This is a genomic window from Teichococcus aerophilus, from assembly GCF_014490485.1.
GTDB lineage: Bacteria > Pseudomonadota > Alphaproteobacteria > Acetobacterales > Acetobacteraceae > Pseudoroseomonas > Pseudoroseomonas aerophila.
The window spans coordinates 56,326-143,770 of the sequence record NZ_JACTVA010000008.1 but is presented as its reverse complement, the minus strand read 5'-3'; the positions used below and the strand labels follow the sequence as shown (position 1 = coordinate 143,770).

At 69.3% G+C, this 87,445-nt stretch carries 82 protein-coding genes (1 of these 82 cut by a window edge); 42 read left to right on the top strand and 40 right to left on the bottom strand.

The window, feature by feature from the left end; translation table 11 throughout:
* Positions 1-270: 270 nt before the first annotated feature.
* The 5 genes from IBL26_RS07170 to IBL26_RS07150 all read left to right on the top strand — a co-directional run bounded on the left by IBL26_RS07170 (position 271) and on the right by IBL26_RS07150 (position 4,991).
* A complete protein-coding gene (locus IBL26_RS07170) occupies positions 271-1,065 on the top strand; it encodes an ABC transporter ATP-binding protein (RefSeq protein ID WP_456316402.1) in 795 nt (264 codons plus the stop codon).
* Positions 1,058-1,762: an ABC transporter ATP-binding protein gene (locus tag IBL26_RS07165; RefSeq protein ID WP_187783783.1), complete on the top strand. Its 705-nt coding sequence runs from the start codon at positions 1,058-1,060 to the stop codon at positions 1,760-1,762. Before IBL26_RS07170 ends, IBL26_RS07165 begins: the two co-directional genes overlap by 8 nt.
* Positions 1,763-1,792: 30 nt before the next feature.
* The gene (locus tag IBL26_RS07160; RefSeq protein WP_187783782.1) at positions 1,793-3,031 is read left to right on the top strand and encodes an ABC transporter substrate-binding protein; all 1,239 of its coding nucleotides are present in this window, start codon (positions 1,793-1,795) and stop codon (positions 3,029-3,031) included.
* A 69-nt stretch (positions 3,032-3,100) separates the two neighbouring features.
* Complete coding sequence (locus tag IBL26_RS07155; protein WP_187783781.1) at positions 3,101-3,988, top strand: branched-chain amino acid ABC transporter permease; 888 nt, start codon at positions 3,101-3,103, stop codon at positions 3,986-3,988.
* A 4-nt stretch (positions 3,989-3,992) separates the two neighbouring features.
* Positions 3,993-4,991 (top strand): branched-chain amino acid ABC transporter permease, encoded by a 999-nt coding sequence (locus tag IBL26_RS07150; protein ID WP_187783780.1) that lies wholly within the window; start codon positions 3,993-3,995, stop codon positions 4,989-4,991.
* 21 nt (positions 4,992-5,012) lie between these two features.
* On the opposite strand, the gene IBL26_RS07145 is transcribed toward IBL26_RS07150, so the two are convergent.
* Positions 5,013-5,591, bottom strand: a complete 579-nt coding sequence (locus tag IBL26_RS07145; RefSeq protein ID WP_187783779.1) for a YqhA family protein — start codon at positions 5,589-5,591, stop codon at positions 5,013-5,015.
* Between the two features lie 139 nt (positions 5,592-5,730).
* Between IBL26_RS07145 and IBL26_RS07140 the strand changes: the two genes are divergently transcribed.
* The 3 genes from IBL26_RS07140 to IBL26_RS07130 all read left to right on the top strand — a co-directional run bounded on the left by IBL26_RS07140 (position 5,731) and on the right by IBL26_RS07130 (position 8,620).
* Positions 5,731-6,084 (top strand): RidA family protein, encoded by a 354-nt coding sequence (locus IBL26_RS07140; RefSeq protein WP_187783778.1) that lies wholly within the window; start codon positions 5,731-5,733, stop codon positions 6,082-6,084.
* A 368-nt stretch (positions 6,085-6,452) separates the two neighbouring features.
* Positions 6,453-7,430 (top strand): NAD-dependent epimerase/dehydratase family protein, encoded by a 978-nt coding sequence (locus tag IBL26_RS07135; RefSeq protein WP_367615389.1) that lies wholly within the window; start codon positions 6,453-6,455, stop codon positions 7,428-7,430.
* 32 nt (positions 7,431-7,462) lie between these two features.
* A complete protein-coding gene (locus IBL26_RS07130; protein WP_241749103.1) occupies positions 7,463-8,620 on the top strand; it encodes a DegT/DnrJ/EryC1/StrS family aminotransferase in 1,158 nt (385 codons plus the stop codon).
* A 250-nt stretch (positions 8,621-8,870) separates the two neighbouring features.
* Here IBL26_RS07130 and IBL26_RS07125 read toward each other — a convergent pair whose 3' ends face one another.
* Together IBL26_RS07125 and IBL26_RS07120 are read right to left on the bottom strand one after the other, a co-directional pair.
* The gene (locus IBL26_RS07125) at positions 8,871-9,827 is read right to left on the bottom strand and encodes an alpha/beta fold hydrolase (protein WP_187783776.1); all 957 of its coding nucleotides are present in this window, start codon (positions 9,825-9,827) and stop codon (positions 8,871-8,873) included.
* Between the two features lie 247 nt (positions 9,828-10,074).
* Positions 10,075-10,638 (bottom strand): nucleotidyltransferase family protein, encoded by a 564-nt coding sequence (locus tag IBL26_RS07120; RefSeq protein WP_187783775.1) that lies wholly within the window; start codon positions 10,636-10,638, stop codon positions 10,075-10,077.
* A gap of 171 nt (positions 10,639-10,809) precedes the next feature.
* On the opposite strand from IBL26_RS07120, the gene IBL26_RS07115 reads away from it, so the two are divergent.
* A complete protein-coding gene (locus IBL26_RS07115; RefSeq protein WP_187783774.1) occupies positions 10,810-12,453 on the top strand; it encodes an NAD(P)/FAD-dependent oxidoreductase in 1,644 nt (547 codons plus the stop codon).
* 170 nt (positions 12,454-12,623) lie between these two features.
* Positions 12,624-14,225 carry a hypothetical protein gene (locus IBL26_RS07110; RefSeq protein ID WP_367615388.1) on the top strand — a complete coding sequence of 534 codons (1,602 nt, stop codon included), beginning with the start codon at positions 12,624-12,626 and terminating at the stop codon, positions 14,223-14,225.
* A gap of 264 nt (positions 14,226-14,489) precedes the next feature.
* Here IBL26_RS07110 and IBL26_RS07105 read toward each other — a convergent pair whose 3' ends face one another.
* On the bottom strand, positions 14,490-15,662 hold the full coding sequence (locus IBL26_RS07105) for a M20 family metallopeptidase (RefSeq protein WP_187783773.1): 1,173 nt from the start codon (positions 15,660-15,662) through the stop codon (positions 14,490-14,492).
* Positions 15,663-15,841: 179 nt separating this feature from the next.
* Between IBL26_RS07105 and IBL26_RS07100 the strand changes: the two genes are divergently transcribed.
* Entirely contained in the window at positions 15,842-18,427 is a 2,586-nt protein-coding gene (locus IBL26_RS07100) for a CHASE3 domain-containing protein (protein WP_206684165.1), read from the top strand.
* A gap of 214 nt (positions 18,428-18,641) precedes the next feature.
* Positions 18,642-19,217 (top strand): tetratricopeptide repeat protein, encoded by a 576-nt coding sequence (locus IBL26_RS07095; RefSeq protein WP_187783772.1) that lies wholly within the window; start codon positions 18,642-18,644, stop codon positions 19,215-19,217.
* A 306-nt stretch (positions 19,218-19,523) separates the two neighbouring features.
* Here IBL26_RS07095 and IBL26_RS07090 read toward each other — a convergent pair whose 3' ends face one another.
* From IBL26_RS07090 to IBL26_RS07080, 3 genes are all read right to left on the bottom strand, one after another.
* A complete protein-coding gene (locus IBL26_RS07090) occupies positions 19,524-20,153 on the bottom strand; it encodes a flavin reductase family protein (protein ID WP_187783771.1) in 630 nt (209 codons plus the stop codon).
* Positions 20,154-20,225: 72 nt separating this feature from the next.
* A complete protein-coding gene (gene pyk / locus IBL26_RS07085) occupies positions 20,226-21,659 on the bottom strand; it encodes a pyruvate kinase (RefSeq protein WP_187783770.1) in 1,434 nt (477 codons plus the stop codon).
* A 206-nt stretch (positions 21,660-21,865) separates the two neighbouring features.
* Entirely contained in the window at positions 21,866-23,152 is a 1,287-nt protein-coding gene (locus tag IBL26_RS07080) for a glycerate kinase type-2 family protein (RefSeq protein WP_187783769.1), read from the bottom strand.
* Positions 23,153-23,298: 146 nt separating this feature from the next.
* On the opposite strand from IBL26_RS07080, the gene IBL26_RS07075 reads away from it, so the two are divergent.
* The gene (locus IBL26_RS07075) at positions 23,299-23,511 is read left to right on the top strand and encodes a con-10 family general stress protein (RefSeq protein WP_187783768.1); all 213 of its coding nucleotides are present in this window, start codon (positions 23,299-23,301) and stop codon (positions 23,509-23,511) included.
* Positions 23,512-23,637: 126 nt separating this feature from the next.
* On the opposite strand, the gene IBL26_RS07070 is transcribed toward IBL26_RS07075, so the two are convergent.
* The gene (locus IBL26_RS07070) at positions 23,638-24,534 is read right to left on the bottom strand and encodes a branched-chain amino acid aminotransferase (RefSeq protein ID WP_187783767.1); all 897 of its coding nucleotides are present in this window, start codon (positions 24,532-24,534) and stop codon (positions 23,638-23,640) included.
* A 114-nt stretch (positions 24,535-24,648) separates the two neighbouring features.
* On the opposite strand from IBL26_RS07070, the gene IBL26_RS07065 reads away from it, so the two are divergent.
* From IBL26_RS07065 to IBL26_RS07055, 3 genes are read left to right on the top strand one after another with little or no spacing between them, the layout of a single operon-like run.
* Positions 24,649-25,200 carry a MarR family winged helix-turn-helix transcriptional regulator gene (locus IBL26_RS07065; protein ID WP_187783766.1) on the top strand — a complete coding sequence of 184 codons (552 nt, stop codon included), beginning with the start codon at positions 24,649-24,651 and terminating at the stop codon, positions 25,198-25,200.
* Complete coding sequence (locus IBL26_RS07060; protein ID WP_187783765.1) at positions 25,200-25,907, top strand: response regulator; 708 nt, start codon at positions 25,200-25,202, stop codon at positions 25,905-25,907. The genes IBL26_RS07065 and IBL26_RS07060 overlap by 1 nt, the downstream gene beginning before the upstream one ends.
* Positions 25,908-25,915: 8 nt before the next feature.
* Positions 25,916-27,265, top strand: coding sequence for a sensor histidine kinase (locus IBL26_RS07055; RefSeq protein WP_187783764.1), 1,350 nt, complete (start codon positions 25,916-25,918; stop codon positions 27,263-27,265).
* A gap of 42 nt (positions 27,266-27,307) precedes the next feature.
* Here the strand turns inward: IBL26_RS07055 and IBL26_RS07050 are convergent, their stop codons facing one another.
* The 4 genes from IBL26_RS07050 to IBL26_RS07035 all read right to left on the bottom strand — a co-directional run bounded on the left by IBL26_RS07050 (position 27,308) and on the right by IBL26_RS07035 (position 29,959).
* Positions 27,308-27,718: a phasin family protein gene (locus tag IBL26_RS07050; RefSeq protein ID WP_187783763.1), complete on the bottom strand. Its 411-nt coding sequence runs from the start codon at positions 27,716-27,718 to the stop codon at positions 27,308-27,310.
* Between the two features lie 259 nt (positions 27,719-27,977).
* Positions 27,978-28,583 (bottom strand): TetR family transcriptional regulator, encoded by a 606-nt coding sequence (locus IBL26_RS07045; protein WP_187783762.1) that lies wholly within the window; start codon positions 28,581-28,583, stop codon positions 27,978-27,980.
* A 60-nt stretch (positions 28,584-28,643) separates the two neighbouring features.
* The gene (gene proC / locus IBL26_RS07040; protein WP_187783761.1) at positions 28,644-29,459 is read right to left on the bottom strand and encodes a pyrroline-5-carboxylate reductase; all 816 of its coding nucleotides are present in this window, start codon (positions 29,457-29,459) and stop codon (positions 28,644-28,646) included.
* Positions 29,456-29,959: a type III secretion system chaperone family protein gene (locus IBL26_RS07035; RefSeq protein WP_187783760.1), complete on the bottom strand. Its 504-nt coding sequence runs from the start codon at positions 29,957-29,959 to the stop codon at positions 29,456-29,458. Before IBL26_RS07035 ends, proC begins: the two co-directional genes overlap by 4 nt.
* A 209-nt stretch (positions 29,960-30,168) precedes the next feature.
* Between IBL26_RS07035 and IBL26_RS07030 the strand changes: the two genes are divergently transcribed.
* The 7 genes from IBL26_RS07030 (at position 30,169) to IBL26_RS07000 (ending at position 37,062) form a co-directional block, all read left to right on the top strand.
* On the top strand, positions 30,169-31,080 hold the full coding sequence (locus tag IBL26_RS07030) for a DMT family transporter (protein ID WP_187783759.1): 912 nt from the start codon (positions 30,169-30,171) through the stop codon (positions 31,078-31,080).
* Positions 31,081-31,115: 35 nt separating this feature from the next.
* Positions 31,116-31,535, top strand: a complete 420-nt coding sequence (locus tag IBL26_RS07025; protein WP_187783758.1) for a DUF805 domain-containing protein — start codon at positions 31,116-31,118, stop codon at positions 31,533-31,535.
* The gene (locus IBL26_RS07020; RefSeq protein ID WP_187783757.1) at positions 31,532-32,989 is read left to right on the top strand and encodes a nitrilase-related carbon-nitrogen hydrolase; all 1,458 of its coding nucleotides are present in this window, start codon (positions 31,532-31,534) and stop codon (positions 32,987-32,989) included. The genes IBL26_RS07025 and IBL26_RS07020 overlap by 4 nt, the downstream gene beginning before the upstream one ends.
* Positions 32,986-33,375: a hypothetical protein gene (locus tag IBL26_RS07015; RefSeq protein ID WP_187783756.1), complete on the top strand. Its 390-nt coding sequence runs from the start codon at positions 32,986-32,988 to the stop codon at positions 33,373-33,375. The genes IBL26_RS07020 and IBL26_RS07015 overlap by 4 nt, the downstream gene beginning before the upstream one ends.
* The gene (gltX, locus tag IBL26_RS07010; protein ID WP_187783755.1) at positions 33,372-34,703 is read left to right on the top strand and encodes a glutamate--tRNA ligase; all 1,332 of its coding nucleotides are present in this window, start codon (positions 33,372-33,374) and stop codon (positions 34,701-34,703) included. The genes IBL26_RS07015 and gltX overlap by 4 nt, the downstream gene beginning before the upstream one ends.
* Positions 34,704-34,967: 264 nt before the next feature.
* Entirely contained in the window at positions 34,968-35,936 is a 969-nt protein-coding gene (locus IBL26_RS07005; RefSeq protein ID WP_187783754.1) for a magnesium and cobalt transport protein CorA, read from the top strand.
* A 178-nt stretch (positions 35,937-36,114) separates the two neighbouring features.
* Positions 36,115-37,062 (top strand): cation diffusion facilitator family transporter, encoded by a 948-nt coding sequence (locus tag IBL26_RS07000; protein WP_187783753.1) that lies wholly within the window; start codon positions 36,115-36,117, stop codon positions 37,060-37,062.
* Positions 37,063-37,230: 168 nt separating this feature from the next.
* On the opposite strand, the gene IBL26_RS06995 is transcribed toward IBL26_RS07000, so the two are convergent.
* The 12 genes from IBL26_RS06995 to IBL26_RS06940 form a co-directional block, all read right to left on the bottom strand.
* Complete coding sequence (locus IBL26_RS06995; RefSeq protein WP_187783752.1) at positions 37,231-38,577, bottom strand: hypothetical protein; 1,347 nt, start codon at positions 38,575-38,577, stop codon at positions 37,231-37,233.
* Complete coding sequence (locus IBL26_RS06990) at positions 38,568-39,014, bottom strand: molybdenum cofactor biosynthesis protein MoaE (protein ID WP_187783751.1); 447 nt, start codon at positions 39,012-39,014, stop codon at positions 38,568-38,570. Before IBL26_RS06990 ends, IBL26_RS06995 begins: the two co-directional genes overlap by 10 nt.
* Before the next feature lie 5 nt (positions 39,015-39,019).
* Positions 39,020-39,271, bottom strand: a complete 252-nt coding sequence (gene moaD / locus IBL26_RS06985; protein WP_187783750.1) for a molybdopterin converting factor subunit 1 — start codon at positions 39,269-39,271, stop codon at positions 39,020-39,022.
* A 4-nt stretch (positions 39,272-39,275) separates the two neighbouring features.
* Entirely contained in the window at positions 39,276-39,824 is a 549-nt protein-coding gene (locus IBL26_RS06980; protein WP_187783749.1) for a hypothetical protein, read from the bottom strand.
* Positions 39,825-39,988: 164 nt separating this feature from the next.
* Positions 39,989-40,600 carry a CDP-diacylglycerol--glycerol-3-phosphate 3-phosphatidyltransferase gene (pgsA, locus tag IBL26_RS06975; protein WP_187783748.1) on the bottom strand — a complete coding sequence of 204 codons (612 nt, stop codon included), beginning with the start codon at positions 40,598-40,600 and terminating at the stop codon, positions 39,989-39,991.
* A 24-nt stretch (positions 40,601-40,624) separates the two neighbouring features.
* Entirely contained in the window at positions 40,625-42,745 is a 2,121-nt protein-coding gene (uvrC, locus tag IBL26_RS06970; RefSeq protein ID WP_187783747.1) for an excinuclease ABC subunit UvrC, read from the bottom strand.
* A gap of 920 nt (positions 42,746-43,665) precedes the next feature.
* The gene (locus IBL26_RS06965) at positions 43,666-44,067 is read right to left on the bottom strand and encodes a dihydroneopterin aldolase (protein WP_187783746.1); all 402 of its coding nucleotides are present in this window, start codon (positions 44,065-44,067) and stop codon (positions 43,666-43,668) included.
* Positions 44,064-44,837 (bottom strand): SDR family oxidoreductase, encoded by a 774-nt coding sequence (locus IBL26_RS06960; protein WP_187783791.1) that lies wholly within the window; start codon positions 44,835-44,837, stop codon positions 44,064-44,066. The genes IBL26_RS06965 and IBL26_RS06960 overlap by 4 nt, the downstream gene beginning before the upstream one ends.
* A gap of 88 nt (positions 44,838-44,925) precedes the next feature.
* Positions 44,926-45,717: an ABC transporter ATP-binding protein gene (locus IBL26_RS06955; protein WP_187783745.1), complete on the bottom strand. Its 792-nt coding sequence runs from the start codon at positions 45,715-45,717 to the stop codon at positions 44,926-44,928.
* Positions 45,717-46,490 carry an ABC transporter permease gene (locus IBL26_RS06950; protein WP_187783744.1) on the bottom strand — a complete coding sequence of 258 codons (774 nt, stop codon included), beginning with the start codon at positions 46,488-46,490 and terminating at the stop codon, positions 45,717-45,719. The genes IBL26_RS06955 and IBL26_RS06950 overlap by 1 nt, the downstream gene beginning before the upstream one ends.
* 10 nt (positions 46,491-46,500) lie before the next feature.
* The gene (locus IBL26_RS06945) at positions 46,501-47,466 is read right to left on the bottom strand and encodes an ABC transporter substrate-binding protein (protein WP_187783743.1); all 966 of its coding nucleotides are present in this window, start codon (positions 47,464-47,466) and stop codon (positions 46,501-46,503) included.
* Between the two features lie 181 nt (positions 47,467-47,647).
* Positions 47,648-48,121, bottom strand: coding sequence for a DMT family transporter (locus IBL26_RS06940; protein WP_187783742.1), 474 nt, complete (start codon positions 48,119-48,121; stop codon positions 47,648-47,650).
* A gap of 83 nt (positions 48,122-48,204) precedes the next feature.
* Here IBL26_RS06940 and IBL26_RS06935 point away from each other — a divergent pair, with 83 nt between their 5' ends.
* Positions 48,205-49,110 (top strand): LysR family transcriptional regulator, encoded by a 906-nt coding sequence (locus IBL26_RS06935; RefSeq protein WP_206684164.1) that lies wholly within the window; start codon positions 48,205-48,207, stop codon positions 49,108-49,110.
* Between the two features lie 48 nt (positions 49,111-49,158).
* On the opposite strand, the gene IBL26_RS06930 is transcribed toward IBL26_RS06935, so the two are convergent.
* Positions 49,159-49,848, bottom strand: coding sequence for an ABC transporter permease (locus IBL26_RS06930; protein ID WP_187783741.1), 690 nt, complete (start codon positions 49,846-49,848; stop codon positions 49,159-49,161).
* Positions 49,849-50,003: 155 nt separating this feature from the next.
* Between IBL26_RS06930 and IBL26_RS06925 the strand changes: the two genes are divergently transcribed.
* Positions 50,004-50,549, top strand: coding sequence for a DUF4347 domain-containing protein (locus IBL26_RS06925; protein WP_187783740.1), 546 nt, complete (start codon positions 50,004-50,006; stop codon positions 50,547-50,549).
* A 6-nt stretch (positions 50,550-50,555) separates the two neighbouring features.
* Here the strand turns inward: IBL26_RS06925 and map are convergent, their stop codons facing one another.
* Entirely contained in the window at positions 50,556-51,362 is an 807-nt protein-coding gene (gene map, locus IBL26_RS06920) for a type I methionyl aminopeptidase (RefSeq protein ID WP_187783739.1), read from the bottom strand.
* A 30-nt stretch (positions 51,363-51,392) separates the two neighbouring features.
* Entirely contained in the window at positions 51,393-52,004 is a 612-nt protein-coding gene (locus tag IBL26_RS06915) for a TetR/AcrR family transcriptional regulator (RefSeq protein WP_187783738.1), read from the bottom strand.
* A gap of 221 nt (positions 52,005-52,225) precedes the next feature.
* Between IBL26_RS06915 and IBL26_RS06910 the strand changes: the two genes are divergently transcribed.
* Entirely contained in the window at positions 52,226-53,146 is a 921-nt protein-coding gene (locus IBL26_RS06910; RefSeq protein ID WP_187783737.1) for a hypothetical protein, read from the top strand.
* Positions 53,147-53,174: 28 nt separating this feature from the next.
* On the opposite strand, the gene IBL26_RS06905 is transcribed toward IBL26_RS06910, so the two are convergent.
* Positions 53,175-53,573 (bottom strand): RidA family protein, encoded by a 399-nt coding sequence (locus IBL26_RS06905; protein ID WP_187783736.1) that lies wholly within the window; start codon positions 53,571-53,573, stop codon positions 53,175-53,177.
* A gap of 178 nt (positions 53,574-53,751) precedes the next feature.
* Between IBL26_RS06905 and IBL26_RS06900 the strand changes: the two genes are divergently transcribed.
* Positions 53,752-54,348 carry a TetR/AcrR family transcriptional regulator gene (locus tag IBL26_RS06900; RefSeq protein WP_187783735.1) on the top strand — a complete coding sequence of 199 codons (597 nt, stop codon included), beginning with the start codon at positions 53,752-53,754 and terminating at the stop codon, positions 54,346-54,348.
* Positions 54,349-54,497: 149 nt separating this feature from the next.
* On the opposite strand, the gene IBL26_RS06895 is transcribed toward IBL26_RS06900, so the two are convergent.
* Positions 54,498-55,169: a TetR/AcrR family transcriptional regulator gene (locus IBL26_RS06895; RefSeq protein WP_187783734.1), complete on the bottom strand. Its 672-nt coding sequence runs from the start codon at positions 55,167-55,169 to the stop codon at positions 54,498-54,500.
* 259 nt (positions 55,170-55,428) lie between these two features.
* Between IBL26_RS06895 and IBL26_RS06890 the strand changes: the two genes are divergently transcribed.
* From IBL26_RS06890 to IBL26_RS06870, 5 genes are all read left to right on the top strand, one after another.
* Positions 55,429-56,211, top strand: coding sequence for a cyclase family protein (locus IBL26_RS06890; RefSeq protein WP_241749100.1), 783 nt, complete (start codon positions 55,429-55,431; stop codon positions 56,209-56,211).
* 192 nt (positions 56,212-56,403) lie between these two features.
* On the top strand, positions 56,404-57,354 hold the full coding sequence (locus tag IBL26_RS06885; protein WP_187783733.1) for a Bug family tripartite tricarboxylate transporter substrate binding protein: 951 nt from the start codon (positions 56,404-56,406) through the stop codon (positions 57,352-57,354).
* Between the two features lie 171 nt (positions 57,355-57,525).
* Positions 57,526-58,545, top strand: a complete 1,020-nt coding sequence (locus IBL26_RS06880; RefSeq protein ID WP_187783732.1) for an SMP-30/gluconolactonase/LRE family protein — start codon at positions 57,526-57,528, stop codon at positions 58,543-58,545.
* A 249-nt stretch (positions 58,546-58,794) separates the two neighbouring features.
* Positions 58,795-60,039, top strand: a complete 1,245-nt coding sequence (locus IBL26_RS06875) for an MFS transporter (protein ID WP_187783731.1) — start codon at positions 58,795-58,797, stop codon at positions 60,037-60,039.
* A 320-nt stretch (positions 60,040-60,359) separates the two neighbouring features.
* Positions 60,360-62,759, top strand: coding sequence for a glycoside hydrolase family 65 protein (locus IBL26_RS06870; RefSeq protein ID WP_187783730.1), 2,400 nt, complete (start codon positions 60,360-60,362; stop codon positions 62,757-62,759).
* A gap of 105 nt (positions 62,760-62,864) precedes the next feature.
* On the opposite strand, the gene parE is transcribed toward IBL26_RS06870, so the two are convergent.
* The 5 genes from parE to otsA all read right to left on the bottom strand — a co-directional run bounded on the left by parE (position 62,865) and on the right by otsA (position 69,403).
* Entirely contained in the window at positions 62,865-64,838 is a 1,974-nt protein-coding gene (gene parE / locus IBL26_RS06865) for a DNA topoisomerase IV subunit B (protein WP_187783729.1), read from the bottom strand.
* Between the two features lie 87 nt (positions 64,839-64,925).
* Positions 64,926-65,432 (bottom strand): DNA starvation/stationary phase protection protein Dps, encoded by a 507-nt coding sequence (gene dps, locus IBL26_RS06860; RefSeq protein WP_277817296.1) that lies wholly within the window; start codon positions 65,430-65,432, stop codon positions 64,926-64,928.
* 176 nt (positions 65,433-65,608) lie between these two features.
* Positions 65,609-67,207 carry an MFS transporter gene (locus tag IBL26_RS06855; RefSeq protein WP_187783727.1) on the bottom strand — a complete coding sequence of 533 codons (1,599 nt, stop codon included), beginning with the start codon at positions 67,205-67,207 and terminating at the stop codon, positions 65,609-65,611.
* A gap of 139 nt (positions 67,208-67,346) precedes the next feature.
* Positions 67,347-67,916 carry a nucleoside 2-deoxyribosyltransferase gene (locus IBL26_RS06850; RefSeq protein ID WP_187783726.1) on the bottom strand — a complete coding sequence of 190 codons (570 nt, stop codon included), beginning with the start codon at positions 67,914-67,916 and terminating at the stop codon, positions 67,347-67,349.
* 77 nt (positions 67,917-67,993) lie between these two features.
* Positions 67,994-69,403 (bottom strand): alpha,alpha-trehalose-phosphate synthase (UDP-forming), encoded by a 1,410-nt coding sequence (gene otsA / locus IBL26_RS06845; RefSeq protein ID WP_187783725.1) that lies wholly within the window; start codon positions 69,401-69,403, stop codon positions 67,994-67,996.
* Positions 69,404-69,667: 264 nt separating this feature from the next.
* Here otsA and IBL26_RS06840 point away from each other — a divergent pair, with 264 nt between their 5' ends.
* Positions 69,668-70,738: a glycosyltransferase family 4 protein gene (locus IBL26_RS06840; protein WP_187783724.1), complete on the top strand. Its 1,071-nt coding sequence runs from the start codon at positions 69,668-69,670 to the stop codon at positions 70,736-70,738.
* Between the two features lie 75 nt (positions 70,739-70,813).
* Here IBL26_RS06840 and IBL26_RS06835 read toward each other — a convergent pair whose 3' ends face one another.
* Positions 70,814-71,455, bottom strand: coding sequence for a flavin reductase family protein (locus IBL26_RS06835; RefSeq protein WP_187783723.1), 642 nt, complete (start codon positions 71,453-71,455; stop codon positions 70,814-70,816).
* A 119-nt stretch (positions 71,456-71,574) separates the two neighbouring features.
* Entirely contained in the window at positions 71,575-72,852 is a 1,278-nt protein-coding gene (locus tag IBL26_RS06830; protein WP_187783722.1) for an MFS transporter, read from the bottom strand.
* On the opposite strand from IBL26_RS06830, the gene IBL26_RS06825 reads away from it, so the two are divergent.
* Entirely contained in the window at positions 72,853-73,518 is a 666-nt protein-coding gene (locus IBL26_RS06825; RefSeq protein WP_367615387.1) for a TetR/AcrR family transcriptional regulator, read from the top strand.
* A gap of 18 nt (positions 73,519-73,536) precedes the next feature.
* Here IBL26_RS06825 and IBL26_RS06820 read toward each other — a convergent pair whose 3' ends face one another.
* Positions 73,537-74,412: a LysR family transcriptional regulator gene (locus IBL26_RS06820; protein WP_187783721.1), complete on the bottom strand. Its 876-nt coding sequence runs from the start codon at positions 74,410-74,412 to the stop codon at positions 73,537-73,539.
* 124 nt (positions 74,413-74,536) lie between these two features.
* On the opposite strand from IBL26_RS06820, the gene IBL26_RS06815 reads away from it, so the two are divergent.
* Positions 74,537-75,766, top strand: a complete 1,230-nt coding sequence (locus tag IBL26_RS06815) for an MFS transporter (RefSeq protein WP_187783720.1) — start codon at positions 74,537-74,539, stop codon at positions 75,764-75,766.
* Positions 75,767-75,914: 148 nt separating this feature from the next.
* Here the strand turns inward: IBL26_RS06815 and IBL26_RS06810 are convergent, their stop codons facing one another.
* Positions 75,915-77,255 (bottom strand): MFS transporter, encoded by a 1,341-nt coding sequence (locus tag IBL26_RS06810; protein ID WP_187783719.1) that lies wholly within the window; start codon positions 77,253-77,255, stop codon positions 75,915-75,917.
* A gap of 275 nt (positions 77,256-77,530) precedes the next feature.
* Positions 77,531-78,502: a 2-hydroxyacid dehydrogenase gene (locus tag IBL26_RS06805; protein ID WP_187783718.1), complete on the bottom strand. Its 972-nt coding sequence runs from the start codon at positions 78,500-78,502 to the stop codon at positions 77,531-77,533.
* Positions 78,503-78,651: 149 nt separating this feature from the next.
* Here IBL26_RS06805 and IBL26_RS06800 point away from each other — a divergent pair, with 149 nt between their 5' ends.
* From IBL26_RS06800 to IBL26_RS06785, 4 genes are read left to right on the top strand one after another with little or no spacing between them, the layout of a single operon-like run.
* A complete protein-coding gene (locus tag IBL26_RS06800; RefSeq protein ID WP_187783717.1) occupies positions 78,652-79,440 on the top strand; it encodes an SDR family oxidoreductase in 789 nt (262 codons plus the stop codon).
* Positions 79,433-80,710 (top strand): hydantoinase/carbamoylase family amidase, encoded by a 1,278-nt coding sequence (locus IBL26_RS06795; RefSeq protein ID WP_367615386.1) that lies wholly within the window; start codon positions 79,433-79,435, stop codon positions 80,708-80,710. Before IBL26_RS06800 ends, IBL26_RS06795 begins: the two co-directional genes overlap by 8 nt.
* On the top strand, positions 80,707-81,207 hold the full coding sequence (locus IBL26_RS06790) for a YaiI/YqxD family protein (RefSeq protein ID WP_187783715.1): 501 nt from the start codon (positions 80,707-80,709) through the stop codon (positions 81,205-81,207). The genes IBL26_RS06795 and IBL26_RS06790 overlap by 4 nt, the downstream gene beginning before the upstream one ends.
* Entirely contained in the window at positions 81,201-82,145 is a 945-nt protein-coding gene (locus IBL26_RS06785; protein WP_187783714.1) for an aspartyl protease family protein, read from the top strand. The genes IBL26_RS06790 and IBL26_RS06785 overlap by 7 nt, the downstream gene beginning before the upstream one ends.
* A gap of 52 nt (positions 82,146-82,197) precedes the next feature.
* Here the strand turns inward: IBL26_RS06785 and IBL26_RS06780 are convergent, their stop codons facing one another.
* On the bottom strand, positions 82,198-84,570 hold the full coding sequence (locus IBL26_RS06780; protein WP_187783713.1) for a penicillin acylase family protein: 2,373 nt from the start codon (positions 84,568-84,570) through the stop codon (positions 82,198-82,200).
* Between the two features lie 140 nt (positions 84,571-84,710).
* Here IBL26_RS06780 and IBL26_RS06775 point away from each other — a divergent pair, with 140 nt between their 5' ends.
* The 3 genes from IBL26_RS06775 to IBL26_RS06765 form a co-directional block, all read left to right on the top strand.
* Complete coding sequence (locus IBL26_RS06775; RefSeq protein WP_187783712.1) at positions 84,711-86,162, top strand: N-acyl-D-amino-acid deacylase family protein; 1,452 nt, start codon at positions 84,711-84,713, stop codon at positions 86,160-86,162.
* 52 nt (positions 86,163-86,214) lie between these two features.
* Positions 86,215-86,814 carry a LysE family translocator gene (locus tag IBL26_RS06770; protein ID WP_241749098.1) on the top strand — a complete coding sequence of 200 codons (600 nt, stop codon included), beginning with the start codon at positions 86,215-86,217 and terminating at the stop codon, positions 86,812-86,814.
* A gap of 63 nt (positions 86,815-86,877) precedes the next feature.
* On the top strand, positions 86,878-87,445 hold the 5' portion of the coding sequence (locus tag IBL26_RS06765) for a hypothetical protein (RefSeq protein ID WP_187783711.1). Its footprint extends 206 nt past the window's final position; only the first 568 of its 774 coding nucleotides appear in the window; the start codon lies at positions 86,878-86,880; its stop codon lies off the right edge, out of view.

Sequence of the window (87,445 nt, the reverse complement as noted above, 5' to 3'; positions counted from 1 at the left end):
CGGAACTGCTGCGCCGCGCCGCCGCCAAGGGCCTGCGCCGGCCCACTCCCGAAGCCCTCAACTTCGCCATCTGAGGCTTATCCCGGACAGTGCGGCGGTGCCCTGATCCCGAGGAAATCCGCCACTTAGCGCCCCGCCGGCCCAGCCCGGCGGGCCAGCGTCCCGTGTAACGCAAAGCACCCTTGCTTCAGCTGCATCGCCCCGTCATGCTGCACGGCAACGGACCCCCGAGAGGGTCCCGACGGGACGTTCAAGCGAGCGGAGTAACGGGTGCCGGATACCATCCTGGACTCTGGGGCCATTCTGGAAACAGCGGGCCTCACTAAGGAGTTTTTGGGATTCGTCGCCGTTGGCGACGTCTCGCTGAAAGTGCGCCGTGGCAGCATCCATGGGCTGATCGGCCCGAATGGCGCCGGCAAGACCACCTGCTTCAATCTGTTGACCAAGTTCCTGCAGCCGTCCCGCGGTACCATCCATTTCGACGGGCGGGACATCACCCGCCTGAAGCCGGCGGAAGTGGCGCGGCTCGGCCTGGTGCGTAGCTTCCAGATCTCCGCCGTGTTCCCGCATCTCAGCGTGCTGGAGAATGTGCGCGTCGCCCTTCAGCGCCAGCGCGGCGGCAGCTTCGATTTCTGGCGCAGCGACAGCGTGTTGCGCCGCTACGACGACCGCGCCATGGAATTGCTGGAGGATGTGGGGCTGATCGGCTTCACCCACCGCCCGGCGGGGGAATTGCCGTATGGCCGCAAGCGCGCGCTGGAAATCGCCACCACCCTGGCGCTGGACCCGGTGATGATGCTGCTGGACGAGCCCACCGCCGGCATGACGGCCGAGGATGTGGACCGCGTCGTCAGCCTGATCCGCCGCGTCGCCGCCGGCCGCACCGTGCTGATGGTCGAGCATAACCTGAAGGTGGTGGAAGGCCTGTGCGACACCATCACCGTACTGACGCGCGGCCGCGTGCTGGCGGAAGGCGACTACGCCACCGTCTCCCGCAATCCGGAGGTGGTGGCGGCCTATCTGGGTACCGATCCCTCCATCGCCGGGGGCACCCACCATGGCTGATTCACTGCTGAAGACCGCCAACCTGCAGGCCTGGTACGGCGAGAGCCACGCCCTGCACGGCATCGATATCGAGGTACGGGAAGGGGAGGTCGTCACCCTGCTCGGCCGCAACGGCGCCGGCAAGACCAGCACGCTGCGCGCCATCATGGGGCTGATCGGCCGCCGCACCGGTAGCGTGCGCTTCGAAGGCAAGGAGCTGATCAACGCGCGCAGCGACATCATCGCCCGCGCCGGCATCGCCCTGTGCCCGGAGGAGCGCGGCATCTTCGCCAGCCTGGACGTGACGGAGAACCTGATGCTGCCGCCCGTGGTGCGCCCAGGCGGCATGAGCATTGCCGAGATCCACACGCTGTTCCCGAACCTGAAGGAACGCGCGCGCAGCCCCGGCACCAAGCTCTCGGGCGGGGAACAGCAGATGCTGGCCATCGCCCGCATCCTGCGCACCGGCGCCCGCCTGCTGATGCTGGACGAGCCGACCGAGGGCCTCGCCCCCGTCATCGTCCAGCAGATCGGCCACACCATCCGCGAGATCAAGCAGCGCGGCTTCACCGTGCTGCTGGTCGAACAGAACTTCCGCTTCGCCCAGACCGTGGCGGACCGCCACTACGTTATCGACCACGGACAGGTGGTGGACCACCTGGACAATGCGGAGATGGCGAACTCGGCGGAGCGGTTGCACCAGTATCTCGGCGTCTGACCCCTGCGCCGACACGGGAGAGAGAACAACATGTCCCAGGATCGCCGTACCTTATTGAAGACCGCCGCCGTCGCATCCGCGGTGCCGGTGGTCGGCCTGCCCGCCCGGGCACGGGCGCAGTCCACCACGTTGAAGATTGGCGTGCTAAACGACCAGTCCGGCGTGTACCGGGAGATTTCCGGCCCCACCTCCACCGCCTGCGTACGGCAGGCGATCGTCGATTCCGGCATCGCCGCCAAGGGCGTGAATGTCGAGGTGGTGCAGGCCGACCATCAGAACAAGCCGGATGTCGGCGCCACCATCGCCCGCCAGTGGATCGACCGCGATGGCGTGGACGTTATCGTGGATGTGCCGAACTCCGCCGTCGCGCTGGCCGTCAACGGCATCGTGCGCGAGAAGAACAAGGCCTACTTCAACTCCACCGGCGGCACGACGGAGCTGACCGGCGGCCAGTGCAGCCCCAACACAATCCACTGGACCTACGACACCTACATGCTCGCCAAATCCACCGGCGGTGCCATGGTGAAGACGGGCGGGGACAGCTGGTTCTTCATCACCGCCGACTACGCCTTCGGCCATGATCTGGAGCGGAACACCACCAAGTTCGTCCAGGAAGCCGGCGGCAAGGTGCTGGGCAGCGTCAAGCACCCGCTGCAATCCACCGACTTCTCCTCCTACCTGCTGCAGGCGCAGCAGAGCCGGGCGAAGGTCATCGGCCTGGCCAATGCGGGCACGGACACCATCAACAGCGTTAAGCAGGCCGCCGAGTTCGGCGTCACCCGCCGCGGCACCAAGATCGCCGTGCTGCTGATGTTCATCAACGACGTGCACAGCCTTGGCCTGAACGCGGCCCAGGGCCTGGTCTGCACCGAGAGCTTCTACTGGGACCTGAACGACCGCACCCGCGCCTTCACCAAGCGCGTGCTGCCGTCGCTGGGCGGTAACTATCCGGCCATGTCCCATGCCGGCTGCTACGCCTCCGTCCTGCACTACCTGAAGGCGGTGGCCGACATGGGGGCGGCGGCCGCCAAGGCCAGCGGCGCCGATGCCGTGGCCCGCATGAAGGCGATGCCGACCGACGACGACTGCTTCGGCCAGGGCAGCATCCGCGCCGATGGCCGCAAGCTGCACCCGGCCTTCCTGTTCGAGGTGAAGACCCCCGCCGAGTCCAAGGGCCCGTGGGACTACTACAAACTGCTGCAGACCACCTCGGCCGAGGATGCGTGGCGTCCGTTGTCCGAAGGTGGCTGCTCGTTGATCCGCACCTGACCAGCCGGGCGGGGCCCTGTGCCCCGCCCGCCTGACCTGACCACACCCCCTGGACGGAACCGGAAGCCGGTGATCGAAGACATCCTCTTCCAGTTGGAGCTCGGCCTGCCGCAGGTGGTGCTGGGGCTGGTGAACGGCGCGTTCTACGCGCTGCTCTCGCTCGGCCTTGCCGTCATTTTCGGCATGCTGAACGTCATCAACTTCGCCCATGGCGCACAGTTCATGATGGGCGCCTTCGTCGCCTGGATGCTGCTGGCCTGGGGCGGCATCGGCTACTGGTGGGCGCTGGTGCTCTCGCCGCTGATTGTCGGCGCCTTCGGCATCGTCATCGAGAAGCTGCTGATCAGCCGGCTCTACAAGCTGGACCACCTGTACGGCCTGCTGCTGACCTTCGGCCTCGCGCTGATCATCGAAGGGGTGTTCCGCAACCAGTTCGGCTCCTCCGGCCTGCCATACTCGCCGCCGGAAAGCCTGGGCGGCCCGCCGGTCGATCTCGGCTTCATGTTCCTGCCGAAATACCGGCTGTGGGTGGTGGTGGCCTCGCTGGTCGTCAGCCTCGCCACCTGGCTGGTGATCGAGAAGACGCGCCTCGGCGCCTACCTCCGCGCGGCGACCGAGAATGCGGCGCTGGTGCAGGCCTTCGGCGTCAACGTGCCGCGCATGGTCACGCTCACCTACGCCGCAGGCGTGGCGCTGGCCGCCTTCGCCGGCGTGCTGGCAGCGCCGATCTATTCGGTGAACCCGCAGATGGGCTCCAGCCTCATCATCACCGTCTTCGCCGTGGTGGTCATCGGCGGCATGGGCTCCATCCTTGGCTCCGTGCTCACCGGCTTCGGCCTCGGCCTCGTCGAGGGCCTGGCGAAGGTGTTCTACCCGGAGGCCTCCTCCACCGTCATCTTCGTCATCATGGCGATCGTCCTGCTGGCGCGCCCCGCCGGCCTGTTCGGGAGGGCCTGAGCCCATGGCCGCCGACAGCATCACCGCCACCCCGGAAACTTCCCGCGTGCGCGGCCTGCCGGGCCTGCAGGCGCTGGGCTTCAACCGGGCGCAGAGCATCGCCTTCCTGCTGCTGCTGGCCTTCCTGGCGATCGGGCCGTTCTTCCTTTACCCGGTCTTCCTGATGAAGCTGCTGTGCTTCGCCCTGTTCGCCTGCGCCTTCAACCTGCTCATCGGCTATGTCGGCCTGCTGTCCTTCGGCCATGCCATGTTCTTTGGCATGGGCGGCTACCTCGCCGCGCATTCGGCCAAGGTGTGGGGCTTCACGCCGGAGCTTGCCATCCTCACCGGCGGTGCCATGGGCGCGCTGCTGGGCGTCATCTCGGGCTGGCTGGCCATCCGGCGGCAGGGCATCTACTTCGCCATGATCACCCTGGCGCTGGCGCAGATGGTCTACTTCCTCTGCCTGCAGATGCGCTTCACGGGCGGGGAGGACGGCATCCAAGGCGTGCCGCGCGGCCGCCTGTTCGGGGTGTTCGACCTGTCCGCCGACCTCTCCATGTACTGGCTGGTGGCGGCGGTGTTCCTCATCGGCTTCCTGCTGATCAACCGCGTCATCCACTCGCCCTTCGGTCAGGTGCTGACGGCGATCCGCGAGAACGAGCCGCGCGCCATCTCGCTCGGCTACCGGGCGGATGACTACAAGATGCTGGCCTTCGTGCTCTCCGCCACGCTGGCCGGCGTGGCGGGCGGCACCAAGGCGCTGGTCTTCGGCATCGCCACGCTGACGGACGTGTACTGGGCGATGTCCGGCGAAGTGGTGCTGATGACGCTGCTGGGCGGCCTTGGCACCGTGTTCGGCCCGGCGGTGGGCGCCGCCGTCATCGTCACCATGCAGAACTACCTGGCGGAATTCGGCGCCTGGGTCACCGTCATCCAGGGCGGCATCTTCGTCATCTGCGTCGTCGCCTTCCGCGCCGGCATCGTGGGCGAGATCGCCCGCTGGCTGCGCGTGCGCCTGTAACGGCGGGGGGCGGCGGGGGGATCACTCCTTCTCCTGCCGCTCCTCCTTCCGGTCCAGGTTGTGGATCTCTTTCGCTTCCCGCTGCTTGGCCTGGATGGCGCTGGTCTCCCCCGTCCGGTGGGTCAGCCGCTCCAGCAGGCCGAGGCACAGCACGCCGACCAGGAAGGTCGCGTGGATGACCAGCGCCCACATCGTCTCCTCCGCATCGTAGCTGCCCGGGCGCAGGAAGATCTGCAGCAAGTGGATGGAGGAGATGGCGACGATGCTGGTGGCCAGCTTCAGCTTCAGGTCCCCAGTATCCAGCCCACCCACCCAGTGCATCCGCTCCTGCGCCGCATCCTCCTTCAGGCGTGAGACGAGGCTGTCGTAGGAGGAGATGGCGACCATCGCGACCATCGAGGCCACCAGAGCCGAATCGGCCAGGTAGAGCAGGGTCAGCAGGTCCTCGTTCTCCGACAGGACGAACAGGCGGGACGCGAAGTCCCACAGTTTGGTGACGAAGCGGAGGGCATAGAGCACCAGCCCCGCCATCAGGCCCAGGAAAAACACGGCTAGCACGTAGCGCCCGGCCAGCATCGTCTTGTCGATCAGTCGCAACATAGGGGTTCTCGATGAAAAGGGGCGGCGGGCGGGTGAAGCGCCACGGCGCGATCCTGCAGCTAATGCGCGGCCTTTGCACCCGTTGCCTTGGCGTCGCGCCCGGCCGAAAAAGGCCTCCTTGAAAAGGGAGACCGCGAGCATGACCATCCAGCGCCTGGCCGAGGAGCAGCGCCTGTCCGGCGCCACCGTGGCGAATGGCTTCATCTTCCTGGCCGGCCAGATCGCCGACGATTCCAGCCTGGATGCCGAAGGTCAGACCGCCGACATCCTCGCGCAGATCGACGCCCTGCTGGCCGAGGCCGGCACCGACAAGCGGGCGCTGCTGCAGGTGCAGATCACCCTGGCTGACATCACCGACGCGCCCGCCATGAACCGCGCCTGGGACCGCTGGCTGGACCCCTCCGCCAAGCCGGCGCGCATGACCAGCGAGGGCCGGCTGGTCGACCCGAAGCTGAAGGTGGAGATGATCGGCATCGCCCTGGCGCCGCGCTAGAGCGTGGTTTGAGGTGGAATCACCGAAGGCCTGAGGCACGCGATGAGGCATGGACGGGGAGCGTGGTGCGGCAACGAACGTGAACGCGCCATGCTCTGAGCCCCGGGGCGCGTAAAAAAAGCTAATCGACTGGGTTATCAGGCGGAAAAGCGCCTCGCGGCCCCTTCACCCGGGGGGCCGCGCGGGGCATTCTGCGCCGCCCGCGCGGTATGCCCGCGGCCCCCGCCCGCGCCTCCTGCCCGCCGTGGAACCGCCCCGGTTCCGCCGCAGTCATGGGGCACATCTTGCCGACTGGCTGCCGAGAGACCTGCCCATATGCGTATCCTCGCCATCCGAGGCACTACCGGCTTCCTGATCGGAAGCGTGGCGTGAAGCCGGGGTTCTGGCGGGGCAAGCATGTCCTCGTCACCGGTGGCGCCGGCTTCCTCGGTAGCGGGCTGTGCCACGCGCTAGGCGCTCTGGGCGCCCAGGTCACGGCGCTGGACGCGATGCTGGATGGCACCGGCGCGCATCCGGCCAATCTGGAAGGCAGCGGCGCCACCCTGCTGCGGGCCGACCTGCGCGATTCCGATCTGGCGTCCGCCGTCACCGGCCTGGACGCGGTGTTCAACCTGGCGGCGCAGACCAGCCACGCCGGCAGCATGGCGGACCCCTTCACCGACCTCGCCATCAATGCCGAGGCACAGCTGCGGCTGATCGCCGCCCTGCGGCAGGGCTCGCCCGCCGCCACGGTGGTGCATGCCTCCACCCGGCAGTTCTACGGCACGCCACGCTACCTGCCGGTGGACGAGGCACACCCGCTGGCCCCGCCCGATGCCAACGGCATCTCCAAGCTGGCCGGCGAGCAATACTGGCTGCTGGAGCACAAGGTGCATGGCCGCCCGGTTGTCTCTCTGCGCCTGACCAATTGCTACGGGCCGCGCCTGCGGGTGCGGGATGCGCGGCAGACTTTCCTGGGCATCTGGTTCCGCCGCCTGCTGGAAGGCCAGCCCTTCGAGGTATGGGGCGGCGAGCAGCTGCGCGATCTGGCGTATCTGGATGACGTCGTGGCTGCCTTCCTGCTGGCGGCGGAGACGCCCGCCTGCGCCGGCCGCGCCTTCAACCTGGGCGGCTCCGCCCCGGTGTCGCTGCTGCAACTGGCCGAGGCCGCCGTCGCCGCCAATGGCGCCGGCCGCTTCGTCATCAAGGAATTCCCTGCCGAGCGCGCGGCGATCGACATCGGCAGCTACCATGCCGATGACAGCGCCTTCCGTGCCGCGACCGGCTGGGCACCGGAAACGACGCTGGACCAGGGGCTGCGCCGCAGCCTGGACTGGTTCCGGCCGCGGCTTTCCGCCTATGTGTGATCTGGCTGCGTACCCCTGAGGAGAAGGGCAAGATGGACCTGCCCGACATTGTTTCGCCCCCCCGTCCCGCGATGATCCCGCTGGCCGACCCGGGTGCCGCCTATCGTGCGCAGCGTGACCTGCTGGATGATGCCATGGGCCGTGCCCTGGATTCCGGCTGGTACATCCTGGGTGGCGAGGGTGCGGCCTTCGAACAGGAATTCGCCGCCTGGCTGGGCCTGCCGCGTGCCATCGGCTGCGCCAACGGGACAGACGCGCTGATGCTAATCCTGCGCGGCATGGGCATCGGGCCGGGCATGGCGGTCGCCACCGTCTCCCACACCGCGGTCGCCACCGTCGCCGCCATCGAGATGGTGGGCGCGACGCCACTGCTGCTGGATATCGACCCCGACACCTACACCATGGACCCGGACGAGCTGATCGCCGTGCTGGAGGACCCGCCGCCGGGCCTGCCGCCGATCCGCGCCGTCATCGCCGTGCATCTCTACGGCCAGGCCTGCGATCTGGAGCCGATGCTGGCGGCCTGCGAGACCGCCGGCATCCCGCTGATCGAGGATTGCGCCCAGTGCCATGGCGCCACCCTCGGCGGCTACAAGCTGGGCACGCTGGGCCATGCGGCGGCGTTCAGCCTGTACCCCACCAAGAATCTTGGCGCGCTGGGCGATGCCGGTATCCTGGCGACGCGGGACGAGGCGCTGGCGGACCGCATTGCCGCCATCCGCCAATATGGCTGGAAGTCCCGCTACATTTCCGACCTCGTCGGCGTCAACAGCCGGCTGGACGAATTGCAGGCCGCCGTGCTGCGCGTGCGCCTGCCGCTGCTGGCCGGCGGCAATGCCCGCCGCAACGAAGTGGCCGATGCCTATGACGCGGCGCTGGCCGATACCACCCTCTCGCCACCGACGCGGCGGCAGGACGCCACCCACGTCTTCCACCAATACGTCATCCGTAGCCCGGACCGGGACGCGCTGATGGCCAGGTTGAAGGAGCACGGGGTGGGCACCGGCATCCACTACCCGGTACCGGTGCACCTGCAGCCCGCCTATCTCGACCGTGTCGCCCTCGGCCCCGCCGGCTGCGCGGAGACCGAGGCTGCGGCACGGGAGATCCTCAGCCTGCCGGTCTATCCCGAGCTGACGGATGAGCAGGTGGCCCGGGTCTGCCAGGCCCTGCGAGAGGTCGCTGGCTGAAGGCCAGTTTGACGCGGCCATTGGCCATCTAGACCCGCCGGAAGCGGTGGCTGCGCACCAGGATCAAAGCCTGGGGCGCGGCCATCGCCCTGACGGAGGCGTCTTCCGGCAGGCCGGTTGAGCGAGCTCCCGCAGATCAATTGTGGAGGCGGTTTGGCCCGATGACCTCGCAGCCGTCCAACGTTCCCGCCGGGCCGGCACAAGGCGTACCAACCGCCCGCTCAGTGGCCAGAATGCCCAAGCGGCTCCCTCAGCGATGCCGGCCCAGGAACTCCAGCACCGTCCGATTGAAAATCTGCGGCTGTTCCCAGTAAGCGGAATGGCCGGCCTCCGGCACGATCACCATCTCGCTGCCCGGCACCGCGGCGGCGAACATGCGCACCACCGACGGTGGCGCCCAGAGATCGGCATCGCCGCCGATCAGCAGCGCCGGGACCTTCATCTGCCGCAGCCCGGCCCAGGTGATCTCGTTCTCATAGCCCAGCGGCACCCGCCGGCCGGGGGCGCGGGAGCCGTGTTCCAGCGCCACCCACTGTGCCACGCCGGCCGGGTTGGCGGCGCGGTAGGACGGCCCGACTTCGCGGAATTCGGACGGCATCTCCGCGAAGCCCTTCGGCCGCAGCCCATTGCTCATCGTCAGGTAGTCGGCATCGCGGATACCCATATGGGTGCAGGCGAACACCGCGCTGTGCAGCCGCCCCGGATGCGACAAGGCGAAATCCACCGCCACGATCGCCCCCGCCGCCGAGCCGACCGCGTGGAAGCGCTCCACGCCCAGGTGGTCCGCCAGCTTCAGCAGATCTCCGGCCCCGGTGCCATCCTCCGCACTGGTGGAGGGCGAACCCAGATGGCTGCGGCGGGAATAGCCGATGACCCGGTACCCCGCCTCGGCGAAGACCGGCTGCTGGTAGCCCCAGGTGGCGTGGCTGCCGGTGGAAGGGTGCAACAGGATAATGGTCGGTGCCTGTGCATTCCCCGCCGGGGCTCCGGTGTCCCAATAGGCCAGTGCCGCGTCGCCCAGTTGCGCCACCCCGGCCGTGGCAGGGCGCTGCTCCGGCAACGGCCGCAGCATCGCCTCGGTCAGGTCCCGCTGCGTTGCTCCAGGCGCGGCCAAGCCCTGCGCCCCGGCACGCCCCGCCGCCAGCAGGCCCAGCCCCAGCATGGTGCTGCCGATGACGCCCCGGCGGCTCTGTCGAATGTCTCTCATCTGTTGTCTTCTCCCCTTGGCCGGTCCTGGATGCCGGCCTTCAAAGAGGCAATAGACTATGAAATTAGCTTTTTGAGAACGCTCTTTCCCAAGGACTGAACCGTCAGTCGCCGGAGGACCTCGGTGCACCCTGTATCGAGAACCAGACAAACCTCCCAAGACCACACCGCTAAAAACTCGAAGAAAAAAGAAGCGGATCGGGCAATTCCTTCCCCGGCCTTGCCCCGCCCTCAGCCCCGCGCAAACTTCAGACCGGTTCGATCGACAACCACGGCCAGCGCGCCTTGTAGCTCTCCGCCTTCGCCAGGAACTGGCGTGGCTGCGGGTGGCGTGGGTTCAGGCGGAGCCGGCCGGCCTGCAGGTCCGGCAGGCTGTCCGGGGCGTACAGGGTGCCGGTCCCGGCCTCGATGCCGACGCAGGTGCAGGCGATCAGATAGCGGTCGATGCCATCGCGTGAGGAGGCGAGGCGCGGGTAGTCCTCGCCGAAATGCGCCTTGTACCAAAGATGCACCCGCGCCTGGTTGCGCACCTCCACCGTGACGCCGAGGTCCGCGAACAGGGAATCCGCCCGGCGGATGACGCGGTCCTCCGCATCCCAGGACAGGTCGGAATCATCGAAATAGAAAACGTCGTAGTCCTTCACGCCCCAGCCCGGTGGCTGGCCGGCCGCCGCGTTCCACACGGCCTGGAACAGGCATCCGGCCACGAGATGTGCCTGGGGCGCGCCCAGCGACGGCAGGCGGGCGAGGATGGCGGCATTGACCGGGTTGGCCAGGGCCAGCGCCAGGAAATCCTTGTCGGTGAAGGGCATCGGCGGTGCGTCTGTCCTGGTTGTCGCCGGGATATCAGGCCGTGCCCCGGGGCGGCAATGCGGTGCGCACGATGTTGATATGAAGCCTCGGGCCATGAAGCGCGCGCGCGGCTATGGTAGGATGGCGTCCTCCCCTGGCGGATCGACCCCGCCCACCCGGAAGACCATGCCATGCTGCGCCTGACCGAAGTGAAGCTGCCCCTCGACCATACGCCGGAGGCCCTGCGCGCCGCCGTGCTCGCCCGGCTGGGCCTGCCGGGGGAGGAGTTGCTGGACATCCATGTGTTCCGCCGCGGCTACGATGCCCGCAAGCGCAATGCCATCCAGCTGATCTACACGCTGGACGTGACGTTGCGGGACGAGGCCGCCACGCTGCGCCGCTTCCCGCAGGACCAGCACGTCAACCGCACGCCGGACATGGCCTACCGCTTCGTCGCCCGCGCGCCGGAAGGGTTCGCCAACCGCCCCGTGGTCATCGGCGTCGGGCCGTGCGGGCTGATGGCGGCGCTGGTGCTGGCCCAGATGGGCCTACGCCCGATCATCCTGGAACGCGGCAAGGCGGTGCGGGAACGCACCAAGGACACCTGGGGCCTGTGGCGCCGGAGCGAGTTGAACCCGGAATCCAACGTGCAGTTCGGGGAAGGGGGCGCCGGCACCTTCTCGGACGGCAAGCTCTACAGCCAGATCAAGGACCCGCAGCACCACAGCCGCAAGCTGCTGGAGGAGTTCGTGAAGGCCGGCGCGCCGGAGGAGATCCTCTATCTCTCCAAGCCGCATATCGGCACCTTCCGCCTGGTGACGATGGTGGAGAGCATGCGCCGTACCATCGAGGAGCTGGGCGGCGAGTACCGCTTCAACACCAAGGTGGTGGACCTGGACATCCAGGCCACCGCCGATGGCGGCCGCCAGATCCGCGGCGTGATGCTGGAGGATGGCGGCTACCTCGCCGCCGACCACGTCGTCCTGGCCGTCGGCCACAGCGCGCGGGATACCTTCGCGATGCTGCTGGAGCGGGGCGTGTTCATGGAGGCTAAGCCCTTTTCCGTCGGCTTCCGCATCGAGCACCCGCAGGGGATGATCGACCGCTGCCGCTTCGGTGAGGCCGCCGGCAACCCGTTGCTGGGCGCCGCCGACTACAAGCTGGCGCATCACTGCAAGGGCAAGGGGCTGGAAGGCCGCACCGTCTACAGCTTCTGCATGTGCCCGGGCGGCACCGTGGTGGCCGCCACCAGCGAGCCCGGCCGCGTCGTCACCAACGGCATGAGCCAGTATTCGCGTGCCGAGCGCAACGCCAACGCCGCCATCGTGGTCAGTGTCACGCCGGCCGACTATCCCGACGGCGTGCTGGCCGGCCTCGGCTTCCAGCGGGAGCTGGAGGAGCGGGCATACCAGGCCGGCGGCGGCGCCTATTTCGCCCCGGCACAGACGGTGGGGGATTTCCTGGCCAACCGCCCCTCCACCACGCTGGGGGAGGTGGTGCCGTCCTACAAGCCGGGCGTCACCCCCACCGACCTGGCACCGACCTTGCCGGACTACGCCATCGCCGCGATCCGCGAGGCGCTGCCGGCGTTCGAGCGGCAGGTGCGCGGCTACGCCCGGCCGGACGCGGTGATGACTGGGGTGGAAACCCGTACCTCCTCCCCCCTGCGAATCCGCCGCGGAGAGAGTGGCCACAGCGTCAACACCCGCGGGCTGTTCCCGGCGGGGGAAGGCGCTGGCTATGCCGGCGGCATCCTCTCGGCCGGCGTGGACGGGATCAAGACGGCGGAGGCGGTAGCGCTAAGCCTGCTGGGAGACATCGCCCAGGCGGCTTGAGCGTGGCCGCGTGGCCACACGGTTTACATCAAGCGCAAACGTGACGTTGAGGCGTCGCGCCCTCTCGCATTTTCCACGAAGTCGTCGCAATCTAAACAAATTGTGAGGGCACTGTTCCTTACGGTGTCGTGATGCGGCCACTGGTGGCCACGCGGAGGGGATCGAGCGGCGTGAGCCACAGTTTTCCAGGTCTTCCGGACGGTCTCGCACCGCGCCAGACCAGCCTGCGTGCCAGCACGCGGACCACACTCATCTGCGGCGGCGTGGTCCTGGCCGCGCTGGCGGTGGTGTTGTTCACCCTGCTGCGCGCGCCCATGAAGGATGATGTCGCCTGGTTGCTCTGGGTGGCCAGGCAGTGGCTGAAGGGCCAGCGCCTCTATATCGACGTGGTGGAGGTCAACCCGCCGCTGATCGTCTGGATCAGCGCCATTCCGGTGCTGATCGGCGATGCCATCGGCGTCTCGGCCAAGACGGTGGCGGTGTATCTGTTCGCCGCCTCGGCGCTGTGGTCCTCCTGGCTTTCAGCCAGGCTGCTGCAGGGCGTGGCGCCGGCGTTCCAGCGCGTGCCTGTCACCTTCGCCGTCATCGCCTGCGTGGTGCTGCTGATGCCGGGCGTCGAGTTCGGCCAGCGTGAACACCTGATGATCATGGCGGTGCTGCCGCATCTCTGCGTGCTGATCCGGGCGCTGGAGGGGCATTCCAACAGCTTCGGCATGGTGGCCGGCAGCAGCATCGCCGCCGGCCTCGGCGTGTCGTTGAAGCCACGCTACTTGCTCTGCCTCGCGACGGTGGAACTGGTGGGCTGGCTGCAGCGCGGCTTCAAGCTGCGGCTCTCGCCTTTCATCGCCTTCGGCGTGGCGGGGCTCTACGTCCTGGCCATCCTGGCCTTCTTCCCCAGCTTCATCGACCGCGCGGTACCGCTGGCCGTCACTTTGTATGGCGGCACCGATACCAGCCTGCCGGAACTGGTGCTGGAATCCTGGCGGCTGCTGGCGGGCGTGGGTGTCGCTGCCCTGCTGATCCTGGCGCTGCCCAAGGACTCGCCGGGCCGCACCGTCATGGCGGTGCTCAGTGGCTTCGCCATTGCCGCCACGCTGGCGATGTTCCTGGACGGCAAGAACTGGTTCTACCATCGCATCCCCGCCACCATCGCCGTGGTGCTGGCTTTGCTCTACTGGTGCGCCGAGGCCGCGATGACCCGCCGCAAGGCCGGCACCCGGCCGGATCTGCGCTACGTCGCGCTGATGGTGCTGGCCCTGGTGCCGCTGGCCATGCAGGCCGACAAGCTGGGCGAGCGGCTGCATGAGCGCCTGGCCCTGGCGGTGGAGCCGGATAATTCGACCGAGGTGAAGCTGGAGCGGCTGATTCGCCGCGAACGCGTCCGCACCTATGTCGCCTTCTCTGAGTGGATCGGCCTTGGCTTCCCGGTGGTGGACGATACCGGCGTCACCTGGGCCAGCCGCTTCGATTCGATGTGGGCCCTGCGCGGCGAGCTGTGGCGCGCCCGCATGGACGGCAAGCCGCCGGCGGAGTGGCCGATGCGCCTGTGGGTGGCGCAGGACTTCATCCGCGGCTGCCCTGACCTGGTGGTGGTGGACCGCCGCCGTGGCACCGAGGACATCAATTACCCCAGCGTACTGGCCCAGGCCGATGCCGAGTTCGCCGAGGTCTGGGCCCGCTACCGGCAGATCGCGTTGCTGGACGGATTGCAGGTGTTCAAGCGGGATGGCGAAGGCTGCGCGACTGCGCCGCCGGTCGAGAACAACGAGTGATCATGGGGCGGCATCGCCCAGTCCGATCTTCAAGCTGCGTGAGGGGCGGGGCTTCCTGGAGGAGGCTTCGCCTCTTCCCGTTTCATGGCAGCTCGCTTCGGCCTGACGGCAATCGTTGGCGCGGGCTTCAGGCCCTTCGCTCTCGGTCCGGCTGAACCTTCCCGCCACCATCCCGAGGAATCGCGGTGCAGCGGTCGTATCGGTTTTCGGGGGAGGCCGAGGGGGCAGCGCCCCCTCGTTCCCAACGCCGAAGCCGCAGGGGGTTCAGATCCCCGCCGCATCCAGGCGCAGGATGGCCCGTGCCACCGCCTGGGCCCGGGGGACGAAGCTGTCCACCTCCATGTATTCTTCCGGGCTATGCGCCTTGCCGCCCACCGGCCCGACGGCGCAGAGCGTCGGCGCGCCCATCAGCGCCGTGAAGCCGCTATCGGCACAGCCGCCGGTGAATTCGCCCGCCGTCTCGAACTCCGCCACGTCCTTGTAGAGGGCGAAGACGGCATCGGTGCCGGGGTTCTTCTTCAGCGGCACGAACTCGCCACGGATGGTCAGGCTGGCGCTGGTGCCGGGCACGAAGCTCTTCTCGGCAATGGCGTGGATGGCACCCATCAACTCATCCCGGTCCACCGGGTCCACGTAGCGCAGGTCGATCTGCGCCTGGGCCCAGGGGGCGACGGTGTTGACGCTCTGCCCGCCGCTGACCAGCCCGACATTGACCGTGATGCCGCGCTTCAGGTCGGTCAGCGCATGCAGGGCCTGCACCTTGCGCGCCAGTTCCTCGATCGCGCTGATGCCGGCCTCGAAATTGCCGCCGGAATGCGCCGCCTTCCCGGTGATGTCGATCACCGAGAACACGCCGCCCTTGCGCCCGGTGACGACGGCACCCGTCGGCCGCCCCGGCTCGCTGTTAAAGACGACGCGGGCGGCGCGGGCCTCGGCCTCGATCACCGGCCGGCCCTCGGGGGAGCCGATTTCCTCGTCGCCGGTGAACAGGCCGACCACCGGGCCGGGCGCGCCGCCGAATTTCTGGATGGCGGCCAGGACGAACATGTTCATCACTAGCCCGGCCTTCATGTCGCACACGCCGGGGCCGTAGGCGCGGCCGTCCTCGATCTTGAAAGGCCGCCGCTCCGGCTCGCCCTTGGGGAAGACGGTGTCGCGGTGCCCCATCAGCACGATATTGCGCCGTTCATTGCCACCGCTGGCGCTGCCGCCGGCATCGACCACGGCGCGCAGGCAGTCGCCGTGCTTCTGCTGCGGCAGCGTCTCCACCGTCACGCCATGCTGGGCCAGGAAGGCGCCGACCTGGGCGCCGACCGCGTCCACGCCCGCCTTGTCGTAGCTGCCGCCATCGGTGTTCACCATGGCCTCCAGCTCCGCCAGCATGGCGTCCCGCTGGCTGCCGAGCCATGCGACGATCTGGTCTTCCGGGTTGCTCATGCTGCGTCTCCTGCTTCGTATGCCAGGCAAGGTGGCGAAATCCGCCCCGGCTGGAAAGACCCCGGGCGAACAGGCGGCAGAACGGAAGCCAAGCGGAAAGACCGGGTGGGGCGATGGACGCCGCGAAAGCCCCGCCCTATCGTGCGCCCTGTTTTTCCGGGACATGGAAAGGGACCAGGATGCGGCTGCGTCGCCGCCTGCCGGTGTTGATGGCTGCCCTGCTGGTACTGATGCTCTCGATGGGCGCGTTGCTGGCGTCGTATCTCTCCAGCCAGATGCGAGAGAATCGGGCGATGGTGTCGCAGGGCCTCCGCGTCGGGCAACTTGCCCGCGCGGTGCTGTCCGACGTCCAGGATGCCGAGACCGGGCAGCGCGGCTACCTGATCACGGGCCGCGACGTCTACCTGGCGCCCTATACCGCCGCCGTCCTGTCCCTGCCGGGCAACATGGCCCGCCTGCGCTCCCTGGCGCAGACCGAGCCCAGCCTCGGCTCCCGCCTCGCGCTGCTGGAGACGATGGTCGGCAGCAAGATGGCGGAGATGGCGCGCACTATCGCCGCCGCCCGCGCGGAAGGCCTGGATGCCGCCCGCACCGCCGTTCAATCCGACCTCGGCCGCGCCACCATGGATGCCATCCGCCGCGCGGTGAGCGAGGTGCTGGCGGAGCAGGACAGCCGCGTATCCCAACGGGTGGCCGAGGCCGAGGCCACCGAGAAATTCGTGTTCGTCGCCGCCATCATCGGCACCGCACTGGCCGTGATGGTGCTGCTGGGCGGTGGCCTGCTGCTGTTCCAGCGCAACCGGCAGCTGCGGTTGGCGGAAGCCGGGCTGGCGCAGCAGACCCGCCTGTTGCAGGCGACGCTGGACAACGTGCAGGACGGTATCGGCGCCTTCGATGCCGCTGGCCAGCTGGTCGCTTTCAACAGCCGCTTCTTCACCCTGCTGGGCCTGCCATTGGAACTGGCCCGCGCCGGCACGCCGCTGGCCGAGTTGGAGAAGGCCGAGCGAGACCACCCCCGCTCCGTCCTGTCCGGCGACCATCGGGGTGAGAGCGGGCCGGTGCAGCTGTCGCTGGATGGCCGGGACCTGGAAGTGTTCCGCAATGCCATGCCGAAGGGCGGCTTCGTCATCACCTGCCTGGACGTGACCCGGCGGGCGCAGGCCGAGGCGACGGTGCGGCAGGCGCAGAAGATGGAGGCCGTCGGCCACCTGACCGGTGGCATGGCGCACGACTTCAACAACCTGTTGCAGGTCATCACCGGCAACCTGGAGCTGCTGGCCCGCGCCGCACCGCTGCAGGGCCGTGCCGCGGTGCATCTGGCCAGCGCCCTGGGCGGTGCCGAGCGTGGCGCCCGGCTGACGGCGCAGCTACTGGCCTTCGCCCGGCGGCAGCCGCTCGACCCGCGCGTGATCAATCTGGGCCGCCAGGTACGGGACATGACCGACCTGCTGCGCCGGACCCTGGGTGAGCAGATCGAGGTCGAGGCCTCCGTCGCCGGCGGCCTGTGGAACACCCTGGCCGACCCTGGCCAGGTGGAGAACGCGCTGCTGAACCTGGCCATTAATGGCCGCGATGCCATGCCGGATGGCGGCAAGCTGACCATCGAGCTGGCCAACGCCTTCCTGGACGACAGCTACGCCGATTCCCACCTGGAAGTGGCGCCCGGCCAGTACGTGATGCTGGCGGTCAGCGACACCGGCAGCGGCATGTCCCCCGAGGTGGCGGCGCGGGTGTTCGAGCCATTCTACACCACCAAGGCGGAGGGCGAGGGCACCGGCCTCGGCCTCTCCCAGGTCTATGGCTTCGTCAAGCAGTCCGGCGGCCACATCAAGCTGTACTCGGAGCTGGGGCAGGGCACGACGGTCAAGCTGTACCTGCCCCGTTCCCGCCGCCCGGCCGACGTGGCCGAGGCACCGCTGGCTGGCCCCGTCGAAGGCGGCACCGAGACCATCCTGGTGGTGGAGGACGACGTGGCGGTGCGGGAGGCGGTGGTCGAGATCCTCTCCGACCTCGGCTACAGCGTGCTGAAGGCCGGCGATGCGGAGGCGGCGCTCTCCGTCCTTTCCAGCGGCGCCCGGGTGGATCTGCTGTTCACCGACGTGGTGATGCCCGGCCCGGTGAAGACGAGGGACCTTGCCCGGCGGGCGCAGGCGCTGCTGCCCAGCCTGAAGGTGCTCTACACCTCCGGCTACACCGCCAACGCCATCATCCATGACGGCCGGCTGGATGCGGATGTGCTGCTGCTCAGCAAGCCCTACCGGCGCGAGGAACTGGCCCGCCGTGTCCGCCGCGTGCTTGGCTCGCCGGCGGATATGCCTTCCATGCCGCCCGGCCTCTCCGCCCTGGCGCCGGTGCCCGCCGCCGCCCGCCTGCCGGCCGCCCATGGCTGGCCGACCGGCAGCCTGGTGCTGGTGGTCGAGGACGACATGATGATCCGCATGAGCCTGGAGCAGATGCTCGAGGAACTGCGCTTCAAGGCCGAAGGGGTGGAAACGGCCGAGCAGGCGCTGGCGCGGCTGGCCCAGGGCATCGTGCCCTCGATCCTGATCACCGACATCACCCTGCCAGGCATGAGCGGCCTGGCGCTGGGGGTGGAGGTGCGGCACCGCCTGCCGTCCCTGCCACTGATGATTTCCACCGGCTATGCCGCCGCGGGCGTGACCTTGCCGGCGGAACTGCAAGGGCGCGTCGGCTTCCTCAGCAAGCCGTTCAGCATGGCGCAGCTGGAGGCCGCCCTGGCCGAACTGCGGCAGGACATCGTCTGAGAGCTGCCTGCGAGCCCTGGTGCACCGCCTGCGAATGCTTGTTCCGCGCCGAATCGGTCGGTGGCGTGGCCCTGTGTCCCGGCACTGGGCTGGCATCAGCGTCGCAGTGGTAGGAGCGGTGGCAGCCTCATCTCCAGCGGCTGCGATGTCCGGGAAGGGCCCAAGCGGCAAATTCCGCTTGCTTCCGCTGGGTGCGGCGCCACACCCTTGGGCCATGCGCGCCGGAATCCTGCTCCTTGCCGCCCTGGCCTGCACGCCACCCGTGTTGGCGTCCGCCCAGGGCAACCCGCCCGCCAATGCCGCGACGCGGCGGGCGGAGCTGGACCGCCTGCTGGACTCCCTGGCCAAGGCCCCTGACCCAACGGCCGCGCAGGCGCTGGAAGGCCGCATCCGCGCACTCTGGATGCAGGCGGCCTCGCCCGCCGTGGTGCTGCTGATGCAACGCGGCAGCCGCAATCTGGAAGCCGATGCCGATGCCGACGCGGTCGAGGATTTCGACGCCGCGCTGGTGCTGCAGCCCGACTTCACCGATGCCTGGCTTCTGCGTGCCGCCGCCCTCTCCGCCACCGGCGACAACGCCGCCGCCGTCCGGGACGTCCGCCAGGCACTGGTGCTGGAGCCGAGGCGGTTCGATGCGTTGGACCTGCTTTCCCGCATCCAGGAACAGAGCGGCGACCTGCCGGGCGCCCTGCGCAGCCTGCAGGCCGCGCTGGCGATCCACCCGAAAATGGTCGGCGCGGAAAGCCGCATCCGCCTGTTGCGCCAGAAGGTCGAGGGACAGGCGACCTGAAAGGGCGCCTTTGGGGTTGAAGGCCAGGAAAAGGCCGGGGCAGGAATTCCCCGGACCCCTTCTTTGCATTTTTCGAGTTTGCTGGTGTGGCCGCTAAGAGGTTGCCCCCGAGATGGAGCGCGGCCGGGGTGCGGTCCTGGACCCTCGTCGGCTGACGGTTCAGCCGGCGCAGCCAACATTTAGAACCATCACAGGCGCATGCTCCCAGCCCCGAAGCGCCACACCAGACTCGCAGAAATAAAGGAGGAGCCTGGAGAATTCCTTCCCCGGCCTTCCCTTACCAACCCCCGATAAGCCCCGTAGCGTTCAGCGCGGGCGGATCAGGTCGAACCGGTTGTCCGGGTCGATCGCCGCGTAGGCGGAAGGTCCGCCGCCGCGTAGGACGACGCCGGAGTTGAAGGTGTCGTAGATGCCGTCCTTCAGCAGGCTACGGTTGATATGCACCGCGACCACTTCGCCGATGACCAGCCAGCCCTGGGCGGGGCGGCCGTCATGGCCCTTCAGGTCGACGATATGCGTCACCTTGCACTCGAAGCTGGCCGGGCTTTCCGCCACGCGCGGCGCCTGGATGAGGCGGGAGGGGGCCTTGGTCAGCCCCGCCAGCTCGAACTCATCGGTGCCGTAGGGGACGGGCGCGCAGGTGGCGTTCATGGCCTCGGAGAGGCCACGCGTCACCAGGCTCCAGCCGAACTCGCCGGTTTCCCGCGCGTTGCGCAGGCTGTCCTTCTGCATTCCGGTGGTCGAGAAGCCGACGATGGGCGGCGTGTAGCAGAAGGCGTTGAAGAAGCTGTAGGGCGCCAGGTTGACCGAGCCATCGGCACCGCGCGTGGAGATCCAGCCGATCGGCCGTGGGCCGACGATGGCGTTGAACGGGTCGTGCGGCAGCCCGTGGCCCTTGGTGGGTTCGTAGAAATGCGTATCGCCCTGGTCCGTCATGCCGCCCTGTATCTCTGGTCTCGCGGTTGGAAAAACCGGGGCGCGGGCGGCCGACGCCCGCGCCCCGGCAGGTTACTTCACCGTCGCCACGCGTAGCGCGTTGGTCGTGCCCGGCGTGCCGAATGGCACGCCGGCGGTGACGACGATCTCGTCCCCACTCTCCGCGAAGCCTTCGGAGGCCGCGGCGCGCACCGCCTTGTTGACCATGTCGGTCATGCTGTTCGGCTCCTGCGACAGCAGCGGGTGCACCCCCCACACCACGGCCATGCGGCGCGCGGTGGATTCGCTGGCCGTCAGGCCCAGGATGGGGCTGGACGGCCGTTCCCGCGCCACGCGCAGAGTGGTGGAGCCGGTGGAGCTGAAGGTGGCGATGGTCTTGGCGTCGATCGTCTCCGCCACCTGGCGCGCGGCGGTGGAGATGGCGCCGGCGGAGGTCTTCTGCGGCTCCGGCCGCGCCGCATTGGTCAGCTGGCGCCAGCCCGAATCCTGCTCCACGCGGGAGAGGATGCGGTCCATCATGTTCACCGCCTCGAACGGGAACTGGCCGGCGGCGCTCTCGGCGGAGAGCATCACCGCGTCGGCGCCGTCGAACACCGCCGTCGCTACGTCCGACGCCTCGGCCCGGGTGGGGGAGGGCGAGGAGATCATGCTTTCCAGCATCTGGGTCGCGACGACCACCGGCTTGCCCAGCTCCCGCGCCATGCGGACGATGCGCTTCTGGATCAGCGGCACTTCCTCGGGCGGCATTTCCACGCCGAGGTCGCCACGCGCCACCATCACGGCATCGGTCAGCGCCATGATGCCTTCCAGGTTCTCGACCGCCTGCGGCTTCTCCAGCTTCACCATCACCCAGGCACGGCCATCGGCGATGGCCTGGGTCTCGGCCACGTCTTCCGGCCGCTGGACGAAGGAGAGGCCGATATACTCGATGCCCAGCGGCAACACGAAGTCGAGGTCCGCGCGGTCCTTCACGGTCAGGGCCGGGATATTCAGCGGCACGTCCGGCACGTTGACGCCCTTGCGGTCGGACAGCGCGCCGCCCACCAGGATCTCGGTCTCCAGGTGGTCGTCCCGCTTGTGCACCACGCGCAGGCGCAGCTTGCCGTCATCTAGCAGCAGGGTGGTGCCGATGCGCGCGGCCTCGATGATCTCGGGGTGCGGCAACTGCACGCGGCGCACGTCACCGGGCGTGGCGCTCATGTCCAGGCGGAAGGACTGGCCGGTCTGCAACTGCACCCGCCCGGCCTGGAAGCGGCCCACGCGCAGCTTGGGGCCCTGCACGTCGGCCAGGATGCCGATGGGGCGGCCCACCTTCTTCTCCAGCGCGCGGATGATGCCGATGCGCTGCGCGTGGTCCTCGTGGCTGCCATGGCTGAAGTTCAGCCGGAACACGTCGGCGCCCGTGCGGTACAGGCGCTCGATCACCTCCGGCGTGGAGCTGGCCGGACCCAGGGTGGCGACGATCTTCGTGCGGCGGCGACGGCGGAGGGGGATGCGCGGCGGCAAGTCATTATCCTTTTCGGCGGCCCCGGCGGTTTTTGCCGGGTTGAGGCGCGATCGTCGAAGGTTGTTTCAACCGGGGACGTGGCTTACGCGGTCAAAGTCAGGTCTGGAGCCTGTCAGGTTCGCAGAGGCTCACCCGCCAGACTCCCGCTTCTTGTTCTTGCGAGCATCTCCACTGGGCAGGCGATTCCGCCTGACTTGGATATACCCTAGGCAATCAGCACCAGACGCAGGTCGTTGACGTTCGTCAGCGTCGGCCCTGTGACGATGGTGTCGCCTAAGCTAGCGAACAACCCGTAACTGTCGTGTGAAGACAAGCTCAGCCGAGGGTCTAGACCCGCCGCACGGGCCCGCGCCAGGGTGTCCGGCGTGACAATGGCGCCAGCATTGTCCTCCGATCCATCGATGCCATCGGTATCACCCATCAGCGCCCAGACGCCCGGCGCGCCGGCGGCAGCCACGGCGAAGCCCAGCAGGCACTCGGAATTGCGCCCGCCGCGCCCGCCCTTGGGGGTGCCGGGGCGGATCGTCACCGTGGTCTCGCCGCCCGAGAGCAACAAGCAGGGCGCCGGCAGCGGGTGACCATGGCTGCGCACGCTGCGGGCGATGCCGGCCAGCACGGTGCCGAGCACGGCGGCCTCGCCTTCCAGCGCGTCGCCCAGCAGCAGGGCTGGCAGGCCCATGGCCTTCGCCTCGGCCGCCACAGCCTCCAGCGCCATCTGCGGCGTGGCGATCATGCGGAATTCGGCCCGGGCCAAACGCGGGTCGCCCGGCTTGGGGGTCTCCTCCACCGCGTCCGCCAGATGCGCGGCGACGGCCGCCGGGACCTCGGCTTCGTAGCGCGCCAGGATGGCCTGGGCTTCTGCGAAGGTGGTGGGGTCCGGCACGGTGGGGCCGGAAGCGATGACGCTGGGCTCGTCCCCCGGCACGTCGGAGATAGCGAGCGTCACCACCCGCGCGGGGTGCGCCGCCGCTGCCAGCCGGCCGCCCTTGATGGCGGAGAGGTGGCGGCGGACGCAGTTCATTTCCTGGATGGTGGCGCCGCTGGCCAGCAGGGCGCGGTTGACCGCCTGCTTGTCCGTCAGGGTCAGCCCGCCATCCGGCAGCGCCAGCAGGGCGGAGCCGCCGCCGGAGATCAGCGCCAGCACCAGGTCATCCGCCGTCAGCCCCTGCATCAGGGCCAGGATGCGCCGCGCCGCCGCCTCGCCAGCCGCGTCCGGCACGGGGTGCGAAGCCTCGACCGTCTCGATGCGCCGGGTCGGCACCGCATGGCCGTAGCGGGTGACGACGAGGCCGGAGAGATCCGCATCCGGCCAGGCCTCCTCCACCGCCGCCGCCATCACCGAGGCCGACTTGCCGGCGCCGATGACGATGACGCGCCCCTTCGGCCGTTCCGGCAGGTGCGCCGCCAGGATGGCGCGGGGGTCCGCTGCGCGGATGGCGATGTCGAACAGCCGCCGCAGGGTCGCTCGCGCGGTCGTGTCATCCCAGGTCATGCCAGCCGTTTCTCCTGCTTTGGCGCCGGTTCGCCGCCATTGTGGCCTGTGGGGCGGGATGGGGGAAGGTGGGCTGCCGGAACCTGGGTCAGTGCCGGAGGTTCACCCTGGAACGTGCCTGAAGCAACAACAGGAGGAACAGAGAGATGACCCAGAACAAGCAGCAGGGCAGCGGCAAGCAGGGCTTCGCGCAGGACCGCGAGCTGGCGTCCGAAGCGGGCAAGAAAGGCGGCCAGCATAGCCATGGCGGCCAGGGTGGCGCCCAGCACAGCCAGGATTCCGGCAAGGGCAACCCGGGCAACTTCGCGCAGGACCGCCAGAAGGCGTCCGAGGCCGGGAAGAAGGGCGGCCAGCGCTAGCCATCTGGCCTAACCCGCCGCGCTCCGCGTGGTGGGCGCGTGACTGATGAAAAGGGACCCTCCTCAGGGTCCCTTTTTGCGTCTCGGCCCCGGCGGCCAGCGTGATGCAGCCGTCGTGGGTTGGCCTCAGGCGATCCGGCTGACTTCCTCGGGCGTCTTGCGCACCAGGGCTTCGTAGTCGTCCAGCAGGGTCTGGGTGATGTGGCCGGGCGTGTAGGTCTGCGCGCCGATGCAGCGGACCGGTGTCACTTCGGCGGCGGTGCCGGCCAGGAACACTTCGGTCGCGTCCTTCAGCTCCTCCAGCCGGATGGTCCGCTCCACCACTTTCATCTGGCGGTTGATGGCCAGCTTCATCACCGTGCGGCGGGTGATACCATCCAGGAAGCAGGTGGGGGTCGGCGTATGCACTTCGCCATCGAAGACGAAGAAAGCGTTGGCCCCGGTGGCCTCGGCCACGTCGCCCTTGTAATCCAGCATCAGCGCGTCGTCGTAGCCCTCGGCCTCCGCCGCGTGCTTGGACAGGGTGCCGATCATGTACAGGCCGGAGGCCTTGCTGGCCGTCGGCGCGGTATCCGGCGCCGGCCGCCGCCATTGCGCCATGCCCAGCCGCACGCCCTTCATGCGGTTGTTGCCGAACAGATTGGGCCAGGCCCAGGCGGCGATGGCCAGATGGATCTTCGTCTGCTGGGCGGAGACCGCCAGCATCTCCGTCCCCCGCCAGGCGATGGGGCGCAGATAGGCGTCGGTCAGGTTGTTGCGGGCCAGCACATCGATGCATGCGGCATCGATCTCTTCCGCGGTCCATGGGATGTTGAAGCCCAGGATCTGGCCGGAGGCGATCAGGCGGCCGGTATGCTCATGCAGCTTGAAGATGTTTCCGCCATAGGCCCGTTCGCCCTCGAACACTCCGCTGCCATAATGCAGCCCATGGGTCAGGACATGAAGCTTCGCGTCGCGCCACGGAACCATCTCACCATCGAGCCAGATCCAGCCGTCGCGGTCGTCGAAAGGAACCAGGGCCATGTGCGTTATCCTTCGGGGCTTTCTTGCGCAACATAATTGCGTTTAGAAGCCAGACCGTAAAATTTATCGTTTAATGTGTCAACAAGACTGACCCAAAAACCGAGCATGCCATCCATGTCCGATACGCCTGACAGCAAGCCCATGGGGGCCGGCCGCCAACTCCTCTTCCTGAGGGAGGAGGAATTGCGGCTGGCCCAGGACCTGCTCTTCTTCGGCTATCGGGACTTCACGGCCGGCCCCGATGCCCTGCTCGCCGAGATCAACATGGGCCGCGCGCATCACCGCGTGCTGCATTTCGTCGGCCGCCGCCCCGGCATCACGGTGGGGGAGCTGCTGTCCATCCTCGGCATCACCAAGCAGTCCCTCGGCCGCGTGCTGACGCCGTTGATCGAGGATGGCTACGTGGTGCAGGCGCATGGCCGCAACGACCGTCGCCAGCGGCTGCTCTCCCTGACGCCCAAGGGCCAGGAGCTGGAGCGGAAATTGTTCGAGCGGCAGCGCGAATGGGTAATGCGGGCCTACCGCGAGGCCGGGCCGGTGGCGGTGGAGGGCTTCCGCCGCGTCATGCGCGGACTGATGGGGGCCGAGGCCCGTGCGCAACTGGACCGTGCCGAACCGGCCCAGGGCACCGGCCTGCCGATCGGCCCTTCGAGGAGTGTCGCCTGATGGAAACCGCGATGCCGCCGGCCCACCTGCTGGTGGTGGATGACGATGCCCGGCTGCGCAACCTGCTGCAGCGCTTCCTCTCCGAGCAGGGCTTCCGCGTCAGCGCTGCGGCGGATGCGACGGCGGCGCGGCAGGCCCTGGCCAGCATGTCCTTCGACCTGCTGGTGCTGGACGTGATGATGCCGGGCGAATCGGGCCTGGACCTGACCGAGAGCCTGCGGCGCGACGGCCATGAGGTGCCGATCCTGATGCTGACCGCCGCCGGCGCCCCAGATGACCGTATCGCGGGGTTCGAGCGCGGTGCCGACGACTACCTGGCCAAGCCTTTCGACCCGCGTGAGCTGGCGCTGCGCATCCGCACCATCCTCAAGCGCGCCGCGCCGGCCGCACCCTCCGGCCTGCCGATGGCGCCAGTGCAGCTCGGCCCCCATTGGTTCGACCCGGAACGGGGCGAGCTGCGCGGCCAGGACGGCACCCAGCGCCTGACCGGGGGGGAGGCCGCGCTGCTCTCCGCCCTGGCCCGCCGCGCCGGGGACGTGCTGACGCGGGAAGAGATCGCCGCCGCCCTTGGCACGCCGGAGGCGGGGGAGCGCGCGATCGACGTGCAGGTCACGCGCCTGCGCCGCAAGATCGAGCCCGACCCGCGCGAGCCGCGCTTCCTGCAGACCATCCGCCACCGCGGCTACGTGCTGCGGCCCGGCGCCTGAGCCGGCCGATGAAGCGCATCGCCCGCCTGATCCGTGGCCTGCTGCCGCGCGGGCTGCTTGGCCGCACCCTGCTGATCATCCTGCTGCCGCTGCTGATTCTGCAGGGCGTCGCCTTGCAGCTGTTCTATGGCGGGCATCTGGACGTCATCTCCCGCCGGCTGGCGGGCGGCGTCGCCGGCGATGTCGGCATGGTCACCGAACTGATGATGCGCTTCCCCAGTGAGGAGGACCGTGGCTGGATCTTCCACGAGGCCGCCTGGCGCTTCGACCTCTCCCTGGCGTTCGAGCGTGGGGCCACCATGTCCGCCGGCGGCTTCCGCCAGGGCTGGCTGCCCATCCTGCCGCTGGAGGGTGACCTGGTGCAGGCTCTGGGCGAGCGCATGCGACTACCCTTCGACACCGACTGGCAGACCGATCCGCGCAGCGTCATCATCCGCGTGCAGTTGCCGGATGGCGTGCTGCATGTGGAGGCGCCCCGGAAGCGGCTGTTCTTCGGCACGCTGTACCTGTTCGTTATCTGGATGGTCGGCACCTCGCTGCTGCTGTTCCTGGTGGCGGCGCTGTTCATGAAGAACCAGGTGCGCTCCATCCGCCGTCTGGCCAGCGCGGCGGAGGCCTTCGGCATCGGCCGGCAGCACGGCGCCATCAAGCCGGAAGGCGCGGCCGAGGTGCGGCAGGCAGCGGCGGCCTTCAACCAGATGCAGGGCCGCATCCGCCGCTTCATCAACCAGCGGACGGAGATGCTGGCCGGCATCAGCCACGACCTGCGGACGCCGCTGACGCGCCTGCGCCTGGGCATCGCCATGCTGCCGGCGGGGACGGAGGACGACGCCTCTGCCATGATCGAGGACGTGGCCGAGATGGAGCGGCTGATCGCCACCTATCTGGCTTTCGCGCGCGGGGAGGGTACCGAGCAGTCCCAGCCCGCCGACCTGGCCGACCTGGTGCGGGACCTCGCCGCCCGCGCACCGAAGGACGGCGCGACGCTGGAGGTGGAGGCACCGGATTCCCTGGTGCTGCCGCTGCGGGTGGATGCGCTGCGGCGCTGCCTGGGCAACCTGCTGGACAATGCCCGCCGCCACGCTGCCCGTATCGTCGTGGCGCTGGAGGAAGTGCCACGGGCGGACGGTGCCCGCGCCGGCACGCAATGGGTGCAGATCACCGTCGACGACGATGGCCCGGGCATTCCGGAGGATGTACGGGAGGATGCCTTCAAGCCCTTCGCCAGCTTCTCGGATGGCGGAACGGGGCTGGGGCTGGCCATCGCGCGGGATATCGCGCGCGCGCATGGCGGGGATATCACCCTGGCGAGCAGCCCGTTGGGCGGGTTGCGCGCCCGGGTCCGGCTACCGGCCTGAGCAGGCGGCCAGCCCGCGCGTGGGCTGGCCTGCCGGGCGGCGCTACGCCTTGGGCGGGGTGCTGGCCTTGGCCATCAGCGTCTTCACCTCGTCCATCGCTTCGGCAAAGCGGCGGTTGAGCAGGGAGACAGCCTCCCCGTTCGATTTCTGGATGAGGTCCGAGATCTCCTGCATGTTCGCCACGGCGCGGCCATAGGTGGCCTTCACCAGCTCTGCCTGGCTGGTCGCCTTATCCTGCGGCGAGCCGGTGGTGGAGGAGGCGGCGCGCACCGCTTCCGTCAGCTCGGCCATTGATTGCTGCAGGATTTCCATGTGCCGCTTGGCCACCGCCTGCGCGCCTTCCAGCGCCACGCGGTTGGCGGCGGAGAGCGCTTCGAAATTCCGGCGCTGTGCAGCGGCGAGGCTCTCCACGTCCGGCATGGCCGGCAGGCGGAAGTCGGAGAGGAGGCGCATGATGTCGTTCCCCGGCGAGCGGCCGCCCGAGCCTGAGCCGCCCGCGCCTGGACTGGATGTATCGGACAACGGCGTTTCCCTTATCTGGCTTATCAGGCCAGCCTAGACCTCTTCGCCGGGGGAGCGGAAGACATTCTCATGATGCGGCGCCTGGAGCGTGCTCTGGTCCCGCAGCTTCGCCGCGCACCCTCCATGCTTTTGTTTCATCGCAGGATTCACGTCTCCCGGCGATTCCACCCCAGGCCACCACGCCCTGGCCTCACGGCGTGGCGGGAGCGGTGTCCTCGTCCGTCGTCAGGCGCAGGGTGCGGCCCACCTGTTCCGCCCGGTCCAGCGCCTTGTCCAGCCCGGCCATGGTCTGGCCGAGATCGGCGCCCTCGTCCTGCTCCCACGCCCGCAGCGTGGCGATCCAGACGGCGCAGAGCCCCTTCACCCGCAGCGCGCCGGTGATGCCGCTGGTGTCGATCCGCGCCGCCTCCAGCATCCAGGACATCGAGGCCGCCATTTGCGGCGCCAGCATCAGCGCCAGCAGCGGGTCGGTCCGCATCTCCTTGCCCATGCGGATCAGCCCGTCCCGGTGCGGCTGCAGCACGTCGATGCGCTGCATCAGCACATCGAACAACCGATCCCGCGCCGTGCCGGTGCTGGTGGCCGGGGTGCCGCTCAGTACGGCCTGGTCGACGGAGCGGGCGAACAGGCAGGGCAGGGCGCCCTTGTGCGGCACCTTCTCCCGCAGCTCGGCCAGGCTCATGCCGGCTTCGGCCGCCACGGCGTTCAGGGTCAGGCGGTGCCAGCCCTGCTCGGCCACCAGCTTCCAGAAGGCGTCGAACAGGGCGGTATCGGGGGAGGTCGTGCTGTCGCTCATGCAGCGCAGTTTGGTGCTTCCGGGCGGTTTGACCAGAGGCAACCGCGCCGGAAGCGCCGATCAGCCCGCCAATTCGCGCGACCGTGCGGTCGCGGCCGCGATGGCTTCTTCCATCAGCTTCGGCCAGGCATCGGGGGCCATCAGCACGTTGAGGGCGCGCTCGGTGGTGCCCTTGGGGCTTGTGACGTTGATGCGGAGCTGGGCGGCATCCAGCTCGCTGGCCGCCAGCAGGGCGCCGGAGCCGGCGACGGTGCGCCGCGCCATCCGCCGCGCCAGGTCCTTCGGCAGGCCCTGGCTGATCGCCGCCTGTTCCAGCACCTCGGCCAGCAGGAAGACATAGGCGGGGCCGCCGCCGGAGACGGCGGTGACCGGGTCGATCAACCCTTCATCCTCCACCCAGGCGACCTCGCCCACGGCGGAGAGCAGCGCATCGGCCAGGGCCTTCTGCACGGTAGTGACGCCTTCACCGGCGAAGCAGCAGGTAAAGCCCTGGCGGACGGCGGCGGGGGTATTGGGCATGGCCCGCACCACCCGCGCATCCCCACCCAACATCCCGGTCATGCCGGCGACGGTCTTGCCCGCCATGACGGAGATGAACAGCGCGCCGGCCTGCGCGAAGCGCGCGCAGCCGGGCAGGGCGGCTTCGGCCTGTTGCGGCTTGGTGGCCAGGATGATGGCGGCGGGGCTGAACCCCGCCGGCACCTTCTCCACGCTATCAACGGTGGTGACGCGGCCGGCGAAGGCGGCGGTGGCCCCCGCATAGGGCTCCACCACCACCACCTGCTCCACGCCCTGTTCCAGCCAGCCTTCCAGCATGGCGCCGCCCATCTTGCCGCAACCGATCAGCAGCAGGGACGGCAAAGCGGCGTGGCTCATGCCTCGCCCACGCAATCCAGCATGGCGGCCTGCAGCGCTTCCTCGGGCGACTTGCCGCCCCACAGGACGAACTGGAAGGCGGGGTAGAAGCGCTCGCACTCGGTGATGGCGATGTCCATCATGTCCTCCAGGCTTTCGGCGCTGGCACCGCGGGCGCCGCGCAGCAGCACGGCGTGACGGAACACCGGCCCGCCATCCTCGCTATCGATGCCGAAATGGCCGATCCACAGCTTCTCGTTGGCCAGGGCCAGCAGCTCGTAAAGCTTCTGGCGGTGGGTGGCCGGTACTTTCAGGTCGAAGGCGCAGGTGAAGTGCATGGCGCTGATATCCTGCGACCAGCAGAAGAACATGCCGTAATTGCACCACTTGCCGGGTGCCTCGGCCGCCATCTCGCCATCCGAGCGGCGATCGAAATTCCACTCATTCGCTGTGACGATCTGTTCCAGGACGTCAAGCGGGTTGACGGAACGGTCTCGGTCTACGGTCTGCAGTCCGGACATCGTGGCACCTCCTTCCTGGTTGGAGCGGTGCGGGACACCTCTGATTGGGGAAGCGGAGAGGTCCACCACCAACATATGGATATCGCAGCGCGAAATGCCGCCGCAAGAGGCAAGCCACCGAGTCTGCCATGGCCGGCGGTAAAATCACGCAACCCTCATTGTCGTGGGGCCCGATGGGCAAGGCCCGGCGCTCAAGGTTATGCTGCCGCATGCCCAGCCCAGCCCCTGCCGCCCCCGGCTCGATCGCCTCCCCTGCCAGGGAGCGGTTGACCGGTCTGCTCTGCGCCGTCGGCGTCGTGCTGGTCTGGACGGGCTTCCTGCTGGCCTCCCGCCTCTCGGCCACGCAGCCCTTCACGCCGTGGGACGTGGCGGCGCTGCGCTATTCCGGTGCCTTCCTGGTCGGGCTGGCACTGGTGGCGGCCTTTGGCTGGCCCCGCATCCCGCCGCTGCGTGTCCTCGGGCTGATGGCGGGCGCCGCCTTTGGCTTCCCCCTGGCCTCCTATGCCGGCTTCACCTTCGCGCCGACCGCGCATGGCGCGGTGTTCATGACCGGGCTGCTGCCCTTCGTCACCGCCGGCCTCGCCACGCTGTTCTTTGGCGAGGGGTGGGACCGGCAGAAGGTCGTGTCCCTGGCCGTGGTCGGCATCGGCATCGGGCTGCTGGCGGCGGATACGTTCGGCTCCCACCCCGGGGCCTGGCGGGGAGATGTGCTGTTCCTGCTGGGCTGCTGCTCCTGGGCCAGCTTCACGCTGCTGATCCGCCGTTGGCGTGTTCAGGCGGTGGCGGCCACCACGGCGCTGGCGCTCTACCCGGTGTTTCTCTACCTGCCGGTCTGGTGGCTGTTCCTGCCCAGCCGCCTGGCGGAGGCCCCGCTCGGCGCCGTGGCGTTCCAGATGGTCTATCACGGGCTGTTCGCCGTAGTGGTGGCCGGCTTCCTGTTCACCCGGGCCGTGAACGCCCTGGGCGCCGCCCGCACGACTACCGTCACCGCGCTGACGCCCGCCCTGGCGGCGCTGGCCGCCTGGCCGCTGCTGGGGGAACCATTGGGCTGGGTGGGGCTGCTGGGCGTCCTCCTGGTCTCGGCCGGCATGGTGCTGGGGGTTGCGCGCCGCCCCAGCTGAGGCCAACTCGGCCGGATGACGATGAGGACGACCGAGTGAAACGCTGGCTCAGCCCCCGTGGGCGCATCGGGCGCCATACCTACTGGTTCGGCTACCTCATCCCGGTGGGCGGGGCGCAGATGATCCTGTCCTTCCTCATCATGACGCTGATCACGCAGAGCCTGGGCCAGATGACGCTGATGGCGCTGGACGATCCCGGCCAGGACGGGCTTACCGCCATGCAGGACCTGGCATCCGCCAGCGCCCGTTGGAGCGGCGCCATTCAGCTGGCCATGGTGCTGCTGTGGGTACCGATGCTGGCCGGCGCCGCCAAGCGCTGGCGCGACCTGGGGCAGAGCGGCTGGTGGGCCCTGCTGGTCCTCATTCCCGGCCTGGGCATTGTCATCGCGCTGGTACTGGGCTGCCTGCGCGGCCAGCCCGACTATCGCGAGGCCTTGCCGGCGCCGCCGGCGTGAGCCAACGCCTGAACCTCGCTCTGGCAGCACTGAACCCGCATCTGGGTGCGTTGCCCGCCAATGCCGCGCGCATTCTGTCCATGCGGGCGGAGGCAGCGGGCCAGGGGGCGGCGCTGCTGCTGACGCCCCAGGCCTCGCTCTGTGGCCATCCGGCGCGGGACCTCGCCCGGGATGCCGGCTTCCGCGCCGCCTGCGACGCCGCGCTGGCCGAACTGGCCGCCGCCACGGCCGATGGTGGCCCGGCCCTGTTGGTGGGCGCGCCGGCTTTGGAGGCCGGTGCGCTTTACGACACGACCTTCCTGTTAGGGGAGGGCCGCATCCTGGCCCGCCGCGCCCGCCACGCGGTGCCGGAACGGGACGGCCTCTTCCAGCCTGGCCCGGCACCTGGCCCGGTCGCCTTCCACGGCATCCGCCTGGGGCTGATGACCGGCGCCGACCTCGCTGACCCCAGCGTGGCGGAGACCCTGGCGGAATCCGGCGCTGAGTTGCTGCTCTGCCCCGGCGCCACGTCCGCCGGCGTGGCCGATACAGTGCCCGAGATCGACCTGGCGGTGGCGCGCGTGGTGGAAACCGGCCTGCCGCTGGCCTGGGCCGGCCAGTGGGGCGGGCAGGACGAGGATGTCTATGCCGGCGGCGGCTTCGTGTTGAATGCCGACCGCTCCCTGGCCCTGCGCCTGCCCGAGATGGGCGATGCGCTGGCAGTGGCCGCGTGGCAGCGGGAGGTGGAAGGCTGGCATTGCGCGCCCCAGCCTCTGCCGGCTGCCATGGCGGGGGAGGAGCGGCTCTGGCGCCTGCTGACGTTCGGCCTCGCCGATCACGTGTCCAGGAACGGCTTTGCCGGCGCTGCCGTGCCGCTGGACGGTGGTGTCGGTGCGGCGCTGGTGCTGGCGCTGGCGGCGGACGCGTTCGGCACCAGCCGGGTACGGGCCCTGGTCCCGGAGGACGCGTCGCCGGACGCCGCCATCCGCCTCGGCCTCGCCTGGCAGCGCGTGCCTACCATCGCCGTGCCGGGCTGCGAGGCACCGGAGGCCGCGCGCCGGCTGCGCGATGCCATCCTGCTTTCCCTGGCCGAGGCGCGGGGTGAGGTATTGTTGCCCGGCTTCGACCGCACCGCCTGGCTGCTGGGCGAGGCCTCGACCCCTGGCGGCTTCGCTCCGTTGAAAGGCCTGTATGCCAACGAGGCCCACGCCCTGGCCCGCTGGCGCGGCCTCGACGTGGCGGCGGTGGCGCCGGGCAGCGACGCCGACGCCGTCCTGCAAGCCCTGGCCGATCGCGGCCAGACCCCCGGCGCCCTGGCGGCGCGGGGCGCCGACCTATCGATGGCCAGCGCTCTCTGGCGCAGGATGCACCGGGGCGGGTACAAGCGGCAGCAGGCTTCCCCGGGCATGACGCTCGGCCGGTGGCGAGATCGCCACGCCCCCCTGACCCATGGATTTACTGACCCAGCCTCATGAGCGGTTCCTTCGACGAAAACCTCTTCTCGCCCGAGGGCGGCTTTGCCGTCCGTATCCGTGACCTCTCCGGCGGCAATGGCGCCGAGCCGGTGGAGACCATCCGCGGCTTCCCCACGCTGGTGCAGGCCAACGCCTTTGCCCGCCGCTACGTGCGCGACTCGATCGAGCGCTGCCGGGCGAAGGGCATGGGCGCGGAGGATGTGCTGCAAGCCTGGTTCGCCTTCGGCGAGGACGCGGAAGTGGTGAGCCAGGACGGCCAGGGCTGGACCAGCGGCACCGAGATCCGCGACTTCGCGGCGAACAAGGTGGAGGACCCGGAGGAGCGCAACTGGCGCGTGCTGGACCCCCGCCGCGATGAAGACGACGACGCGGAGGATGCCGAATGAAATTGCGCTTCGCCCCCAGCCCGACGGGCTACCTGCATGTGGGCAATGCGCGCGTGGCCCTGGCCAACTGGCTGGTGGCGCGCAAGTCCGGCGGCACCTTCGTGCTCCGCTTCGACGACACGGATACCGAGCGTTCCAAGCCCGAATACGCCACGGCGATCGAGGAAGACCTGCGCTGGCTGGGCCTGGACTGGGATGAGAGCTTCGCCCAGACCGAGCGGCTGGAGGCCTATGAGGCCGCCGCCGCCCGGCTGAAGGCCGATGGCCGCCTCTACCCCTGCCTGGAGAGCGAGGAGGAGCTGCGCTTCAAGCGGGAGCAGCGCCAGCGCCAGGGCCGCCCCCCGGTCTATGACCGCGCCGCCCTGCAGATGACGGCGGAGCAGCTGGAACGCGCCATCGCCAACGGCAAGAAGCCCTATTGGCGCTTCAAGCTCTCCCCGCGCACGGTGGAGTGGCAGGACCATGTCCTCGGCCATCGCGCGGTGAAGCTGCCGCCGATCTCGGACCCGGTGCTGATCCGGGCCGACGGGTCGTTCCTCTACACCTTCACCTCGGTGGTGGACGACCTGGATACCGCCATCACCGGCGTCATCCGCGGTGAGGACCACGTCACCAATACCGGCGTGCAGATCGACATCATGGAAGCGCTGGGCATGCGCCCGGGGCGGATCGACTTCGCGCACCTGCCGCTGCTGACGGATGCGGATGGCAGCCAGCTGTCCAAGCGCATCGGCTCCATGGGCCTGCGGCAGTTGCGGCGGGATGGGATCGAGCCGGCGGCGCTGGCCGGGTACCTGGCGGCGCTGGGCTCCTCGCAGGACCCGGTGGCGGGCATGCCGGCGCAGCTTGTGGCCGGCTTCGCGCTGGACAAACTCTCCAAGAGCTCAGCGCGGTTCGACCCGACGCAACTGCTGGCGCTGAACCGCCGCTACCTGCACGGCCTGAGCTTCGAGCAGGTGAAGGCCCAGTTGCCGGAGGGCGCCGACGAGGCCTTCTGGCTGGCCGTGCGCGGCAACCTGGACCTGATGTCCGAGGCCCGGGACTGGCACGACATCGCTACCGGCGCGCCGGAGATCCCGCCCCAGCCGGACCAGGCCGAGTTCCTGCGCGCCGCCCTGGCCGCCCTGCCGCCCGCGCCATGGGACGAGACGACCTGGAGCGCCTGGACCCGCGCGTTGGGCGCTGCATCCGGGCGCAAGGGCAAGGCGTTGTTCCTGCCTCTGCGCCTTGCCCTGACGGGGGAGGAGCATGGGCCCGAGCTGAAGCTGTTCCTGCCCCTGATTGGCCGGGAGCGGGCGGAGCAGCGGCTGGTGCAGGCAGCCGGCTGAAGCTTTAACCGCCGCTTCACGTCTCGGACACACACTGGCTGGTACTGGAGCATGATGCGTTCGCCTTCGTTCACGCACCATGCTCAACGCCTTTGTCTGGTCGCGTGATTCAGGCTTTCGGTGATCCCACCTTACGCCATCACGCTCCAGGTCTTTGTTTGATCACGTGATTCACGCCTTGCGGTGCTTCCACCTCAGGCGATCACGCACTATCGCCGGGGCCGGCACGAACACGCCGGCCCGGTTCAGCGGGGAGACGGTTGGATGAGCGTTGTCGCCGCATCGATCTACCGGGATGGCTGCGCCGTTCCGGACCCCTCCCGCCCGCCGGAGGCGCGCTGGCGGCTGGATTCCGGCGAGTTCGTCTGGATCGGGCTGTTCGAGCCGTCCGAGGGCGAGCTGCGGGAGCTGGCCGAGCGCTTCGGCCTGCACCCGCTGGCGGTGGAGGACGCGCTGGCCGCCCACCAGTTGCCCAAGCTGGAAGTGTACGGCGAGCAGCTCTTCGTCGTCGCCCGCACCGCGCGGCTGGAGGATGGCGAGATCCTCTATGGCGAGACCGCCATCTTCGTCGGCCGCAACTTCATCATCACCGTCCGGCACGGCTCCGCCCGCGCCCATACCAAGTTGCGCAACCAACTGGAGGCGGCGCCTGAGCGGCTGAAGCATGGCGTCGACTTCGTGCTGCACGGCGTGCTGGACTTCATCGTCGACGGCTACACCCCGATCATCGAGGCGATCGAGGAAGAGGTGCTGGCGCTGGAGAGCCGCTCCCTAGAATGCCCGCTGACCAAGGACGAGATCCAGCGCATCTTCCGCCACAAGCGGCACCTGATGCGGTTCAGCCGCATCCTGGGCCCGATGCAGGAGATGAGCGGCAAGCTGGAGAAGCTGGACCTGCCCTGCATCGACGCCGACATGCGCCACTATTTCCGCGACGTGAACGACCATGTGAAGCGGGTGGAGATCCAGGTCGGCGGGTTGCGGGATGTGCTGCGCTCGGTGTTCGAGCTGGGGCTGCTGATCGAGCAGCAGCAGCAGAGCGTCATTACCCGCAAGCTGGCCGCCTGGGCCGCCATCCTGGCAGTGCCGACCGCGATCGCCGGCCTCTATGGCATGAACTTCGAAAATATGCCGGAACTGAAATGGGCGTATGGCTACCCGATGACGGTGGCAGTCATCGTGGCGGTCTGCGGCTTCCTCTATTCCCGCTTCCGCAAGGCCGGCTGGCTGTAGCGCTGCAACCCGAGGTGGCCAGCCCGGGTTCTGCACGGCACCACGCCTCGGCGCGGGTTCGCCACCGGCCGATGCGTGCGGCCTCTGCGACGATCACGCGCCAGGGCCCCGTTTGACCCTGTGACCCATGCTTTCCGGTGGCCCCACCGCGGGCGGTCACGCTCCAAGGAATACGGCCATGGCGAGCAGCGGCTCCCGCAAGGTCATCTACGCGGCGCTGGCGGGCAACCTTGCCATCGCGGTCACGAAATTCGCGGCGGCGGCCTATACCGGTTCCTCCGCCATGCTCAGCGAGGCCATCCACTCGGCGGTGGATACCGGCAACCAGGGGCTGCTGTTGCTGGGCCTGCGCCGTGCCGCGCGGCCGCCCGACCCGGACCACCCCTTCGGCCACGGCATGGAGTTGTACTTCTGGGCCTTCGTCGTCGCCCTGCTGATCTTCTCGCTGGGCGGCGCCTTCTCGATCTACGAGGGTATCCACAAGATCTCGGCGCCCGAGCCGATGCGGAATGCCTGGGTGAACTACGCGGTGCTGGGCTTGGCCATCGTGTTCGAGGGCTTTTCCTTCCGCGTGGCGCTGCGCGAGTTCCGCAGCATGCATCTGGGCGAGCCGCTCTGGGGTGCTATCCGTGCCAGCAAGGACCCCAGCGTGTTCGCCGTGCTGCTGGAAGATTCGGCGGCGCTGTTCGGCCTGTTCATTGCCATCATCGGCGTTGCCCTGTCCCAATGGCTGGAGATGCCGGCGCTGGACGGCGTGGCCTCGGTCATCATCGGCGTGCTGCTCGTCGGCACCGCGGTGTTCCTGGCGCGGGAGACGCTGAGCCTGCTGACCGGTGAATCCGCCTCCCGCCGCTCGCTGGCCGATGTCCGCGCGGTATTGGCGGCCGACCCGCGCGTGGCGGCGGTGGACGAAATGCTGAGCATGCAGCTCGGCCCGCGCGAGGTGCTGCTGGCCATCACCATCGACTTCCGCGACGACCTGAACGGCGAGGAGGTGGAACGCGCCGCCGCCGAGCTGACCCTGGCCGTGGAAGGTAGCCACCCGGAGATCACCCGCCTGTTCATGCGCCCACGCCGCCTGAAGCCCGGGCCGGCGGTGGCGAGCCTGCCGGATGCACTTGGCTAGCCGGGTTTCTTCTGCGGCTTGAGAGGGGCTCGGCCCGTCTCGAACTCTCCCCGCCAAAAGCCTGAGGCCTTTGGAAACCCATTTCTGGAACTGCCCTGGTTGATCGTGGGCTGCTCCTTGTGGCGGGCGGACTGGCATTGGGCGATAGGGCTCGGCCAGGTGGTCTCCCTAGGCGGCGATGGCCGCCGGGGGTGACGCCACCACGGGCCGGCGCGGCAGGGCCAGCACGGCCACGCCGAAGGGCAGCAACCAGGCGATGCGCGCCTGGTACCGGTGGTGCGGCTTGGACAGCGCCCCGGTGGCGAAGGCATTGGCCGCCACGGCGACGAACAGGAACAATGCGAAGGCCTGCGGCGCCCCGCGCAGCCGCCACGCCATGACGGCCAGCCCGGCCATACCCAGCAGCAGCACCGGCGCGTAAGGCCACAGGAACGGCGCGGCGCGGCCCGGCAGCAGGTCCCGCGCCTGGGCAGCAGCGTCGTAGCGCGCCACTTCGGCCGGGCCGAAGCCTTGCTCCAGCCTGGGGCGGGCGGCGGTGCCGAGATTGTCCCGCCCCAGCGTGTCGCCCACCCCGGCCAGCAGCAACTGCCGGCCGAAATTCCGTAGCGCGGCCCAGGCGACGCCGACCGGCTCCCGCCGGATCGTCTCAGCGACGATCTGACGCGCTTCCGGTGCCAGCCGGGCCCCGCCGAGGAAGATGGCGTTGCCGTTGGCGTCCCGGTTCAACGGGCTGTCCGGCAGCCAGAGGAAGTCGTCGCTATCCGCCGGCAGCCGCCCGGCCCAGGCGCAGAGATACCAGCCAGATTGCGGGCAACGTGCCTCGATGGTACGGGCGGCGGTGCCGTCCCCGATCATCCGTGCCAGCAGGAAGGTGGAGCCGTAGGGGGAGAGCGACAGCCGCCCATGGCCGACCCAGTTGGTGCCCAGCAGCAGCCCTACCGCCAGCACCAGCGGCGCCACCACGCGCAGCACCGGCCACAACCGCCGTGCCAGCAATGCCGTGGCCACGACCAGCGCCGCAGCCAACGGCAAGTGGGAGAGATGCGCGGCGATGGACAGCGTGCACAGCACCAGCAGATAGGCCACTTCCCGCCGGGACAGCGAAGCCCGCCCCAGCCCGAGCAGGTACAGGCACAGCGCCACCATCGGCGTCAGTGCATCCGGCATCAGCAGCGCGGTCACCCAGGGCAGGGCGGTCAGCAGCGCCAGCGCCAGGCAGAGCAACAGGTGCGCGCCAGGCGTGGCATGGCCGCGCACCGCCCGCTGCGTCAGCCACAGAAGGTGGGCCATCACCAGCCCCTGCGCCAGCAGCGGCCCCCACAGGCTGATGCCCCAGTGGAAAGCGTGCAGCAGGGGGCCGTAGATCCAGGGTTTGTCCCAGATCATGAGAGGCTGCACCGTCTGCGCCAGGAAGGCGCCGGTATCGCTGAACAGGATGGGGTAGCCGTTGAGGAAGGCGGGCCAGACCAGCATCAGCCCGCCCAGCAGGATGGCGAGAAGCGCCTTCAACCCCATTTCGCCGCGGCGGCGTCGTCGCTGGCGCGGGCTTCGACCCAGCGGGACTGGCCGTCGGCGAATTCCTCGCGCTTCCAGAACGGCGCGCCGGTCTTCAGCCAGTCGATCAGGAAGGCGCAGGCTTCCAGCGCGGCGGTGCGGTGGCGGCTGGCAGCCAGCACCAGCACGATCGGCTCCCCAGGCAGGATGCGGCCGACGCGGTGGATGACGGTGCAGCCGGTCAGTGGCCAGCGGCCCTCCGCCTCGGCCACGATGCCGGCCAGGGCGCGCTCGGTCATGCCGGGATAATGTTCCAGCACCAGCGCCGCCAACCCGTCATCGGCCCGGCAGAGGCCGAGGAAGCTGGCGATGCCGCCCACATCCACCCGTCCGGCCGACAGGGCGGCGGTCTCCGCCGCCACATCGAACGGCGCTTCCTGGACGCGGATGGTGGCCATGCCGCTCAGCCGCCGGTCACGGGTGGAAAGAACGCCACTTCATCGCCGGCGCGGACAGGGTGGTCCCGCGTGCAGAATTCCTGGTTCACGGCAGCGCGGATCTGCTTGCCATGCGCAAAAGCCTCGGCATGGCCGGCGCTGCGGCTGCTCAGCCAGTCCATCAGCCCGCCGATATCAGTGACGGCGGGTGGGGGGGAGACACGCTCCGACCCCAAGCCGACCTTCTGCCGCACCCAGGCGAAATATAGGACTTCCATGGCGTCAGCGCGGCGTCGGGACCTGCCGCACGCGGCCATCGGCATCCATCAGCGTCGTGGTGGAGCCCTGGGGCACGGCGATGCCGGTGGCACCGTCCGGTGTCGTGTAGGTGGCGTAGCCGGGGCCACCGCCGGTGGTGATGGCCGGGCCTTGCGGCGTTGGGATCACGCGGCCATCGGCACGGGCGGGCGGGGCATAGACCGGGGCGGGCGGCGGCGCCGGCTGGCGCAGGCCGGGATAGGCATCCGTCACCGGCGGCAGGGCCGGCGGGGTGGAACTGCCCCGGCGCAGCGGCGGCGGCCGGTCATTCTGCTGGTCCGGCCGGATCACCGCATCGGGGTTGCCGATGGTGCCGCGGCGCTCTTCATCCGATGCGCTCGGCCAGACGCTGCCGGCAACCGGCAGCAGCGGATCGACCTCGACCGGCTGCCCCATCACGCGGGCCACCGTCAGGCTGTCCACCGGTGCTTCCAACGGGCGGCCGGCACAGGCGGCCAACGCCGCCAGGGCGCCCACTGCCGTCAACCGCAACGCCATCCGGGGCTTGCCCATTATCGACTCCTGACAAACGAGAATTCCAGCGCATGATCGCTTGCGGTGGAAACACCGGGAAGCGCCAATCATGCGATTAACAAAGGCGTGGGCGTTGCGTTCCGGCGCGGAACCGCCCCTGCGATGAAGATGCGGTCGCGCCGCATCTCCCTCAAGATGCGGGCCTACGAAGGCGGCAGGTTTTCCCCGGCGGAGCGGGCGACATCCTGCTCCTCCGCATGGCGCAGGCCGGCCCGCAGGTAGTCCCAGCCAGTGACCAGGGTGAGCACGGCGGCGGCCCAGAGCATGGCCTCCCCCAGCATGCTGACCGGCAGGAAGCCGAGGCCCAGCACCCGCGCGCCGGTATCGCCGGCCAGCAGGGTGCCGAGCGCCGCCATCTGCATGCCGGTCTTCCACTTCGCCAGCCGCGTCACCGGCAGGCCGACGGACAGCCCGGCCAGGAACTCGCGCAGGCCGGAGACCAGGATCTCCCGCAGCAGGATGACGATGGCGGGCAGCAGGCCGAGCGGGGAAAGCCGCTCCAGCCCCGCCAGCAGCATCAGCGCGGAGCCGACCAGCAGCTTGTCCGCGATCGGGTCCAGCATGCGGCCAAAGGCGGAGATCAGCTTCCGCTCCCGCGCGATCTTGCCGTCGAAATAGTCGGTGATGGCGGCGATGGCGAAGACGGCGCAGGCCGCGGCATCCCCAACCGGCGTGCGAAGCGCCGCCAGCAGCACCAGCAGCGGGATCGCGGCGATGCGGGAGATGGTCAGCAGGTTGGGCAGATCAGTCGGCAAGCCAGTACCCTATCACGCTCTGCCTCAGCCCTTTGCCGAATTCGGCCCGCTTGCGCCAGGGTGGAAATGCTCATGGATGCGGGTCGCCATCGCCGGACCGATGCCTGGGCAGTTGTTCAGGTCGCTCAACCCGGCCTGCCGCACCCCGCGGGCAGAGCCGAAATGGTTCAGCAGCCGCCGCTTGATGGCGGAACCGACGCCGGGGATCTCGTCCAACTCGCTGCGCGTTAAACTTTTGGAACGGCCGGCGCGGTGGGTGGTGATGGCGAAGCGGTGCGCCTCGTCCCGCAGCCGTTGCAGGTAGTACAGCACCGGGTCGCGTGGCGGGAGCTGGATCGGCGCATGGCCTTCCCGGTAGAACCATTCGCGCCCCGCATCGCGGTCCGGCCCCTTGGCCACGGCGACCATCGGCAGGTCCTCCAGCCCCAGCTCCGCCATGACCGCGCGGGCGGAGGAAAGCTGGCCGGCGCCGCCATCGATCAGCACCAAATCCGGCCAGCCCTCGCCATCCCGCGTCGGGTCCTCCTTCAGCGCCTTGCCGAAGCGCCGTTCGAACACCTCCCGCATCATCGCGAAATCGTCGCCGCCGCCACTGGCGGCACGGGAGCCGCCGCCGGCGCGGGGCGGCCTGGCCGGTGCCTGGCCGATGGTGCCGGGCAGGGGGGAGCGGCCTTCGCCCATGCCGGGCAGCATCACCACCTCGCCATCCTCGGCGCTGACGATGCCGCCGCCTTCCAGCGGCGCGGCCTGGGGGGTGCCACGCGGGTTCCGCACCAGCCCGCTCTCGCCCCGGATGGCGTATTTGCGGTAGGCACCTTTCATGAAGCCGTCCGGCCCGGCGACAACCATCACGCCATAGGCGTTGCTGCCCTGGATATGGCTGTTGTCGTAGATCTCGATCCGCTTCGGCGGTTCCGGCAGGTCGAACAGGGTGGCGACGCCGTCCAGCAGGGCGCCCTGGGCAGTGCTCTCGGCCAGGTGGCGTTCCAGCGCCTCCCGCGCGTTGGTCGCGGCGTGGTCCACGGCGGCGCGCTTCTCGCCGCGCTGCGGCCGGTGCAGCTCCACCTTGCGTCCCGCCTTGATGCTCAGCGCCTCCCCGATCAGCCCGGCCTCGGGCAGGTCGTGGGAGAGCAGCACCAGCGGCGGCGGCGGCAGGTCGTCATAGAGCTGGGAGAGGAAGGCGGTCAGGACCTCGTCCGGTGCCGCGTCATCCTTGGCGTGGCTGGGGAAGAAGCTGCGGTTGCCGTTGTTGCGGCCGCCGCGGAAGAAGAACACCTGGACGCAGGACTGCCCGGCCAGCTGGTGCAGCGCCACCACGTCGGCATCGCCCACGCCTTCCAGGTTGATGCTGTTCTGCCCCTGGATATGCGTCAGGCCCCGGATGCGGTCCCGGATGCTGGCCGCACGCTCGAACTCCAGCGCCTCGGCCGCCTGTTCCATCTCGGCGGCCAGGTTCTTCTGGATGCTGGGTGTCTCGCCGGAGAGGAACTGCTTCGCTTGCTTGATCAACCCGGCATAGTCGTCCTTGCTGATGCGGTCCACGCAGGGGGCCGAGCAGCGCTTGATCTGGTAGAGCAGGCAGGGCCGGTCCCGCGCCGAGAACACCGTGTCCCGGCAGGAGCGCAGCAGGAACACGCGCTGCAGGGCCGTGATGGTCTGGTTGACGGCCCAGGCGCTGGCGAAGGGGCCGAAGTAGCTGGCGCCCTTCCGCTTCTCGCCCCGGTGCTTGCCGATCATCGGGTAGTCGTGGTCCTCCGTCAGCAGCAGCCACGGATAGGATTTGTCGTCCCGCAGGACGATGTTGTAGCGCGGCCGCAGCCGCTTGATCAGGTTGGCCTCCAGCAGCAGCGCCTCTGCCTCGCTGCCCGTGGTCACGATCTCCATCTTGCGGGTGCCGGAGACCATGCGGCGCAGCCGCTCCGGCAGCCGCCCGATCTGCGTATAGGCGACGACGCGCTTCTTCAGGTTGCGCGCCTTGCCGACATAGAGGGCATCCCCCTTGGCATCGAGCATGCGGTACACGCCCGGCGCCGCCGGCATGTGGACCAGCGCCGCCTCGATCACCGCGACGCCCTGGATGGGCGAGGCTTCCCCCGTTTCGTCGGAGGAGAGGCCGGGGGCAGGGGGGGAGTCAGGGGCGGACATGGGCAGGATCAATCACGCACAGCAAGCTGGCTCAAGGGGTTGCTAGGCTTTTCCACGGGGCCTGTGGACAACTCTGTGGAGCGCACGGGGGCAATGGCCGGAAAATGGCTGTCATCCGCCATTCATACGACAATGCTTACGGTTTGAGCATAAGGATGAAGCGAACAAAATCAACAAGATAGAAGTTTCCTTCCGTGCAACGGGCCGTCAAGTGCAGCATTTCCATTGACGAAAGGTCGCTTTCAGGCGGTGCCGGGCGGCGGTGGATGAATTGTGGCAATGGGCCGGTTTTGGCCAGCTCGAAGCAGGTTTTGGGACTCCACCAAGCGAAATCTTGTCCACCGTTTCAGTGGATAAGAATGTGGGCAGGGACGGGGGGATCGGAAAGAGCCCCTGTTTTCACCACGCGTATCCTCGGAGCGCATAAGGCTGCCTTCACCGGGCCGGCCCCGTCCGGGCATGGCATCATGCATTCGATGCATGGCTCGCGGATCGGCATGAGGGCTTGGTCGGCGCTCGGGCCGGCCTGGGAGTTGTCCACCGATTTCGTGGATAGGTCTGTGGGTACCTCACCGGTAAGCCGCACCACCAGCGGGGATAGTCTGCCGCCGCCGCCGCACACCGCCTGTGCTCAGGATGCGGGCAGGAAGACGCCACGCTTCCGCAACATCGAAGCGCTGCCCGAAGGGCGGGAGTTGTTCACCGAAGCTGTGGAAAACTCTGTGGAGGACAGGTGGGCCAACGCCGGAAAACGGCTGTCATCTGCCCGTTACACAATGTTGCCCAGAGTTTGGGCAAATACGTAACCTATTGTTTTCACGAAGAACCTTGCGATTTCAAGGGCCCGGGCCTGTCAAGCCCCAGATGACGGTTCAGTGAAAAAACTCAGCCGCGCCAGTATTTTGCCGCGGTGGATGATTTCACGATGTCAACTGCCGCACGCGCTCAACGGTCACGCCGACACCGGTCACGTCGGCGAAGGCCTCGGGCTTCTCCACTGTCACCCGCACCTTCAGCACCCGCAGGTCCTTCAGCGCTCCCAGGGCGATCCGCTCGGCCAGGGTCTCGGCCAGGCGGACATGCTCGCCGGTCGCGGTGGCGCGGGCGCGCTTCACCACGGCCTCGTAATCCACCACCCGGTCCAGCCGGTCCGCGCCGGTGCCATGCGGCGCCGCGTCGTCCCGAACCAGCAACTCGATATCGATGAGGACGCGTTGCGGCGCTTCCTCATGCGGGTAGATGCCCAGGCGCGCCTGCACGTCGAGGCCACGGATGAAGACCCGCCGCAGGCCGGAGGCGGCATCGGGAGTGTAGCTGATCATTCCGGCAGGCTTTGCCCCTGGGAGGGGGCCCATTGCAAGTGCTGGCCGCCATCCAGCGCGATCATCTGCCCCGTCATCGCCGGCAGGCGCAGGATGGCCAGCACGGCTTCGGCCACCTCGGCCGCGCTGGTGCCGTGCTCCAGCGGCACGCTGGCGCATTGCTGGGCGAAGTGTTCCGGGCTTTGCCGCGTGCTCGGCATGGCCGGGCCGGGACCGATGCCATTGACGCGGATGCGCGGCGCCAGCGCCAGCGCCATGCTCTGGGTCAGCGCCCACAGCGCGGCCTTGGAGACGGTGTAGCTGACGAAATGCGGCGTCAGGGACCACACACGCTGGTCCAGCATGTTGATGACGACGCCGGTGGCGTGTTCCGGCAGCGCGGTGGCCATGGCCTGCATCAACACGAAAGGTGCGCGCAGGTTGGGCTCGATATGTAGGTCCCAGCTCTCGCGGGTCGCGTCGTGCCACTCATCCCGCTCGAACGTGGAGGCGTTATTGAGCAGCACGCCGACCGGCCCCAGCGCCGCCGTGGCATCCGGGATCAGCCGTGCCACCTCGGCCTCCGCCGCCAGGTCGGCGTGCAGCATCACGGCACGGCGGCCCAGTGCCTGCACGGCCTGGCAGGTCGCTTCCGCGTCCTCCCGGCTATCCCGGTGATGGATGGCGATGTCGAAGCCAGCGCCGGCCAGGGCCAGGGCGCTGGCGCGGCCCAGCCGGCGGGCGCCGCCGGTGACGAGGGCGACGCGGGGGATCGAATCGGAAATCGGCATGGGGGCGAGAGTGGGGGAGGCCTCGCGTGGCGTCCAGGGGGCGCGCAGGAAGCGGGGCCGGGGGATCATGCTCCCCGGCCCCGCTGCCTCAGCCGATCGCGGCCTTGCGGACTTCCTCGCGGATTTCCGCCATCAGCCGGGCTTTCAACTCGGCGAAGACCGGGCTGGTCTTCACCGTCCAGTCGCGCGGGTAGGGCAGGGGCACCGGCACTTCCGCCTTCACCCGGCCCGGGCGGGCGGACATCACCAGCACGCGGTTGGCCAGGAAGATGGCTTCGTCGATATCGTGGGTGACGAACAGCACGGTCTTGCGGGCTTCCGGGCTGTCGGCGCCCCACACTTCCAGCAGCAACTCCTGCATCAGCTCCCGCGTCTGGTGGTCCAGCGCGCCGAAGGGCTCGTCCAGCAGCAGAATCTCGGGGTCGTTGGCCAGGGCGCGGGCCAGGGCGGTGCGCTGCTGCATGCCGCCGGAGAGCTGGCGCGGCCAGTGGTTCTCGAACCCCCGCAGCCCGGTGCGGGCGATGAACTTCTCCGAGATCTCGCGGATCTGCGCCTCCGGCAGCTTCCGCTCCCGCAGGCCGAACTCGATGTTCTGCCGCACCGTCAGCCAGGGGAACAAGGTGTAGGACTGGAACACCATGCCACGGTCCGGCCCTGGCCCGGTCACCTGCCGGCCGCCAAGGGTTACGGTGCCACCGCTCGGCCGGTCCAGCCCAGCGACGATGCGCAGCAGGGTGGACTTGCCGCAGCCTGACGGGCCGAGGATGGAGACGAACTCGCCGGGCGCGACGTCCAGGTCCGTCGGCTGCAGGGCCAGGGTCGGCGCGGTGCGGCCCTGGCCGGGGAAGGTGCGGGTCAGCCCGCGAATGGTCAGGACCATCAGAGCGCCGCCCAGCGGAACAGGCGCCGGTTCAGCGCCTTGAACAGGAAGTCGGTGACCAGGCCGATGATGCCGATGACGACGATGCCGAAGATCATCTGCCCGGTATCCAGCAGCCGCTGGCTGTCCATGATCATGTGGCCAATGCCGCTCTGCGCGCCGATCAGCTCGGCGACGATGACGTAGGTCCAGGCCCAGCCGAGCACCAGGCGCAGCGCCTCCATCACCTGCGGCGCGGCGGAGGGGATGATGACGCGGCGCAGGATGCCACGGCTGCGCGCGCCCAGCGTATAGGCGGCCTCCACCAGGTCCACCCGCGTGGCCCCGGCGATGACGGCGACCATGATGACGATCTGGAACACGCTGCCGAGGAAGATGACCGAAAGCTTCTGCGCTTCTCCCACCCCCGCCCACAGGATCAGCAGCGGGATGAAGGCGGAAGCCGGCAGGTAGCGGGCGAAGGAGATGAAGGGCTCGAAGAACGCCTCCACCCCCTTGTAGGCGCCCATCATCAGGCCAAGCGGCACGGCGATGACGGCGGCCAGCACGAAGCCGCCCAGCACGCGCCATACCGTCATGCCGATGTCACCCAGGAAGTTGTATTCGGTGAACAGCGAGATGCCTGCCGCCAGCGCCGCGCCCGGCGAGGCGAGGAACAGCGGCTGCACCACGCCGCCATAGGTGACGGCGGCCCACAACCCGATGAACAGGACAAAGAAGCCGATGCCCAGGACGACCCGGGCACCGGCGGAGACTGGCTTGAGCGGTTCCATCACTCTGGCATCAGGCGACGAAGCGGGTGTCCAGCAGCTTGGCGAGGTCCGGCGCGGTGCGGACGACGGCGGCCTCCTTCTGCACTTCCAGCGCCTTGCCCATGAAGGCCTGCAGGTCGCCGCCGACATAGGCCTTGTTCATCGCGGCGTCCTGCCACTCGATGAAGGCGGCGCTGGCCTTGAAGGCCTCGCCGGACTGGTTGACGCGCTTGCCCATGATCTCGAACGACTTCTCCGGCTCGGCCTTGATCATCGCCAGGGCGTCGTACCAGCCCTTGATGACGGCCCGGACGGCGCCCTCGTTCTTGGCCACGAAATCCGGCGTGAAGGCCAGGGTGTCCACCACGCAGGGATAGTCCGTCGTCGTCGCCAGGATGCGGCCCTGCGTGGCGCTGATGCCGCGGATGGAGGAGAGGTAGGGCTCGTAGGTGGAGCAGCCGTCGAACTGCCCGGCGACGAAGGCCTGGGCGGCCGGCTGCGGCGCCAGGGTCGCGGTCTGCACGTCCTTGATGGACAGCCCGTTCTCCCGCAGCATGTAGGCCAGCACGAAGTAGGGCGTCGTGCCGGCGCCATCGACCGCGAAGGTCTTGCCCTTCATGTCGGACCAGCCGCCGATGGTCGGCCGCACGGCGATGCCGTCGCCGCCCTTGGACTTGTCGAGCACCAGCACCTGCACCAGCGGCATGGTGCTGCCCCAGAGGATCATGGTGTCCACGGTGGTGACCACGCAGTTCAGCGCGCCGGCGGCCAGGGCCAGGTTGCGCTCCCGCTGCGGCACGAACTTGGTCTCGACCTCGACGCCTGCGGCCTTGAACAGGCCGGCCTGCTCGGCCAGCGTCAGTGGCGCGAAGCCGGTCCAGCCGGACATGCCGATGGTGATCTTGGGCATGGCCTGCGCCCGGGCGACATGCGGGGCAGCCAGGGCGCCGGCCATGCCGGTGGCGGCGGTGGCAAGCAGGTTGCGGCGGTTCAGCATGAATCGTCTCCCAGGGGCCTGAGGGCGGCGCGCGGGCCAACCCAGGCCAGCAGCCTAACGCGGGGCGGAAGCGTTGCGGAAGGGCCACGGGGCTGGGCTTCTGCGGTGTGGGCACCGCCACCGCGACCCAGCCTGCCCGGGCGGTGGGCAGGCTGCCCGCCGGGCTGGCAGGGCGCGGCCATCAGCGCGCGGTGGCGCTGGCCTGGCTGGCCCATTGCGTCACCACCATGCCGCCGATGATCAGCGCCGCGCCCAGAAGCCGCATCGGCGCGACCGGCCTGGCCGGCAGCCCCACCAGGCCGAAATGGTCGATGGCCAGAGAGGCGACGATCTGCCCGGCGATGACGGCGACGATGAAGCCCGCCGCCCCCAGCCTGGGCGTCAGCAGCAGCGCGGCGGTGAGGTAGAGCACCCCGGCCGCGCCGCCGGCCCAGACCCACCATGGGCCCTTCAGGGCATCCCCGATGGCCGGGAAGGGCAGGCGGAATGCCAGCATGACCGGAATCAACAACGCGATGCTGACGGTCAGGGACACCAGCGTTGCCCAGAGCGGATGCCCGATGAGCCGCCCGAGCGCCGCGTTGGCCCCGGCCTGGAAGGGTACGGCGGCCCCGGCCAGCAAGGCGGCGGCGAGGAGAGGCGTGGTGCTGGGCATGTCGTTTCCCGATCAGGTCGTGGGTGCCAGGCTGGGTAGATTATCCGCCCTGCTGATGGAAATTCGGATTTCGTCCGCATACCATGCACCGAATGAATAGCCTGCAAAGTGTCGATCTGAACCTGCTGGTGGTGCTGGAGGCCCTGCTGGCGGAGCGTCATGTCTCCCGCGCCGCCACCCGGCTGAACAAGAGCCAGCCGGCGGTCAGCCACGCGCTTGGCCGGCTGCGCGCCTTGCTGGGCGACCCTTTGTTGGTGCGTCGCGCCGGCCAGTTGCAGCCGACCGCGCGGGCCTTGGAACTGGCGCCGCAACTCTCCGAGGCGCTCCACCGGATGCGGCAGCTGCTGGGGCCTTCGAGGTTCGACCCGGCCACGGCGCGGCGGGTGTTCCGGCTGGCGATGTCCGACTACGGCTCGGCCGTGCTGCTGCCGGGGCTGATGCGGCGGCTGCGGCGGCAGGCGCCCGGCATCGACCTGATGATCAGCCAGACGGGGCGGGAGGGCATGCTTTCCCAGGTCATGGAAGGTGAGATCGACCTGGCGCTGGCCGTCTGCCCCGATGCACCGCAGGGCCTGCACTGCCAGACGTTGTTCCAGGAGGAGTTCGTCTGCGTCGCCGATGCCGCCACGCCGGCCGCCGTGGAATTGGAGGCCTATCTGGCCCGCCCGCACGCCTCTGTGGCGCTGCGGCCGGATATGCCGAAGGAGGTGGACCTCGCCCTGGCCGCGATCGGGCGCAGCCGCCACGTCGCGCTGGTGCTGCCGCATTGGGGGCCGGCGACGCGCGTGGTGGCGGGGACCGACCTGGTGCTGACCGTCGCCCGGCGGATCCTGCCGGCGCGGCCGGAGGCGGAGGGATTGCGGGTCTTCCCGCCGCCCTTCGCCATCCCCGGCTTTGCGTTCCAGCAGGTCTGGCACCCGCGCCGGGACGGCGATGCGGCACATCGCTGGTTGCGGGAAGCGATCATGGAACTGGGCGCGGAGCTCTAGCCGGAGCGGGGCACCTGCGCATTCCGGCTGTCTGGCAGCAGATTGGCTTCAGGTGCGCCGCCCCAGCAGCAGCGTCACCATGCTGACGCCCAGGCACAGCAGCAGCAGCACGCCGCCAAGAGCCAGCGCCATCGGCAGATCGCCCTTCTGGGTTTCCAGCGCGATCGCCGTGGTCATGGTGCGGGTCTCGCCGCGGATATTGCCGCCGACCACCAGGATGGCGCCGACCTCGGCGATGGCGCGGCCAAAGGCTGCCAGGAACACGGTTACCAGTGGCGGGCGGGCCATGCGGAACAACTGCCACATGCAATGGCGGAAGCTGGCGCCGTCGATCGCCAGGGCATCGCGGTGGTCGTGCCACAGCGGCGCGAAGGCGCGGCTGGCCAGCGCGACGACGATGGGGAAGGAGAGGATGGTCTGCGCCAGCACCATGCCGCTGGGCGCGAACAGCCAGCCCAGGGCGCCCAGCGGGCCGCTGCGTGAGAGCAGCAGGTAGCACACGAGCCCGACGATGACCGGCGGCAGGCCGAGCGCAGCGTTGAACAGCAGCAGCAGCGTGTTGCGCCCGCGGAAGCGGGCGATGACCAGGCTGGCCGCCACCGGTAGTCCCAGTACGAAGGCCAGCAGTGCCGCGCTGCCAGAGACGCGGAGGGAGAGCAGGATGATCTGCGCCACCTCGGCATCGCCATGCAGGATCAGGCCCAGGGCGAGGCGGGTGGCTTCGGTGACGTCGTTCATCAGGCGGGTGCGTGCGGCATGGCGGCACAGCCATGCCGGTTGCGCGCCGCCACTGCAACCCGGCACGGCCCTGGCGAATTCCGCATCGCAGTTGACGGTTTGGAAAGGATGGCTGGCCCATGATGAGAATGACCCAAAACGGGAAAGCCGCCGCGATGCAGAAGCCTGCCGAAACCTCGACCCAATTGCTTGTTCTCGACCCGCGCCTGGAGGGGTGGCCATCGCTGTTGGCCGCCGCCGAGCCCGGCGTCGCCGTGCTGCTGCTGGACACGGCGCGGGACGGCCTCACCCAGATCGCCGAGGTTGCCGGCGAGCTTGGCCCACTGGCCGCCATCCATATCGCCGACCACGGCGCGCCCGGCCGCCTGCGCCTGGGTAGCGTGACGCTGGAGATGGACATGCTGGGCGGGCGTGCGGCCGACCTGGCGCGGCTGGGCGATGGCCTGGCCCCCGGTGGCGCGCTGCTGCTGTGGGGATGCGAGATCGGCCAGGGCGCCGTCGGTGGCCGCTTCGTCGCCGCGCTATCCCGCGCCCTGGCCCGCGATGTCGCCGCATCGGACGACCGCACCGGCCCCAGCAGCCTGGGCGGCGACTGGGACCTGGAAGTGGTGAGCGGCCGGGTTTCCACCTACCCCGTCCACGCCGTCGCCGCACCGGCGCTGGAAGCGCACCCGGTGCTGCTGACGCCGCCGCGCCGCTGACCCGCGCTACGCCGTCTTGTAGGGAGGCTTGTCGAACCCGGCGGGAGAGAGGGTGAAGATCTCGTATCCATCCTCGGTGACGCCGATGCTGTGCTCGAACTGCGCGGAGAGGCTGCGGTCGCGCGTTACGGCGGTCCAGCCGTCGCTGAGCACCTTCACGTCGCAGCGGCCGGCATTCACCATCGGCTCGATGGTCAGGAACATGCCGGGGTGCAGCGCCAGGCCAGTGCCTTCCTGCCCGTAATTCGGCACGTTCGGCGCGTCGTGATAGACGCGGCCGAGCCCGTGGCCGCAAAAATCCTCCACAACGCTGAAGCGTGCGGCCTCGGCATGGCTCTGCATCGCGAAGCCGATATCGCCCAGCGTGGCGCCGGGCCGCACGGCCGCGATGCCGCGCATCATCGCCTCGTACGTCACCTCGATCAGCCGTGCCGCGCGGGTGCCGATCTTGCCAACCGTGTACATGCGGCTGCTATCCCCGTGCCATCCATCGACGATCACGGCGAGGTCGATGTTGAGGATGTCGCCTTCCATCAGTGCCCGCTCCCCGGGAATGCCGTGGCAGACGACGTGGTTGAGCGAGATGCAGGTGGCGTGGCTGTAGCCCTGGTAGCCGAGGGAGGCCGGTACGGCGCCGTGCTCCACGATGAAGGCGTGGCACAGCCGGTCCAGCTCCGCGGTGGTGATGCCGGCGCGTACATGCGCGGTCACCATGTCCAGCGTGGCGGCCGCCAGCCTGCCGGCGGCGCGCATGCCGGCGAAATCTTCGGGGGTGTGCAGCTTGACCGGCCGCTCGTCGACGATGTCGTTCATGGCGTTTGTAGCAATCCGTAGGAGGGCGGCTCAGGCCGCGTGGGTGGTCCCGGCGCGGGCGCCGGCGAAGGGCAGGCCCGCATGCAGCTCGGCCATCATCTGGCCGGCGAAGGCGGGGATGGGGGCTTCCGCCAGCAGATGCGGGCGGAGAATGGCGATGGGCGCGTCGAAGATCAGGAACTTCGCGCGCGACAGGTCCTCGTCCCGGATGGTGCCGTCGCCGAAGCGGGCGATGCAGGCGCGGAAGGCCTGGTCCATCTCGGCTTCCAACTGCTCCATCGCCTGCCGCAGCGGTTCGGGCGGCGGGGCGTCCTCGAACAGGGCGACGGGCTCGTGCAGCAGCAGGAACCGGGCGCGGGGCCGGTCCTCGCCCGCCCAGGGGATGAGCGCCAGGGCGGCCTCGCGCGGCCGGCCGGCTTGCAGCAGCGGCACCAACAGCCTGGCCAGCGAGCCGTAGCTGGCGTTCCAGGCGGCGGCGAGAATGGCGGAGCGGGAGTCGAACCGGTGGTAGATCGAGCCGGTGGGCGCCCCGACGCGCCGGGCAATGGCCTGCATGGTCGCCGCACCCGGCCCACCTTCGGCGACGAGGGCGATGGCGGCGTCGACGAAGTGCTCAGCGGAGAAGCGGGCGGTTCGGACCATACAAATAGATTGAGCGTTCTAGAATGATATGTCCAGATTGCGGCGCCCGGTTTTTGCGTGGCGACGCGGACCACTGAGCTGTTGCTGTGTTCATCCATCGGCGCGTTTTGGTCGAGGTGGCCGGAGAGTGCTGCCCCACGATTTCGGCGGACCGAGGGCGCTAGGTCGGGGTTGCCAGCGGCGGGCGTGCCGCGCTCTGCTGGGCAAGGAGGACACCACGGGTGACCGAGGCAACGACGGAATTCACCGCCAGGCAGCAGGAAGACGGCGAGGGCGCACCCGGCGCGACGGCGGCGTTTCCCTATGACCGGATGACCGTGGAGCGCTTCCGCGAAGCCTTCCCGAATGCGCGCTGGCGCGACGATCTGCGGGCCTGGTTCGTACCCGGCAAGCGTGCGGAACAGCGCCTGACGAAGTGGATGAGCCGCGAGTGGTCCGGCGTGCTGGCCTATGCCGACCAGCGCGGCCGCGATGCCTTCACCTTCGAGCCGATTGCGAGCCCCTACCTGGAGATCGCCGAAGACCTGATGGTGCGGACGCCGTATTCCCGCACCGTCATCGCTGAACTGCGTCTGGTGCCCTGGGCGTGGTGGGACCCGGCATCGAAGGCCTGGCGTGTGCCGTTCCGGTCCTATGAAGCATTGCAGAAGCACTGGCCCGCCATCGAGGCTGCGGCCCGGCAAGCCGAGCCGGAGGAACGGCGTAAGCGTGCCGAGAGCCGCAAGGCTGACCCCGGGCAGTTGGAGAAGCGTGAGGAAGCCGCGGAGCATCGCCGCCACCGCTATCCCGTACCGGCGGATGCGCTGCCGCCGCCAGACCGGGTCGTGATGACCCATCTGGGATGCGTGGTGATCGAGACGGTGACGGGGGAGGTGGTGGAGCCTGCCATCGCCGCCCGCTTCTATTCCGATGTCGGCGCGGCGGATCTGGTCTGGGCCGGTTGGCGCCGGCCCAGCCATGCCGAGTTGGTTCAGGCCTGGCCCGCGCGGACGCCAGCGGAACCGGCCGACCTACAGCGCGGCTGGTGGCAACCGACCATCGACGTCCTGCGGGAGGAACGCCGCAAGGCGGCGTCCCTGGAGCGGGCCCGGGCGACGCGGCAGGCCAAGCACGACGCGGCATCCGCCACGGAGGCTGGCTGAGCCGGTGCCCGGACGATTGGGGTTCGGCTCAGCGCCCTTCGGGGACGCGGGCGATGACCTTGATCTCGATATCGAAGCCCGACAGCCAGGTGACACCGACGGCGGTCCAGTTCGGGTAAGGCGGCTCGCCGATGATGCGCGACCGGACGGCCATGAAGGTCTCCATTTGCTGGGCCGGGTCGGTGTGGAAAGAGGTCACGTCCACCACATCGGCCAACGTGCATCCCGCCGCCTGCAGTACCGCCAGCACGCTGTCGAAGGCCAGCTGCACCTGCCGGGCGAAATCCGGCTCCGGCGTGCCGTCCGGCCGGGCGCCGACCTGGCCGGAGACGAACAGGAGATCGCCCGAGCGGATGGCGGGCGAGTATTTGTGGGCGTCGTAGAGGGCGTGCCGGTTGGCGGGGAAGATCGCTTCGTTCTGAGCCATGGGTTGGTTCCTTTCACGGGGCGCTGGCCTGCGGGCACTGCTTCGTTGGCCGGCGCGGGCGGGTGGATTCACGAAGCATCCTGCGGTTAATATACGCTCCGTATGTGAATACCATCGACGCATACGCTGCGTATGTCAACTAACATACGCAGCGTATGTTTGTCTGAAGGATGCAAGGATGCCGCCGAAACGCCGTGCCGAGATGGTGGAGGAGACCCGGGCCAAGCTGGTGCGCGCTGCCCGCGCGGCGTTTGCCGAGAAGGGCTACGCAGCGGCCTCCATGGACGATCTAACGGCCGAGGTCGGGCTGACGCGCGGCGCGCTCTACCACAACTTTGGCGACAAACGCGGCCTGCTTCAGGCCGTGGTGAATCAGATCGATGAGGAGATGGCAGCCCGGGCGCATGCCATCGGCAGCCAGGCTGACAGCGCCTGGGAAGGCCTGCTGGCCGAAGGCGCTGCCTATATCGAGATGGCGCTGGAGCCGGAGGTACAGCGCGTGGTGCTGCTCGATGGCCCGGCCGTACTGGGTGATCCCTCGCAGTGGCCGAGCCAGAACAGCTGCCTGCGGGCGACGATCGAGACCGTCGAGGCGCTGATCGCGCAAGGGGTGGTGAAGCCGGTGGATGCGGAAGCCGCTTCCCGGCTGCTGAATGGTGCCGCGCTGAATGCCGCGCTCTGGATCGCGGCCAGCAACGATCCGCGCGCCGTGCTGGCCAGGGCCGTGGAGGCCTTCCGGTGCCTGGCCGCTGGCCTGCTGGTGGCCAGGGACTGAGCGCCGGTAGCGAAGCCGGCTGCCGCGCCAACACCGTGACGCCGAGATCGCGGAGCCGCGGGCGAGGCCGCCAGCAGCAGCTCGTCCTCGGATGTATCGCCAAGGCGCGAATGCCGGAGTTGCTGGATGGCGCAGTCTGGAAGTGCGTGTCAGCCGGAAGGTGAACGCGCGTCCTTCGGGGCGCGCAGCACGGCCTCGGCCCCTGCCGCGCAGAAGGCGGTGAGGCGCTGCACGAGGGAAGCGGCGTCCTGCGCGTTCAGCTCGGGCGCGCACTCCGCGCCCAGGAGGCGCGAGATTCTGCCGCCGGTCATGGTGGTCATCACCAGCGCGCCGGCCGCGAAGAAATAGGCTTCCGCCGCGGCCGCTCGCGTCGCGCCCGGGTACAGGCTGGAAAGTGCTGCGATGAAGCGTGCGGCGGTCGGGTCGAAATGCTCGGCCAGGACGCCGCGTGCCGCCTCGCGCGGGTCGACGGCCTCGCGCGCCGTCAGCAGCGCGAAGGCCGCGCCTTGGGCGCCCCCGGTCAGCCGCTGCCGCACCGACGGCCCAATGAAAGCGGACATGACATCCCCGATCGTCGGGGCCGGTTGGGAGAGCGCCTCGCGGAGCGCATCCTCGCGCGCCTGGGCGAGCGCGCTGGCGCGGCGGGTGAAGACGGCCCGGTACAGCGCTTCCTTGGACCCGAAATGGTAGCTGAGCTGGGACAGGCGCACGCTGGCGGCGGCGGCGAGATCCCGCATCGAAGCCCCGTCCTCGCCACCACGTTCGGCGAAGAGCCGTTCGGCCGCGTCCAGGATGCGATCGCGGGTCGGCGCCTCGGTCATCTGCAAGCTCTCTCCTGGCACGCGGTGAAAACGGGTGCCGAACGCGTGCTTGTCAACGAGCTGGCCACTCCCTAGAATTAGGACGTTCGTCCAAGACGGTCGTCCGACCGATAAGCCTACCCGATCAAAACCAGGCGGGGCAATACGAGGAGGAGACGGCGATGGCAGCCAGTCCAAGGCAGATCATCCACGCCCAGGTGACGCATGCTGTGGTGGAAGGCGCCGCAATCTGGCTAATCGCTTCGCGCGCGAGTGCAGCATGATGCGCGCCGGCCGGTTCATCGATATCTCGGTGCCGCTGGAGAACACGCCCTACGCCGACCCGCCAAATATGGGGCCTTCCGTCGAGTACCACGCGCATGCGGAGACGGCGGGCGACATCGTCAGCTTCTTCCCCGGGCTGCGGCCCGAGCAGATGCCGAATGGCGAAGGCTGGGCGCTCGAGAAGGTGCAGCTGTCGACCCATAACGGGACGCATGTGGACGCTCCCTACCACTACCATTCAACGATGGATGGCGGCCTTCCCGCCGCGAAGATCGACGAACTGCCGCTCGACTGGTTCTTCGGCCCTGGCGTGAAGCTGGACTTCCGCCATCTGCCGGACGGCCATGTGGTGTCGGCGGCGGAGATCGAGGCCGAGCTGACGCGCATCGGCCACGTCCTCTCGCCCGGTGACATCGTGGTGGTCAACACCGCCGCCGGCCAGGCCTACGGCCAGCCAGACTACGTCTCGCGCGGCTGCGGCATGGGGCAGGAGGCGACGCTCTACCTCACCGAGCGGGGCGTGCGCGTCTGCGGCACGGACGGTTGGTCCTGGGACGCGCCCTTCGTGCACACCCGGCGCCGCTGGGATGAGACGGGCGACCCCTCCATCATCTGGGAAGGCCATCGCGCCGGAATGGTGCGCGGCTACTGCCAGATCGAGAAGCTCCACAATCTGGAAGCGTTGCCCCCGACCGGCTTCACCGTGTGCTGCTTCCCGGTGAAGGTGCGCGCCGCCTCCGCGGGCTGGACGCGGGCCGTGGCCATCCTCGCCGACTAGAGCAGTCCTCCATCAGGTGGAATCATCCGATGGAGTGAAGATGCTTCTAAACAACACGGCAGAGCATCCGCAGTAAGCCTGTGCGAACGGAAGATGCTTCAGCTGACAACCCGCACCGCGCCGCCAAGCCAGAATGCGGGATTCCATCAATGGGAGGGAACTATGCAAAGGATTTCACTATCCCGCCGAACGATGCTGCTGGGCACAGCGGCTTTGGTCGGTGCCGCGCTGCCGTCGCTGGCGCAGGCTCAGGCGGCCTACCCGACACGGCCGGTGCGGCTGGTCGTGCCGTTCGGGCCTGGCTCCTCGCCGGACGTCATCGCCCGCCTGCTGGGGGAGCGGCTCTCCAGGGCCATGGGCCAGCCGGTGGTGATCGAGAACCGCGCCGGCGCCAGCACGAGCATCGGCGCACAGGCCGTCGCGACGGCGCGGCCGGACGGCTACACGCTGCTTTACGCCGTCAACAACACGCTCTCCATCAATCCTTTCATCTACAGCAACCTGTCCTACAAGCCGGAGGACCTTGTCCCGGTGATCCGCGTGCTGTCGGTGCCGTATGTCCTGCTCGTTCCGGGCAACTCACCGATCAAGACACTGGGGGAGTTGATCGAGGCGGCCAAGGCGCGGCCGGGGGCGATGACGTATGGAAGCTACGGCATCGGGCAGGGGACGCATGTCGCGCTGGCGCGCCTGTTGAACGAGGCGGGCATCACGATGACCCACGTTCCCTACCGGGATGGCGTGCTCAACGACCTGGTCGCGGGGCGGATCGACCTTTTGTTCGACCCCACCACCACCGCAATCCCGCAGATCGAGGTGGGTGCCGTGCGGGCCCTGGCCGTCTCGGGCCCCCGCCGCGTCGATGCGCTGCCCCAGGTGCCGACGGTCGCCGAGACGCTGCCGGGCTTTGTGGGTGATTCCTGGCACGGCGTGCTCGCACCGCGCGGAACGCCGGCGGAGGTCGTCGACAAGATCGCGACCCTTTCCGACGGCATCATCAAATCCGATGAGTTCCGCGCCAAGCTGCGCGAACTGGGGCTGGTTCCGGCCGGTGGCACGCCGGCTGACTTCCGGGACTTCCTGGTCGAGGATGCGAAGATCTGGGGCAAGGTCGTCAAGGAGAACAACATCCGGGTGGAGTGACGCCGCCACCCCGCGCCCGGCTGGTCCGCATAGGGCTGGCCTCCGGTGCGCATCACCGAAAGCAACGCCTCCACAGGCAAAGCACCGTGGCTGCCCCGACGACGCCGCCGAGGGTCCGCTGCATCCGTGCAGCGGGCGGGCGGCGGCAGGTGCGGCTTCTGAAAGGCCCGCATGCGCCGCACCCCCAACCCCATCGACGGCTTCACCGTCGATCCCTCTGCTATCACCTATGTCGGGGCGGGCTTGCAGCGCCCGGAATGCATCCTGGCCGAGCGCGATGGCTCCCTCTGGGCGGCCGACGCACGGGGTGGCGTCGTGCACATCCGCCCGGATGGCAGCCAGCGCCTGGTCACCCAGCGCGCGCGCAGCACCTTCGCGCAGGCGACGGACGAGGAGGCGCGCTTCGTCACCGGCACCCTGCCGAATGGCCTGGCCTTTGCCCGCAACGGCGACATCGTCATCTCGAATTTTGGTACCGACCGGCTGGAGCTGATGACCCGCGATGGTGAGACGCAGGTGCTGGTCGATGCCATCGACGGCGAGCCGATCGGCAAGGTGAACTTCGTGCTGCGCGACAGCCGCGACCGGCTCTGGATCACCGTCTCCACCCGGACGAAGAACTGGATGCGGGCGATGAGCCCCTCCATCGTCGATGGCTTCATCGCCCTGTACGACCAGGGGCGGCTGCGCATCGTCGCGGATGGCTTCCATTTCACCAACGAGATCCGGCTCGATGCGCGGGAGGAGTGGCTGTACGTGGCCGAGACCTGCGCCCGCCGCGTCACCCGCCTGCGCGTGCACGAGGATGGCAGCCTCACCGGCCGCGAGACTTTCGGGCCGTCCGACCACGGGGCGTTCATCGACGGCATCGCCTTCGATGCCCATGGCAATCTCTGGGGCACCCATGTGATGACGGACCGCATCTTCGCCATCACGCCGGACGGCGACCTCAGGATCATCCTTGACGATGACCGCGGCAGCGAGGCCGGCCGGACATTGATGGAGGCGTTCGCGCGGGACGCAGCCACCTCCCAGCTCATGCTGGCTTGCGGCGGCGCCATCGCGCCCTGGTTTGCCAGCGTGACGTTCGGCGGGCCCGACCTCCGGACCGTCTCTATCGGCAGCCTTCGCGGCGACCGTATCCCGTGCTTCCGCTCACCTGTCCCGGGGCTGCCGATGGTCCATTGGTAGGCGTGCCGCTTCGCTGAGAGGGATCGCGCATGGCCGCAGCCGACGGCGGCCCGAGTGAAGGTGGCGTCGCCGATGCCGATGCAGGCGGGCGCATGACGATGATCGGCCCGCCCCGGTTGGTGCGTCCCCCTGCGCTGGTTCGCGGGGTTGCCGCCACGTAACTTCGAGGGGATGCTGGCGGAAAAGAGGAACCGCCGTGACCGGGACAACAGAGCCTCCGCGCCGCCGCGCCCGTCCGGCCACGGCTGGATGAGCGCGACGCGCCGCGCCGGATCGCCCTTCGCGATCCGGAGTTACCGTTTCCAGTGGTCGGCGGACTTGATGACCTCCTGGGCCTTCGAGATGGAGACCCTGATCCTCGGCTGGTACATCGTGGTTCAGACGCAATCCGTGCTGCTGGTCACGGTCTTCGGCTCGCTGCAATTCCTGGGGACGTTGATCGCTCCGTTCTTCGGCCTGGCGGGCGATGCCTTCGGGCACCGCAACGTCATGTGCCTGATGCGGGCGGCCTACGCGCTGCTGGCGGCGGTCCTGGCGGCGCTGCTGCTGACCGGTAGCTTGACGCCGTTGCTGGCGCTGGTGGTGGCGGGCCTCGCCGGGCTGGTCCGTCCTTCGGACATGGGCATCCGCAATGTGCTGATCGGCGAGACGATGCCGGAGGAGCGGCTGACCAGCGCCATCGGGCTGTCCCGCATCACCTCGGACCTCGCGCGCGTCGGTGGCGCCCTGGCCGGGGCAAGCATCGTCGCCGTCCTGGGCATGGCGCAGGCCTATGGCATGGTGGTGGCGTTCTACGTGCTGGGCATGCTGCTGACACTCGGCGTCAGCGCGACACGCGCGGCGGAACACGGGACCACGGTGGCAGCGCCGTCGCCGCTGCGTGGCTTGTGGGAGGCGGCGCGGGCCGTGTGGCAGGCGCCGCCGCAACTGGCCGCCATGCTGATGGCCTTCCTGATCAACCTGACCGCCTATCCGTTCACGCTGGGCCTGCTGCCCTACGTGGCACGGGACGTCTATGGCACCACCCAGGCGGGGCTTGGCTATCTGGTCGCGGCGGTGGCGGGGGGCGGCATCCTGGCCTCGCTGATCGTCAGCCGCCTGGGCCGGTCGGCGCAGCCGGCGCGCATGATGCTGGTGTTCAGCGTCGTCTGGCACGGGCTGGTCATCCTGTTCGGCCAGGTGGAAAGCCTTCGTGGCGGCCTGGTGCTGCTGCCGTTGATCGGGATGGCGCAGATGCTGTGCCTGCTGCCGATGTCGGTGCTGTTGCTGCGTGGTACGCCGCCCGCGTTGCGCGGCCGGGTGATGGGGATGCGTACGCTGGCGGTGTACGGGTTGCCGATCGGGCTGCTCTGCTCCGGTCCGCTCATCGGCTGGCTGGGCTTTCCGGCGACCACGGCGGTCTATGGCGTGGCGGGCATCGTCGCGACGTTGCTGGTACTGGTCGCATGGCGCGCGCATCTCTGGCCGAGGACCGCGCCGGGGAATGCTGGCTGAAGGGGACCCATGAGCAGTCAAGGTCTTCGCGGCGGAACCAAGGCCTCGCCGGTACGGTCTTGACCATCTCAGGGGCAGCTCCCCCCGCACGATGCCCGCGTCACCGCTCAATATGAATGGCCCGTAACTTTTTGGCCATTTTACCGTTTCTCTCCGGCTGTAACGGAGCAGATGAGCGATGATGGCTGGCCCGCTGGGTTTGCGAAGTTCTGATCGTCGCTGGAGTCTCAGCTTCCCGCCGGGTGTCGCCAGCCTCCGCCGCAAGCGGACGCCCTCGGCCAGTGGAGTGGCGAGCGCCCATCGTGGACGGGGCGCCCGCCATGGGGTTTGAACTCCCCGCGACCTCCGCTTTCGAGAGTTATGACCCGGAGGACGAGGCGAGGCGCGAAGCGCTCCTCACGCTCGGGAACGGGCTGTTGTCCTTGCGCTCGGCGGTGCCCTGGGCAAAGGCGGGCGACGTGCATTACCCGGGCCTCTATCGTGCCGGACTCTACAACCGCCTGCCGGACCGGATCGAGGGGCAGGAGGTGTGGAACGAGTCCGTCGTCAACCTGCCCAACCCCACCTTCCTGACCTTCCGGCATGCTGGCGAGCCGAAATGGTTCGCGCTGGAGGACATGCGGGTCCTGTCCTACCGCCATGCCCTCGATGCCGCCTCTGGCGTCGCGACGCGGAACCTCGTGGTCGAGGATGGCCAAGGGCGCCGGACCGCGCTGAAGGAAATCCGCTTTGTCAGCATGGCCGAACCCGAGCTCATGGCGCTGCGGCTGGAGATCCGGCCACAGAACTGGCGCGGCCGTATCGAACTATGCTCGGCCATCGATGGGCGCGTCGCCAATGACCGCGTGGCCTGCCTGAAGCATTTCAGCAGCCAGCATCTCATCGACGTCTCCGGCACGGTGCTGGAGTCGGGGGTCGGGTGCGTCACCGCCCGTACATCGCAATCCGCGATCACCATCGCCGTCGCCGCGCGCACCGAGATCTTCAACGGCCGCTACGAAGCGCACCAGCGCCAAGGCGATGGGGCAGGGGCCGAGGAGCGCTTCTTCTGCGACGTCCCCGACGATGGGATCGCGGTCGAGAAAGCCATGGCCATGGCAACCGGCGCGGAGGGGACGGAGCGCGCGCTGGCCCTGGTCCGCGATGCGGGGCGCTTTGACGACCTGCTGGCGGCGCACCGGCAGGGATGGGCCGCGCTGTCCGAACACGCATATATCGAGGCCGAGACGCCCGACCTGGCCATCGCGCTTCGCCTGGCCGAATTCCGCATCCTGCAGACCGTCTCGTCGCACGTGCTGGGCCATGATCTCGGCTTCCCCTCACGGGGGTGGCAGGAGGCCTATCGGGGCCAGATCTTCTGGGACGAGATGCTCGTTCTGCCTTATCTCACCTCGCATTTCCCGGAGCTCGCTAAGTCGCTGCTGCTCTACCGTTACCGCCGGCTGGATGATGCGCGGGCAAGTGCCGCAGCCGCGGGTTTCCGTGGCGCCATGTTCCCCTGGCGAAGCGCGAGCGACGGTGGAGAACATACGCCGCGCTTCCAGTGGAACCCGCTCTCCGGCCGCTGGATGCGGGACAACACCAACCTGCAGCGCCACATCGCCTCCGCCGTGGCCTATAATGTCTGGAACTACTGCCTCTGCACCGGTGACGAATCCTTCCTACACCACGAAGGCGCGGAGATCCTCCTGGAGGTCGCCCGGTTCTGGGGCAGCATCGCGCGCTACAACGCGAAGGAGGATCGCTTCGATATCGCCGGCATCGTCGGGCCGGACGAGTACCACACCGCTTATCCGGGCGCGGAGGTACCCGGCCTGCGGAACAACAGCTACACCAACGTGATGGCGGCCTGGACGCTGGCACGCGCACTGGAATTGCTGGACCGGCTGCCGGCCGAGGCGAGGCGGATGCTGGAACGCCGCCTCGGGGTCGATGACGCCGAGTTGCGGCATTGGGACCGGGTCAGCCGGCGCCTGTGCGTCGAGTTCGCCGCTGACGGCACGCTGCTGCCCTTCGCGGGGTTCGACCGCCTGATCCCGCTGAGCCCCGAGGAGCTGGAGGACGAGGCCCCCGGGCAGCGGCCTGACTGGCTCATGGAAGCCAGGGGCGACGACATCAACCGGTACGCCCTGGCGAAGCAGGCCGACACGCTGATGCTGCCCTACCTGCTGTCCCATGGGCAACTCGACGAGACGCTCGATCGGCTGGGTTACCGCGTCACCAGCGCGGATATGCAGCGCACCGCGGCCGAGGATCTGGCCCGGATGTCGCATGATTCGAGCCTGTCGGAACTCGTCTGCGCCGGTGCCCTCAGTTCCTTCGACCCCGAGCGGTCCTGGCAATGCTTCAAGACGACGCTGGAGGCGGAGCACGATCCGTCCGGGCCGACGACCTCAGGCGATGGCGCGCATCTGGGCGCCATGGCGGGGGCGCTGGATGTGCTGCAGCGCCACTATCTCGGCTTCCGGGTGGAAGAGGCAGGGCTTCAGCTTTGCCCCAACCCACCGCCCGGCCTGCGCGGCATCACCTTCCGCCAAGTATGCCGCCACGGGCGGTTCACCCTGCTCTGGGACGGCAAGACTCTGAGGATCGAGGCTGACGGGGCCAACCCGGCCCCGGTGGCGGTCCGCCACCTCGGCGGCAGCGATGACCTGGCGCCGGGGGCGAGCCTCGCCATCCCGTCCAGGGCCGTGGATGCGCTGCCTGACGCGGCGCAGTGAGGAGGGTGGAACGCCGCTTCCGCGTTCCGCCGCCTGAAGAACTGGCGCGGAACTGGACATCCGCGTCGGTTGCCGCCTCTGGCGCAGGCCAGCGTCGCGCCGGCCTCAGGCGTCCACTTCCTCCAGGTCCAGCTTGGCGGCGTTATCCTGGATGAAGCGGAAGCGCAGTTCAGGGCGGCGGCCCATCAGCTCCTCCACCCGTTCGGCGGTCGCGGCACGTTCCTCGGGGGGCAGGATCACCTTCAGCAGCGTGCGCCGCTTCGGGTCCATCGTGGTTTCCTTCAGGGACGCCGCCGGCATCTCGCCCAGGCCCTTGAAGCGGCTGACCTCGACCTTCTGGTTGGGCTTGAAGGCCTTTTTCAGCAGCTTCTCCCGTTCCGCATCGTCCATCGCGTAGACGGTCTTGCCGCCGGCGGCCAGTCGGTACAGCGGCGGCCGCGCCAGATGCACCCGGCCCTGGCGCACCAGCTCCGGCAGCTCTTTGTAGAAGAAGGTCATCAGCAGCGTGGCGATATGCGCGCCGTCCACATCGGCATCGGTCATGATGATGATGCGGGCGTAGCGCAGGCGGGCGATGTCGAACCGGTCCCCGGCGCCGCAGCCCAGCGCCTCGATCAGGTCCTTCAGCTCCTGGTTCTGCCGCAGCTTGTCGGCGCTGGCGGAGGCGACGTTCAGGATCTTGCCGCGCAACGGCAGCACCGCCTGCGTCTCCCGGTCCCGCGCCTGCTTGGCGGAACCGCCGGCGGAATCGCCCTCCACCAGGAACAGCTCGGTGCCCTCGGCGGCCTCGCGGGAACAATCGGCCAGCTTGCCGGGCAGGCGCAGGCGGCGCGTCGCGGTCTTGCGCGGCGTGTCCTTCTGCTCCCGCCGGCGGATTCGGTCTTCCGCCCGCTCGATGGCGAAGGCCAGCAGGTTGTCGGCCCGGGCGGGGTCGCCGGCCAGCCAGTGGTCGAAATGGTCGCGCAGGCCGGCTTCCACCAGCTTGGCGGCTTCCGGGCTGGTCAGCCGGTCCTTGGTCTGGCCCTGGAACTGCGGCTCCCGGATGAAGACCGAGAGCATACCGGCCAGGCCGCCGAAGACGTCCTCGGCCGTCACGTTGCCGGCGCGCTTTTCCTTCTTCAGCTCGCCATAAGCGCGCAGGCCCTTGACCAGCGCCGCCCGCAGCCCGGCTTCATGTGTGCCGCCCTGGGGGGTGGGGATGGTGTTGGCGTAGGTGTTGAGGAAGCCGTCGCCGCGCTCCTGCCACGTCACCGCCCATTCGGCGCGGCCGGCACCGTTCGGGAAGGTCGCGTCCCCGGCCCAGGGGGTGGGGATGACGGTCGCCTGCCCCTCCACCGCCATGGCCAGGAAGTCGGAGAGGCCGCCAGGGAAGTGCAGGGTGGCGTTGCTGGGCGTCTCATCCTTGATCAGCGCCGGGTCGCAGGCCCAGCGGATCTCGACGCCACGGTACAGATAGGCCTTGGACCGGCACAGCTTGAACAGCCGCGCAGCCGAGAACTGCATCGTCGCGAAGATCTCGGGGTCCGGCTTGAAGCGGATGGTGGTGCCCCGCCGGTTATGCACGGCACCGGCATTCTTCAGCTTGGTCAGCGGCTTGCCGCGCGCGTAGCTCTGGGTGAACAGGGTGCGGTCGCGCGCGACCTCCACCTCCATCAGCTCCGACAACGCGTTGACGACGGAACTGCCGACGCCGTGCAGACCGCCCGAGGTATCGTAAGCCTTGCCGGAGAACTTGCCGCCCGAATGCAGCGTGGTGAGGATGACCTCCAGCGCCGACAGCTTCGGGAATTTCGGATGCGGGTCGACCGGAATGCCGCGCCCGTTGTCACGCACCACCAGCACGTTGCCGGCTTCCAGCGTCATCTCGATGCGGTCGGCGTGGCCGGCCACCGCCTCGTCCATGGCGTTGTCGAGCACTTCCGCCGCCAGATGGTGCAGGGCGTTCTCGTCGGTGCCGCCGATATACATGCCAGGCCGGCGCCGTACTGGCTCCAGCCCCTCAAGGACCTCAATGTCCTTGGCGGAATACGTCGCTTGCGCAGGGGCCTTGCCGCCTTTGCCACCGAACAGATCGTTCATGCCTTGTTCACACCCCTCGAGCCGCACGGTAGCGGCGGAGGGGGGTGAATCGCAACCCGGGGCACGCGGTGCCCCGGGCGAAGCGGATTACTTCTCGACGTTCTCGATATGCGCCTCGAGCATCCACAGCTTCTTGTCGAGGTCGCGGGAGAGCTCGGTCAGCAGGTCGGCGGTGTCGGCGTCGCCGGCCTCGTCGGTGGTGTCGATGCCCTCGCGCACCGCCTTGGCATTGGCGGCGAAGCGGTCGGCCAGCTCGGCCACATGCGTCAGCGTGTAGGTCACGTCGCGCGGGTAGGCCTTCAGGCGGGTCTTCTCGGCGATCAGCTGGCTGGTGCCGTCCGGCGTGCCGCCCAGCTGCACCAAGCGCTCGGCGATGTCGTCGGTCGTGGCGAAGAGATCGTTGTAGAACGTCTCCAGCATCGTGTGCAGCCCGATGAAGTTGGGGCCGCGCATGGTCCAGTGGGCCATGCGGACGCAGTGGGTGAGGTCGATGCTGTCGACCAGCACGCCGTTCAGGACGGCGATGGAGGTCTTCTTGGCGTTCTCGCCAACATCGTTGCGGGACTTACGAAGGGCCATGGTCTCGGTCTCCATTCTCTGGCGCGTCTAACGCCACCCGGTAGATGAGAGTTGCCGGGCAGGGTTTGCCAAGCCCTGCCAAGCTCAAGAATGGCTGATGCGTGCTGGCCGGGATGCTGGGCCCCGGCCGTGGCCGGCCCCGCACGCCCACGGCCGGTGTACCCGCTAGCGAGCGGCGAAGCGCAAAGGCCCTATTGCGGGTCCTGCGCGATGTAGCGGGAGGCCTCGGGCGGGGTATCGCCCCGGTGGAAGGCGGTGGCGCGGGCGATGATGGCGCGGTCCTCCGGCTCCAGCCTGTGCATCTCGCGCAGGTGTTCGGTCCAGCTCTCCACCGCCCAGAACTCGGCCCAGTATTCCGGGTGGGCCACGTCGTCATACAGGCGCCACCACAGGGCGCCGCTGCGCAGGCGGACGCGCCGCACCTCGGCCATGGCGGCCAGGAAGGCGGTGCGGTCGGCGGGGTCGATGCGGTAGCGCACGCCTTCCAGCACCCGGTCACGGCCCCGGGCCAGCAGGTTCGCCAGCTCCGGCGCCGGGGCCTCCGGCTGCGGGATGGCGGTGGCGGGGGCGGGGATGGGTGTGGGCCCATCCAGGTGCCACCGGCGCACGGCGATGCCGGAGAGCAGGCCACCCAGGCCGAAGGAAACCAGCGCCACCTGCACGCCGACATAGTCGCCCAGCCAGCCGGCCAGCGCCGAGCCCAGCGCCAGCACGCCGAAGAAGCAGAGCTGGTAGATGCCGATGGCCCGCGCCCGTACCCAGGCCGGCGCCGAGAGCTGCGCGTTGGCCTGCATGGTGGAGGACGCCGTGATCCAGGAGACGCCGTAGAGCAGCATGCCCAGCGCGGCCGGCGCCCAGTGCGTGGCCACCCCCAGCAAAATCAGCGCGGCCGAGCCGATGATGGTGGCCAGGAACACCGTGGTGCCGCGGGAGAGTACATCCCGCATCCGCCCCAGCATCATGCCGCCGCCGACGGCGCCAACGCCCATGGCGCCCAGCAGCATGCCGAAGGCTTCCGGCCCCAGTCCCAGCCGGCTGCGCACCACCAGCGGCAGCAGCCCCCACATGGCAGCGGCGAAGAAGAAGTAGGTCACGGCGCGCAGGATGGTGGCGCGCAGCGCCGGCGCCGCCGCCACGTAGCGGACGCCCGCCCGCATGGCGGACAGGAAATGTTCCTTGGGCAGGGCGCTGCGGGGTGCCTCACGCTTCCAGGCCACCAACGCCATGATCAGCACCAGGAAGCACACCGCGTTGAAGGCGAAAGCCGCCTGGGTGCCGCCCAGCCCGATGATGAAGCCCCCCAGCGCCGGCCCCACGGCGCGGGAGAGGTTGAAGCCGATGCCGTTCAGCACGATCGCCTGGGTCAGGTCGCTGCGCGGCACCAGCTCGGGCGTCGTGGCCTGCCAGGCGGGCGAGTTCATGGCGCTGCCGGCGCCGATGGCGAAGGTCAGCGCCAGCAGGCCCCACGGCCCGATCATGTGCAGGGCGGTCAGCAGGCAAAGTAGCGCGCCCATGGCGCACATCCAGGCCTGCGCCAGGATCAGGTGCTTCCGCCGGTCGACGATATCCGCGAAGGCACCGGCCGGCAGCGCCAGCAGGAATACCGGCAGCATGGACGCCGCCTGCACCAGGCTGACCATGATGGGGGAGGGCGCCAGGCTGGTCATCAGCCAGCCCGCCCCGGTATTCTGCACCCAGATGCCGGTGTTGCTGGCGAGGCTGGCGATCCAGAGCAGGCGGAAGGCCGGGTGGCGCAGCGGCGAGAAGGTGGAGGAAGTGGCCTTCGCCATGCTCAGCGCGGGGGCAGGACGGGCAGCGTCCGGTTCGGCATGTGGTTTCCTTCCCAGATGGGCTTCATCCTGTTGTGGCGCAGTCCGGCAGCCCCGGCCAGCGCCGCGGCACCGATTCCGGCCGCCCTGAGGCCACGCTTCAGCTGGCGGCGCGGCCGCCCTGGCAGAGGGCGACGACGCAGGCCTCGAAGCCTTCCAGGTCGCTCCAGCGCCGCTCCGCGGGCACCTGGCGGGTGATGAGGCGGCCGCCGGCGGCGAGGATGCCGCCATCGATCATCAGGTTGTCGTGCAGGCCAAAATCCTCCAGGTGCAGGCCTTCGGCATCCGTCCAGTCGCCGTCCGCGCGCTGGCGCGCGGCGGGGCCAAGGAAGGCCAGCGTGCGCTCCCGGAACGGCTCGGCTGTGTTGGCGTAGCCGTAGATCGGCCGGCCCAGCGCCCGCATGAAGCCCAGCTCGTACACCGTGCCGGCATCGGCGGAGGGGCCACGGAATGGGGTGAGGTTGGCGACAAGGGCATCGCAGGCGCGCATATGCGCCTCGTTGCCCAGATAGATGCGCATGAAGCGGTCCGGCGCCTCGCCGGCATCCGCCGCCAGGTCGGTGGGGAAGACGCCGGTGGCCCCGTGCCGCTCGCAGATGGCCTTCTTCGCCACAGCCATCGCGGCGGCGTCGGGCAGGAAGACATCGGGGCCGGCCAAATAGATGCGCATGGCGGCAATCTGCCTTGCCGCCGGAATCGCGCCTAGGGGGTGAAAGCGCCTCCAACAGGGCTGTGAACTGCGCGGCCTCAGGCAGCCGAGGCGCCGTGCTCCAGGCTGGCCGGGTTGCGCAGGTCGCACTCGAACCGGTCGCGCCAGCGCTCCAGGCTGTTGTGGCGCATCACCGCCATCATCGCCGCGTGGCGCTCCCGCCGCTCCTCCAGCCGCATGGAAAGGGCGCGCTCCAGCGCGGCGGCGGTGCCGGCCTCGTCATGCGGGTTGATCAGCAAGGCGGCATCCAGCTCCCGCGCCGCGCCGGCGAAGCGGGAGAGCACCAGCACGCCCGGGTCCGCCGGGTCCTGCGCCGCGACGAATTCCTTGGCGACGAGGTTCATGCCATCCCGCAGCGGCGTGACCAGCCCGACCTGCGCGGCGGCGTAGAGCGGCATCAGGTCCCGCCGCGCGAAGCTGCGGTTCAGGTAGCGCAGCGGCGTCCAGTCCAGCTCGGCGAAGCGGCCATTGATGCGGCCGGCCTCGCCCTCCAGCTCCCGCCGGATCTCCTGGTAGGCATGCACGTCGGAGCGGGAGGGGACGGCGATCTGGGTGAATTCCACCTTGCGGTGCCAGCCGGGGTTGTCGGCCAGGAAGCGCTCGTAAGCCGTGAAGCGCTGTGGCAGGCCCTTGGAGTAGTCCAGCCGGTCCACGCTCATGATCAGGGCGCGGCCGCCCAGGCTGGCGCGCAGCGCCTGCACCTGGGCACTGTCAGCGGCGGCTGCCGCTTCCTGCCGCAGCATGTCCACATGCACGCCGATGGGATAGACGCCGGTGCGGATGGCGTGGCCGCCCACCGCCAGCACGCCGCCCGGCAGGGCCTCGCCGCCCATCTCCCGCAGCACGTAGTCGGCAAAGGCCAGGCGGTCGGACTCGGTCTGGAAGCCGATCAGGTCGTAGTGGCACATCGCCGCCATCAACTCGGCATGCGCGGGGATGTTCATCAGCACGGCGGGGGCGGGGAAGGGGATGTGCAGGAACAGGCCGATGCGGTTGCGCGCCCCCTGGGCCCGCAACGCCTCCGCCAGGCAGAGCAGGTGGTAGTCGTGCACCCACACCACGTCCTGCGGCGCCATCAGCGCCTGCAGGCTGTCCGCGAAGTGGCGGTTGACGCGGCGGTAGCCCTCGAACTCCGCCCAGTCGAAATGGGCGAGGTCGGTCTGGTAATGGAACACCGGCCACAGCGTGGCGTTGGAGAAGCCCTTGTAGTAGGCGTCGTAATCCCGCTGGTTCAGGTCCGTCGTGTACAGGCTGATGGGGCCGGAGCGCTGCTCCACCACCGGCAGCGGTGGCGTCACCATGTCCGGCACCACGTTGCCGCTCCAGCCGAACCAGCGGCCGCCCTTCTGGCGCAGCGCATCCATCACGCCCGCGGCCAGGCCACCGGCCGTGGGCTCCCCCTCGGTGATCGGGGCGACGCGGTTGGAGACGACGATCAAGCGGGACATGGGGGTTTGCCCTGGGCGGTTCTCTGAAGGCCGCATAGGGGCGGCCAATTCGGGCAGAATTGAGCCGGGGGCGGGACAATTCCGTGGGCGGCGCATTTCTTCGCCGCGGTGCGAAAGGCCCATATTTCAGCCATATTCAAAAACTAGGTTCGCCACTGGGTACAGATGTACTTCACCAATCGGCCAGATCACCCGGAACCTGCCGCGCGCCCGAATAGCTGGGCGCCGGATTCTCACGGCGGCCATATCAAGGGATCGCGTTGCATGCGTATCGCGCAAATTGCCCCGCTGTTCGAAGCCGTCCCGCCCAAGCTGTATGGCGGGACCGAACGTGTGGTGCATTCGCTGACCGAGGAACTGGTGGCGATGGGGCATGACGTGACCCTGTTTGCCAGCGGTGACTCCGTGACCAGCGCCAAGCTGGCCGCGATGCGCCCGGAGGCTCTGCGCCTGGACCCGACCGTGAAGGACTGGGTGGCCCACTACATGAAGATGGTGGAGCAGGTCGCCCGCCGCTTCGATGAGTTCGATGTCATCCACTCCCACATCGACTACTTCCCGCTGGGCCTGCTGAGCCGCCAGCGCGTGCCGTTCCTGACCACGCTGCACGGCCGCCTGGATCTGCCCGAGTTCAACGAGATCTACGGCACCTATGCGCAGACGCCGTTCGTCTCGATCTCCGACCACCAGCGCCGGCCGATCCCGCAACTGAACTGGGCGCGCACCGTGCTGCACGGCATGCCGGCCGACCGCCTGCGCCCGCTGGACGTTGAGCGTGGCTACTTCGCCTTCCTCGGCCGCGTGTCGCCGGAGAAGGGGCTGGACCGCGCCATCCGCATCGCCGCCGCCGCCGGCGTGAAGCTGAAGGTCGCCGCGAAGGTCGACAACGCCGACAAGGCGTATTTCGAGAACGAGATCAAGCCGCTGCTGACCACCGGCCATGTCGAGTTCATCGGTGAGATCAACGACGAGCAGAAGCCCGCCTTCCTCTCCGGCGCGCATGCCCTGCTGTTCCCGATCCGCTGGCCGGAGCCGTTCGGCCTGGTGATGATCGAGGCGATGGCCTGCGGCACGCCTGTCATCGCCTTCCGCGACGGCTCGGTGCCCGAGGTGATGGAGGACGGCGTGACCGGCTTCATCGTCGAGAGCGAGGAGCAGGCGCTGGAAGCCGTGAAGAAGATCGCGACGCTGGACCGCGCCCGCGTGCGTGCCCGCTTCGACGAGCGCTTCACCGCCCGCCGCATGGCCCAGGACTATGTGGACCTGTACCAGGAGCTGATCGACGCCGCGAACGCCAAGGCACCCCGCCTGCGCGCCGTGGCCGGCGGCAACTGAGCGGCATCACCTGAATACGAAAGGGCCGGGGAAGACATTCCCCGGCCCTTTCTGTTTGCGCTTCCTGCCGCCCGCTCAGCCGCCACCCTTGTTGGCGGCCCAGTCGGCCAGGGTGATGCGCGGGATGTCGATCATTTCCGCCGTGCGGGCGTACCAGCCCCGGCCGTGCATGCGGCCGATCAACTCCAGCTTCGGCGTGTCGATGTAGTTCTTCGCCGCATCTTCCACGCAGTCGTCATGCACGTGCATGGCCAGCACCTTGCCCAGCACCAGGATGTTGCCGCCCAGCGGCACCAGCTGGAACAGCTCGCACTCGAAGGCCACCGGGCTCTCGCCGATGCGGGGTGGCTTCACCTTGGTGCTGGGTACCGGCGTCAGCGCGGCCTCGGCCAGCTCGTCCACCTCCGGCGGCAGGTCGGTGGCGGTGATGTTCATGGCGTGCGCCGTGCGCTCGGACACCAGGCAGACGACGAACTGGCCGGTGGCCTTGATGTTGGCCAGCGTGTCCTTGTCCCCCGGCCCACGCGGCGAATCGCCGATGCTGACGCCGAGGATGGGCGGGTCGCTGGACAGGGCATTGAAGAAGGAGAAGGGCGCCGCGTTGGTGACGCCGGCTTCGTCCTGGGTGACGACCCAGGCGATCGGCCGCGGCACCACGGTGGCAACCAGCAGTTTGTAGCGTTCCCGCGTCGGGAGCGTGGTGAAATCGAACAGCATGTGGGGGCGCCCCGGGATGTCGTGCGCGCCGAGAGTGCGGAGCGCGTGACCGATTGTCCAGGGCAGGGCAAGCGCCGGGCCGGGCTGCCGTGGTCGGCAGCGCGGCCCGGGTCGGTTGCTCAGGCCGCAGCGGTGGCTGCGCTGGTGGCCGGGCCGCGACGGATGGCCAGCGAGATGCCGGCTGCCACCAGCCCGGTCATGCCGGCGAAGATGAACATGCCCAGATAGTCGCCCTGCGTGTCCCGCAGCAGCCCGCCCAGGAAGGCGGCGGTGGCGGCGCCGATCTGGTGCCCGGCGGCGATCCAGCCGAACACCACGGGGGCATCGCGCTCACCGAAGGCCTCGGTCGCCAGCCGCAGGGTGGGTGGCACGGTGGCGATCCAGTCCAGACCATAGAAGATCGCGAAGATGCTGAGGCTGTAGAAGGAGAAATCGGAATAGGGCAGGTAGATCAGCGAGAGCCCCCGCAGGCCGTAATACATGAACAGCAGCTTGCGGGGGTCGTAGCGGTCGGTCAGCCAGCCGGATAGCGTGGTGCCGACGAGGTCGAAGATCCCCATCAGCGCCAGCAACCCGGCGGCGCGGACTTCCGGGATGCCCATGTCGCCGCAGAGCGCGATGAGGTGGGTGCCGACCAGGCCGTTGGTGGTGAAGCCGCAGACGAAGAAGGTGGCGAACAGGTACCAGAAGGCCCGGGTCCGCGCGGCGCGCGCCAGGCTGCCGAAGGCGGAAGCCAGGATGCCGGTGCGCTTCTGCTCGGCGGGCACGGTGCCGGGCGGCGTGCCATAGGGCACCAGCCCAGCGTCAGAGGGGCGTTCCGGCACCAGCAGCCACACCAGCGGGATCATGCAGGCCGCGACGATGGAGACGGTGATGACCACCGGCCGCCAGCCGCCGGACTGCGCCAGCCAAGCCAATGCCGGCAGGAAGATCAGGGTGCCGGTGGCGGTGCTGGCGGTCAGCAGGCCCATCATCAGCCCGCGATTCGAGACGAACCAGCGGTTCACGATGGTGGCGCCCAGCACGATGGCCACGGCGCCGGAGCCGATGCCGGACATGACGCCCCAGGTCAGCACCAGGTGCCAGGGCTGCGTCATGAAGGCGCTGGCGCCGGTGGAGAGTGCCATCAGCGCCAGGGCGGAGAGCACGGTGCGGCGCAGGCCGAAGCTGGCCATCAGCGCCGCCGCGAAGGGACCGACCATGCCGTACAGGAAGATGCCGATGCCGGCGGAGAGCGCGGTGGTGCTGCGGCCCCAGCCAAAGGCCTGCTCCAGCGGCAGGATCAGCACGCCGGGGGTGGAGCGCAGGCCCGCCGCGGCCAGCAGCGCCAGGAAGATGACGCCGATGACGACGAAGGCATAGTTCTGGCCAAAGGGCCGGCGACGGATTATGCTCATGTGACTGACCGGTACGTTGCGGCGTTATCTTTCGTACCGATCGGTAACATCGTCAAGAGCTTCATTTCGATCATGTCCGTCACGTCGCCCAAGCCGCCCAATGCTGCCGAGCGCATCCGCAAAACCGCGAGCGACCTGTTCTACCGCATCGGCATCCGCGCCGTGGGGGTGGATGAGATCGTGGCGCGGGCCGGGGTGACGAAGCCCAGCCTGTACCGGAATTTCTCATCCAAGGACGAGCTGGCCGCCTGCTACCTGCGCGACTACGAGGCACGGTTCTGGCAGCGCTTCGATGAGGCGGTGGCGGCGCATCCGGGCGATGCCCGCGCGCAGATCATCGCCTTCCTGCGGGGCGTCGCGTTGCGCGCCACGTCCGAGAACTACCGTGGCTGCGGCATGACCAACGCGGCGGTGGAGTATCCGGACCACGCACACCCGGCGCGGCAGGTCAGCGAGGCCAACAAGCGCACGCTGCGGACCCGGTTGCGCGGCATGGCCGCGGAGATGGGCGCCACCGATGCGGATGCGCTGGGCGATGGCCTGCTGCTGTTGATCGAGGGTGCCTATGTCTCCGGCCAGTTGTTCGGCATCGGCGGGCCGGCGGGCGCGGTGGCGGAGAATGCGGACCGGCTGATCGGCGCCTGGCTGGCGCCGCGCCAGAGCTGAGGGTGCCCAGCGGCGCATTCAGTGCCGGGCGATGGCCAGGAAGGCGGCGACGGAGGGTAGTGCCTCTTCAACCCGGTAACTGAGATAGTGGCGCAGCCGCGGCTCGGCGCCCTCGATTGGGATCAGCACCAGGTCGGGGCCAGCGAAGTCGCGGAAGCTCTCGGCGGCCAGGGCGACGCCGGTATTCGCCAGCACCAGGCCGAAGGTCGCGGCGAAGTCCATGCTGTCCACCACCAGGCGCGGGCTGAAGCCCGCTTGGCGGAAATGCCCTTCCATCTCCTGCCGCAGCGACAACTCCGCTGGGGGCAGGATCCAGGCATCCTCCCGCAACTCGCCCAGCGGAATGCGGGGGAGGGCGGACAGCCGGTGCCAGCGCGGCAGCACCACCCGCATCGCTTCCTCGCCGATGAAGTCATGCGCCAGTGCCTCGTGCGGGTAGGCGACGGTGCCGAAGGTGACGTCGATCCGGTCGGCCAGCAGCTCCGCTGGCTGCGCCTGGCTGGAGACAATGCTCATCTCCACCGTGATACCGGGGCGCTCGGCGCGGAAGCGGCGGATCAGGGCGGGTATGCCGCCATGCAGGGACGGCACGCTCAGCCCGACCCGCAGGCGGCCGCTTTCGCCACGTAGGTTTCGGCCCGCTTCCGCCAGGGCGCGGTCCACTGCCAGAACCGCCTTGCGGGCGTGCCGCACCACGTCCTCACCCAGCGGCGTCAGGATGACGGCGGCGCGGCTGCGCTTCACCAGCCGGTGGCCCGCCAGATCTTCGATCCGCTTCAGGAGCTGGCTGATGGCGGGCTGGGTCATGCCCAGGCGCGACGCAGCGCGGCTGAAATTCCGCTCCTCGTCGATCGCGACGAGGCAGCGCAGATGACGAAGTTCGAGGTTTTGCATAAGCCAGGCTTATAAGGGCAGCGGCAATCACTATTGGACACGCCGCCGCTTGTCCACTTTGTGCGATGCGGCATGCCGCGCGTTCCCGCCGGACGCGACCCCCGGATGCGACCAAGGACCCATCATGACCCCACCCACCCCAGGGGCGCCGCCAGCAGGCCGGGAGGATTCCGGCCCGGCCACGGCCGGCGCGCTGCTGCTGTTGATGTCGTTGACCGCCCTCGGTCAGATGGCGACGAACATCGTCGTGCCCTCGCTCAACACCATCGCGGTGGAGATGGGGCTCGGTGCCGGCTCGGCGGGGGTGATCATGTCCGCCGTGCTGGCCGGGCTGGCGTTCGGGCAACTGGTGGTCGGCCCGGTGTCGGACCGGGTGGGGCGGCGGCCGGTGCTGCTGGCGGGGCTGGTACTGTACGTGCTGGCCAGCCTGGCGGCGACCTTCGCCACCCATGGCGCCATGCTGCTGGTCGCCCGGCTGATGCAGGGGCTGGGGGCCAGCGCCGGGCTGGCGCTGCCGCGTGCCATCGCGCGGGACCGCTATGTGGGCGACCACTTCCTGCGCGCCATGTCGCTGCTGACGCTGGCCATGGCCGTCATGCCGGGTCTGGCGCCGATCATGGGCGGTGCCATCGCCGGTTCCTCCAGCTGGCGCGCCGCGCTGGCGGTCAGTGTGGCGGCCGGGCTGGCGGCGCTGGTGGCGACGCTCTGGGCGCTGCCGGAGACGCACCGGAACCGCACCGGCGGTGGCGTGGCGGCGGTTCTGGGCGGCTACCGCACCGTGCTCGGCAACCGGCCCTTCCTGCTCTACACGCTCATCCCCGGCGCGGCCTTCGGTGGCGCGTATGTCGAGGTCGCGGGCGCGCAGGCCCTGTTCGGCGGCCTGTTCGGCTGGTCCCCGGTGCAGCTCAGCCTGGCGACGGCCTGCTACCCGATGGGCTTTCTGGTCGGCGGCCTGCTGGCGCCGCGCCTGGGCATGGGCTTCCACCGCCGCATCCAGGCCGGCATCGCGCTGATGCTGCTGGGGGCAGTGCTGTTCCTGGGGCTGACGACGTCCGGGCTGCTGACGGCCTTCGGCGCCATCGGCTGCGTCGTCCTGTCCCAGGTCGGCGTCGGCTTCATGGGGCCGCCGGCCATCGGGCTGGCGCTGCTCTCGGTGAAGGGCGCGGCGGGCACGGCCAGCGCGGTGATGGGTGCGATCCACATGGTGATCGGCGCCGGCGGGGCGGCGATGGTGGGTGCCATCGCCATGCCTGTGGCCTGGAGCATGCCGCTGATCATGCTGGGCTTCGCCATGGTGGCGGTGCTGTGCCAGCTCTTGGCGGGCCGCCCGCCGGATGCACCCGGCGGCGAGTGAAGCGACGCCGCCGCGAGGCCGCTGCGTGATGACCCGAGACGGTGCCGCCCGAACACGCCGCCGACAAAAGGCCAGGCCCGTCCGCCGCATCTCTGCGGCGGACGGGCCTGGGCGGTGGCCGCTGGGCTTGCCCGGCGGCCCGCCAGCGTCAGGCGGTGCGGCGCAGGCCGGCGAGGCGTTCCGGCTGTGCGCCCAGCTCTTCCATCGGCGTCCGGTAGGTTTCGCGCGCCGTCATGATGGAGATGGCGGCGATGACGGCGGTGACGGAGGTGAACACGGCCACCGGCACCCAGCCCATCGGCCCCGGGCCCAGCAGGGCGGCGCTGATGCTGGGGGCGAAGCCGCCCAGCGCGAAGCCAAGCTGCGTGCCGATGGCCATGCCGGAGAGGCGGACGCGGGTATCGAACATCTCGCCATACAGGGCCGGCCAGACGCCGTTGGCGGCACTGTAGACGACGCCCGAGAGCAGGATGCCAAGCACGAAGATCAGCGGGATGTTCGCCACGCTGATGGCCCAGATATACGGCCAGATCAGCACCGCGCAGCCCAGCGCCCCGATGATGAACACAGGCTTGCGGCCGATGCGGTCCGCCAGGATGGCCCAGGCCGGAATGGCCGCCAGCGCCACGACATTGGCCAGCACCAGCACCGTCAGCATGGTCGAGCGGTCGATATGCAGCGTGTTGACGGCGTAGGAGAGGGTGAAGACGCTGAAGATGGTGCTGACCACCGAGACCAGGGCCGCGAAGATCACCCGCAGCACGTCCGCCCACTGGGTGCGGAACAGCGCCACCACGGGCACGGTGGCGGGGGCGCCGGAGCGCTCCTCCTTCTCGAAGGCCGGCGTCTCCGGCAGGGTGCGGCGGACCCAGAAGCCGACGATGACCACCAGCACGCTGAGGAAGAACGGAATCCGCCAGCCCCAGGCCAGCAACTGCGCTTCCGAAAGCCAGGAGACGGGGATGAAGACCAGCGTGGCCAGGATCAGCCCCGCCTGGGTGCCGCTGAGGGTGAAGCTGGTGAAGAAGGCGCGGCGGTGGGCCGGCGCGTGTTCCAGCGTCATGGAATTGGCGCCAGCCTGCTCGCCGGCGGCGGAGATGCCCTGCAGCAGCCGCGCCAGCACCAGCAGGATCGGCGCCAGGATGCCGACATGGTCGTAGGTGGGCAGGCAGCCGATGATGAAGGTGGAGAAGCCCATCAGCAGCAGCGTGAAGGTCAGCACCTTCTTGCGCCCGAACCTGTCCCCCACATGGCCGAGCGCCACGGCGCCGAGCGGCCGCGTGATGTAGGCGACGCCGAAGGTGGCGAAGGATGCGATGGCGGCGGCCTGCGGGTTGGCGGCGGAGAAGAAGATCTTCGGGAAGATCAGCGCCGCGGCGGTGCCGTAGATGAAGAAGTCATAGTATTCGACGGCACTGCCGATCCAGCTCGCCAGGGCGGCCTTGCGGGGCGTCTGCGCGGCATGGAGGCCGGCCTCTGCTTGGGACATGGGTTCCTCTCCGGTTCTTGTCGGGCGTTTGGTCCGCAGGCGTGCTTGCGCCCGCGGCGTTCAGCCGGGGCGCGGGGCGCGGTATCGGGTCTGCGGAATCCTCATTGGTACGTACTTTCCTTCCCGCCGGGGCCTCGTGGGCCACCGGTCCTGCCGGTCATGTCGCCGGTTGTGGGAATTTTATGGACTATCCGGTTAGTCATGGAAACGGGAAAAAAGAAGGGCGCCGACCTCAGGGCCGGCGCCCGTTACGCCCTGGCAATCTGTGGCCGGCTTTACCCGACGCGGTGGGGCGGCGCCTCGCCCCGCAGCAGCACAGCGTCCAGGTTGTCCAGCGCCCGGAAGCCCATGGCGTCACGGGTTTCCACCGTGGCGCTGCCCAGATGCGGCAGCAACACCAGGCTCGGCGTCGTGTAGTAACCTTCATGAATGCGCGGCTCGCCGTCGAAGACGTCCAGCCCGGCGGCGCGCAGGTGGCCGCTGGCGAGTGCGGCGCACAGCGCCACGTCATCCACCGTGGAGCCACGGCCGGTATTCACTACAATGGAACCGGGGCGCAGCTGCGCGATCCGCCGCGCATCCAGCCAGTGCCGCGTCGCCGCCCCGCCCGGGATGTGCATGGACAGCACGTCGATCGCACCCAGGAAGGCGGTGTCGTCGGCATGGTAGATGGCGCCCTGGGCCTCGGACTCCGGCAGTGGGTTGCGGTTGCGGTAGTGGATCTCCATCCCGAAGCCGCGCGCCATCTTCGCCAGCGCCTGGCCGATCCGCCCCATTCCGAGGATGCCGAGCTTCTTGTTCTCCAGCGTCACGCCCATCAGCTGCGTCGGCGCCCAGCCGGCCCATTCGCGGGCGCGCAGCATCCGCTCCGCCTCGCCGCCGCGGCGGGCGGCGGAGAGGATTAGCAGCATGGCGATCTCGGCCGTCGCCACGCTCAGCACATCCGGCGTGTTGGCCACCAGGATGCCGCGCGAGGCCGCCGCCTGCAGGTCGATATGGTCGGTGCCGACACTGAAGGTGGCGATGATCTTCACGCTCTCCGGCAGCGCTTGGATGGTGGTGGCGTTGAAGGCGTCCCCGGCGGCGCAGAGGATGCCGGCGGGCTGGGTATGCGCGGCGGCGGCGGCAATTTCTTCACCCGTCATCGGCGTGTCGGCCGCGTTGGGGATGGTGGCGTAGTCGCGCGCGGCGCGGGCCTCCACCGCCGTGGGGAAGTGGCGGGTCAGCAGCAGCAGGGGCTTGGACATGGGCGGTATTCTCCGTCGGTCTCGGCGTTTCCTCGCCCCAGCTTGGCGGCGGGAGGACGGTTCGCCAAGAGGGGGGGGTGGTCTTGCCTTCGCCAGGCGTTACGTTCACCGTCCGCGCCGATTCACACGGCGAGAGTGGGAGAAGAGAAATGGATCTGGGTCTCAAGGGGCGTCGCGCCCTGGTGATGGGTGGCTCGAAGGGCCTCGGCCGCTCGGTGGCGGATGCGCTGGCGGAAGAGGGCGTGTCCATCGCCGTGTCCGGCCGTGACCAGGCTAGCCTGGACCGAGTGGCGGCCGAGCTGAAGGCGCTGGGCGCCGCCAACGCCGTCGGCATCCCGGCCGACGTGGCGCATGGCGAGCAGATGGACGCGCTGGTGCAGAAGGCCGTGGCCGCGCTGGGTGGCATTGACATCCTGGTGCTGAACCATGGTGGCCCGCCGCAATGCACCGCCGCCGACATCAAGCAGGAAGACCTGACCACCTGGTTCCAGCGCATCGTGCTCTCCCCCATCCGGGTGGCGACGCAGGTGCTGCCGGCGATGCGGGCGCAGAAATGGGGGCGGATCATCGCCATCGGCTCGTCCGGCATGGTGAACCCGCTGCCGAACCTGGCGCTGTCCAACACCCTGCGTGCCGCGATCGTCGGCTGGAACAAGACGCTGGCGGCGGAAGTGGCCGGCGATGGCGTGACCTGCAACATCCTGGCCCCCGGCGCCATCCGCACGGACCGCAGCGTGGAGCTGGCCGCCGGTGCCGCGCAGAAGGCCGGCAAGACGCCGGAGGACATTATCGAGGCCCGCAGCAAGACCATCCCGGCCGGCCGCTACGGCGTGCCCGCCGAGTTCGGCCCGATGGGCGCCTTCCTGGCGTCCGACCGCGCCGCCTACACCACTGGCCGCATCCACCTGATCGATGGCGGGGTCGTCGGCGGTGTCTGAAGCCGTGCGCAGCAACCTGACGCCGGATACCGATCTGGCGTCACGGATGTTCGATGAGCTGCGTGCCAACAGCACCGACGGTCTGGGCGTCACCCGTGACGCCTACGGCCCCGGTGAGCGGATGGCCCACGCCCTGGCGCGGCGGGAAGCCGAGGCGCTGGGGCTGGAGGTGCAGGCGGACCCGGTGGGTAACCTGTACATGACCCTGCCGGGTGCCGACCGCACGGCGAAGCGCGTGCTGCTGGGCAGCCACCTGGATTCCGTCAAGGAAGGCGGCAATTTCGATGGCGCCGCCGGCGTGCTGGCCGGGCTGGCCGCCGTGGCCGGGCTGAAGCGCGCGGGCTTCCAGCCGGCGCGGGACATCACCGTCATCGCCACGCGGGCGGAGGAGGCGGGGGCTTGGTTCCCCACCTCCTACCCCGGCAGCCGTGGCGCGCTGGGCATGCTGAAGGCGGCCGAGCTGCAGGTGAAGCGGCAGGATACCGGCCGGTCGCTCGCCGACCACATGCGGGAGGAGGGCTTCGACCCCGATTTCGCCGTGCGGGGCGAGCGCGTGCTGACGCCGGACAACACCGCCGCCTTCCTGGAACTGCATATCGAGCAGGGCCCGGTGCTGGATGCGGAGGAGATTCCGGTCGCCGTCGTTACCGGCATTCCCGGTTCCCGCCGGCTGCGGCAGGGGCGGGTGCTGGGCGAGTACAACCACTCCGGCGGCACGCCGCGCCGCTACCGCCGGGACGCCGCCATCGCGCTGGCGGAGCTGGCGTTGGGCCTGGACGAGGAATGGGCGTTGCTGGAGGCGCAGGGCCACAGGCTGGTCTGCACATTCTGCACCCTGGCCACCACCGCCGAGGCCGGCTTCACCAAGATCCCTGGCGAGGCCAACTTCATGCTGGATGTGCGCAGCGTGAACCCGGGCAGCGTGGACGCCATCTTCGCGCGCCTCGCAGTGCTGGTGCCGGAGATCGAGGCGCGGCGTGGCGTGCGGTTCGACCTGGGGCCGGAGACGGGCTCGCTGGCCTCGCCGATGGATGCCGAGGTGCGGGCCGGGTTGGCGCGCGCGGCGGAAGCCAGCGGCGTGCGGCATATCGAGATGGCCTCGGGCGGCGGGCATGACGCGGCGGCTTTCGCGGCTGCGGGCATTCCGGCTGGCATGCTGTTCGTTCGCAACCAGAATGGCAGCCACAATCCGCACGAAGCCATGCGGATGGAGGATTTCGCCAGTGCCTGCGCCGTGGTCACGCGCTGGCTTGCGGATGTCTCCGGTTGAAGCCTGACGTCTATATCGACGCCGATGCCTGCCCGGTGCGGGACGAGGTGTTCCGCGTGGCGGAGCGCCTCGGCCTCATCGTGCATGTCGTCAGCAACGGGGCGCGCGGCATCCGCCTGCCGGAGGTGGACTGGGTGAAGCGCGTCATCGTCGATGCCGGCGCGGATATCGCGGATGACTGGATCGCCGAGCATATCAGCGAGCACGATGTCTGCGTCACCGCCGATATCCCACTGGCCTCGCGCTGCCTGGCCAAGGGCGCGCGGGCGCTGAAGCATAACGGCACGGTCTGGACCACCGACAATATCGGCGGTGCCCTGGCCGGGCGTGCGGTGGCGGAGCATCTGCGTTCCACCGGCGCCACCACGCGCGGCCCGGCGCCAATGCAGGGTTCCGACAAATCCCGCTTCCTCTCCGCGCTGGAGACGGAATTGCAGGCGGCGATCCGCGCCAAGGCATCGCCGCCCGTGGCGCTGTGGCGGCCAATCGAGTGGTGAGGCCTGCCGGGTTGCGGCGGGCCCTGCGCGGGTTGGTGCTGGTGGCGTCCGCGCTGCTGGCGGCCTGCGCGACGCCGTGCGACTTCAGCCAGGGCGATGTGCTGCCGATCTCGCTGGCCGGCGGCAAGCCGGTGGTGCCGGCGGAGATCAACGGCACGCGCCTGCCTTTCATGGTGGATACCGGCGCCACCGCCACCGCGTTGTTCGCCGAGAGCGCGGCCGCCCTGCGCCTGCCGCCGGACCGGATGCGCAACACCACCGCGCGCGGCATCGGCGGCGTGTCCCAGCAGCGCAACGCGCTGGTGCAGCAGATGCGCATCGGCGAGCGGGAGATGCAGCGGCTGACCCTGCCGGTGATGACCCACAGCCGGCCGGGCAGCCTGCCGATGGTGGGGCTGATCGGCGCGGACTTCCTCGGCACGTCGGAGGTGGAGATCGATTTCCCCGCCCGCCGCTTCGTGCTGCACGATGCCCGCACCTGCTTCGCCCGGACTTCCCCGGCCTGGAGCGGCGAGTACGACACCATTCCGCTGGAAGTGCTCCCCAACGGGCTCATCCGGCTGCGTGTGCAGGTGAACGGGGCCGGCGTGTGGGCGGTGCTGGACACGGGGGCCGAGCACTCGACGATGCTGCGTTCCACCGCCGCCGGGCTGGGCGTTCCGCAATCCGCGCTATCCGGCAAGCCGATCGGCGTGGTGCACGGCATCGGCGCAACGCGGGTGGAACTGCGGATGCAGCGCTTCGAAACGGTGCAGATCGGCGCTGAAACCTTGCGGAACTGGCCGATCGGCATCATCGACCTGCCGCCGGGCACGCCGTTCTCGATGTTGCTGGGGTTAGACTACATCGCACAGCGCCGGCTGTGGATCTCCTACGCGCAGCAACGGCTGTACGTGCAGCAGGTGGAGCAGCCCGGTCCGCGCAAGGCACCGCTGTAGGGCTGGCCTTCGTGGCGTGGCGGCGGCGCTTTCAGCGCCACCGCCAAACGGCTCAGCCCGGCAGCAGCGTGATCCGCTGCATCTCCTTCGCATCGACCGCCGCGCGCGAGTAGAGCAGCGGCACGTACTCGCCACGCGACCAGCCCGGCGCCAGGTCGGCGTAGTGCGGGGAGCGCGGATCGCCTGACTGCCCCGGCGCGTTGATGGCGATGCTGTTGTCCCACTCGCCCACGTCCATCACCAGGCGGACGGAAGCGCCGTGCATGGCGCGGAAGTCGGACGGGCGGTACCCGGTGTGCATCGGCGTCGAGGAACTGCCGCCGACGGGCAGCGGCCCGACATCCCAATGCGCCTGCTCGGCCGAGAGGCCGGAAAGCGCGTGGCTGAAGTAGCCGGAATGCAGCTTGCCCCAGGACCAGGCGGAGGGCGAGGCACCCATCCGCTTCTCGCAATCGCGGAAGGCGCCGGTCAGGCAGGAGGCGAGCAACTCGTCCCGCCCGGCCCGTGCATCGGTGCCGAAGCGGTCGTCCGGGTTCTCCAGCACCCGCACCAGCACCACGTTGTCCTGCGGCAGCAGCAGCGGGCGCAGCGAGGCATCCGGGACCAGCAGCGTCAGCATGCGCGGCTTTAGGAACTTGGCCAGGAACACCTCGAACAACGCCGCGGCCGGGCTGGTGGCGCGCAGGCGGTGGTCCCATTCCTCCAGCATCGTCAGCGCTGCCCACAATTCCGGCGCGGCACCGCTGCGCGGCAGGCGCAGCAGCAGGTCGCACAACTGGCGCGCGGGGATGGAGAGGACGTCGGTCTGCAACGCGGCGGAGTCTTCCACGCGGTGCAGCGGCACGTCATTCACGCCGGTGGCGCCGAGCACTTCGCGGATGCGGCGGGCGCGGTAGTACTCGGTCCACTCGTAGCCGTACATCTTCTCGGCATGCGGCCAGTCGGCCGGCAGGTTCTGCTCGTTGGCGGAAGCGACGAAGCCTTCCGGCGGGTTGACCACCAGCGGGTGCTCCGCCGGGTCCAGCAGGCCGGACCATTCGTAGCGGCCATCGCCCGGCACCGGCAGCAGCCCGTCCCAGTTCGGCCGCTGCGGCGCGTAGCCGGTGGGCATCCAGGCAATGGTGCCGGTGACATCGGCATAGACCTGGTTGACGGAGGGCGTGCCCCAGCCGCGCATCGCCTCGGCAAAGCCGTCCACCGTGGTGCTGCGCATGCCGGAGAGGCTGCGGAGATACGGCGCGGAGCCCGGCAGCATCCACACGGTGCGGATGGCGATGGCGCGCCCCGGCGCTTCCGCGACGACCGGCCCATGGCGGGTGAAGCGCAGCGGCAGGCTCTGCGTCTCATGGCCCTTCACCACGAACTCGGACATCTCCTCGACCATCTGTTCGTAGGCATCGCCGTAGCGATAGGAATCGCCGTCGCCGATGGTCTCGTAGACCATGACGTCTTCCTGGTCGGCGCCATGGATGGTCAGTGCGAAGGCGGCGGTGCCATTATGGCCCATGGAGATACCCGGCACCGCGGGCTCACCCATGCCGATGGCGTTGAAGCCGGGCGCATCGAGATGGACGAGGTAGCGCAGCCCGGGCGCCGCATGGGCGCGGTGCGGGTCGCTGGCCAGGATGGGGCGGCCGCTGGCGGTGCGGCTGCCATGCACGGCCCAGTTGTTCGAGCCCTCCATCTCCGCATTGCGCATGATCTCGCCGCTATCGGCCACCTTGCTCCAGCGGCGCCAATCCACCAGCGGCGCGGAAAGGCGCTCGGCCGAGAAGGTGACGGCGGCGGTGGCCAGCTTGAAAGTGTCTAGCACCTCGGCGCCGATGGAGCTGAGGTCCAGCCCCTCCGGCCGCGTCGGCTCGCGCATCGGCTCGATATCCTTGCGCAGCAGGTCGGTCGCCAGGTCGGCGCGGGAGAGCACGATGGCGCGCAGCACCTCGGACAGCGCGTTGCGCGTCAGGCTATGGCTGCGGATGCGCACCACGTCCTCCGCCGCCCAGTGGCGCGGCTTGGTGCCGAGGGAGACGAATTCCGGCGGCAGGCGCGCCGGCTCCCGCTCGCACAGATCGACATAGGCGTTGATGCCGGCGACGAAGGCGGCGCAGATCTCGCGTGCATCCGGCGAGTAGGCGTTGAACTCCGCGTCCATGTCGCCGCGATAGAGGAACAGGCGGGAGGCCCGGTCCTGCGCCAGGAAGCCCGGGCCGAAATCGGCGGCCAGCAGGCCGAGGCCACGCTTGCGCCAGAGGTCGATCTGCCAGAGCCGGTCCCGCGCCGCGTTGAAGCCTTGCAGGAAGAACAGGTCGGCCTCGTTCTCCGCCCGCAGGTGCGGCACGCCCCAGCGGTCCACCACGATGGAGGCTGGCGCCTGGAGCCCCTCCAGCGTGATCGTCTCCTGCGTGGCGTGCGGCGTTGCGTCGGTCATGACGGCGGTGTCTCCCGTAAGAAGCGTTGCGGCAGGCTAGGAGCGGGAAGGGCGGCGCGCAATGTGCGGGAGCCGGCTGGATCATCCGTCCCGATGGGGGCATGATCCGCAGCCTTGCCTTTCCGAGGGGACGCCCTGCCATGGCGCTGCGCTGCGATATCATCATCCGGGATGCCACGATCTTCGACGGGACGGGCGCGCCGCGCCGGATCGGCGATGTCGGCGTCAGCGGCGACCGCATCGTCGGCGTGGGCGACCTGGGCGGCGCCACGGCGGACCGCGAGGTCATCGCCACCGGCAAGGCCATCGCCCCCGGCTTCATCGACAGCCATACGCATGACGACCGTGCCGTGCTGTGCGGCCCTGCCTGCACGCTGTGCAAGATCAGCCAGGGCGTGACCACGGTGGTGGTGGGCAATTGCGGCATCAGCCTGGCGCCGATGCGCCACACCGCCAGCCGCCCGCCGGCGCCGCTGGACCTGCTGGGCGACGAGCAGTGGTGGACCTTCGACAGCTTCGGCGACTACGCCCACGCGCTGAAGACCAAGGGCAGCGAGGTGAACACCTACGCCCTGGTCGGCCACCAGACATTGCGCGTCGAGGCGATGCAGGGCGACGTGCTGCGCCCGGCGAAGGAAGCCGAGATCCACCGCATGCACGCCCGCCTGAAGCAGTCGCTGATGGAAGGCGCCTCCGGCTTCTCGACCGGCCTGTACTACCCGCTGAACAAGGCGGCGACGACCGAGGAGGTCATCGCGGTCGGCGAGGCGCTGAAGACCACTGGCGGCCTCTATACCAGCCATATGCGGGACGAGGCGAACCATGTGCTGGCGTCGATCGAGGAGACGCTGCGCATCGGCACGCGTCTCGGCCTGCCGGTGCATATCAGCCACCACAAATGCTCGATGCCGGAGAATTACGGCCGCTCCGTGCAGACGCTGGCGCTGATCGAGGCCGCGGCCTCGATGCAGGAAGTGGCGTTCGACATGTACCCGTACCCCGCCGGCTCAACCGTGCTGATGGCGGACAAGGTGCGGGACGAATTGCGCACCATCATCACCTGGTCCGTGCCGTATCCGGAGATGGCGGGGCGCGACTTGTCCGAGATCGCGCGCGGCTGGAACACCGACCTGCGCGCCGCTGCCGAGCGGCTGACGCCGGCCGGCGCCGTGACCTTCCAGATGGATGAGGAGGATGTGCGCCGCATCATGCGCCATCCGCTTTCCATGATCGGCTCGGACGGCCTGCCGCATGACGAGAAGCCGCACCCGCGTCTGTGGGGCACCTTCCCGCGCGTGCTGGGGCTGTATTCCCGCCAGCTCGGCCTGTTCGACCTGGAGACGGCGGTGCACAAGATGACCGGCCGCTGCGCCCAGGTCTTCGGCATGGTCGACCGCGGCGTGATCCGCGAAGGCGCTTATGCCGACCTGGTGTTGTTCGACCCCGCCACCGTCATCGACAACGCCACCTTCGAGGACCCGGTGCAGATGAGCGTCGGCATCGACAAGGTCTGGGCCAACGGCGTGCTCTCCTTCGCCGAAGGTAAAGCAACGGGCGAGAAGCCGGGCCGGCTGGTCACGCGCGGCCGCTGATTTTAGGTCACTGATATTGACCTAATCGGGAATTCCATGCTCCGCTGGGGGCATGGAATTCACGATGTCGGTGCCCTGGTCGTTGCTGGGCTTCGCGGTGGCGGCCAGTGTCACGCCGGGGCCTAACACGCTGATGGTCAGCGCCATGGGCGCGGCGGGCGGCTGGCGCGCGCCACTGCCGGCGATGCTGGGCATCACGCTGGGCTTCATGCTGCTGCTGGTGTTGACCTCGCTGGGGCTGGCGGCACCGCTGGCGGCCAGCCCGTCGCTGCATGGCGTGCTGCGCTGGGTGGGCGTGCTGTGGTTGCTATGGCTCGCCTGGAAGATCGGCCACGCGCCGCCGCCCGAGCCCGGCGCCGCCCCGCGTGGCTTCGGCTTCCTGGCTGCCGCAGCCTTCCAGTGGGTGAACCCCAAGGCGTGGATGATCGCCCTGGCGGCACTGCCGGCCTTCACCGCGCCCGGAGAAGCGATGCTGGATGCCGGGCTGCGCATCGCGCTGACCTTCGGCCTGATCTCCATGCCCTGCCTGCTGGTCTGGGCCCTGGTGGGGCAGGGTGCCGGGCGCCTGCTGCGCACGCCGCGCCACTGGCGCATCTTCAACATCGTGATGGGCCTGCTGCTGGCTGCCAGCGTGCTGCCGCTGTTACGGTGACGCCGCTTCCGCCGTGACGCCCTGCTGCGGGACACGTTTGCCCCAGCGAAGGACCGGCCCGCTTTGCCAACCCCCGAATTGCCGAAGCCGGAACTGCTGAAGCCAGCCTTGCCTGAACCGGAAGTGCCCGAGCCCCGCCCGGCGCCGGAAGCAGGCGCGGGCGGCGCCACGCCTCTCTGGGCGGTGCTGGGCCTTACGGTCATGCTGCTGCTGCCCTTCGGCCCCGTCGGCCTGGTGGCCGTCGCCCTGGCGGGCACGTTCGCCTACTGGGAAGCGATCAACGTGGCCGCGGTCCTGCTGGCGGGGGCGCTGTTCCTGCTCTCGGGCGAGAAGGGCATGCGGTCGCAGCTCTGGCCCGCCTTCAAGTGGGGCGCCGGCGCCGCGCTGGTGGTGGGAATCCCACTGGGCATCCTGATGATCTCCCCTGCGGGGGACTGGATGGAACGGCAGCGCGCGGCGCTGCTGCAGGCCACGCTGTACATCGACATGACCTGGCTGGCGGTGGTGGCCGTCGTCGCCTGGCGTGGGCCCAAAGACTCGCGCCGGCTGGGTATCCTGCTGGCGGTGGTGGTCGGCACGTCCCGCCTGATGATGTTCCCCGCCTTCCTGGCACTCGGCGTCATGACGACGG

Coding starts and splice junctions, on each gene's coding strand:
- IBL26_RS07160 (WP_187783782.1), top strand. CDS start 1,793: ATGTCCCAGGATCGCCGTACCTTATTGAAGACCGCCGCCGTCGCATCC.
- IBL26_RS06840 (WP_187783724.1), top strand. CDS start 69,668: ATGCGTATCGCGCAAATTGCCCCGCTGTTCGAAGCCGTCCCGCCCAAG.
- IBL26_RS06820 (WP_187783721.1), bottom strand. CDS start 74,412: ATGCAAAACCTCGAACTTCGTCATCTGCGCTGCCTCGTCGCGATCGAC.
- IBL26_RS07145 (WP_187783779.1), bottom strand. CDS start 5,591: ATGTTGCGACTGATCGACAAGACGATGCTGGCCGGGCGCTACGTGCTA.
- IBL26_RS06945 (WP_187783743.1), bottom strand. CDS start 47,466: ATGCTGAACCGCCGCAACCTGCTTGCCACCGCCGCCACCGGCATGGCC.
- IBL26_RS06960 (WP_187783791.1), bottom strand. CDS start 44,837: ATGCCGATTTCCGATTCGATCCCCCGCGTCGCCCTCGTCACCGGCGGC.
- IBL26_RS07080 (WP_187783769.1), bottom strand. CDS start 23,152: ATGACCTGGGATGACACGACCGCGCGAGCGACCCTGCGGCGGCTGTTC.
- IBL26_RS07055 (WP_187783764.1), top strand. CDS start 25,916: ATGAAGCGCATCGCCCGCCTGATCCGTGGCCTGCTGCCGCGCGGGCTG.
- moaD (WP_187783750.1), bottom strand. CDS start 39,271: ATGGAAGTCCTATATTTCGCCTGGGTGCGGCAGAAGGTCGGCTTGGGG.
- map (WP_187783739.1), bottom strand. CDS start 51,362: ATGAACGACATCGTCGACGAGCGGCCGGTCAAGCTGCACACCCCCGAA.
- IBL26_RS06805 (WP_187783718.1), bottom strand. CDS start 78,502: ATGTCCAAGCCCCTGCTGCTGCTGACCCGCCACTTCCCCACGGCGGTG.
- IBL26_RS06800 (WP_187783717.1), top strand. CDS start 78,652: ATGGATCTGGGTCTCAAGGGGCGTCGCGCCCTGGTGATGGGTGGCTCG.
- IBL26_RS07095 (WP_187783772.1), top strand. CDS start 18,642: ATGCGCGCCGGAATCCTGCTCCTTGCCGCCCTGGCCTGCACGCCACCC.
- IBL26_RS06810 (WP_187783719.1), bottom strand. CDS start 77,255: ATGTCCCAAGCAGAGGCCGGCCTCCATGCCGCGCAGACGCCCCGCAAG.
- IBL26_RS07035 (WP_187783760.1), bottom strand. CDS start 29,959: ATGTCCGGACTGCAGACCGTAGACCGAGACCGTTCCGTCAACCCGCTT.
- IBL26_RS07100 (WP_206684165.1), top strand. CDS start 15,842: ATGCGGCTGCGTCGCCGCCTGCCGGTGTTGATGGCTGCCCTGCTGGTA.
- IBL26_RS06965 (WP_187783746.1), bottom strand. CDS start 44,067: ATGATCAGCTACACTCCCGATGCCGCCTCCGGCCTGCGGCGGGTCTTC.
- IBL26_RS06780 (WP_187783713.1), bottom strand. CDS start 84,570: ATGACCGACGCAACGCCGCACGCCACGCAGGAGACGATCACGCTGGAG.
- IBL26_RS06900 (WP_187783735.1), top strand. CDS start 53,752: ATGCCGCCGAAACGCCGTGCCGAGATGGTGGAGGAGACCCGGGCCAAG.
- IBL26_RS06925 (WP_187783740.1), top strand. CDS start 50,004: ATGCAGAAGCCTGCCGAAACCTCGACCCAATTGCTTGTTCTCGACCCG.
- IBL26_RS07065 (WP_187783766.1), top strand. CDS start 24,649: ATGTCCGATACGCCTGACAGCAAGCCCATGGGGGCCGGCCGCCAACTC.
- IBL26_RS06905 (WP_187783736.1), bottom strand. CDS start 53,573: ATGGCTCAGAACGAAGCGATCTTCCCCGCCAACCGGCACGCCCTCTAC.
- IBL26_RS06895 (WP_187783734.1), bottom strand. CDS start 55,169: ATGACCGAGGCGCCGACCCGCGATCGCATCCTGGACGCGGCCGAACGG.
- IBL26_RS06935 (WP_206684164.1), top strand. CDS start 48,205: ATGCACCGAATGAATAGCCTGCAAAGTGTCGATCTGAACCTGCTGGTG.
- uvrC (WP_187783747.1), bottom strand. CDS start 42,745: ATGTCCGCCCCTGACTCCCCCCCTGCCCCCGGCCTCTCCTCCGACGAA.
- IBL26_RS06775 (WP_187783712.1), top strand. CDS start 84,711: ATGGCGCTGCGCTGCGATATCATCATCCGGGATGCCACGATCTTCGAC.
- IBL26_RS06980 (WP_187783749.1), bottom strand. CDS start 39,824: ATGGGCAAGCCCCGGATGGCGTTGCGGTTGACGGCAGTGGGCGCCCTG.
- IBL26_RS06990 (WP_187783751.1), bottom strand. CDS start 39,014: ATGGCCACCATCCGCGTCCAGGAAGCGCCGTTCGATGTGGCGGCGGAG.
- IBL26_RS06880 (WP_187783732.1), top strand. CDS start 57,526: ATGCGCCGCACCCCCAACCCCATCGACGGCTTCACCGTCGATCCCTCT.
- IBL26_RS07050 (WP_187783763.1), bottom strand. CDS start 27,718: ATGCGCCTCCTCTCCGACTTCCGCCTGCCGGCCATGCCGGACGTGGAG.
- IBL26_RS06830 (WP_187783722.1), bottom strand. CDS start 72,852: ATGAGCATAATCCGTCGCCGGCCCTTTGGCCAGAACTATGCCTTCGTC.
- IBL26_RS07140 (WP_187783778.1), top strand. CDS start 5,731: ATGACCATCCAGCGCCTGGCCGAGGAGCAGCGCCTGTCCGGCGCCACC.
- IBL26_RS06875 (WP_187783731.1), top strand. CDS start 58,795: ATGAGCGCGACGCGCCGCGCCGGATCGCCCTTCGCGATCCGGAGTTAC.
- otsA (WP_187783725.1), bottom strand. CDS start 69,403: ATGTCCCGCTTGATCGTCGTCTCCAACCGCGTCGCCCCGATCACCGAG.
- IBL26_RS06815 (WP_187783720.1), top strand. CDS start 74,537: ATGACCCCACCCACCCCAGGGGCGCCGCCAGCAGGCCGGGAGGATTCC.
- IBL26_RS06870 (WP_187783730.1), top strand. CDS start 60,360: ATGGGGTTTGAACTCCCCGCGACCTCCGCTTTCGAGAGTTATGACCCG.
- IBL26_RS07030 (WP_187783759.1), top strand. CDS start 30,169: ATGCCCAGCCCAGCCCCTGCCGCCCCCGGCTCGATCGCCTCCCCTGCC.
- IBL26_RS07015 (WP_187783756.1), top strand. CDS start 32,986: ATGAGCGGTTCCTTCGACGAAAACCTCTTCTCGCCCGAGGGCGGCTTT.
- IBL26_RS06770 (WP_241749098.1), top strand. CDS start 86,215: ATGGAATTCACGATGTCGGTGCCCTGGTCGTTGCTGGGCTTCGCGGTG.
- IBL26_RS07060 (WP_187783765.1), top strand. CDS start 25,200: ATGGAAACCGCGATGCCGCCGGCCCACCTGCTGGTGGTGGATGACGAT.
- IBL26_RS07150 (WP_187783780.1), top strand. CDS start 3,993: ATGGCCGCCGACAGCATCACCGCCACCCCGGAAACTTCCCGCGTGCGC.
- IBL26_RS06885 (WP_187783733.1), top strand. CDS start 56,404: ATGCTGCTGGGCACAGCGGCTTTGGTCGGTGCCGCGCTGCCGTCGCTG.
- proC (WP_187783761.1), bottom strand. CDS start 29,459: ATGAGCCACGCCGCTTTGCCGTCCCTGCTGCTGATCGGTTGCGGCAAG.
- IBL26_RS07075 (WP_187783768.1), top strand. CDS start 23,299: ATGACCCAGAACAAGCAGCAGGGCAGCGGCAAGCAGGGCTTCGCGCAG.
- IBL26_RS06950 (WP_187783744.1), bottom strand. CDS start 46,490: ATGGAACCGCTCAAGCCAGTCTCCGCCGGTGCCCGGGTCGTCCTGGGC.
- IBL26_RS07115 (WP_187783774.1), top strand. CDS start 10,810: ATGCTGCGCCTGACCGAAGTGAAGCTGCCCCTCGACCATACGCCGGAG.
- gltX (WP_187783755.1), top strand. CDS start 33,372: ATGAAATTGCGCTTCGCCCCCAGCCCGACGGGCTACCTGCATGTGGGC.
- IBL26_RS07130 (WP_241749103.1), top strand. CDS start 7,463: ATGGACCTGCCCGACATTGTTTCGCCCCCCCGTCCCGCGATGATCCCG.
- IBL26_RS06855 (WP_187783727.1), bottom strand. CDS start 67,207: ATGGCGAAGGCCACTTCCTCCACCTTCTCGCCGCTGCGCCACCCGGCC.
- IBL26_RS07125 (WP_187783776.1), bottom strand. CDS start 9,827: ATGAGAGACATTCGACAGAGCCGCCGGGGCGTCATCGGCAGCACCATG.
- IBL26_RS07045 (WP_187783762.1), bottom strand. CDS start 28,583: ATGAGCGACAGCACGACCTCCCCCGATACCGCCCTGTTCGACGCCTTC.
- IBL26_RS06930 (WP_187783741.1), bottom strand. CDS start 49,848: ATGAACGACGTCACCGAAGCCACCCGCCTCGCCCTGGGCCTGATCCTG.
- parE (WP_187783729.1), bottom strand. CDS start 64,838: ATGAACGATCTGTTCGGTGGCAAAGGCGGCAAGGCCCCTGCGCAAGCG.
- IBL26_RS07120 (WP_187783775.1), bottom strand. CDS start 10,638: ATGCCCTTCACCGACAAGGATTTCCTGGCGCTGGCCCTGGCCAACCCG.
- IBL26_RS07070 (WP_187783767.1), bottom strand. CDS start 24,534: ATGGCCCTGGTTCCTTTCGACGACCGCGACGGCTGGATCTGGCTCGAT.
- IBL26_RS07105 (WP_187783773.1), bottom strand. CDS start 15,662: ATGAGCAACCCGGAAGACCAGATCGTCGCATGGCTCGGCAGCCAGCGG.
- IBL26_RS06995 (WP_187783752.1), bottom strand. CDS start 38,577: ATGGGGTTGAAGGCGCTTCTCGCCATCCTGCTGGGCGGGCTGATGCTG.
- dps (WP_277817296.1), bottom strand. CDS start 65,432: ATGGAGACCGAGACCATGGCCCTTCGTAAGTCCCGCAACGATGTTGGC.
- IBL26_RS07000 (WP_187783753.1), top strand. CDS start 36,115: ATGGCGAGCAGCGGCTCCCGCAAGGTCATCTACGCGGCGCTGGCGGGC.
- IBL26_RS07090 (WP_187783771.1), bottom strand. CDS start 20,153: ATGACGGACCAGGGCGATACGCATTTCTACGAACCCACCAAGGGCCAC.
- IBL26_RS06955 (WP_187783745.1), bottom strand. CDS start 45,717: ATGGTCCTGACCATTCGCGGGCTGACCCGCACCTTCCCCGGCCAGGGC.
- IBL26_RS06835 (WP_187783723.1), bottom strand. CDS start 71,455: ATGCTGTTCGATTTCACCACGCTCCCGACGCGGGAACGCTACAAACTG.
- IBL26_RS07165 (WP_187783783.1), top strand. CDS start 1,058: ATGGCTGATTCACTGCTGAAGACCGCCAACCTGCAGGCCTGGTACGGC.
- IBL26_RS07005 (WP_187783754.1), top strand. CDS start 34,968: ATGAGCGTTGTCGCCGCATCGATCTACCGGGATGGCTGCGCCGTTCCG.
- IBL26_RS06890 (WP_241749100.1), top strand. CDS start 55,429: ATGATGCGCGCCGGCCGGTTCATCGATATCTCGGTGCCGCTGGAGAAC.
- IBL26_RS06850 (WP_187783726.1), bottom strand. CDS start 67,916: ATGCGCATCTATTTGGCCGGCCCCGATGTCTTCCTGCCCGACGCCGCC.
- IBL26_RS06915 (WP_187783738.1), bottom strand. CDS start 52,004: ATGGTCCGAACCGCCCGCTTCTCCGCTGAGCACTTCGTCGACGCCGCC.
- IBL26_RS06940 (WP_187783742.1), bottom strand. CDS start 48,121: ATGCCCAGCACCACGCCTCTCCTCGCCGCCGCCTTGCTGGCCGGGGCC.